The 109843-nt window shown below is 70.6% G+C and carries 108 protein-coding genes and 2 tRNA genes (2 of these 110 running past the window's edge); 42 read left to right on the top strand and 68 right to left on the bottom strand.

From position 1 onward, the window contains the following. Positions 1-493, bottom strand: the 5' portion of a protein-coding gene (locus tag AC3IF1_RS07035) for a TRAP transporter substrate-binding protein (protein ID WP_489216798.1). 635 nt of this gene lie to the left of the window's left edge; the window shows 493 of its 1128 coding nt (coding positions 1-493); its start codon is at positions 491-493; the stop codon falls past the left edge of the window. Positions 494-736: 243 nt separating this feature from the next. On the opposite strand from AC3IF1_RS07035, the gene AC3IF1_RS07030 reads away from it, so the two are divergent. From AC3IF1_RS07030 to AC3IF1_RS07020, 3 genes are all read left to right on the top strand, one after another. Further along, positions 737-1306: a tyrosine phosphatase family protein gene (locus tag AC3IF1_RS07030; protein ID WP_489216796.1), complete on the top strand. Its 570-nt coding sequence runs from the start codon at positions 737-739 to the stop codon at positions 1304-1306. 53 nt (positions 1307-1359) lie between these two features. Then, positions 1360-1689 (top strand): type II toxin-antitoxin system HicA family toxin, encoded by a 330-nt coding sequence (locus AC3IF1_RS07025; protein WP_489216793.1) that lies wholly within the window; start codon positions 1360-1362, stop codon positions 1687-1689. Positions 1690-1751: 62 nt separating this feature from the next. After that, entirely contained in the window at positions 1752-2156 is a 405-nt protein-coding gene (locus tag AC3IF1_RS07020; RefSeq protein WP_489216792.1) for a type II toxin-antitoxin system HicB family antitoxin, read from the top strand. Positions 2157-2180: 24 nt separating this feature from the next. Here the strand turns inward: AC3IF1_RS07020 and AC3IF1_RS07015 are convergent, their stop codons facing one another. The 4 genes from AC3IF1_RS07015 to AC3IF1_RS07000 form a co-directional block, all read right to left on the bottom strand. Beyond that, positions 2181-3317 carry a branched-chain amino acid ABC transporter substrate-binding protein gene (locus AC3IF1_RS07015; RefSeq protein ID WP_489216789.1) on the bottom strand — a complete coding sequence of 379 codons (1137 nt, stop codon included), beginning with the start codon at positions 3315-3317 and terminating at the stop codon, positions 2181-2183. 151 nt (positions 3318-3468) lie between these two features. Beyond that, the gene (locus AC3IF1_RS07010) at positions 3469-4638 is read right to left on the bottom strand and encodes a polysaccharide biosynthesis/export family protein (protein ID WP_489216788.1); all 1170 of its coding nucleotides are present in this window, start codon (positions 4636-4638) and stop codon (positions 3469-3471) included. A 716-nt stretch (positions 4639-5354) separates the two neighbouring features. Beyond that, complete coding sequence (locus AC3IF1_RS07005) at positions 5355-5603, bottom strand: Flp family type IVb pilin (RefSeq protein WP_243968131.1); 249 nt, start codon at positions 5601-5603, stop codon at positions 5355-5357. Between the two features lie 183 nt (positions 5604-5786). Then, on the bottom strand, positions 5787-6062 hold the full coding sequence (locus AC3IF1_RS07000; protein WP_243968132.1) for a DUF3072 domain-containing protein: 276 nt from the start codon (positions 6060-6062) through the stop codon (positions 5787-5789). Positions 6063-6238: 176 nt separating this feature from the next. Here AC3IF1_RS07000 and AC3IF1_RS06995 point away from each other — a divergent pair, with 176 nt between their 5' ends. The 7 genes from AC3IF1_RS06995 (at position 6239) to AC3IF1_RS06965 (ending at position 11939) form a co-directional block, all read left to right on the top strand. After that, positions 6239-6811 carry a gluconokinase gene (locus AC3IF1_RS06995; RefSeq protein WP_489216785.1) on the top strand — a complete coding sequence of 191 codons (573 nt, stop codon included), beginning with the start codon at positions 6239-6241 and terminating at the stop codon, positions 6809-6811. Between the two features lie 4 nt (positions 6812-6815). Continuing rightward, positions 6816-7649 (top strand): Cof-type HAD-IIB family hydrolase, encoded by an 834-nt coding sequence (locus tag AC3IF1_RS06990; RefSeq protein WP_489216783.1) that lies wholly within the window; start codon positions 6816-6818, stop codon positions 7647-7649. A 207-nt stretch (positions 7650-7856) separates the two neighbouring features. After that, complete coding sequence (locus tag AC3IF1_RS06985; protein WP_489216781.1) at positions 7857-8789, top strand: lytic transglycosylase domain-containing protein; 933 nt, start codon at positions 7857-7859, stop codon at positions 8787-8789. A 336-nt stretch (positions 8790-9125) separates the two neighbouring features. Next, on the top strand, positions 9126-10010 hold the full coding sequence (locus AC3IF1_RS06980; protein WP_243968136.1) for a helix-turn-helix transcriptional regulator: 885 nt from the start codon (positions 9126-9128) through the stop codon (positions 10008-10010). A 199-nt stretch (positions 10011-10209) separates the two neighbouring features. Beyond that, a complete protein-coding gene (gene cysE / locus AC3IF1_RS06975) occupies positions 10210-11061 on the top strand; it encodes a serine O-acetyltransferase (protein ID WP_489216779.1) in 852 nt (283 codons plus the stop codon). Positions 11062-11252: 191 nt separating this feature from the next. Then, positions 11253-11468: a DUF3126 family protein gene (locus AC3IF1_RS06970; RefSeq protein WP_091721446.1), complete on the top strand. Its 216-nt coding sequence runs from the start codon at positions 11253-11255 to the stop codon at positions 11466-11468. A gap of 141 nt (positions 11469-11609) precedes the next feature. Next, positions 11610-11939: a DUF6949 family protein gene (locus AC3IF1_RS06965; RefSeq protein WP_243968139.1), complete on the top strand. Its 330-nt coding sequence runs from the start codon at positions 11610-11612 to the stop codon at positions 11937-11939. Between the two features lie 43 nt (positions 11940-11982). Here the strand turns inward: AC3IF1_RS06965 and AC3IF1_RS06960 are convergent, their stop codons facing one another. Continuing rightward, the gene (locus AC3IF1_RS06960; protein ID WP_489216774.1) at positions 11983-12690 is read right to left on the bottom strand and encodes a transglutaminase-like cysteine peptidase; all 708 of its coding nucleotides are present in this window, start codon (positions 12688-12690) and stop codon (positions 11983-11985) included. 323 nt (positions 12691-13013) lie between these two features. Here AC3IF1_RS06960 and AC3IF1_RS06955 point away from each other — a divergent pair, with 323 nt between their 5' ends. After that, a complete protein-coding gene (locus tag AC3IF1_RS06955) occupies positions 13014-13271 on the top strand; it encodes a hypothetical protein (protein ID WP_243968143.1) in 258 nt (85 codons plus the stop codon). 12 nt (positions 13272-13283) lie between these two features. On the opposite strand, the gene AC3IF1_RS06950 is transcribed toward AC3IF1_RS06955, so the two are convergent. The 8 genes from AC3IF1_RS06950 to AC3IF1_RS06915 all read right to left on the bottom strand — a co-directional run bounded on the left by AC3IF1_RS06950 (position 13284) and on the right by AC3IF1_RS06915 (position 21936). Further along, a complete protein-coding gene (locus AC3IF1_RS06950; RefSeq protein ID WP_489216773.1) occupies positions 13284-13916 on the bottom strand; it encodes a transglutaminase-like cysteine peptidase in 633 nt (210 codons plus the stop codon). Between the two features lie 187 nt (positions 13917-14103). Continuing rightward, a complete protein-coding gene (locus AC3IF1_RS06945) occupies positions 14104-14232 on the bottom strand; it encodes a hypothetical protein (protein WP_489216772.1) in 129 nt (42 codons plus the stop codon). Between the two features lie 183 nt (positions 14233-14415). Then, complete coding sequence (locus AC3IF1_RS06940; protein ID WP_489216770.1) at positions 14416-16149, bottom strand: AMP-binding protein; 1734 nt, start codon at positions 16147-16149, stop codon at positions 14416-14418. Between the two features lie 74 nt (positions 16150-16223). Next, positions 16224-17003, bottom strand: coding sequence for an enoyl-CoA hydratase (locus AC3IF1_RS06935; protein ID WP_243967332.1), 780 nt, complete (start codon positions 17001-17003; stop codon positions 16224-16226). Beyond that, on the bottom strand, positions 17000-17893 hold the full coding sequence (gene mmsB / locus AC3IF1_RS06930; protein WP_489216768.1) for a 3-hydroxyisobutyrate dehydrogenase: 894 nt from the start codon (positions 17891-17893) through the stop codon (positions 17000-17002). The genes AC3IF1_RS06935 and mmsB overlap by 4 nt, the downstream gene beginning before the upstream one ends. 134 nt (positions 17894-18027) lie before the next feature. After that, entirely contained in the window at positions 18028-19089 is a 1062-nt protein-coding gene (locus AC3IF1_RS06925) for an enoyl-CoA hydratase/isomerase family protein (protein WP_489216765.1), read from the bottom strand. Further along, complete coding sequence (locus tag AC3IF1_RS06920) at positions 19086-20231, bottom strand: acyl-CoA dehydrogenase family protein (RefSeq protein ID WP_489216763.1); 1146 nt, start codon at positions 20229-20231, stop codon at positions 19086-19088. The genes AC3IF1_RS06925 and AC3IF1_RS06920 overlap by 4 nt, the downstream gene beginning before the upstream one ends. A gap of 208 nt (positions 20232-20439) precedes the next feature. After that, positions 20440-21936, bottom strand: a complete 1497-nt coding sequence (locus tag AC3IF1_RS06915; RefSeq protein WP_489216761.1) for a CoA-acylating methylmalonate-semialdehyde dehydrogenase — start codon at positions 21934-21936, stop codon at positions 20440-20442. A 111-nt stretch (positions 21937-22047) separates the two neighbouring features. On the opposite strand from AC3IF1_RS06915, the gene AC3IF1_RS06910 reads away from it, so the two are divergent. Beyond that, on the top strand, positions 22048-22992 hold the full coding sequence (locus AC3IF1_RS06910; protein WP_489216759.1) for a LysR family transcriptional regulator: 945 nt from the start codon (positions 22048-22050) through the stop codon (positions 22990-22992). A gap of 51 nt (positions 22993-23043) precedes the next feature. After that, complete coding sequence (locus AC3IF1_RS06905) at positions 23044-24207, top strand: iron-containing alcohol dehydrogenase (RefSeq protein WP_489216758.1); 1164 nt, start codon at positions 23044-23046, stop codon at positions 24205-24207. A gap of 258 nt (positions 24208-24465) precedes the next feature. Here the strand turns inward: AC3IF1_RS06905 and AC3IF1_RS06900 are convergent, their stop codons facing one another. Beyond that, a complete protein-coding gene (locus AC3IF1_RS06900; RefSeq protein WP_489216756.1) occupies positions 24466-25692 on the bottom strand; it encodes an ABC transporter substrate-binding protein in 1227 nt (408 codons plus the stop codon). 261 nt (positions 25693-25953) lie between these two features. On the opposite strand from AC3IF1_RS06900, the gene cpaB reads away from it, so the two are divergent. From cpaB to AC3IF1_RS06865, 7 genes are all read left to right on the top strand, one after another. After that, a complete protein-coding gene (gene cpaB / locus AC3IF1_RS06895; protein ID WP_489216755.1) occupies positions 25954-26769 on the top strand; it encodes a Flp pilus assembly protein CpaB in 816 nt (271 codons plus the stop codon). A 5-nt stretch (positions 26770-26774) separates the two neighbouring features. Further along, a complete protein-coding gene (locus tag AC3IF1_RS06890; protein WP_489216752.1) occupies positions 26775-28331 on the top strand; it encodes a type II and III secretion system protein family protein in 1557 nt (518 codons plus the stop codon). Positions 28332-28347: 16 nt separating this feature from the next. Then, positions 28348-29094, top strand: coding sequence for a CpaD family pilus assembly protein (locus AC3IF1_RS06885; protein ID WP_489216751.1), 747 nt, complete (start codon positions 28348-28350; stop codon positions 29092-29094). A 69-nt stretch (positions 29095-29163) separates the two neighbouring features. After that, positions 29164-30441, top strand: a complete 1278-nt coding sequence (locus AC3IF1_RS06880) for a CpaE/TadZ family protein (protein WP_243969945.1) — start codon at positions 29164-29166, stop codon at positions 30439-30441. Positions 30442-30471: 30 nt separating this feature from the next. Next, a complete protein-coding gene (locus AC3IF1_RS06875; protein ID WP_243969944.1) occupies positions 30472-31914 on the top strand; it encodes a TadA family conjugal transfer-associated ATPase in 1443 nt (480 codons plus the stop codon). A gap of 5 nt (positions 31915-31919) precedes the next feature. After that, on the top strand, positions 31920-32912 hold the full coding sequence (locus tag AC3IF1_RS06870; protein ID WP_489216748.1) for a type II secretion system F family protein: 993 nt from the start codon (positions 31920-31922) through the stop codon (positions 32910-32912). 113 nt (positions 32913-33025) lie between these two features. Next, entirely contained in the window at positions 33026-34003 is a 978-nt protein-coding gene (locus AC3IF1_RS06865; RefSeq protein WP_489216746.1) for a type II secretion system F family protein, read from the top strand. A 19-nt stretch (positions 34004-34022) separates the two neighbouring features. Here the strand turns inward: AC3IF1_RS06865 and AC3IF1_RS06860 are convergent, their stop codons facing one another. Further along, entirely contained in the window at positions 34023-34256 is a 234-nt protein-coding gene (locus tag AC3IF1_RS06860) for a GcrA family cell cycle regulator (protein WP_243969938.1), read from the bottom strand. A 397-nt stretch (positions 34257-34653) separates the two neighbouring features. Between AC3IF1_RS06860 and sseA the strand changes: the two genes are divergently transcribed. Both sseA and AC3IF1_RS06850 read left to right on the top strand, forming a co-directional pair. Then, complete coding sequence (sseA, locus tag AC3IF1_RS06855) at positions 34654-35499, top strand: 3-mercaptopyruvate sulfurtransferase (RefSeq protein WP_489216744.1); 846 nt, start codon at positions 34654-34656, stop codon at positions 35497-35499. A gap of 413 nt (positions 35500-35912) precedes the next feature. Next, a complete protein-coding gene (locus AC3IF1_RS06850) occupies positions 35913-36401 on the top strand; it encodes a hypothetical protein (RefSeq protein ID WP_489216742.1) in 489 nt (162 codons plus the stop codon). An 86-nt stretch (positions 36402-36487) separates the two neighbouring features. Here the strand turns inward: AC3IF1_RS06850 and AC3IF1_RS06845 are convergent, their stop codons facing one another. The 4 genes from AC3IF1_RS06845 to AC3IF1_RS06830 are packed head-to-tail and all read right to left on the bottom strand — an operon-like array spanning position 36488 to position 39741. Continuing rightward, positions 36488-37312, bottom strand: coding sequence for an FTR1 family iron permease (locus AC3IF1_RS06845; protein WP_489216740.1), 825 nt, complete (start codon positions 37310-37312; stop codon positions 36488-36490). A 49-nt stretch (positions 37313-37361) separates the two neighbouring features. Beyond that, positions 37362-38795, bottom strand: a complete 1434-nt coding sequence (locus tag AC3IF1_RS06840; RefSeq protein ID WP_489216739.1) for a 4Fe-4S binding protein — start codon at positions 38793-38795, stop codon at positions 37362-37364. Beyond that, entirely contained in the window at positions 38792-39139 is a 348-nt protein-coding gene (locus tag AC3IF1_RS06835) for a cupredoxin domain-containing protein (protein ID WP_243969929.1), read from the bottom strand. The genes AC3IF1_RS06840 and AC3IF1_RS06835 overlap by 4 nt, the downstream gene beginning before the upstream one ends. Positions 39140-39156: 17 nt before the next feature. Beyond that, positions 39157-39741: an iron transporter gene (locus AC3IF1_RS06830; RefSeq protein ID WP_489216737.1), complete on the bottom strand. Its 585-nt coding sequence runs from the start codon at positions 39739-39741 to the stop codon at positions 39157-39159. Positions 39742-40089: 348 nt separating this feature from the next. Between AC3IF1_RS06830 and AC3IF1_RS06825 the strand changes: the two genes are divergently transcribed. Next, positions 40090-42210 carry a carbohydrate porin gene (locus AC3IF1_RS06825; RefSeq protein ID WP_489216735.1) on the top strand — a complete coding sequence of 707 codons (2121 nt, stop codon included), beginning with the start codon at positions 40090-40092 and terminating at the stop codon, positions 42208-42210. A 175-nt stretch (positions 42211-42385) separates the two neighbouring features. Here the strand turns inward: AC3IF1_RS06825 and lipB are convergent, their stop codons facing one another. Beyond that, the gene (gene lipB / locus AC3IF1_RS06820; RefSeq protein ID WP_489216734.1) at positions 42386-43117 is read right to left on the bottom strand and encodes a lipoyl(octanoyl) transferase LipB; all 732 of its coding nucleotides are present in this window, start codon (positions 43115-43117) and stop codon (positions 42386-42388) included. Between the two features lie 88 nt (positions 43118-43205). On the opposite strand from lipB, the gene AC3IF1_RS06815 reads away from it, so the two are divergent. Continuing rightward, complete coding sequence (locus tag AC3IF1_RS06815) at positions 43206-43511, top strand: FliM/FliN family flagellar motor switch protein (protein ID WP_243969920.1); 306 nt, start codon at positions 43206-43208, stop codon at positions 43509-43511. Between the two features lie 120 nt (positions 43512-43631). Beyond that, positions 43632-43716 (top strand) — tRNA-Leu (locus AC3IF1_RS06810). A 248-nt stretch (positions 43717-43964) separates the two neighbouring features. Here the strand turns inward: AC3IF1_RS06810 and AC3IF1_RS06805 are convergent. Together AC3IF1_RS06805 and AC3IF1_RS06800 are read right to left on the bottom strand one after the other, a co-directional pair. Then, complete coding sequence (locus AC3IF1_RS06805) at positions 43965-44237, bottom strand: hypothetical protein (protein WP_243969918.1); 273 nt, start codon at positions 44235-44237, stop codon at positions 43965-43967. Between the two features lie 200 nt (positions 44238-44437). After that, entirely contained in the window at positions 44438-44989 is a 552-nt protein-coding gene (locus AC3IF1_RS06800) for a helix-hairpin-helix domain-containing protein (RefSeq protein ID WP_489216732.1), read from the bottom strand. 479 nt (positions 44990-45468) lie between these two features. Here AC3IF1_RS06800 and AC3IF1_RS06795 point away from each other — a divergent pair, with 479 nt between their 5' ends. The 6 genes from AC3IF1_RS06795 to AC3IF1_RS06770 all read left to right on the top strand — a co-directional run bounded on the left by AC3IF1_RS06795 (position 45469) and on the right by AC3IF1_RS06770 (position 49447). Next, entirely contained in the window at positions 45469-47010 is a 1542-nt protein-coding gene (locus AC3IF1_RS06795) for a DEAD/DEAH box helicase (protein ID WP_489216730.1), read from the top strand. A 313-nt stretch (positions 47011-47323) separates the two neighbouring features. Next, positions 47324-47797, top strand: coding sequence for an SRPBCC family protein (locus AC3IF1_RS06790; RefSeq protein ID WP_243969912.1), 474 nt, complete (start codon positions 47324-47326; stop codon positions 47795-47797). A gap of 167 nt (positions 47798-47964) precedes the next feature. After that, a complete protein-coding gene (locus AC3IF1_RS06785) occupies positions 47965-48150 on the top strand; it encodes a YegP family protein (protein ID WP_243969910.1) in 186 nt (61 codons plus the stop codon). A 166-nt stretch (positions 48151-48316) separates the two neighbouring features. Then, a complete protein-coding gene (locus tag AC3IF1_RS06780; protein ID WP_243969909.1) occupies positions 48317-48583 on the top strand; it encodes a hypothetical protein in 267 nt (88 codons plus the stop codon). 247 nt (positions 48584-48830) lie between these two features. Beyond that, on the top strand, positions 48831-48968 hold the full coding sequence (locus AC3IF1_RS06775) for a hypothetical protein (RefSeq protein WP_489216727.1): 138 nt from the start codon (positions 48831-48833) through the stop codon (positions 48966-48968). A gap of 26 nt (positions 48969-48994) precedes the next feature. After that, complete coding sequence (locus AC3IF1_RS06770; RefSeq protein ID WP_243969905.1) at positions 48995-49447, top strand: acyl-CoA thioesterase; 453 nt, start codon at positions 48995-48997, stop codon at positions 49445-49447. Positions 49448-50004: 557 nt separating this feature from the next. Here the strand turns inward: AC3IF1_RS06770 and AC3IF1_RS06765 are convergent. Further along, entirely contained in the window at positions 50005-50544 is a 540-nt protein-coding gene (locus AC3IF1_RS06765; RefSeq protein WP_243969903.1) for a superoxide dismutase family protein, read from the bottom strand. Between the two features lie 109 nt (positions 50545-50653). On the opposite strand from AC3IF1_RS06765, the gene AC3IF1_RS06760 reads away from it, so the two are divergent. The 5 genes from AC3IF1_RS06760 (at position 50654) to AC3IF1_RS06740 (ending at position 56093) form a co-directional block, all read left to right on the top strand. After that, entirely contained in the window at positions 50654-51436 is a 783-nt protein-coding gene (locus AC3IF1_RS06760) for a TlyA family RNA methyltransferase (protein ID WP_489216725.1), read from the top strand. Further along, positions 51433-52668 (top strand): class I SAM-dependent RNA methyltransferase, encoded by a 1236-nt coding sequence (locus AC3IF1_RS06755; protein ID WP_489216724.1) that lies wholly within the window; start codon positions 51433-51435, stop codon positions 52666-52668. The genes AC3IF1_RS06760 and AC3IF1_RS06755 overlap by 4 nt, the downstream gene beginning before the upstream one ends. A gap of 51 nt (positions 52669-52719) precedes the next feature. Beyond that, the gene (locus AC3IF1_RS06750) at positions 52720-52992 is read left to right on the top strand and encodes a hypothetical protein (protein WP_243969898.1); all 273 of its coding nucleotides are present in this window, start codon (positions 52720-52722) and stop codon (positions 52990-52992) included. Between the two features lie 313 nt (positions 52993-53305). Beyond that, on the top strand, positions 53306-54310 hold the full coding sequence (locus AC3IF1_RS06745) for a magnesium transporter CorA family protein (protein ID WP_243969896.1): 1005 nt from the start codon (positions 53306-53308) through the stop codon (positions 54308-54310). Between the two features lie 97 nt (positions 54311-54407). Beyond that, entirely contained in the window at positions 54408-56093 is a 1686-nt protein-coding gene (locus tag AC3IF1_RS06740) for a methyl-accepting chemotaxis protein (protein ID WP_489216721.1), read from the top strand. 737 nt (positions 56094-56830) lie between these two features. Here the strand turns inward: AC3IF1_RS06740 and AC3IF1_RS06735 are convergent. The 4 genes from AC3IF1_RS06735 to AC3IF1_RS06720 all read right to left on the bottom strand — a co-directional run bounded on the left by AC3IF1_RS06735 (position 56831) and on the right by AC3IF1_RS06720 (position 62118). Next, positions 56831-58519, bottom strand: a complete 1689-nt coding sequence (locus AC3IF1_RS06735; protein WP_489216719.1) for a B12-binding domain-containing radical SAM protein — start codon at positions 58517-58519, stop codon at positions 56831-56833. Between the two features lie 243 nt (positions 58520-58762). Further along, positions 58763-59569 carry an SDR family NAD(P)-dependent oxidoreductase gene (locus tag AC3IF1_RS06730; RefSeq protein ID WP_489220338.1) on the bottom strand — a complete coding sequence of 269 codons (807 nt, stop codon included), beginning with the start codon at positions 59567-59569 and terminating at the stop codon, positions 58763-58765. 32 nt (positions 59570-59601) lie between these two features. Then, the gene (locus AC3IF1_RS06725) at positions 59602-60369 is read right to left on the bottom strand and encodes an enoyl-CoA hydratase-related protein (protein WP_489216716.1); all 768 of its coding nucleotides are present in this window, start codon (positions 60367-60369) and stop codon (positions 59602-59604) included. A gap of 9 nt (positions 60370-60378) precedes the next feature. Then, positions 60379-62118: an acyl-CoA dehydrogenase family protein gene (locus AC3IF1_RS06720; protein ID WP_489216714.1), complete on the bottom strand. Its 1740-nt coding sequence runs from the start codon at positions 62116-62118 to the stop codon at positions 60379-60381. 133 nt (positions 62119-62251) lie between these two features. On the opposite strand from AC3IF1_RS06720, the gene AC3IF1_RS06715 reads away from it, so the two are divergent. Beyond that, the gene (locus tag AC3IF1_RS06715) at positions 62252-63250 is read left to right on the top strand and encodes an L-threonylcarbamoyladenylate synthase (RefSeq protein WP_489216712.1); all 999 of its coding nucleotides are present in this window, start codon (positions 62252-62254) and stop codon (positions 63248-63250) included. Positions 63251-63392: 142 nt separating this feature from the next. Here the strand turns inward: AC3IF1_RS06715 and wrbA are convergent, their stop codons facing one another. After that, the gene (gene wrbA / locus AC3IF1_RS06710; protein ID WP_489216710.1) at positions 63393-63989 is read right to left on the bottom strand and encodes an NAD(P)H:quinone oxidoreductase; all 597 of its coding nucleotides are present in this window, start codon (positions 63987-63989) and stop codon (positions 63393-63395) included. Positions 63990-64136: 147 nt separating this feature from the next. On the opposite strand from wrbA, the gene AC3IF1_RS06705 reads away from it, so the two are divergent. Beyond that, on the top strand, positions 64137-65009 hold the full coding sequence (locus tag AC3IF1_RS06705; protein WP_489220337.1) for a LysR family transcriptional regulator: 873 nt from the start codon (positions 64137-64139) through the stop codon (positions 65007-65009). A 6-nt stretch (positions 65010-65015) separates the two neighbouring features. Here the strand turns inward: AC3IF1_RS06705 and greA are convergent, their stop codons facing one another. The 19 genes from greA to tuf form a co-directional block, all read right to left on the bottom strand. Then, the gene (gene greA, locus AC3IF1_RS06700) at positions 65016-65489 is read right to left on the bottom strand and encodes a transcription elongation factor GreA (RefSeq protein WP_489216709.1); all 474 of its coding nucleotides are present in this window, start codon (positions 65487-65489) and stop codon (positions 65016-65018) included. Between the two features lie 43 nt (positions 65490-65532). Beyond that, the gene (acuI, locus tag AC3IF1_RS06695; protein WP_489216708.1) at positions 65533-66519 is read right to left on the bottom strand and encodes an acrylyl-CoA reductase (NADPH); all 987 of its coding nucleotides are present in this window, start codon (positions 66517-66519) and stop codon (positions 65533-65535) included. A gap of 79 nt (positions 66520-66598) precedes the next feature. Then, positions 66599-67189: a hypothetical protein gene (locus AC3IF1_RS06690; protein ID WP_243969879.1), complete on the bottom strand. Its 591-nt coding sequence runs from the start codon at positions 67187-67189 to the stop codon at positions 66599-66601. Positions 67190-67402: 213 nt separating this feature from the next. Further along, positions 67403-68497, bottom strand: a complete 1095-nt coding sequence (locus tag AC3IF1_RS06685; protein ID WP_489220336.1) for a cell wall hydrolase — start codon at positions 68495-68497, stop codon at positions 67403-67405. Between the two features lie 288 nt (positions 68498-68785). Then, complete coding sequence (rpoC, locus tag AC3IF1_RS06680) at positions 68786-72994, bottom strand: DNA-directed RNA polymerase subunit beta' (protein ID WP_243969877.1); 4209 nt, start codon at positions 72992-72994, stop codon at positions 68786-68788. Positions 72995-73168: 174 nt separating this feature from the next. Beyond that, a complete protein-coding gene (gene rpoB, locus AC3IF1_RS06675; protein ID WP_489216705.1) occupies positions 73169-77293 on the bottom strand; it encodes a DNA-directed RNA polymerase subunit beta in 4125 nt (1374 codons plus the stop codon). Positions 77294-77541: 248 nt separating this feature from the next. Continuing rightward, positions 77542-77919, bottom strand: coding sequence for a 50S ribosomal protein L7/L12 (gene rplL / locus AC3IF1_RS06670; protein ID WP_243969874.1), 378 nt, complete (start codon positions 77917-77919; stop codon positions 77542-77544). A 49-nt stretch (positions 77920-77968) separates the two neighbouring features. Beyond that, the gene (gene rplJ, locus AC3IF1_RS06665; RefSeq protein WP_243969872.1) at positions 77969-78487 is read right to left on the bottom strand and encodes a 50S ribosomal protein L10; all 519 of its coding nucleotides are present in this window, start codon (positions 78485-78487) and stop codon (positions 77969-77971) included. Between the two features lie 628 nt (positions 78488-79115). Then, positions 79116-79319: a type II toxin-antitoxin system RelE/ParE family toxin gene (locus AC3IF1_RS06660; RefSeq protein ID WP_489216702.1), complete on the bottom strand. Its 204-nt coding sequence runs from the start codon at positions 79317-79319 to the stop codon at positions 79116-79118. A gap of 28 nt (positions 79320-79347) precedes the next feature. Then, on the bottom strand, positions 79348-79578 hold the full coding sequence (locus tag AC3IF1_RS06655) for a type II toxin-antitoxin system ParD family antitoxin (protein ID WP_489216700.1): 231 nt from the start codon (positions 79576-79578) through the stop codon (positions 79348-79350). Between the two features lie 35 nt (positions 79579-79613). Further along, entirely contained in the window at positions 79614-81269 is a 1656-nt protein-coding gene (locus AC3IF1_RS06650) for a B12-binding domain-containing radical SAM protein (protein ID WP_243969867.1), read from the bottom strand. Positions 81270-81511: 242 nt separating this feature from the next. Then, on the bottom strand, positions 81512-81802 hold the full coding sequence (locus tag AC3IF1_RS06645) for a GIY-YIG nuclease family protein (protein ID WP_489216696.1): 291 nt from the start codon (positions 81800-81802) through the stop codon (positions 81512-81514). Positions 81803-81875: 73 nt separating this feature from the next. Next, positions 81876-82574: a 50S ribosomal protein L1 gene (gene rplA, locus AC3IF1_RS06640; RefSeq protein ID WP_243969864.1), complete on the bottom strand. Its 699-nt coding sequence runs from the start codon at positions 82572-82574 to the stop codon at positions 81876-81878. A gap of 11 nt (positions 82575-82585) precedes the next feature. After that, positions 82586-83035, bottom strand: a complete 450-nt coding sequence (rplK, locus tag AC3IF1_RS06635) for a 50S ribosomal protein L11 (protein ID WP_243969862.1) — start codon at positions 83033-83035, stop codon at positions 82586-82588. Between the two features lie 206 nt (positions 83036-83241). Then, entirely contained in the window at positions 83242-83775 is a 534-nt protein-coding gene (gene nusG / locus AC3IF1_RS06630; RefSeq protein WP_243969957.1) for a transcription termination/antitermination protein NusG, read from the bottom strand. Positions 83776-83833: 58 nt separating this feature from the next. Continuing rightward, a complete protein-coding gene (gene secE, locus AC3IF1_RS06625) occupies positions 83834-84130 on the bottom strand; it encodes a preprotein translocase subunit SecE (protein ID WP_243969861.1) in 297 nt (98 codons plus the stop codon). Positions 84131-84311: 181 nt separating this feature from the next. Then, positions 84312-84388 (bottom strand) — tRNA-Trp (locus AC3IF1_RS06620). Positions 84389-84599: 211 nt separating this feature from the next. Beyond that, positions 84600-85454: a DUF1444 domain-containing protein gene (locus AC3IF1_RS06615; RefSeq protein ID WP_489216693.1), complete on the bottom strand. Its 855-nt coding sequence runs from the start codon at positions 85452-85454 to the stop codon at positions 84600-84602. A 197-nt stretch (positions 85455-85651) separates the two neighbouring features. After that, positions 85652-86842 (bottom strand): elongation factor Tu, encoded by a 1191-nt coding sequence (gene tuf, locus AC3IF1_RS06610; protein WP_489216691.1) that lies wholly within the window; start codon positions 86840-86842, stop codon positions 85652-85654. A 309-nt stretch (positions 86843-87151) separates the two neighbouring features. On the opposite strand from tuf, the gene AC3IF1_RS06605 reads away from it, so the two are divergent. Beyond that, on the top strand, positions 87152-88015 hold the full coding sequence (locus AC3IF1_RS06605; RefSeq protein WP_243964800.1) for an outer membrane protein: 864 nt from the start codon (positions 87152-87154) through the stop codon (positions 88013-88015). A gap of 99 nt (positions 88016-88114) precedes the next feature. On the opposite strand, the gene phnN is transcribed toward AC3IF1_RS06605, so the two are convergent. From phnN to phnG, 9 genes are all read right to left on the bottom strand, one after another. After that, positions 88115-88678, bottom strand: coding sequence for a phosphonate metabolism protein/1,5-bisphosphokinase (PRPP-forming) PhnN (phnN, locus tag AC3IF1_RS06600; protein ID WP_243964799.1), 564 nt, complete (start codon positions 88676-88678; stop codon positions 88115-88117). Beyond that, the gene (locus tag AC3IF1_RS06595; protein ID WP_243964798.1) at positions 88678-89814 is read right to left on the bottom strand and encodes an alpha-D-ribose 1-methylphosphonate 5-triphosphate diphosphatase; all 1137 of its coding nucleotides are present in this window, start codon (positions 89812-89814) and stop codon (positions 88678-88680) included. The genes phnN and AC3IF1_RS06595 overlap by 1 nt, the downstream gene beginning before the upstream one ends. Positions 89815-89825: 11 nt before the next feature. Then, positions 89826-90533, bottom strand: a complete 708-nt coding sequence (phnL, locus tag AC3IF1_RS06590) for a phosphonate C-P lyase system protein PhnL (protein ID WP_489216688.1) — start codon at positions 90531-90533, stop codon at positions 89826-89828. Then, positions 90530-91303: a phosphonate C-P lyase system protein PhnK gene (gene phnK / locus AC3IF1_RS06585; RefSeq protein WP_489216687.1), complete on the bottom strand. Its 774-nt coding sequence runs from the start codon at positions 91301-91303 to the stop codon at positions 90530-90532. The genes phnL and phnK overlap by 4 nt, the downstream gene beginning before the upstream one ends. Further along, positions 91300-91776, bottom strand: a complete 477-nt coding sequence (locus tag AC3IF1_RS06580) for a GNAT family N-acetyltransferase (RefSeq protein WP_489216685.1) — start codon at positions 91774-91776, stop codon at positions 91300-91302. Before AC3IF1_RS06580 ends, phnK begins: the two co-directional genes overlap by 4 nt. Continuing rightward, positions 91773-92582, bottom strand: a complete 810-nt coding sequence (locus AC3IF1_RS06575) for an alpha-D-ribose 1-methylphosphonate 5-phosphate C-P-lyase PhnJ (RefSeq protein ID WP_489220335.1) — start codon at positions 92580-92582, stop codon at positions 91773-91775. The genes AC3IF1_RS06580 and AC3IF1_RS06575 overlap by 4 nt, the downstream gene beginning before the upstream one ends. 278 nt (positions 92583-92860) lie before the next feature. After that, on the bottom strand, positions 92861-93967 hold the full coding sequence (locus tag AC3IF1_RS06570) for a carbon-phosphorus lyase complex subunit (protein ID WP_243964794.1): 1107 nt from the start codon (positions 93965-93967) through the stop codon (positions 92861-92863). A gap of 2 nt (positions 93968-93969) precedes the next feature. Next, complete coding sequence (gene phnH, locus AC3IF1_RS06565; RefSeq protein ID WP_489216683.1) at positions 93970-94557, bottom strand: phosphonate C-P lyase system protein PhnH; 588 nt, start codon at positions 94555-94557, stop codon at positions 93970-93972. A 2-nt stretch (positions 94558-94559) separates the two neighbouring features. Further along, positions 94560-95030, bottom strand: a complete 471-nt coding sequence (gene phnG / locus AC3IF1_RS06560) for a phosphonate C-P lyase system protein PhnG (RefSeq protein WP_243964791.1) — start codon at positions 95028-95030, stop codon at positions 94560-94562. A gap of 79 nt (positions 95031-95109) precedes the next feature. Between phnG and phnF the strand changes: the two genes are divergently transcribed. Then, the gene (gene phnF, locus AC3IF1_RS06555; protein WP_489216681.1) at positions 95110-95853 is read left to right on the top strand and encodes a phosphonate metabolism transcriptional regulator PhnF; all 744 of its coding nucleotides are present in this window, start codon (positions 95110-95112) and stop codon (positions 95851-95853) included. Between the two features lie 6 nt (positions 95854-95859). Here the strand turns inward: phnF and phnE (AC3IF1_RS06550) are convergent, their stop codons facing one another. From phnE (AC3IF1_RS06550) to AC3IF1_RS06515, 8 genes are all read right to left on the bottom strand, one after another. Beyond that, the gene (gene phnE / locus AC3IF1_RS06550) at positions 95860-96726 is read right to left on the bottom strand and encodes a phosphonate ABC transporter, permease protein PhnE (RefSeq protein WP_489216679.1); all 867 of its coding nucleotides are present in this window, start codon (positions 96724-96726) and stop codon (positions 95860-95862) included. Then, positions 96723-97613, bottom strand: coding sequence for a phosphonate ABC transporter, permease protein PhnE (gene phnE / locus AC3IF1_RS06545; RefSeq protein ID WP_489216677.1), 891 nt, complete (start codon positions 97611-97613; stop codon positions 96723-96725). Before phnE (AC3IF1_RS06545) ends, phnE (AC3IF1_RS06550) begins: the two co-directional genes overlap by 4 nt. Before the next feature lie 7 nt (positions 97614-97620). Further along, positions 97621-98550 carry a phosphonate ABC transporter substrate-binding protein gene (gene phnD / locus AC3IF1_RS06540; protein WP_489216675.1) on the bottom strand — a complete coding sequence of 310 codons (930 nt, stop codon included), beginning with the start codon at positions 98548-98550 and terminating at the stop codon, positions 97621-97623. Between the two features lie 77 nt (positions 98551-98627). After that, positions 98628-99476: a phosphonate ABC transporter ATP-binding protein gene (phnC, locus tag AC3IF1_RS06535; protein WP_489216673.1), complete on the bottom strand. Its 849-nt coding sequence runs from the start codon at positions 99474-99476 to the stop codon at positions 98628-98630. A gap of 168 nt (positions 99477-99644) precedes the next feature. Beyond that, positions 99645-100271, bottom strand: a complete 627-nt coding sequence (locus AC3IF1_RS06530) for an LbetaH domain-containing protein (RefSeq protein WP_489216671.1) — start codon at positions 100269-100271, stop codon at positions 99645-99647. Then, entirely contained in the window at positions 100264-100950 is a 687-nt protein-coding gene (locus tag AC3IF1_RS06525) for a DUF1045 domain-containing protein (RefSeq protein ID WP_489216669.1), read from the bottom strand. The genes AC3IF1_RS06530 and AC3IF1_RS06525 overlap by 8 nt, the downstream gene beginning before the upstream one ends. A 32-nt stretch (positions 100951-100982) precedes the next feature. After that, positions 100983-102131, bottom strand: a complete 1149-nt coding sequence (locus AC3IF1_RS06520) for a ceramide glucosyltransferase (RefSeq protein ID WP_489216667.1) — start codon at positions 102129-102131, stop codon at positions 100983-100985. 118 nt (positions 102132-102249) lie between these two features. Continuing rightward, positions 102250-105447: an autotransporter family protein gene (locus tag AC3IF1_RS06515; RefSeq protein ID WP_489216665.1), complete on the bottom strand. Its 3198-nt coding sequence runs from the start codon at positions 105445-105447 to the stop codon at positions 102250-102252. A gap of 430 nt (positions 105448-105877) precedes the next feature. Between AC3IF1_RS06515 and AC3IF1_RS06510 the strand changes: the two genes are divergently transcribed. Then, a complete protein-coding gene (locus AC3IF1_RS06510; RefSeq protein ID WP_489216663.1) occupies positions 105878-107506 on the top strand; it encodes an inorganic phosphate transporter in 1629 nt (542 codons plus the stop codon). Positions 107507-107704: 198 nt separating this feature from the next. Here AC3IF1_RS06510 and AC3IF1_RS06505 read toward each other — a convergent pair whose 3' ends face one another. Further along, positions 107705-107956 carry a hypothetical protein gene (locus tag AC3IF1_RS06505; protein ID WP_243964779.1) on the bottom strand — a complete coding sequence of 84 codons (252 nt, stop codon included), beginning with the start codon at positions 107954-107956 and terminating at the stop codon, positions 107705-107707. A 3-nt stretch (positions 107957-107959) separates the two neighbouring features. After that, a complete protein-coding gene (locus AC3IF1_RS06500) occupies positions 107960-108373 on the bottom strand; it encodes a Ros/MucR family transcriptional regulator (protein ID WP_489220334.1) in 414 nt (137 codons plus the stop codon). Positions 108374-108623: 250 nt separating this feature from the next. Here AC3IF1_RS06500 and AC3IF1_RS06495 point away from each other — a divergent pair, with 250 nt between their 5' ends. Beyond that, the gene (locus AC3IF1_RS06495; RefSeq protein ID WP_489216661.1) at positions 108624-109583 is read left to right on the top strand and encodes a helix-turn-helix domain-containing protein; all 960 of its coding nucleotides are present in this window, start codon (positions 108624-108626) and stop codon (positions 109581-109583) included. Positions 109584-109617: 34 nt separating this feature from the next. Here the strand turns inward: AC3IF1_RS06495 and AC3IF1_RS06490 are convergent, their stop codons facing one another. Further along, on the bottom strand, positions 109618-109843 hold the 3' portion of the coding sequence (locus AC3IF1_RS06490) for an MFS transporter (RefSeq protein ID WP_489216659.1). 1103 nt of this gene lie beyond the right edge of the window; 226 of the gene's 1329 nt are visible here — the last part of the coding sequence; its start codon lies beyond the right edge, outside the window; it ends in the stop codon at positions 109618-109620.

Below are 109843 nucleotides of genomic sequence, written 5' to 3'. Positions count from 1 at the left end.
TGTTGCCCCCCGGCAGGCAGACGAGGCCGGCCTTCGCGAAGACCTCGGCGAACAGCTCGGCGGCGCCCCCCGCCTGCCACCACGCGGCGGCACCCCGGGCGTTGAGGCCGAAGGGCACCGCGGTGGCCAGGGCGAAGGTCGGGTCTTTGGCCATGGCCAGGGTCGCCGGCCCGTGGCCCATCTCGACGGTGCCCGCCGCGACGGCCTCCAGGAGACCCTCCGCGGGGACCGGCTCGCCGGGGCCGAGGACCTGGATCTGGAACCGCCCGTCGGTGGCCTCGGCGACGATCCGACTGAGCGCCTCCGGGGCACCGAACAGGATGTCGAGGGTCTTGGCATAGGCCGAGGACAGGCGCCAGCGCAGCGCGGGGGCGCCCTCCGCCTGAGCCGGAGCGGCGAACGTTCCGGCGGCGGCGGCGCCGAGGCCAGCGGTCAGCACGGTCCTGCGCCGCGTTCCTGTCGTTCGCGTGATGAGGGTCTCGTCCAACGGCATCTCGTCCGAGCGTGTCCGATCCGTCCGGCGCGGAATCGCCGGCCGCAGCTAGCATGTCCGCGTCGGTTCCCGAAAGCCGCGGGCGGCGGGGGCAGTTCCGTCGCCGCGCGAGACGGCCGGTCCTCCCGGCCGGGGCCGCGTCCCGGATGGTGCCCACCGGCGCCCGGATCGGGACGATCTGTCTCGATGATCCGGGGCTTCGTCCCGGTTCCCATGGCCGGGACGATGCGCTAGGCGCCGGGGATGCGCTCCGAGCCCGCCGTCACCCTGCACACCGTCTGCGGCCTCGAGGAGCTGGCCGGCCACGGCGGGCGTGGCGTCAGCCACGTCCTGTCCCTGCTCGATCCGGGCACGCCGGAGCCGGAGGCCTTCACCGCCTACGGCGCCCATGCCCGGACGACCCTGCACTTCCACGACTGCCTCGGCCCCGGCGATGGCCTGGTGCCGCCGGAGCCCGAGCACGTCGCGGCGATCCTCGCATTCGGGCGGCAGCTCGACGGGCCGGCCCACCTGCTGGTGCACTGCCATTACGGCCTGTCGCGCTCCACCGCGGCCCTCCTGATGCTGTTCGCGCAGGCCGAGCCGGAGACGCCGGCCGAAGCCCTGGTCGAGCGCCTTCATGCCCTGCGCGAGCCGGCCTGGCCCAATGCCCGGATGATCGGATTTGCGGATGCGATGCTCGGCCGGGACGGGCAGCTCAGCGCGGCGGTGCGCCGGCTCCATGCACTTCAGCTGCGGGTGCGGCCGCACCTCGCCGACCTCCTGCGCGGGTTGGGGCGGGGCGCCGAGGTTGATGCGGCGCAGAACGGATAAGCTCTCCGTCTCCAGGCTTTTTACACACGTTTACACACCCGGCTTGCCGGGCGATGTGCGGCGTGGCAGTTTCGACAGGCCGGAAGGCCCACGGCCAGTGGCAGCCCCTCCGCCGTTCGGATCGACGTCCGGCGCACGGAGGTACGGGCAATGGCGCAGACAGCGTTCCATGGATGTCGCGGACGGAACACGATCGCAGAACCCGTCTTGTCATCGCGGCCCTCCGAAGAGACGGGTGGTTCGTCGCTCGGAAGGGGCCTGGCGATCACATCCAGTTCAAGCACCCGAGCAAACCCGGGAGGGTAACGGTCGATATGGGTGCGTCGGAGATACCGACTGGAACCCTGCGTAGCATTTACAGGCAAGCCGGTTGGACATGGTAGGCGGTCGAGTGCGGCGGTTCGCGGCCTCGCAACACTCGGCGGATGGCAATCACGAGGGCACCATGGCTCACATCGTCATGCTGGTGCATCAGGAAGACGGAAGGTTCGGTGCGTCCTTCCCAGACTTTCCGGGTGCAACGACCGTCGCCGGCGACCTCGAAACCTTGTATCGCAAGGCAGCCGAGATGCTCACCTTTCACGTCGCCGGGATGGTGGAGGACAACGAAGCGCTCCCCCACCTGCGCACCCTGGAGGTGTTGCGCAGCGATCCGGCTTTCCGCGACGACAGCGCGGACGCGATGGTCGCGCTCCTCCACGTCGACCTGCCCAGCCGATCCGTGCGGGTCAACATCTCGATGGAAGAGGGCCTGTTACGCCGCATCGACAGCGCCGCCGAGGCGACGGGCGAGAGCCGGTCCGCCTTCCTGGCCCAGGCAGCCAAGGCGCGTCTGTCGGCCGACGCGTGACGTACCGGCCGGGTGCTCGCCGCTTCACTTCCCCGCGGGGGTGAAGCTCCCGTCCTTCCAGACGTAGAGCACGTAGCCCTGGGCGGTGACGTCGCCCTTGGCGTCGAACCCGACCGTGCCCAGCACCAGATCGAACCGCTCCGTGTGAAGCCCCTGGGCGATCGGCCTCGGCTCGACCGAATGGGCGAAATTGCCGGCCGCCACCAGCGCCTGCATGGCCGCGTAGCCGTAGACCGTGGAGCCGGTGGGATCGACGCCCTCGGCCTTGAAGGCCTTCACCACGCCGCCGGCGGCGGGCTGCCGGCTCGGGTCGAGGTAGAAGGTCATCAGCACGCCGTTGCTCGCCGGACCGGCGATCTTGGCGAAGTCCGGCGTGGCGATGGCCGAAGTCCCGAACCATTGCGGGCGGAAGCCGCGGTCGGCCGAGATCTTCACGAGGCGGCCCATCTCGGCGGCATCGCCGCCGTAATAGACCACGTCGATCCCCGCACCCTTCAGGCGGTCCGCGAGGGCGGCATCGTCGCCGTCGGTCGGCGAGAACGACACCGACAGCGCCTCGTTCACGCCGATCCGGTTGAGGTTGTCCTTGGTGGCGGCGGCGAGCGTGCGGGCCGCGGGCGTCTGGTCCTGGATCAGCGCGATCTTGCGGTCCCGGAAGCGCTCGGCCAGCACGGCGGCGGAGAGCCGGGCCTGATCGTCGTCGCGCCCACAGACGCGGAACACGGTCGGCAGACCCCGGTCGGTGAGCCGGGCCGCCACCGAGGCCGCGGTGATCATCACGACGCCGTTCTGGGCATAGATGTCGGAGGCGGCGATCGAGGCGTTCGAGCAGACATGTCCGACGACGAAGCGCACGTTCCCGCGCACGAAGTGGTTGGCCACCGCCGTCGCGGTATTCGAGTCGCAGGCATCGTCCTGCACGTCGAGGGTCACGGGCTGACCGTCGAGGCCGCCCATGGCGTTGGCATCCCGCGCCGCCAACTCGACCCCGCGCAGCACCTGCTCGCCCACCGCCACGTAGGGTCCGGAGCGCGGGACCGCCACGCCGATCACGACGTCGGCCGCCGCCGGCATGGCCGACAGGAGCGCGACACACAGGCTCAGGGAGATCAGCGCGGGCCGGAACGGCCCGCTGGCGGGGACGACGCGTCCGATCTTCATCGGGCTCTTCTAGGCATCCTTGCGCGCGGCAGCCACAGGCGGAGGGCGTACGGCGTCCGCGCCGCATTCCCGCACCGCACCCGAAGGCCATACGCGAGGATGCGGACAAACGCGATTTTTTTCCGCCGTGCGTCCCAGCGTCGTCCCGCCTTTACTTCGCGTAGTAGTAGGCGGTTGCGACGGAGGAGACGGGTCCGGTGACGCCGCTGAAGGCGGAGAGGACCTTGGACAGTTCGGTGAAGGGGGCGTTGGACACGTAGACGAGGTCGCGGTTGCGCATGCGGAACGCCTGGGAGACGAACAGGCTGTTGGGGTCGCGCATGTCGATGCGGTAGACCACGGGCACGAGCGGCGTGGCCAGCAGCTTGGAGCCGGGGTTGAGCCGGCGCACGACGCTGGCGGGCTCGAACCGGAAGATGAAGGTTCCGGCCGGGTCGGCGGCGAAATCCGACAGGCCGCGCGCCTTGGCCAGGGCCTGGGCCAGGGTGATGCCGTCGGCCTGGAACGGCAGCTCGGTGGCCTGGCCGAGCGCGCCCACCGCCAGGAAGGTCTGGGGATCGCGCACCAGGGTGAGCACGTCGTTGGGCCGCAGGTAGATGTTTTCCTTGGGGTTGGACACCACGGTGGTCAGGGGGACGGTGGCGGTGACCGGCCCGCGCGACAGGCGCACGAAGGTCTCCGAGACCGGCGAGCGGTTGCCGCCGGCGGCCGCGATGACGTCGAGGATGCGGTCGCCGTGGCCGGAGAGCGGCAAGCGGGCGCCGGCTGCGCCCTCGCCGGTGACGGTGACGGCCTGGGAGATCGGGCGGGTGACCGAGACCAGCACCTGCGGCTGGATGGCCTTGCCGGCGAGTTCGTTCTCGATCAGGGACTGGACGTCCTGGGGGCGGCGGCCGGCGACCTTGATCCGGCCGGCATAGGGCACCGAGATGGCGCCGTCGCGCCCGACCGGCTGCTCGGGGATGAGGGCGGATTTGGAGCCGGCGGAGAAGCGGTCGGCGACCAGCGGGCCGGAGAACAGGCCGCCGGAGCCGGCCTCCCAGACCGAGACCGAGACCATGTCGCCGATGCCGATGACCGGCTCGGCCGACGACCGGTGGTCGCCGAAGGAGGCGAGCAGGCTGTCCAGCGGCCGTCCGCGCAGGGCCTCGACCACCGCGGGGGTGACGTCGATGATCTCGTAGCGCGCCAGCATCCCGCCATCCGGGGTGGCCACCTCCGCGCCCGCCTGGATCGCGCTCGCCGTCGGACCCGCCGCGGGCAGGTACGTGCAGCCCGACATCGCCGTGACGGCGAGCAGGACGAGGGGAAGTGTTCGCATCCAGATGTTGCCCATCGGTAGTGCAGAGCCCGTGCCTAACCCATGGCGGCCCGGGTGTCCGTAGCGGGTGAGCCACACTCCGCCGGGGACGGCCGAGCTCGCGGTTTCATCCTCGCTAAGCACAGCTTTTTCGGGGCAGACGCCCGGAATCGACCGCGACGGCCTGACCGATCCGGCCCCGCCCGCCCCGGGATGATGGTGCGGTGGCCCGGTTTCCGGACGTCTGCAAGGCCCGGAACCGCCCCCGTCCGGCTCGGCGGCGCGATACGCCCATTTCCGGACAGCGCCTGATCCCCGGCGGTTCGCCAGAAAGAGCGTTCAAGCCCCACGGAGCGCCAGGCCCCTTCCGTGCGGGCCGCCGGCATCATGCGTCGCAGTCGGACACCACCATCATGGGAACAGAAGGTTTTTCCCCTCCCCGCACGGGCTACGGGCGACGCAGGTCAAGGCACGCGGCTCATGACGCAGCGCGACAGCCCTCCTCCCGTGCGGGAGAGGGGACCCGAGTCCCGCCGGTCTGACCGGCGAGCTCGCTGAGCCCTCAAACCTGTGCCGCCCGTAACCGCGAGGGGGAGAAGAGAGTGTCTCGGCCCGCGATGTGTGAATATCTTAGCCTCTGCGGGAGAGAGCGCGCGTCGCGTCGGCTTCGAGGCGGCGATCACCACTCAACGGGGCGCGCCTGGGCGAAGGTCGCGAACGATGCCCGCATGGGGACGCTAATTGGTCTGGCTCACCGCGGTGCTGATCTGGTTGTAGACCCCGCTCATCCGGGTCGCGTAGAGGCGCAGGCTTCCGGCGGCGACTAGGAAGATCAGGGAGCCGATCAGGGCATACTCGATCGCCGTCGAGCCGCGCAGGTCGCGGGCGAACTGCACCATGGCGACGGCGGCCGCACTGGCACGGCCGGACGGGGGCATCGATCGTGCGGCGCGCTGCTCCGCCCCGCGGCAGTTCGGTTCATGCATGATTGAAACCGTCCCCCACCGCGCTCCGCCGCCCCCGAGGCAACGCGGCCGATCTCCGTGTTTACCCGACCCGCTATTGCCGCTGTCTTAAACCAGTCTCCGAAAGCGTATCCCTTCGGCAGGTTACGCCCGATTCCAACCTGGGAGGGCGCGTCCGAAGGATCGGACGCGCCCGGAACCGGATCAGGCGTGGCCCGCCTTGTGCCGGAGATCGTCGATCCGCTTGGAGGCCTCGGCCTTGTCGAGGTCGGGGTCGAACGCCTTCGGCTCCTTCGCCTCCTCCGACAGGGTCTTCAGGTACGAAGCCTGGGCCCCGGTCATCGGCTCGCCGCCGGTGGTCCACTGATCGGGGTCCTTGATCTGGTTCGAGACGTCCTTGGGATCAGTCTTGGGATTCGCATCCGACTTCTCGGCGTGCTGGTCGGTCTTCGAAGCGGACTTCGCGGTGGACTGGGCCATGGTTCTCTGTTCCTGCAATGTTCCAACTTCCCGGGATGAACGCGCGGGTCCCGGGCCGGTTCCGGCCGACCCGCGGACCGCGCGGTTTCGTGCTGCGGCCTTTCCTTCCCCGGCCCCGATCCTATTCATGATCCCCGGCGCCGGGTCGGCGCCTCGGAGCCACGGGGATCCGGACGATGTCCCAGAGGGTGCAGACGCGCGAGACCGGACCGGCGACCGTGGGCGCGCAGGTGCTCGTGGTCATGGGCGTCTCCGGGTCCGGGAAGAGCACCGTCGCGGCGCTGATCGCCGAACGCCTCGGCTGGCTGTTCGTCGACGGCGACAGCTTCCACAGCCCAGAGCACGTCGCGAAGATGCAGGCCGGCCGCGCCCTCGACGATGTGGATCGCGCGCCCTGGCTCGCGCGGATCGCGGTCTGGGTCCGGCAGAGGCTGGAGGCCGGGGAATCGGGGGTGGTGGTGTGTTCGGCCCTGCGCCGGGCCTACCGGGACGTCCTGACAGGCGGAAGCCGGCGGGTGCGCCTCGTCTATCTGGAGGGGGACAGGGCCCTGATCGCCGGGCGCCTCGCCGGGCGCCATGGGCATTTCATGTCACCCCTCCTGCTCGACAGTCAGTTCGCCGCGCTGGAGGTCCCCGGCCGCGACGAGCACCCGATCACCGTCGGCATCGCCGAGCCGCCCGCGGTGATCGCGGAGCGTATCGTGGCGCGGCTCGCGATGGAGACCCGCCCGCGGGCGGACGTGGAGTGAGCCGATGATGATGGGATCCGACAAGGACCAGGGAAAAACCCAAGGGATCGCCCTGGTGATCTCCGACGTCGACGGCACCCTGGTGACCGGTGACAAGCGCCTCACCCCCGCGACCGTCGCGGCCGTGGCGCGGCTGCGCGCGGCCGGCATCGGCTTCAGCATCGCCTCGGCGCGACCGCCGATCGGGCTGCGCGGCCTCGTCGCCGAGCTCGGCCTCGACCTGCCGATGGGGGCGTTCAACGGCGCCAGCGTGGTGCGGCCGGACCTGTCGATCCTCGAGGAGCGGACGATCCCGGAGGCCGCCGCGCGGGCGGCCCTCGACCGGCTCCTGGCGGAGGGGCTCGACGTCTGGGTCTTCGCCGAGGGCGCGTGGTGCCTGCGCGACCCGGACGGCCCCTATACCGACCTGGAGCGCCGCACGATCGGCGCGGAGCCCCGGGTCGTGGCCGATCTCGGCACGCTCATGGGCACGGCGGCCAAGATCGTCGGCGTGAGCCGCGACCCTGTCCATCTGGCGGCGTGCGAGGCGCGGATCGGGACCGCCCTGGCCGGGCGGGCCACCGTCCACCGCTCCCAGGCCTATTACCTCGACGTCACGCCGCCCGATCTCGACAAGGGCCGGTTCGTCGCCTGGATGAGCGCGCATCTCGGCATCCCGCCGGAGCGGATCGCGACCTTCGGCGATGCCGGCAACGATCGTCCGATGTTCGCCAACAGCGGCTTCTCGGTGGCGATGGGCAATGCCGAGGACGCCGTGAAGGCGGCGGCGCACGCCGTCACCGACGGCAACGACGCGGACGGCTTCGCCCACGGCGTCGCGCGCTTCATCCTTCCTTAACGCCCCGTCCCGGACGGTGGCGCCCGCTCGGGACGATGCCGGCGATGGGCCGCAGGTGCCCCCGGCGAATGACGCCGCCTGTGTCCGCCAGAGCACAGGGCGCGCCCGTACCCCGGCCGCCCACAGCTTGCCGAAGCGGGGCCGCTTTCCGGCCTCATTTCCCCGCGACCTAGCTTGACCACAGAGCAAGCAAGACCGGGTCTCGGAATGCATCGCCTTCTCCTGGCCGCCCTCCTTGCGGTCGTGCCGGCCGCCGCCTTCGGGCAGGCGGCGCACGACAACATCGACGCGTTGATCGAGCAGCAGGCCAAGGCGAACGGCGTTCCGGCGAGCTTCGTGCACGCGGTGGTCAAGCGCGAGAGCAACTACAATCCGCACGCCAAGGGCGGCAGCGCCCTGGGCCTCATGCAGATCAAGCACGCGACCGCGCGCAGCCTCGGCTATACCGGCGACGCCGCGGGGCTCCTCGACCCGGCCACCAACCTCCGCTACGGCGTGGCCTATCTGGCGGGCGCCTACCGCACCGCCCAGGGCAATCTCAGCCAGGCCTATCAGTACTACAACCGCGGCTACTATTTCGCGGCCAAGCGGCAGGGCATCTCCACCGAAGTCGCGTCTGTTGTCGCCCCCGTGGCCGCCTCGGCGAGCGCCCTGGCGAGCCTGTTCGGCGGCGGCGTCGCGGATGCGGGCGCCCCGGCCCTGGCCTACGCCCCGACCGTCGCGGCGGTCGCGGCGCCGACCGAGGCGGTCGAGGTGCCGCTGCCCCCGCGCCGTCCCACCGCCCTGACCGGCACGATCCAGTTCGCGAGCCTGTCCGTCGAACCGGCTGCTCTAGCCCCGGCGGAACCGGCGGCGCAGGTCCAGGCCGTCGAGGTGCCGCTCCCGCCGCGCCGGCCCGCCGGCTTCGGCGCCGGGGCCGCCGCGCCGACCGAGATGGCGGAGCTGCGTCTCTCGCCCCCGGCCGAGGCCGTTCCCGGTCCGGCCGCGACGCCGACCGCCGCCTCGGCCCCGGTCGGCGAGACCGTCGAGGTGCCGCTGCCCCCGCGGCGGCCGACCCTTCAGATGCTGGCCGCCGCCGGTCCGCGGCGCGCGCCGGCCGGCGTGGCCCTGCAGGAGGCCACCGCCCTACCGGTCGAGTAGCGCCGCACCCCGCCCCCGCCGGCGCGATCCCGGATCGGGTGCGGAGGCGCTGCGCTGCCCACACAAGGATCATGCTCAAGCCTTGACCATCGCGGCGTTCCGCAACAGATAGACCGCGCCAGCAACGTGGTTGGATCGGTACGGCACGCGCCGCTGCCGGGTCGCAGCGGCCGGATACAGGTCGCGCAAGACAGATCTTTTGGGCAGGAATACGCGGGTCTCCGCGCGCAAGGTCGGGCCGCCTTCGTCCGGGCCGCGGAGCGCGATCGATCTCGAAGCGGTAGACATGCAGGGCACGGACTCTGCTTCCAGGCTGGCAGGAAAGCGGACGGCGCCATGACCGGCGTGGTGGAACAGGAATCTCTCTTTCTCACGGACCTCGGGCGCCGCGTCAGGCACGCGCGCACCGTGCGCGGATTGTCGCGCAAGGTCCTGTCGCAGACCTCGGGCCTCTCCGAGCGCTACATCGCGCAGCTGGAGGGTGGCCAGGGCAACGTGTCGATCATCCTGCTGCGGCGGGTCGCCAACGCCATGGGCGTGCGGCTCGACGACCTGATCACCGGCAACGACGCCCTGCCCGACTGGCCGGTGGTGCGCGACCTCCTCGGCCAGGCGAGCCCGGCGCAGATCGCCGCCGCCAAGCAGGCCCTGTCCGGGGGCAACCGGCCCGAGGCGGGGGATCGTCCGCGCGTGGCCCTGACCGGCCTGCGCGGTGCCGGCAAGTCGACGCTGGGCAAGCTCGCGGCCGAGCGCCTGGGCTGGACCTTCGTCGAGCTCAATGCCGAGATCGAGCGGGAGAATGCCCTCTCGGTGCAGGAGATCTTCGCGATCTACGGCCAGGAGGGATACCGGCGGCTGGAACAGGCGGCCCTGCGCCGCCTCACCGAGCATCCCGGGCCGCTGATCCTGGCGACCAGCGGCGGCATCGTGGCCGAGCCCCTGACCTACGACCTGCTGCTCCAGGCCTTCTACACGATCTGGCTGCGCGCCCGGCCGGAGGAGCATATGAGCCGCGTGCGCGAGCAGGGCCACCTCGCCACGACCGGCGACCACGCCTCGGCCATGCAGGAACTGCGCGCCGTGCTGGCGAGCCGGGAGCCGCTCTACGCCCGCGCGCCCGCCACCGTGGATACCTCCGACATCCCGGTCCAGACGATGCTCGACCGGCTGACCGCGGCCATCGAGGCGCGGTTCGGGCAGACGGTCGCGACGGTCGAGTGATCCGGACCGCCGGTTTTCGATGACAGCCCCGCGGGCGACGCAGCCTCGGGATTGCCCCGGCCCTTGATCGCCGCGGTGCGGCGCACCACGCTAGAGCGTGCGCCACGATTTCGCGTATGGCGCGGCCGCCTGCCCCGCACGGACGGGGTCCGCACGCGCCGCCCGGCCAATTCGGAGTCCCGGACATGAGCATCCGCCCATGAGCGCCAGTCCCGCCCGCAATCCGGGGGCCCGCGACCTCGCAATCCTCGACCCGGTCTGGTCGCGTCTGCGCGCCGAGGCCGAGGAATTGCTGCACACCGAGCCGCAGCTCGCCTCCTTCATCGTGGCGACGGTCCTGAACCACACCACGCTCGAAGGGGCGGTCGCCCACCGGGTCGCGGCCCGCCTGGGGCACCCGTCGCTGCCGGCCGAACTCATCGCCCACGCCTTCCACGAGGCGATCACGGTTGACCCCGCCATCGGACAGGCCTTCCGCGCCGATATCGGCGCGGTGATCGACCGCGATCCCGCGACCCTGCGGGCGCTCGAGCCGATCCTGTATTTCAAGGGCTTCCACGCGCTCCAGGCCTATCGCCTCGCCCACCACGTCTGGAACCGCGGCCGGCGCGACCTCGCCCTCTACATCCAGAGCCGCGTCTCGGAGGTGTTCCAGTGCGACATCCATCCGGCCGCGCGGATCGGGCGGGGCGTGTTCCTCGACCACGCCACAGGGCTCGTGGTCGGCTCGACCGCGGTGATCGAGGACGACGTGTCGATCCTGCACGCCGTGACGCTCGGGGGCACCGGCAAGCAGCGCGGCGACCGGCATCCCAAGATCCGCCGCGGCGTGATGATCGGCGCCGGCGCCAAGATCCTGGGCAACATCGAGGTCGGGGCCTGTGCCCGGGTCGCCGCGGGGTCCGTGGTGCTCCGGCCGGTGCCGGCCAACACCACGGTGGTGGGCGTGCCCGCCCGCGTCGTCGGCACTGCGGGCTGTGACGATCCGGCCCGGGCCATGGATCAGCTGGTCGCGCTCGACCAGTTCATCCATCTGGGCGACGGGATCTGACGGGCGACCGCCGCGCTTGCCGCTCCGCCGAAGCCGTGGCAAGCCCACGGCCCATCCGCGGCGCCAGCGCTGCTGGAGCATCGACCCGGGAGCCGGACCCCGGGCGATGCGGCCGAGCCATGATATCGCATCTTCAACCCCGGATTCCGGCGATCACCGTTCGGGATGATGCGTGAGGGAGACCAGACAGCGTGACCAAAGCCGAGACCGCGAAGCTCCAGGACTACCTGCGCCGCAAGTTCGCCAACAACAACATCCGCCTGACGGCGATGAAGACCGGCGATTCCGCCGAGGTGTTCATCGGCGAGGAGTCGATCGGCGTGATCGCCGACGACAAGGAGGATGGCGACGATTCCTTCGTCTTCCGGATGGCGATCCTGGACATCGACCTCGAGGAGGACGCCTGAGCCGCAACCGCCCCACCCCCCATGCGAGGCGGCCTCTGTCCGCGGCTACCTGTGCATGGGTTAACGCTACCCGCTGGTATTACTTAACAGGCGGTAAACGACGTGACTAAACTGCGCGCAACCTACACAGGAGCGCGAATAATGGTCCTCACGCCCGCCGCCCTCGACTCGATCCGGACGCTGTGCATCGGCCTCGCGCTGTCCGGGCTGATCGCCAGCGCGTTCGAGCTGTTCGCGGCGCGGCGGGCGAGCTTCAGCCTTCTGGAGCGCGGCGGCCTGCCGGCGGTGGCGGCCCTGCCCATGCTGGCCTTCTCGGCGCCGTTCATCATCCTGCGCAACACCGTGCGCGGCCGGCGGATCGAGGGGCGGCCGATCCCGTTCGTGATGCTCGCCACGGTGATCGCCTGCGGCTGGAGCCTGCTCTCGGGCAGGGTCGCCCTCGACCTCGCGGCGATGCTGGTCGGCGCCTGAGCCGCCACGGCATCGCCCTATCCTTCTCCGCTGAGGAGCCGCGCTACGGCTCCGCGGTCGCCACCTGGGCGGTGCCGTCCTTCCCCTCCAGGGAGACCCAGGCCGGGCCGTCCTGGCCGGCGCGCCTGATGAAGCTGTAGCCGGTGCGCCGCCAGGGGCGGATCGCGTCGGTCTTGTTGTCGAGGATGAAGTCGCCCCGATCGGTGCGCACGGTCAGCACCGCGTGGCCCTCGTTGGTCTCGTCGATCACCACGGTCATCAGCAGGACACGCCGCGGCAGGCCGCGCTCCACCAGCATCCGCCGCTTCAGGAGCTGATAGTCCTCGCAATCGCCCGATCCGTCATCGGGGAAGTCCCAACGGTCGACCACGCCCCAATGCGCCTGATCGGTGAGCGGCCGGATGCGGGCATTGACCCGCCGGTTCACGCTCAGCAGCGTTCGCCAGACCGCCACGGTGAGCGGGATCACGGACGGTTCCGATGTGTCGAGGGTGCATTCCTCGGGCACGCGCGCGCAGAAATTGGTCCAGCCCGCGATGGCACGCACGGATCCAGTGGGCTCCGCCGGGGACGCTTTGCCCGGCAGGACGAGGCGCGCATGCGCGTGGGTCGTGGCGCCGCCCAGGGTCAGCAACGTCCCGACCAAGCCGAAGCTCGCGGCTTGGCGCGCCCGGCGCACCGCATCCGTCCAGCCCCGCCATCGCAGGAGCCCGAAGGTCTGGCACGTGAGTCCGCCATCCGCGTGCCGCATGGTCCAAGCCCCCGCCGCCCGATGATGACGGAAAGGTGACACGCCTTTCTGCGGCGCACAATGGGCTCGGAGGGAGACAAAAACGGCCAAACCCCATTGCGGGTTCCGTTTCGCGGCGGTGTTGCATCCGCAGAACTCCGCATCCTCGCATGCAGTGCGGGAATGCCCGATCTGCGCGTCGCCCGAAGCCCTTGCTTCGCGGCCGCTTTGCCGGCTTGTCAAACCGTGCCCCCGCGCTGGATTCGCGGCGGGTCGATCGATCGTAGCAAGGCCCCGGCCAATTCCTCCGGGACGCGGGCCAGAAACAGGACACGGACATCGTGATGCAGCCCGCCATCCAGCAGGTGATCAGAGCGCTCGCCGAGGATGGTCGGGCCGGCGCGATCAACATCGCCGAACACGCGGTCGAGTCCTACCTCGCCGACGCGCCGAGCGCGGGCGACCGGGCCCTGTCCCGGGACATCCTGGTGCGCGACCTCGCCAGCCTCCGGGGCGTCGCCCCCCACCTCGCCGGCTTCATCGGCCGGGTCGAAGCCTACGTCGCGAAGCTCGCGCCCGCCCCGCTCAGCCGCGCGGCCTGAACCGGCCCCCGCTCAGCGGTTCGCGGTCGTGACCGGGGAGGTGACGCCGCCGAGGGAGACCCAGGCGACGGCGTCCTGGCTCTCGCGCTTGATGAACACATAGCCGGTCTTGTGCCAGGGCAGGATCGCGCTGGTCTTGTTGTCGAGCACGAGGTCGCCCCGGTCGGTGATCAGCGTGAGCACGGCGTGGCCCTCGCCCTTCTCGTCGATCACCACGGTCATGCGCATCGCCCGGCGCGGCAGGCCGGCCTCGGCCAGCAGGTGGCGCTTGAGCAGCTGGAAATCCTCGCAGTCGCCGATGCCGTCCTCGGCCAGGTCCCAGCGGTCGGCCACGTGCAGGTGATCCTGGTCGGTCATCGGCTCGACCGCCTTGTTGACCCGCCGGTTCACCGACACGATCGTCGCCCAGGTCGACGCCGTCAGGCTGATCCGCGCCGGCTCGCTCCGGTCCACCGCGCACTCCGCCCCGTAACTCTGGCAGAACGTCACCCACGCCGCGATCGGCTTGGCATCGCCGAGCACCTGGGCGCCTACCTCCAAGGGCAAACTCGCCAGCGTCTGGGCTTCGGCGGTCGCCGCGAGGCCGAGCAGAACCAGCGCCCCGGCGAGGGTCACCCGAACCGTCCTGAGAAGCCCCGCAGCCATCGAACCCGTCCCCGTTGTCGAGGCCAGGATTGCGCCGCAGAGCCTCCGCGGCGCTGAAGCGGTTGCGCGCAATTTTATCGATTCGCCGACGGCACCCGGCTCTCGCCCGACACCGTCGACGGGCGGCTTGAGAAGCGCCGCGAATGCGCCGCATCGGGTTTGGAGGGTGTAAACCTTGACCGTTCGATCAGGTCCCGGGACGCTTCACGAAGGCCGCTCCGGCCCCGAAGAACGCGGCGCCGGCAGCCATCCCGGCAAGGCCTATCTGCCAGGGCGCGAGCGCACGGTCCCGCTCCAGCGTCGCCGCCGCGGCCATCCCCGCATCTTCGGTTCGGCGACGAACGTCTGTGACGCGTCCATCGCGCGGAACGCCCGCGTGAGCGGCCCGGCGCGATCGAGCGAGTCCGGCGTTGACGTCTCGGCCATCACCCCTGATTCTCGCGCGTCCCGGTCGGCATGATCTGCGATCTTCCCGGCACGCCGGCCAGGGATGCGCCCCTCACCCTGCGGTCTGGTCGAGCTTGCGCTCCGCCTCGCCCTTCAGCTCCGGGAAATCCGCCTGGGTGTATGCCCGGCCCCGGTGCGGGTCCTCGGTCACGCCGTCATGCTCCAGGCGGCGCAGTTGCACCCGTCGGATCTTGCCCGAGATGGTCTTGGGCAGGTCGGTGACGAATTCGAGCCCGCGCAGGCGCTTGAAGGTGGCGAGCCGCGCGTTGGTGAAGCGGAAGATGTCGAGCGCCGTCTCCGGCCCGGGCGAGGCCCCCGCCACGAGGGAGACGTAGGCCTTCGGGATGGTGTGGCGCATCGGGTCCGGGATCGGAACCACCGCGGCTTCCGCCACCGCCGGGTGCTCGAGCAGCACGCTCTCCAGCTCGAACGGGCTGATCCGGTAGCCCGAGGACTTGAACACGTCGTCGGCCCGGCCGACGAAGGTGTAGCAGCCCGCCTGGTCTACAAAGGCGACGTCGCCGGTCCGGTAGAGGCTGCCATCCGCCCCCGTGAGGTGGCCCTGGCCGTCGTCGTAGCCCTGCATCAGGCCGGCGGGGCGGTGCGGGCCGAGGTCCAGGCAGACCTCGCCCTCGGCGGCCGGCTCCCCGTCGGCGTCCAGCACGCGCACCCGGTAGCCCGGCAGGGGTCGTCCGAGGGCGCCCGGCACCACCGGCTGGCCCGGGCTGTTGGCCATCAGGGCCGTGGTCTCGGTCTGGCCGTAGCCGTCGCGGATCGTGAGGCCCCAGGCGCTCCGCACGCGCTCGATCACCTCCGGATTCAGCGGCTCGCCCGCCGCGCAGACCTCGCGGAGCGCGAGTTGCTTCCCGGTGAGGTCCTCCTGGATGATCATCCGCCAGACGGTCGGCGGGGCGCAGAGGGTGGTGGCGCCGGTGCGCTCCAGCTGCGTCAGCAGGGCGGCGGCGTTGAACGGCGCCTGATTGATCACCAGGATGGTCGCGCCGGCATTCCAGGGGGCGAAGAACGACGACCACGCGTGTTTGGCCCAGCCCGGCGAGGAGACGTTGCAATGCACGTCCCCCGGCTGGAGCCCGAGCCAGTACATGGTCGAGAGCGCCCCGACCGGATAGGACCGGTGGCTGTGGCGCACCAGCTTCGGCTTCGCCGTGGTGCCGGAGGTGAAGTAGAGGAGCAGCGGATCGTCGGCCCCGGTGGGCGCGTCGGGCGCGAAGGTCTCGGACGCGCCGTGGGCGTCGTCATAGCCGCCCCAGGCCCCCGTCGCGGGCCCGGTGACGAGGCGGATCGCGTCACCCGTGTCGAGGCCCGCGAACCGCGCGACCTGCTCCGGCCCGGCCACGATCGCCCGGGGGCGGCCACGGGCGAGCCGGTCGGCGAGTTCGTCCGCGGTGAGCAAAGTCGTCGCCGGGATGACCACCGCGCCGAGCTTCATCGCCGCCAGCATGGTCTCCCACAGGGCCGGAACGTTGCCGAGCAGCAGGAGCAGGGGGTCGCCGCGCTTCAGGCCGAGCCCGCGCAGATGGTTGGCGACACGGTTGGACCGCGCCGCGAGTTCGCCGAAGGTGAAGCGCTGCTCCACGCCGCTCCCGGCCTCGACGATCCGGAGCGCGTCGCGGTCGCGGCTCTCAGGGCCGGCGAGTTCGGCGTCGAACCAGTCGAGCGCCCAGTTGAACGGCACCGGATCCGGCCAGGCGAAGGCCGAGACTGCGGCGGCATAATCGGTGCGGTGGGCCAGCAAAAGATCGCGGGCCTCCCGGAAGCTGGGCATGGTCGTTCCCCCGTCGAAGTCTTGTTCGATCTGTCAGCCTTTCCCCCGCCCGCCCCGAAGCGGCAAGGCCACGGTCAGATATTCTCGAACCGGGGCGGCCGCTTCTCCACGAAGGCGGCCATGCCCTCCTTCTGGTCCCGGGTGGCGAACATGGCATGGAACACCCGCCGCTCGAAGCGGAGGCCCTCCGCGAGCGTGGTCTCGTAGGCGCGGTTGACCGCCTCCTTGGTCATCATGGCGATCGGCAGCGACATCGACGCGATGGTCTCGGCCGCCGTCATCGCCTCGTCGAGGAGCCGGTCGGCCGGGATCACCCGGGAGACGAGGCCCGAACGCTCGGCCTCGGCGGCGTCCATCATCCGGCCGGTCAGGCACATCTCCATGGCCTTGGCCTTGCCGACGAACCGGGTCAGCCGCTGGCTGCCGCCGATTCCCGGCATGACCCCGAGCTTGATCTCCGGCTGGCCGAACTGCGCCGTGTCGGCCGCCAGGATGATGTCGCACATCATGGCGAGCTCGCAGCCGCCGCCGAGGGCGTAGCCCGCCACCGCGGCGAGGATCGGCTTGCGCACGGCGGTGAACCGCTCCCAGTCGCCGAACCGGTCGCCCGCGTACATCTCGGCGTAGGTGGCGTGCTGCATCTCCTTGATGTCGGCGCCGGCCGCGAAGGCCTTGGCCGAGCCGGTGAGGACGAGGCAGCCGATCCCCGGATCGGCATCCGCCGCGGTCGCCGCGCGGATCACCTCGGCGGTGAGCTGGGCGTTGATGGCGTTGAGCGCCTTGGGGCGGTTGAGGGTGATCAGCAGCACCCGTCCGCGCCGCTCCGTCAGGATCGTCTCGTAGGACTCGGTCACGACTCACCTCCCTGTCCGCGCAGCATATGGATGATCGCGGAAAAGTCCTCGCCGCCGTGGCCGAGACCCTCGAACAGCCCATAGATCTGGGCGGCTTCGGCGCCGAGCGGCGTCGCCGCCCCGGAGGCGAGGGCGGCGGCCTGGGCGAGCCGGAGGTCCTTGAGCATCAGCGCGGCGGCGAAGCCCGGCTTGTAGCCGCTGTTGGCCGGCGAGGTCGGCACCGGGCCCGGCACCGGGCAATAGGTGGTCAGCGACCAGCACTGGCCCGAGGAGACCGAGGCCACGTCGTAGAGCGCCTGGTGCGACAGGCCGAGTTTCTCGCCCAGGGCGAAGGCCTCGCTGACGCCGATCATCGAGATGCCGAGGATCATGTTGTTGCAGATCTTGGCCGCCTGCCCGGCGCCGGCGGCGCCGCAATGGAACACGTTCTTGCCCATCGCCTTCAGAAGCGGCTCGGCCTTGGCGAAGGCCGCCGCGGCGCCCCCGGCCATGAAGGTCAGGGTCCCGGCCTTGGCGCCGCCGGTCCCGCCGGAGACCGGCGCGTCCACCGACAGGCAGCCGCGGGCCTCGGCGAGGCCATGGGCCTTGCGCGAGCTCTCGACATCCACCGTGGAGGAATCGATCAGCAGGGTGCCGGCGGGCAGGGAATCGGCGAGCTGCGTCCAGACCTCGACCACGTGCCGCCCGGCGGGCAGCATGGTGATCACGGCGTCCGCGCCCTCGGCCGCCTCCAGGGCCGAGCCGGCGACCGCGATCCCCTCGGCCCGCGCCGCCTCGAGGGAGGCCGGCGCCAGGTCGAACCCGCGGACCCTGTGCCCCGCCTTCACGAGGTTGGCCGCCATGGGCCCGCCCATGTTGCCGAGACCGATGAACCCGATGGTCTGTGCCATCCCGTCCTCCCTGCGTTGTTGATGGCCGTTCCCACCCGCGCCCTCATCCTGAAAGCGGACCGGATCCCCCATGCGCCCTCCCTCCCCCCTCTGCGGGGGAGGGAGGGCGCGGTTGGGAAACGAGCGGCGCGTCATCACACCGACCCCGTCCGCGACCCCGGAAAAACCGGCTCCGCCCGCGTCTCCAGCCACCGGGCGATCCGGTCGGGATCGACCGCGTCGAGGCTCGCGGGGTTCCAGCGGGGGGTCTTGTCCTTGTCGATCACTGCCGCGCGGATCCCCTCGCGGAAATCGCCCTCCGCCAGGACCGCCAATGAGGCGTGGAACTCGCGCTCCAGGCAGGCCTCTAGGTTCGGGGCGCCGCGGCCGAGGCGCAGCAGGCGCAGCGTCAGGACGAGGCTCGACGGCGCCTTGGTCAGCAGGGTCTTCCAGGTCGCCGCCGCGAAGTCCGCGCCATCCGCCGCCAGGGCCGATAGAATCTCGTCCACGCTGTCGAAGGCGAAGCAGCGGTCGATCACCGCCCGGTGGGCCGCGAGCGGCGCCGGGCCCAGATCCCGGGCGAGGCGCGCGATCACGTCCCGCACGCCCGCGTGCCCGGCATTGGGCCGCAGCGCGGACAGCGCGTCGATCAGGTCGGGGAGCGCCGGCGTGGGCACCATCGCGTCGGCGAACCCACACGGAATCGCGTCGGCGGCCCCGACCGGCGCGCCGGTCAAGCCGAGATAGGTGCCGAGTTCGCCCGGCGCCCGGGGCAGCAGCCAGGTGCCGCCGACATCCGGCAGGTAGCCGATGCCGGTCTCCGGCATGGCGACCCGGGAGCGCTCGGTGACGACCCGGTGGGCGGCGTGTCCCGCGAGGCCGACGCCGCCGCCCATGGTGATGCCGTCCATCACGGCCACGAACGGTTTTTCGTAAGCCGCGATGCGGGCGTCGAGGCGGTACTCGTCCCGCCAGAACGCTTCCGCGAAGGCGGTGCCGGGGTTGTCGTACAGGCTGCGCAGGTCGCCACCCGCGCAGAGGCCGCGCTCGCCCTCCCCGGTCAGCAGCACCGCAGCGAGGCCGGGATCGGCGGAGAACTGGTTCAGGGCGGCGTCGATCGCGAGGACCATGCCGTGGGTGAGCGCGTTGAGCGCCTTCGGCCGGTCGAGGCGCAGGCGCCCGAGCGCGCCGACCCGCTCGACGATCACGTCACTCATCGCCGTCCCCCGGTCAGCGCGCGGGCGATGATCACCCGCATGATCTCGTTGGTGCCTTCGAGGATCTGGTGCACGCGCAGGTCCCGGACGATCTTTTCCACCCCGTATTCGGCGAGGTAGCCGTAGCCGCCGTGGAGCTGGAGCGCCTGGTTGGCAACCTCGAAGGCGGCATCCGTCACATGGCGCTTGGCCATGGCGCAGAGCTGCGTCGCCGCGGGATCCTTGGCGTCGAGCGCGGAGGCCGCGTGGCGCAGGAAGGTGCGCGACACCTCCAGGCTGGTCGCCATGTCGGCGAGCCGGAACTGCAGCGCCTGGAAGTCCGTGAGCTTCGCCCCGAAGGCCCGGCGGTCGCCCATATAGGCGAGCGCCTTGTCGAGGGCCGCCTGCGCGCCGCCTAGGGAACAGGCGGCGATGTTGAGGCGCCCGCCGTCGAGTCCGCTCATGGCGATGCGGAACCCCTGGCCCTCCGCGCCGAGGCGGTTGGCCACCGGCACCCGGCAGCCGTCGAAGCGCACCGCGCGGGTCGGCTGGGCGTTCCAGCCCATTTTCCGTTCTTCCGCGCCGAAGGACAGGCCCGGCGTGCCCTTCTCGACGACCAGCGCCGAGATGCCCGCGGGTCCGGCCTCGCCGGTGCGGACCATGCAGACGTAGAGGTCGCTGACGCCGGCGCCGGAGATGAACTGCTTCTCGCCGGTGAGCACGTAATGGTCGCCGTCCCGCGCGGCGCGGGTGCGGAGCGCGGCCGCATCGGAGCCGGAGCCCGGCTCGGTGAGGCAGTAGCTGGCGATCGTCTCCATGCCCATCAGGGATGGAAGCCAGCGCCGGCGCTGGGTGTCGTCGCCGTAGGCGTCGATCATCCAGGCGCACATGTTGTGGATCGACAGGAACGCGGCGACCGTCGGGCAGCCGGTGCTGAGCGCCTCGAAGATCAGGGTGGCGTCGAGGCGCGAGAGGCCGGAGCCGCCGACATCCTCACGGATGTAGATGCCCGCCATGCCGAGGGCAGCCGCCGCCCGCAGGGTCTCGACCGGAAAGGTCTTGTCCCGGTCCCAGTCGAGGGCGTGCGGCGCGATGTGCTCGGCCGCGAAGCCCTGCGCCATCTCGCGGATCGCGGTCCGGTCCTCGTCGAGCCCGAAACTCATGGGCGTGGCTCCAACAGGTCACACGGGCAATCCCTCCCCCCCTCTGCGGGGGAGGGTGGCCCCCGAGGGGGGTCGGGAGAGGGGAACCCGGCTTCAGGATGGGGCGGAGCGGACGTGAAGGCCAGCGCCCCGTCCTGCACCGTCGCTCCCCTCTCCCGCCCCGCATCCGCAGGGCACCCTCCCCCGCAGAGGGGGGAGGGTCTTTCGCCTACCGCATCGTCGGGATGGAGAACTCCGCCCCGCTCTTGATGCCGCTCGGCCAGCGCTGCGTCACCGTCTTGGTCTTGGTGTAGAACCGGATCGAGTCCGGCCCGTGCTGGTTCAGGTCACCGAAGCCCGAGCGCTTCCAGCCGCCGAAGGTGTGGTAGGCGATCGGGACCGGGATCGGCACGTTCACGCCGACCATGCCGACGTTGACCCGGGCCGTGAAGTCCCGGGCCGCGTCGCCGTCCTGGGTGAAGATCGCGACGCCGTTGCCGTACTGATGGGTCGAGGGCAACGCCAGCGCCTCCTCGTAATCCCTGGCCCGCACCACCGAGAGGACGGGGCCGAAGATCTCCTCCTTGTAGATCGTCATGTCGGGGGTCACGCGGTCGAACAGCGAGCCGCCCATGTAGAAGCCGTTCTCGTAGCCCTGGAGCTTGAAGCCGCGGCCATCGACGGCGAGTTCGGCGCCCTCGGCCACGCCCTTGTCGATGTAGCCCACGACCTTCTGCACCGCCTCCGCGGTGACCAGCGGGCCGTAATCGGCCGAGCCGTCGTGCGACGGGCCGATCTTGAGCGACTCGACCCGCGGGATCAGCCGCTCCATCAGGCGGTCGGCGGTCTTCTCGCCCACCGGCACCGCCACCGAGATTGCCATGCAGCGCTCGCCGGCCGAGCCGTAGCCGGCGCCGATCAGCGCGTCGACCGCCTGGCCCATGTCGGCGTCCGGCATGATGATCATGTGGTTCTTGGCACCGCCGAAGCACTGGGCGCGCTTCCCCGTCTGGGCGGAGCGCACGTAGATGTATTCGGCGATGTGCGAGGAGCCGACGAAGCCCACCGCCTTGATGTCCGCGTCATCCAGGATGGCGTCGACGGCTTCCTTGTCGCCGTTGACGACGTTGAGGATGCCCGGCGGCAAGCCCGCCTCCAGAAAGATCTCGGCGATGCGGAGCGGCACGCTCGGGTCGCGCTCGGACGGCTTGAGGATGAAGGCGTTGCCGCAGGCGATGGCGGGGGCGCATTTCCACAGGGGAATCATCGCCGGGAAGTTGAACGGCGTGATGCCGGCGACCACGCCCAGCGGCTGGCGCAGGGAATAGACATCGATCCCGGGCCCCGCGCCCTCCGTGTACTCGCCCTTGAGCAGGTGCGGGATGCCGCAGGCGAACTCCACCACCTCGACGCCGCGCTGGATGTCGCCCTTGGCGTCCGGCACGGTCTTGCCGTGCTCGGAGGCGAGCAGCTCGGCGAGCGAATCGTGCTCCGCGCGCATCAGCTCCAGGAAGCGCATCATTACCCGGGCGCGCTTCTGCGGGTTGGTGGCGGCCCAGGCGGGCTGCGCCGCCGCCGCGTTCTCCACCGCGGCGCGCAGCTCGGCCTTGCTGGCGAGCGCCACCTGGGCCTGAACCTCGCCGGTCGAGGGATGGAATACGTCCGCGAACCGCCCGCTCTCGCCGGCGACGGTCCGGCCGCCGATGAAATGCCCAATCGTGCGCATGCGCGCCTCCCTGTGGGGTTTGATTTTGCGGCACCCTATCAGGATCGCTTGAGCGATAAAGCCGGATGCGCTTACAGCCGCTGTGCATCGATGCACAGCCGGAGTGCGGCCATGGCCAGGGCGGGGCCCAACTGGGACGACCTGCGCTTCTTCCTGGCGGTGGCGCGGACCGGGACCCTGAGCGGCGCGGGGGCGCGCACCGGCACCGAGCACACCACGGTCGGCCGCCGGATCCGCGCCCTGGAAGAGGGGCTGGGCGCCCGCCTGTTCCACCGGAGCAACCTCGGCTACGCGCTCACCGAGGACGGGGCCAGCCTGCTCGGCGTCGCCGAGGCCATGGAGAGCGCCTTCCTGTCGGCGAGTGCCGCGACGGAGGCGGCCCAGACGGTCTCCGGCACGGTGCGGATCGGCGCGCCGGATGGGTTCGGCAGCGTCTTCCTCGCCCCCCGGATGCACCGGCTGACGGCGCGCCATCCGGGGTTGGAGGTCGAGATCATGGCGACCGCCCGGATCTTCAGCCTGTCCAAGCGCGAGGCCGACATCGTGATCGGCCTGTCCGGCCCGCAGCAGGCCCGGGTGGTGGCGCGCCGGCTCACCGATTATCGGCTGTTCGTCTACGCGGCCGAAGCCTACCGCGCCACGGCGGCGCCGATCGCCGCGGTCGCGGATCTCTCGGACCATCCCTTCGTCGGCTATATCGAGGACATGCTGTTTGCCCGCGAGCTGAACTACCTCGGCGCCCTGGGGCCCGCGGTGACGGCGCGCCTGCGCTCCACCAACCTCCTGGCCCAGGTCCACGCGACGCTCGGCGGCGCCGGCCTCTGCGTGCTGCCGGCCTTCATCGCGGCGGCCCATCCCGGGCTGGTGCCGGTGTTGCCCGGGGCGGTCTCGCTGACGCGCTCGTTCCACATGCACATCCACGAGGATCACCGGAAGGCGGCCCATATCCGCGCCGTGGCGGGCTTCATCGCCGCCGAGGTCGAGGCCGCGGGGGCGCTGTTCGCCGGGACGTCCGTGTCAGCGGCGGCGGTTTCGCCCGATCCTGCGGCGCCCTAAGATCGGCCGCCCCGGCAGGCCAGGACACGCGCCGGGTGGGAGGAGCAAAACATGGTCGCCTCGATCGCCCTGCCCCGGCTGATGCGCGTCGGCGCCGGCGCCTCGCGGCTCCTGCCCGAGGTGCTCGGCCAGCTCGGCCTGTCGCGGCCCTTCGTGGTCACCGACCCCTACCTCGCCGGCAGCGGCCGCGTGGAGGCGCTGCTCGAACGGCTGGCCAGCGCCGGCACAAGGGCGACGGTGTTCGCCGACACGGTGCCCGATCCGACGGTCGCCTCCGTGGCGGCGGCGCTCGCCGCCCTGCAGGCGGGGGATTTCGACTGCGTGGTCGGGTTCGGCGGCGGCAGCCCGATGGACACCGCCAAAGCGGTGGCGGTGCTCGCCCGCCACGGCGGCCACATGCGCGACTACAAGGCGCCCCGCCAGCAGGACGAGCCCGGCCTGCCGATCGTGGCGATCCCGACCACCGCCGGCACCGGCTCCGAGGCGACCCGCTTCACCATCGTCACCGACGAGGCCTCGGATGAGAAGATGCTCTGCATCGGGCTCGCCTACCTGCCGGTGGCGGCGCTCGTCGATTACGAGCTGACGCTGACCAAGCCCAAGCGGCTGACCGCCGATACCGGGATCGACGCGCTGACCCACGCCATCGAGGCCTACGTCTCGCGCAAGTCGAACCTGTTCTCGGACGGGCTGGCGCTCCAGGCGATGCGGCTGATCGCGCCGAACCTGCGCCGGGTCTGGACCGATCCCGGCGACCGGGCGGCGCGCGAGGCGATGATGCTCGGGGCCACCCAGGCCGGCATCGCCTTCTCGAACGCGTCCGTGGCCCTGGTCCACGGCATGAGCCGGCCGATCGGCGCGCATTTCCACGTGGCGCACGGGCTCTCGAACGCCATGCTGCTGCCGGCGGTCACGGCCTTCTCGGCGCCGGCCGCCGTCGACCGCTACGCCGCCTGCGCCCGGGCCATCGGGATCGCCGGCCCGGAGAGCGACGACCGGTCAGCGGTGTCGGCCCTGGTGACGGAACTCGAGGCGCTCAACGACGACCTCGACGTGCCGGGCCCCCGGGAATACGGGATCGATCCGGCCCGCTGGGAGGCGCTGCTCCCGACCATGGCGGCCCAGGCACTGGCCTCCGGCTCTCCCGCCAACAACCCGGTGGAGCCCAGCGCCGACGAGATCGTGGCGCTGTATCGGCGGGTCTGGGCAGGGTGAGCGTGACAGGGCGCAACCGCGCGTCTTTCCCTCCCCCCTTTGCGGGGGAGGGTGGCCCCCGAAGGGGGTCGGGAGAGGGGAGCGACGGTGCAAGACGAAGCTCTGTGCTGTGTGAAGGTCGCGCCCTTTCCTGAAGCCGCGCTCCCCTCTCCCGACCCCTGCTGACGCAGGGGCCACCCTCCCCCGCAGAGGGGGGAGGGTGGGCGCGGTGTCCTCGGATCCGAATTGTCCCGAGACCAAGCCCCGTCGGGTCCACCCCTACTTCGCCGCCGCCGTCAGCGGGCAGCCGCTCTCGGCGGGCGACGCGTAGGCCTCCCGGCCGGGGATGGTCGAGATCTGCCGGTAGAGGTCCCACTCGCCCTTCGACTCGGCCGGCTTCTTGACCTCGAACAGGTACATGTCGTGCACCATGCGGCCGTTCGGCTGCACGACCCCGCCATGGGCGAAGACGTCGTCGATGGGCAGCGCCTTGAGCTTGGCGTTGACCGCCTCGGTCTCGTCGGTGCCCGCCGCCTTCACCGCCTTCAGGTAGGACAGGACCGCCGAGTAGGTGCCCGCCTGGATCATGTTGGGCATCCGGCCGGTGCGCTTCATGAAGCGCGCGCCGAAGGCCCGGGTCTCGTCGTTGGCGTCCCAGTACCAGCCCTCGGTCAGCGTCAGGCCCTGGGCGACCTTGAGGCCGAGCCCGTGCACCTCCGACAGGGTGAACAGCAGGGCCGCGAGCTTCTGGCCGCCCTCGACGATGCCGTACTCGGCCGCCTGCTTGATCGCGTTCGAGGTGTCGAGCCCGGCATTGGCGAGCCCGATGACCTTGGCCTTCGAGCCCTGCGCCTGCAGCAAGAACGAGGAGAAGTCCTGGTTCGAGAGCGGGTGCCGGACGCTGCCCAGGACCTTGCCGTTGTTGGCGGTCACAACCCGGCTGGTGTCGGCCTCCAGCGCCGAGCCGAAAGCGTAGTCGGCCGTGAGGAAGAACCACGTGTCGCCGCCCGCCCGGGTCAGGGCGCCGCCGGTGCCCACCGCCAGGGCCCGCGTGTCGTAGGCCCAATGGTAGCCGTAGGGTGTGCAGGCCTTGCCGGTGAGGTCGCTGGAGGCCGCCCCGGTGGTGATCGTGATCCGCTTCTTCTCCTTCGACAGGCCCTGGACCGCCAGGGCCACCGAGGAGGTGGTCAGTTCCATGATCGCGTCGACGCCGTCGCGGTCGTACCATTGCCGGGCGATCGCCGAGGCGATGTCGGGCTTGTTCTGGTGGTCGGCCGTGAGGATCTCGATCGGCACGCCGCCGACCGTGCCGCCCATATCCGCCACCGCCAACCGGGCGGCCTCCACCGAACCCTGACCGCCGAACTCGGCGTAGAGGCCGGACTGGTCGTTGAGGATGCCGATGCGCACCGCGCCGCCCGAGAAGCCGCCTTGCGCCGCGGCCGCGCTGAGCGTCGCGCCCGCGCAGGCCGCCGCCAGCAGCGCGCCGCCGATTGTCCTGATCATGGTCTCCCCCCGGGTTGGTCCGAGTTCCGCTTCTGAGGCGGTTGCGGCGGCAGGATAGGTCGCGAACCCGTGATGAGCCATGGCCCCGGTCGACCGGGGGCTGAAGGATCGCGCCGATTGTGACGCGCCGCCGACGGCCGGCCCGTTTCCGGACCGACCTTGTCCGGCTCAGTTACAATAGCTTAACCATAAGTACACGAATCCCCGCGCAAGTTCCGGTCATGGACGGCAATTCGGCCGTCTCCGGCGCGTGGCGATGCGATGAATCCAGCCCGTCTCGCCGTCCTCGGCATCGCCCTCGCGGCGGGCAGCGGGGCGGCCTTCCTGATGAGCGGCGGCGATCCACCGCCGCCCCCGCCGCCGCAGCCGAAGGCCGAGGCGCCGCCGACGCCGATGACCGACGTTCTGGTCGCCGCCATCGACCTGCCCATGGGGCAGGTGCTGCGCCCGGCGGACCTGCGCTGGCTATCCTGGCCGGACGGCGCCGTGAGCGCCGGCTTCATGACCCGCAAGATCGATCCGAAGGCCCTCGATGAGACCGTGGGCGCCTCAGTCCGCTCGGCATTCCTGGCGGGCGAGCCGATCCGCGCGCAGAAGCTGGTGCGCCCGGAGAGCGGGTTCATGGCGGCGATCCTGCCGCCGGGCCTGCGCGCGGTCGCGATCACCACGGACAGCCGCGGCACGAACTCCGCGGGCGGCTTCATCCTGCCCAATGACCGCGTCGACGTGATCCGAACCCTCCGCGACGAGACCAACGGGCGCGGCGCCGCCGAGGCCCAGCTCGCCCAGACGATCCTGACCGACATCCGCGTCCTGGCGATCGGCCAGCTGATCCAGGAGAAGAACGGCACCAACGTCGTCACCGGCGAGACCGCGACCCTCGCCGTCACCCCCGCCCAGGCCGAGACCCTGACGCTGGCCCAGAAGGTCGGCGCCCTGTCGCTGTCGCTGCGCAGTCTCGCCGATGCCGGGCATCCGCCCGAAGACACCCCTCTGGCCGATACGCCCCAGGCGCAGATGCCCGAACCCGCCTTGACCGTGGTGCGCTTCGGCGTCGCGCGGCAGCAGACGCCGTGACCGCCATGATCGCTCCGCTGCCTCCCCTGCGCCCGGCGCGGCGCCCCGGCCGCCATGCGGCCAGCATCCTCGCCGTCCTCGCCGCCCTGACGGCGCCGGCCCCCGCGCAGGAGCGTCCGATCCTCGGCCCCGCGCCGGTCCTGACGGTCGGCTCCGCGGAGGCCGCCTCGACCCGCCGGGTCGAGCTGACCGCCGGCCGCTCCGTGATCGTGGACCTGCCGCGGGACGCCAAGGAGGTCTTCGTCGCCAATCCGGCGGTGGCCAACGCCGTGGTCCGCTCGACCCGCAAGGTGTTCGTGATCGGCATGGCCGACGGCGCGACCTCGATCTTCATCATGGATGCCGAGGGCCGCCAGATCGCCGCCCTCGACGTGACGGTGGCCCGGGATCTCAATCTCGGGACCCTGCGTGAATTGCTCAACCAGAGCATCCCGGGCGGGCGGTTCGACGTGCGCTCCTCCGGGGCCTCGGTGCTGCTGTCGGGCTCGGTGAACGCGTCGGCGGATGCCCAGCAGGCGATCGACATCGCCAACGCCTTCGTGGGGCTCGGGAGCACGGGCGCCGCATCGGGGGCACCGAGCGGCGGCGTCGCGGCCGGCGCCCGGGGCGCTGTGATCAACAACCTCACCATCCGCAACAAGGACCAGGTGATGCTGCGCGTCACCGTGGTGGAGGTGTCGCGCAACGTCCTGAAGCAGTTCGGCATCAACCTGAACGGCAACTGGTCGGCGCTGAACCCCCTCGGCAACGCCACCACGTCCCCCGCACTGAGCAATGCGCTGCCGTTCCCGATCACCGGCGGGACGACGCCCACCGGCAACCAGCTCCAGGCCTCGATCAAGGGCGCAGGCTTCTCGCTCCAGGCGACGCTGAAGGCCTTCGAGCAGGCGGGGGTCTCGCGGGTCCTGGCGGAGCCGACGCTGACGGCGATCTCCGGCGAGGCCGCCAAGTTCCTGGCCGGCGGCGAGTTTCCGGTGCCGTCGGCCGCGTCGAGCTGCGTCGGCGGCCTCTGCTCGGCCCCCGGGATCACCTTCAAGCCCTACGGCGTCGCCCTGAGCTTCACGCCCGTGGTGCTGGCCGACAACCGCATCTCCATCCGCGTCGCCACCGACGTGACCGAGATCGATCCCCAGACCAGCTTCAACTACACGAATGACGGCGTCACCACCGCCATCCCGGGCACCCGGGTCCGCCGGTCCGAGACCACGGTCGAGCTCCCCTCCGGCGGCGTGATGATGACCGCCGGCCTGATCCAGCAGGTCAACAAGCAGGCGATCTCCGGCCTGCCCGGCCTGATCAACCTGCCGGTGCTCGGCGCCCTGTTCCGCTCCCGGGACTACCAGCGGATGGAGACCGAGCTGATGATCATGGTCACCCCCTTCATCGCCCGGGTCATGGAGCCGAAGCAGGTCAGCCGGCCCGACGACAACTTCGTCGATGCCAGCGACGGCCAGGCGGTGCTGCTCGGCCAGATCAACCGCCTGTACGGCAAGGTCGCCCCCGCCGCCGCGGCCCCGCTCGGGCAGACCTATCGCGGCCGCGTCGGCTTCATCGTCGAGTAGCGAGCAGGATCGGACCATGACCGCACGTCATCCGCCCGCCCAGGGCCTCCGCCTCGGCAGCCTCCTCGCCGCCTGCGCCCTCGGCGCCCTGGCGACCGCCTGCAAGAGCGATCCGACCACCACCACCGGCGCGATCGAGGTGTCGGATTACCGCGCGCGTCATCCGATCGTTCTGACGGACGGCACCCGCAGCCTCGACGTGTTCCCCACGGGGGTCGGCCACCTCGATCCCCGCCAGACCAGCGATGTCGACGCGTTCATGCTGGAATACCGCCGCTACGGGCGCGGCGTCCTCCTGATGGAGGTCCCCCGGGGGGTTCCGCCCGCCCAGGCGGACGCCGTCGCGCGCACGGCGGCCACGCTGAGTCGGCTCGGGGCGCAGGACCGGGTCGGTGCCCGCGAGATCGTCGTCACCGGCTACGTGGTGACGGCGCCGAGCCTCGCCGCGCCGATCCGGCTGAGCTTCCAGCGCATGCAGGCCAAGGTCTCCGACACCTGCGGCCTCTGGCCCCAGGATACCGGGACCAGCGACTTCGCCTTCGACTACAGCAACCGGCCCAGCTGGAATCTCGGCTGCTCGATGCAGGCGACCGTGGCCGCCCAGACGGCGGATCCGATCGACCTGGTGCGCGGCCGGCCCGAGGGTCGCATCGACACGGTCAAGCGGGTCCGGGATATCGGCCAGCTGCGCGACGGCAAGGATCCATCAACCACATGGCGGCAAGATGGGCAGACCGACGTCAAGTCCCAGGTCGGCCAATAGCCCCCTCGGCCAAGAGTCCCACGCCCGAACCCGACGCCGCCTCCCGAACGCGAACCTGAAAGCGCCGTCATGGCAGACCAGTCCGAGACAGCCGAGCGCACGATCGCCCCGGTGCCCCGGATCACCATCCAGGCGTTCTGCGAGACGAGCGAGACCGCCGCGATGATCGAGGGAGCGGCCCTCGACCGGCGCATGCAGAAGGCGCAGGTCAAGGTCCGGATGGGCGGCGGTGCCGCCGCCATCGAGGCCTACCGGCACGCGCCGACCCCCAACGTCATCCTGATCGAGACGCAGGGACCGCGCTCGAAGCCGGTCGAATGCCTCGACGCGCTGGCCGAGGTCTGCGACGAGGGCACCCGCGTCCTGGTGATCGGCCATCTCAACGACGTGACGCTCTACCGGCAACTGATCCAGCGCGGGGTGTCCGATTACCTCATGGCGCCGGTCGAGCCGCTGACCCTGATCGCCGCGCTCTCCGACCTGTTCACCGCCCCGGGGGTCAAGCCGGTGGGCCGCACGGTGGCGGTCTACGGCGTGAAGGGCGGCATCGGCGCCTCGACGGTGGCGCACAACTTCGCCTGGGCGCTGGCCCGCGGCCAGGGCGTCCAGACGGTGATCGCCGATCTCGACATCGCCTTCGGCACCGCCTCGCTCAACTTCAACCAGGACCCGCCCCAGGGCATCGCCGAGGCGGTGTTCGCCCCCGAGCGCCTGGATTCCGCCCTGGTGGAGCGGCTGCTGTCGAAGTGCAGCGACAATCTGAGCCTGCTCTCGGCGCCCGCGAGCCTCGACCGCACCATCGACCTGTCGGAGCCCGCCTTCGACGCCCTGATCGAGTATCTGCGGGCGAGCGTGCCCTGCGTGGTGCTCGACGTGCCGCACCAGTGGAACGCGTGGTCGAAGCGCGTCCTCACGGCGGCCGACGAGATCCTGATCGTGGCGGGCCCCGACCTCGCCAGCCTGCGCAACGCCAAGAACCTCCTCGGCGCGCTCAAGCACGGACGCCCGAACGACGCGCCGCCGCGGATCCTGCTCAACGGGGTCGGCGTGCCCAAGCGCCCCGAGATCGGCGCCGCCGAGTTCGCCAAGACCCTGGAGGCGCCGGTCGCGCTGACGATCCCCTTCGAGCCGACGCTGTTCGGCACCGCCGCCAACAACGGCCAGATGATCGCCGAGATCCAGGCCGGATCGAAGGTGGCGGAGCTGTTCAACGACCTCGCGGCCGTGATCCTGGGGCGGGCCGAGACCCGGCGCAGCGGGCGTGCGAGCCTGCTGGAGCCGCTGCTCGCCCGGTTCGCCGGGACCAAGCTCGGCGGCACCAAGCTCGCCGGCGGGAAGGCCTCGTAATGCGGCAGGACCGCCCCCCGGAGCCGGCCCATGTTCGGTAGGCGTCACACCGGCGGCGCTTCGGCCGCCCCCACGCCGCTCCCGAAATCGTCGGCCGCCGCTCCGGCGGCTTCGGCCCCGCGCGAGGCCGCGCCGGCGCCCAAGCGGCCCGAGCCGGTCGTCCCCGTGGTCGTCGAGGCCGCGCGGTCCGAGGATTACTACCGGACCAAGAGCCTGATCTTCGGCGCCCTGATTGAGGCGATCGACCTCACGCAGCTCTCGCGCCTCGACGCCGAGACCGCCCGGGAGGAGATCCGCGACATCGTCACGGAGATCATCGGGCTCAAGAACATCGTGCTGTCGATCGCCGAGCAGGAGGAGCTGCTCGACGACATCTGCAACGACGTGCTCGGCTACGGCCCGCTCGAGCCCCTGCTCGCCCGCGACGACATCGCCGACATCATGGTCAACGGCGCCAACCGGACCTTCATCGAGGTCAGCGGCAAGATTCAGCTGACCAGCGTGCGGTTCCGCGACAACCAGCAGCTGATGAACATCTGCCAGCGGATCGTCAGCCAGGTCGGCCGCCGGGTCGACGACGCCTCGCCGATCTGTGACGCGCGCCTGCCGGACGGGTCCCGCGTCAACGTGATCGCGCCGCCGCTGGCCATCGACGGCCCGGCACTGACCATCCGCAAGTTCAAGAAGGACAAGCTGACCCTGGAGCAGCTCGTGCGCTTCGGGGCGATCTCGCCGGAGGGCGCGGAGGTCCTGAAGATCATCGGGCAGGCGCGCTGCAACGTCGTCATCTCGGGGGGCACCGGCTCGGGCAAGACGACGCTGCTCAACTGCCTGACCGCCTTCATCGAGCACGACGAGCGGGTCGTCACCTGCGAGGACGCGGCGGAGCTGCAGCTCCAGCAGCCGCACGTGGTCCGCCTCGAGACGCGCCCCCCCAACATGGAGGGCCAGGGCCAGGTCACCATGCGCGACCTCGTCAAGAACTGCCTGCGCATGCGGCCCGAGCGGATCATCGTCGGCGAGGTCCGCGGACCCGAGGCCTTCGACCTGCTCCAGGCGATGAACACCGGCCACGACGGCTCGATGGGCACGCTCCACGCCAACAGCCCGCGGGAATGCCTGTCGCGCATCGAGTCGATGATCTCGATGGGCGGCTTCACGCTGCCCTCGAAGACCCTGCGCGAGATGATCTGCGGCTCGATCGACGTGGTGATCCAGGCCACGCGCCTGCGCGACGGATCCCGGCGGATCACCCACATCACCGAGGTGCTCGGCATGGAGGGCGACGTGATCACCACGCAGGATGTCTTCCTCTACGACATCCTCGGGGAGGACGCGAACGGCAAGCTGATCGGGCGCCACCGCTCGACCGGCATCGGCCGGCCCAAATTCTGGGAGCGCGCCCGCTACTACGGCCTGGAACGTCGGCTCGGCGAGGCGCTCGACGCCGCCGACGTCGTGGACCGGAGCTGACGCGGATGCCGGATCTGCCCGCCGCCGCCGCGTCGAACCTTCCGATCGCCGCCGGCCTCATCGGCATCGCGGTGGCGGCGGTCGCCTACGTGGCGGTCCTGCCCCTGCTCGGCGGCGAGCGCCGGGCGAGCAAGCGCCTCAAGGCGATCAGCACCTCCGCCTCCGGGGCGGCGCTGCGGGGCGTTGCGGTCAACCGGCGCGAGCAGGTCGCCAAGACGCTGAGCGAGATCGAGGCGAAGGCCAAGGGGGCGTCCAAGGCCTCGGTGGAGCTGAAGCTCGCCCGGGCCGGCCTCGATTGGACGAAGCGGACCTTCTACACGGTCTCGGGCGTCAGCGGCGTGATCTTCGGCCTGCTGCTGTTCGTGGTCACCGACAGCCCGCTGGCCGGGGTCGGGGCCGCCTTCGCCGGGGGCCTCGGCCTGCCGGCCCTGCTGCTGCGCCGTCTGCGGCTCAGGCGGATCGCCAAGTTCAACGCGGAACTGCCCAACGCGGTCGACGTGGTGGTGCGCGGCATCCGAACGGGCATCCCGGTCGGGGATTGCTTCCGCATGGTCTCGCGGGAGGCCGAGGAGCCGGTCCGCAGCGAGTTCAAGAACGTCGTGGAGACCCAGACGCTCGGCCTGTCGCTGGGCGAGGCGGTCATGCGCCTGTTCGAGCGGGTGCCCACCCCCGAGGTCAATTTCTTCGTGATCGTGATCAACATCCAGCAGCAATCGGGCGGCAACCTGTCGGAGGCGCTGAACAACCTCTCCGTGGTGCTGCGCGACCGGGCCAAGATGCGCGGCAAGATCCAGGCGATGAGCATGGAGGCCAAGGCCTCGGCCTCGATCATCGCCTGCCTGCCCTTCGCGGTGGCGGGCATCACCACCCTGACAAGCCCCGACTACATCTCGCTGCTGTGGACGACCGATATCGGCAAGATCGCTCTGGTGGGCGCGGCGATCTGGATGTCGATCGGGATCTTCACGATCAAGAAGATGATCGCCTTCGACTTCTGAGACCCGCCCGATCCCGTCCTGTCCATCGGAGACGGTCACGACCGACGGATCTGAAGACCTCCCCCGCCGGCCGATCCGCGAAGCCCGGCGCGCCCCTCCCCGGAGCCCGTCCCATGATCGACGACATCGCCGCGAAGCTGTTCGATCCCCGGTTCATGGGCACGCTGCTGACCGCCATCGCGGTGGCCGCGACCGCCTTCGCGGTGGCGCAGCCGTTCTTCGAGACCGACAAGCTCGCCAAGCGGATGAAGCTCGTGGGCGACGAGCGCGAGCAGATCCGCCGGCGCGAGCGCGCGCAGGGGAGCCGGACCGCGACCCGGGCCACGCTGCGCGTCGAGCCGAAGGCCTACATGAAGTCGATCGTCGAGCGGTACCAGCTGCAGCGCTGGCTCGCCACCGACACGGCCAAGCGCAAGCTGATGCAGGCCGGCTATCGCGGCCAGGGGGCGGAGACCGCGTTCCTGTTCTTCCGCCTCGTCGTGCCCGTCGCCTCGGTGATCGGCGCGCTGTTCTACCTGTTCGTCCTGGAGGCGCTCGACGTCTCCTATCTCATGCGGTTCGGGCTGGTCATCGGGGCCGCCTACGCGGGCATCAAGGCGCCGGAGCTGTTCCTCGTCAACGCCGCCAAGAAGCGCCAGGCGGAGATCCGCAAGGCGTGGCCGGACGCCCTCGACCTCACCCTGATCTGCGTGGAATCGGGGATGGCGATCGAGCACGCCTTCCGGAAGGTGAGCACCGAGATCGCGACCTCCTCGGTGGTGCTGGCCGAGGAACTCGCGCTGATGACCGCCGAGATGTCGTTCCTGCCGGACCGCCGCCAGGCCTACGAGAACCTGGTCCTGCGCACCGGGCTCGATCCGGTGAAGGCGGTGGCGACCGCCCTGAGCCAGGCCGAGCGCTACGGTACGCCGATCGGTCAGGCGCTCCGGGTCCTCGCCCAGGAGAGCCGCGACCAGCGCATGACCGAGGCCGAGAAGAAGGCGGCCGGACTGCCGCCCAAGCTCACCGTGCCGATGATCCTGTTCTTCCTGCCGGTGCTGTTCGTGGTCATCATCACCCCGGCCGTCATCCAGATCATGCGGGCGCAGTGACGGTCCGGGGGACGGCCCGTCAGCGCATGCGGCCCGGGCGGGTCGGCTCGAACACGATCCGGCGGTGGTAGGCACACCAGCTCTTGCCGTCGGCCGCGGGCGCGCCGCAGCAGATGGCGCGGTCGTTCGGCTCGCCGATGATGTACTTGCACACGAAGGCACCCGACTGTGCGAAGGGCACGCGCAGGTCGGCGGACGGCTCCTGGACAGTCTCGGCATCGCCGATCTGGGACATGCGGACGAGTTGATTCATGGTGTCGATCGGCTCAAGGTGCATCCTGCTCGGTGGGTGCAGGCCCCGGCTGGGGGGAGGGTGGAACGCCTTTCTTCCGGCAGCGACCCCGTCTCGCGTTCGTTGAAGCCATGTCCGGGGTTGCCCGCGCGATGCCGGCCTTGGCGACCGGCGCGAACGGCGTCATCATGTTGTCGTAACTGGGGTTACGGCAACTTAAAACAAGACCAACCTGCACGCGCTGCATCGGAGCACGGTGCGGGAAGCGTAGCTCCCATGGGCCGGCACCGGTTCGATTGGCATTCGCCAGGCTGACAATCGGCCCGAACGCTCCGGCTCAGGACTGGCCCGGGCGTGCAAGCCGCTGCGACCTGTGGTTTGCTGTGCGCCCTCGCGAACAGAGCCGGACCCGCCGACCATGGCCCACGCGCCCCTCGTGTCACCCGACTGGCTGCACGACCGCCTCGCCGCCCCCGACATCGTGATCCTCGATGCCTCCTGGTACCTGCCGGCCGCCGGCCGCGACCCCGAGGCCGAGTTCCGCGCGGCCCACATCCCCGGTGCCCGGCGCTTCGACCTCGACGCCATGAGCGACACCGAGTCGAGCCTCCCGCACATGCTGCCCCGTCCCGAGGTCTTCGCGGCGCGGATGCGGGCACTCGGCGTCGGCGACGGCCAGCAAATCGTGGTCTACGACGGCCAGGGCCTGTTCGCGGCGCCGCGGGTCTGGTGGATGCTCAAGGCCTACGGGGTGCGCGACGCCCTGGTGCTGGACGGCGGCCTGCCGGCCTGGATCGCCGCGGGCTATCCCACCGAGGACGGCACGCCGCATCCGCCCGCGCTCCGGCACTTCACGGCCCGCCTCGACCACGGGGCCGTGGCGGATGCGGACGACGTCGCCCGCGCCCTGGAGACCGGCTCGGCCCAGGTGGTCGATGCCCGCTCGGCGACGCGGTTCCGCGGCGAGGAGCCGGAGCCCCGCCCGGGCGTCCGCCCCGGACACATGCCCGGCGCCTGCAACCTGCATTACGCGGCGCTCCAGCGCGACGGCAACATGAAGAGCCCGGAGGAGCTGGCAACGGTCTTCGCGGCGAACGGCGTCGATCCGGACCGGCCGATCGTGACCACCTGCGGCTCGGGGGTGACCGCGGCGATCATCGCCCTGGCGCTGGAGACGATGGGCCGCCCCGCCCGCGGCCTCTACGACGGCTCCTGGTCGGAATGGGGCGCCGATCCGGCCCGCGCCGTCGCGACCGGCGCCTGAGAGCCGGGCCGAACGCGGGTCCCGGGAGAGGGACGCTCCGAGCCACTCCCTCATCCTGAGGCGCCCCGCGCCATCGGCCCCCGGAGGAGCCCTCCCGGATCGCGCGGCAGGCTGGAGACCGCGTTCGAGGCGGCTGCGCCGCACCTCAGGATGAGGGGGACGGCTGCCGCTGGCTCGCTGGGCGTTCTGATCGATCGCCGGATTTGACGCGGGACCGCGGCGCACCGGTCCGCAGCCTGCCAGGCCCCCGACGCCGCCTCGACCAGGTAGCACCTGCGCGGACCGGCCAAGCGGCACCTCTGGCCGACCGGTCAAGCTCGCAGCGCGGGGCTTTGGGAACACCCCTTGACCATCGCGCGATCGATTTCGATATATCGGTTGCGCCTGCGGTTGGGCGCTCCACGGAGAAAATCATGCCGCTTCACGACACCACCGCCCTCTCGGGCACCATCCAGCACGTCTTCGCCCATCGCTTCACCATCGAGGCGGATGGCGAGACCCACCTGGCCGATCTCGGTCCGAAGGGCGCGGATGCGTTCGCACCCGTGACCGGGCTGCACGTGACCCTGGAGGGCGAGCGTCGCCCTTCGGAGATCAAGGTTACGCGGATCTCGGCCGAGGGCCGGGACCCGGTGGAGATCCACCACAAGAAGCCCCATCACGCCCCCGGCCCCAAGAAGGCGGATCCGCGGCCGGACATGGCGGCGGATCCCGATCGGGCCCGCGCGGCGGCGATATCCGCCGGCTGGACGGTCGTCGATGGGCCGCGCCGCAAGCCCAAGCACTTCGAGGTCCTGGCGCGCCGGGGCGACGGGGCGGCGACGGAACTGCACGTCGATTTCGCCGGCGCGATCTATAAGGAGAAGCCGGCCGACCCTGAGAAATGGGCTCCGCTGGCCTGAGAGCCGTCTCCGGGGGCGCTGCCCCCGGGTCCCGGCTTGCCCAACAACGAGGTCCGAGCCGCCGGGCGGCCCGGACCTTTCGCGTCTCAGGCCGCCTGCACGGCGCGGCGCTTGTCGACGGCACTCCACTGCATCAGCCCGACCATGACGGCGATGGTGGCGACGTAGACGAGCCCCTGCAGGGCGGTCGGCCGGTCGGTGTAGCCGACGAGCGCGTGCAGGATGCGGCCCGGCCAGGACGTTTCGGCGATCAGCCCGGAACTGTTCCAGAGGGTGTGGCCGAGGATGTCGACCACACCGGCATTGGCCAGGAACTGGGCGGCCTGTGCGGCGAGCCCGGCCGCGAGGAAGACGATCAGCACGCTGGTCACCGGGAACACGTAGCGGCTCGGGATCGAGGCGAGGCCGAGATAGGTCACCGCCGAGAGGAGGATCCCCGCCCCGATGCCGGCAAAGGCGCCGAACTGGATGTCGGCCCCCGAGGTACCCGAGGCGACGAGGCCGTAGAGGAACAGCACCAGCTCGGCGCCCTCGCGCAGGATCGCCGCGCCGATCACGATCGACAGGGCCGCAGCCTCGCGCTCGCCCGAGCGCACCGCCGCGCCGGCCGCGCGCAATTCGCCGGCGAGTTCCTTGCCGTGCTTGCTCATCCAGGTGTTGTGCCAGATCAGCAGCAGCACCGCGACGATCAGCACCGCCGCGTTCAGGATGTCCTGCCCGCTGCCCTCGAAGGCGTTGGAGATCCGCTCCGCGAACAGGGCGACGAGACCGGCCCCCGCCAGCCCCCCGGCGACACCGAGCAGGACCCAGCGCATGCGGCCCGGAATGCCGCGGGTCGCCGCCAGCACGATCGAGATGATGAGGCCGGCCTCGATGACTTCGCGGAAGGCGATGACGAAGGCGCCGATCATGGCGGTCTCCCAACGTTGCGGAATGTTGCCGTGCGGCGCGCGGACCGCGCTACCAGATCCAGAACATGAGCACCCAATTGACCACCGACAGGGCGGCCGCCCCGGCGATGCAGGCCGCGGCCCCGGCCTGCCGGAGGCCGCCGGCGCTGAGGCCGGCGACGCGCCAGGCGAGCCAGACGCTCCACAGGCTCGCCCCGGCCAGCAGGCCGGCGCGCATCTCAGTCACGTAGGGGATCACGATGCCGTCGCCCCGCAGGAACGTGACGGTGAGCGCCGACAGGCCCAGGAAGACGCCGCAGCCCGCCACCGGGATCAGCGTCTGCGTCAGGTGGTGGAAGCGCCGGGTCGACCAGCCCCCGAGGGCCAGGGTCGCCAGCGCCACGATCCCCGACAGGGCCAGCCCGAGGATCACCGTAGCGGCGCCGATATAGGCCAGGAGCAGCCCGCCATCGAGGAGCGTCATGACGTCGCTGCGGTCGGGATAGTTCGTCAGCACGAACCAGGGCGCGGAGGTTTCCAGCGGCCAGGTCACCCCCCGGTCGATGAGACAGGTGGCGGCCCATTGCTTGGCCGCGACGTACCAGGGGCTCGCCGACCACTGGAAGGCCCCGACCGCCAGCGCCAGCATGCCGAACAGGATCAGCACGGTCTGGTCGAGATCCGGCTCGGTGCCGGCCACGTGCACGATCTCGTGGTTGGGCGAGCGCAGGGCGAGGCGCACCGCCCCGCGATGGCCGCTGCAGCGGGCGCACATGTGGCAGGCCCCTGCCCCGCGCATCGTCCGGACGGGCACGAGCGGCGCGCAGTTGAACGCCGCCCCGCCCCGGACCGGCTTGGGCGAGACCGCCCAGGCGGCCCGGTCGACCTGGAAGCTGATCGGGGCGAGCTTCGAGAGCACCGCGAAGACCCCGTTGACCGGGCAGAGATAGCGGCACCACACCCGCTTGTTGCGCCCGTAGAGCAGCCCGACCACGATCGCCGCCAGGGTCGAGCCGCCCAGCACCGCGAGCACCGGTTTCGGATAGCCGTACACGCTGGTCATCTGGCCGTAGACGGTGGTGCCGGCGAAGGCCAGGAACGGCCAGCCCTGCCAGGTGATCCAGCGCGGCACCGCGTAGCCGCGGCTCCAGTGGCTGGCGAACTCGCTGAGCGCCCCCTCCGGACAGAGCACCCCGCACCAGGCGCGGCCGACAAGCACCATGCTGAGGAGCACGAACGGCCACCAGATCCCCCAGAAGGCGAACTGCGCGGCCAGCGTCAGGTTGGTCCAGATATGGGCGGCGTTGCCGGGGAGCGGCAGCAGGGCCGGCACGATCACCAGAACCGCGTAGACCGCGATGATCACCCATTGCACCGCCCGGATGGCCCAGCCGTAGCGGCGCAGCCCGTCCCCCAGGCGGGCGAGCCGCGCGTCGACGGCGGCGCGGCGCGGCCCGGCCGGGGTGAGGTCGAGCGAGGAGGCCGCGGCGGTCGACGCGCTCATCTGGCCACCAGGGTCGCCTTGGCGTCCGGGTGGAAGTCGTCGAACACCTGGTAGGTGCCGGGATCGAGGGTGCGGAACACGATCGCCGAGGTCGAGCCTGCGGCGAGCGCCTTCTCGCGCTTCAGCTCCGCGCTCTCGAACTCCACGGGACTTTGGCCGGTATTGGCGATCTCCAGCTTGAACCGGGTGTTGGCCGGCACCTCGATCACCGCCGGGAGGATCAGGCCGTCACGCATCTCGACCTTGATCACCGGCATGTCGTCCGCGCGCGCGGCCGTCATCGCCCAGGCGGTGGCGAGCAGGGCGGCGGCGGCGATGCGGGCAGGACGCGGCGGACGAGACACGTGGATTCCCCGGGATTTCAGTAGGCGCCCTTCTTGCCGACGCCCGCGAAGGTGAAGTCCTGAACGACGTCGAAGGGCTCGAACCACGGCCCGACGCCCGTCTCCTTGTCCACGTGCCGGCCGAAATGGCTGTCCTTGCCGGGCGGCGCGACGGTCACCGTGAGGCGATAGCGGCCGGGACCGGACAGCTTGACGTTGTCACCGTAATGCGGCCCGTCATTGGCCACCATCGGCATCAGCATCCCGGACACCTTCTTGTCCGTGGGCTTGTCGCCGTCGAGCTTCACCGCCTCGAAATGCACCTCCAGCGCCGGCACCCAGTCGCCCTCGGCGAAGCCGTTGCGGTTGTCCTTGGCGGCGCGGATGTCGGTCTCGAGGTGGAGGTCCGATTGCGCGGCGTCGCGCATCATGCCGGCGGGCTCCATCTCGATCGGCTGCAGGTAGACGGCGGCGACCTCCAGGCCGTTCCGGGTCACGTGCGGGCCGATCGGCACCTCCTTGGCCGCGGCAGCCCCGGCGAGGAGGCAAATCACGGCCAAGCCGCCGCAAATCGGAAACCGGAGGTTCGGAAAGAGGTTCGGCGCGCGCATGACCCTGCACATAATCCGTCGCGCGCGAAGTTCAAACAGAAATTACGCCGCTCTTAAATGATAACAATTCTAATCTAAAGCCTTTCTCCGACAGGAGGTTATGTTGTTCTGGTATTCAATCGAGAAACAAGGGGTATCCTTTCGCAGGGGAAGACAATTCACTGCCGTGTGACCGGTATGATCTTGACCGCACCCGAACGACGGCGGATCGTCATGCCACTGCCATGCGGGGGCCGGACAATGGGCGCGGGTCGGGAAGAGCGATGCGGTCTCCGCTCGGTCGAGTTCCCGCGCCGACGGGCAGGGCTTGCGCGGTGGCGGGACACGACTTAGCCAGTGCTATACCTTGCTGCAGAGCCGATGCGTACCCGTTCCGTGATTCCGGCCCGCACCGCGGCCTTCCTGCTGTTCATAGGCCTGACCGCATCCGTGCGCGCGGCGGACTTCGCCGCACCGCGGCCCGCGGCGCAGGGCGCCGCCTATGCCGATTGGTCGGGGGGCTATCTGGGCCTCGAGGGCAGCGCGAGCGGCTCCTACGGCGCCTACGCTTTCGGGCCGACGACGATCGGCGGCCGTCCCGTGGCGGCCTTCAGGAGCGGTGATTCCACAGGCCGGAGCGACCAGGGGCGGAACGCCACCACGGCGGTGGGCGGCCTCTTCGGCGGCTGGACCTGGCAGACCGGACCGTGGGTCTACGCGGTCGAGGCCAACCTCGACGCGGCGAATCTGAACCGGCCGGTCGCCTCGACCCTCGCGGGCTTCGGCTACGCGGACGTGGACCCGGCCTTCACCATCGTGCGTGCCCGGACCGACCTGTACGGCTCGCTCCGGGCGCGCATGGGCTACAGCTTCGACCGGTACCTGATCTACGGCGCCTTCGGACTCACGGGGGCCAACGCGCGCTTCCAGGCGACCTATCCGGATCTCGACACGGGTGGCCAGAACACGGCGCGGCGGGAACTCGGCTATGTCGGCTTCACCCTCGGCGCGGGGGTGCAATACGCCATCACCGACCATCTCGCCCTGGGCATCGACTACCGCTACGTCGATCTCGGCGGCAGCCGGCGCTTCGCGCTGGGCGTCGTGCCCGGGGATACGGGCGGCCCGGTCACGACCCGGGCGAGCTTCACCTCGAATCAGGTCTTCGCCCGGCTGATGTGGTTCCCGGACGGGCTGAGGGTGCCGCCGGATCCCGACGAGACCGCCCCGCACGACCCCGACAACGGCGATACCGGCCGCTTCTCGCTCCACGGGCAGACGACGCTCATCGCGCAGGGCACGCCGGGCTTCCGCTCGCCCTATGTGGGCGCGCAGAGCCTGATTCCGAACCAGGCCCGGCAGACCACCACGGCCACGATCTTCCTCGGGTTCAGGCTCACCGACACGACCGAGGTCTATTACAACCCCGAATTCAGCCAGGGCTTCGGCCTGTCCCGGACGCTCGGCGTCGCCGGCTTCGTCAACGGCGAGGCCCAGAAGGCCGGCGCCCCGTTCCCGAAGCTGCGCTCGAACCGCTACTACGTGAAGCAGACGATCAACCTCGGCGGCGAGACCGTCGATGTGCCGGACGGACCCAACCAGGTCGCCACCCGCTACGATTCCGAGCGGATCACGCTGATCGCCGGCAAGTTCGCCCTGGGCGACTTCTTCGACGGCAACGTCTACGCCCACGATCCGCGGGTCGACTTCTTCAACTGGTCGCTCTGGGGCTCCTCGGCCTGGGACTTCCCGGCGAACCTGCCCGGCTTCACCCAGGGCGTCTACGCCGAGTACAACCGGCCGGAATTCGCCATCCGCGCCGCCTACACGCAGGTGCCCAAGGAACCGTCGAGCGACGTGCTCGACCCGCGGGTGTTCCGGCGCGCCGGGCTCAACGCCGAGTTCGAGCAGCGCTACGTCCTGCCGGGGCTGGACCAGCCGGGCAAGCTGCGCTTCGGGCTGTTCTCGAATGTCGGCGTCTCGGCCAACAACCGGGAGGTGGTGACCCTCACCCAGCTCGGCGCCTTCGACGACATCAACGACGCGGCCGCGGCGACCCGGCGTCCCCGCCGCAAGACCGGCGGCTACGTCAACCTGGAACAGGCGCTGACGCCCGAACTCGGCCTGTTCGCCCGGGCCAGCCTGAACGACGGGCGGACGGAGAACATATCCTTCACCGACATCGACCAGAGCTTCTCGGGGGGCCTGTCGCTGAAGGGCAAGGCCTGGGACCGGCCGGACGACACGGTCGGGATCGGGGCGGCGATGAACGGGCTCTCGCCCTCGCACCGGGCCGCCTTCGCGGCGGGCTTCTACGGGCTGCTGATCGGCGACGGCCGGCTCAACTACGGCACCGAGCGGGCGCTGGAGACCTACTACGCCCTGAACCTCACCAAGTTCGTGACCCTGACCTTCGACTACCAGTTCATCGACAATCCCGGTTACAACCGCGACCGCGGCCCGGCCCACTTCTTCGCCTCGCGGCTCCACGCGGATTTCTGAGCGGGCCGGCGATACGGTCTTCGGCGGAAGGACCGGTTGCCCAACCGTCCTCGCGAGCGGAGCGAAGCGATCCAGGCGGCGCCACGATCGCCGGCGTCATGCGGCCCTGGGTCACTTCCTACGCGCGTGACGACGGATGGCGCGCCTCAACCGAATGCCGCGACCGGCCGCCGTATCAGTCCATCCCCTCGATCGCCGTCGCGCCAAAAATATGCTCGAAGGCGGCCCGCAGCTGCATGTCGACTTCGGCCAAGCTCACCGGCAGGCCGAGATCGACGAGGCTCGTCACCCCGTGCTCCCGGACGCCGCAGGGGACGATCCCGTCGAAATGCGACAGGTCCGGCTCGACGTTCAGGCTGATCCCGTGGAAGCTCACCCAGCGGCGCACCCGGATGCCGATCGCCGCGATCTTGTCCTCGATGCCCGGCCCCTTCTCGGGGCGGCGCACCCAGACGCCGACCCGGCCCTCCCGACGCTCGGCGCGGACGTTGAAGGCGGCGAGCGTCGCGATCAGCCACGCCTCTAGGCTCGCCACGTAGGCGCGCAGGTCGCGGCTGCGCCGGTCGAGGTCGAGCATCACGTAGGCCACGCGCTGGCCGGGGCCGTGATAGGTGTACTGGCCGCCCCGTCCCGTGGCGTGGACCGGGAACCGGCCCGGCGCCATGAGATCCTCCGGCCGGGCCGAGGTGCCGGCCGTGTAGAGCGGCGGGTGCTCCAGCAGCCAGACGCATTCGGGCGCCGTCCCGCGGGCGATGGCCTCGGCGCGGGTCTCCATCCAGGCCACCGCCGCATCGTAGCCCACCGACGCATCGCTCACGCGCCAGCCCACGGGCTCCGCGACCGGACCGGAGCCGGCCCGCTTCGGGAAGGCGTGGGGACTGACCGTGAGGCGGGGCGTGTTTACCAAGGCTTCACCATCCTGCGTCGATGGTCGAAGCCTTCAACATCCGCGGCCTGCGGTTGCAAGGTTTCGGCCGCGAGAGGGATGGCGGGTTGTGGCGGTCTTCGAGACCCTGAAGGTCGATCTGACGGTGGTGCTCGGCCGCACGCGTATGCCGCTGCACATGCTGCTGCGCATGGGCCGCGGCGCCGTGATCGAGCTCGACGCCAGCGACAGCGACATGGTCGAGATCCTGGCCAACGGCCATCCGATCGCCCGCGGGCAGATCGTGGTGACCGGCGACCGCATCTCCGTCGAGGTGACGGAGCTGATCCGCAAGGCGGCCTCGATCGTCGAGCCCGGCGCCAGCATCGGCGAGGGCGCGGCCGCGCTGCTGGAGAGCGGCTTCGCCGCCGCATGAGCGAAGCGCTTGTCGGCGGCGGGGCGATCTGTTATCCGCTGCGCCGCGCGACACGACGGCGGCTTCGGGTTCTCCCGCGGCTGCACCGGTCGAGCGAACGGGCGGGTCTTCGCGTCCGATGCGGCCATGGCGGAATTGGTAGACGCGCTAGCTTGAGGTGCTAGTCCCGCGAGGGGTGGAGGTTCGAGTCCTCTTGGCCGCACCAATCGTTTCTCTCCCGATGAGAAGAGATTCGGTGCAGAACGACTGACGATGGCGACCGGCCCCCGGGGAGCAGTCGCCGCATATCATTCCCAGAATCGCTAGGCGCGGGACCGACCCTGTTGGCAGGGATCGGTCGTCGGCGCCCGCATGATGTCCATCCCGATCGGGCCTCCGAGGGCAACCGTCGCGCCGGGCCGCAAGAGAGCGCGGTCCCGCGAGACGGCGGCCGGGGATCGACCCTGCTCCGGCTCAGCGGCCCGCTGGCGTGCCGGAATTGCCGTGCTGGAACCCCGAGGCGTTCGGCGGGCCCTTCATCTTGCCGTCCTGGCTGGGTGTGCTGTCCGGCGTGTTCGCGCCGGCGGTCCCGGTGGTCTCCGCCTTGCCGAAGCCCGCGGCGTTGGGCGAACCCTGCATACGGGGCGTGTTCCCGGACGTACCAGTGGCGCCGGCCGTCTCCGCGGCCAAGCTGGCGGTCCCCATCGACACCAGGCCGACGGCCGCGATCAGTGCGGTCATGCGCATGACGAATTCCTCGAGCGTTCCACGATCACGTCTCGCGCGTGACCCGGGCATCAACGTCCGCGCGCGACGCCTGTTCACGGCCGACGCTCACGGAAGACGGCCGCCTCCCCGACTGGCCTGGCCGCTCACTGGCGCATCATCCCGACAGGGGGCGGCCGGTTTTCGGGAGAGGGAGGATGCGGAAGCAAGGATCTCCAGGGCTATCGGACGGTGATCGCGCTCCTGATGGTGTCGTAATCGGCACGTTTCAGGACACGGCGCGTCAGGAGTTCATCGGGCGAGGCGTAGGGGCGGAACTCGATGATCCTCCGACCGATCATGCCCGCGCCGAGCCCATTCAACTGCTCGACGGACGCCGTGTTGAGATCGACGCCCTCACCGGGCGGCACGGAGGGTTCGTGCGCCTCTCCGGGGGGCGTCTCCGTTCTCAGACCCGTCGTGGACGTGCCGTCGGATTGCCGCGCGGGAGAACCCAGATCGGCCGACGAACCGGGGGGCGCCGACGGGTTGGCCGGAGCGGCCGCGGACGGGGATGAGGCCGGGGGCGCCGTCGCGGCCATCCCCGGATCGGACGGCGATGCCGGCGCGATGGTCCGGATCGCTTGCCCCTTGGCATCCACGGGGGATCGCTGCTGTTGCGATAAGGGAATGCCGGCGGAGGCCCGCTTGTCCGGGGCGACCTGAGGGCGCGGGCCAAACCCGACCCACAGGGATGCCAGAACGACCGCGATCACCGCCAGACCGGCGCTCACCGTCAGAACAGATCGGGTCATTCTTCCCCCTCTTTGGCTGGCCCCATGATGGTGCGGAGCCGCGATATTGTCCGTGCTTCCTCACGGATCACGCGGGGCGATTCAAGGTTCGTCCGAGCCGCGCCCGGGCGTGTCCATGCGGAGCGCGGCCGTTGCCCGGCATCGGACCCGGTTTTTCTATCGAGCCGTGCGCCGGCGGGGGCGGTGCCATGCGCCGGGATGCGCCGGGCTGCATTGACTTCGCGGCCGCACACCCGCATATCGGCAGTGCAGCGTCAGCGGCCGTCATGGCCCGCTTGAGGGGGCTGCGTGACGGATCGGGCGCTACCCGGCGTGATCCGGCCCCCCTCTTCATAACGTGCATGCACCCGGGCCGCCCCATCACGCGGGCTGCCCCCTGCCAACGGACCGACTCGAACACGGCTCTGCTCGCTCATCACGCGAGGCGCCCGGCCGGTCCTGCTGCATCGGATACATCCTTGACCCAATTCACCGATTTCGGCCTTGCCCAGCCCGTGCTGCGGGCGCTCGGCGAGGCTGGCTACGTCACGCCGACCCCGATCCAGGCCCAGGCGATCCCGCCGGCCATGGAGGGCCGCGACCTCTGCGGCATCGCCCAGACCGGCACCGGCAAGACCGCGGCCTTCGCGCTGCCGATCCTGCACCGCCTCTCGCTCTCGGACCGCCGCGCCCCGCGCCGCGGCTGCCGGGTGCTGGTGCTCTCGCCGACCCGCGAGCTCGCCAACCAGATCGCCGAATCGTTCTGCGATTACGGCCGCCACCTGTCCTACACCACCACCGTGGTGTTCGGCGGCGTCACCATCAGCCGCCAGGAGCGGGCGCTGGCTCCGGGCGTCGACGTCCTGGTCGCCACCCCCGGCCGGCTGATCGATCTGATCGAGCGCCGCTCGCTGACGCTGGAGGGCGTCGAGATCCTGGTCCTCGACGAGGCCGATCAGATGCTCGACCTCGGCTTCATCCACGCCCTCAAGCGCATCGTGAAGATGCTGCCGGAGAAGCGCCAGAGCCTGTTCTTCTCGGCGACCATGCCGAAGAACATCGCCGGCCTCGCGAGCCAGTTCCTCAAGGATCCGGTGCAGGTCGCGGTCACCCCGGTCGCCACCACGGCCGAGCGCGTCGAGCAGCAGGTGATCTTCGTTCATACCGGCGCCAAGCAGGCGCTGCTCGGCCACATCCTGCGCGATCCGGCGATCGAGCGCGTCCTGGTCTTCACCCGCACCAAGCACGGGGCGGACCGGGTCGTGCGCGGCCTCGACAAGGTCGGCATCGCGGCGGCGGCGATCCACGGCAACAAGAGCCAGCCCCAGCGCGAGCGGGCGCTGGCCGCCTTCAAGGACGGCGCCTCCCGGGTCCTGGTCGCCACGGACATCGCGGCCCGCGGCATCGACGTCGATGGCGTGAGCCACGTGGTCAATTTCGACCTGCCGAACGTGCCGGAGAGCTACGTCCACCGCATCGGGCGCACCGCCCGGGCGGGGGCGGACGGGCTCGCCATCTCGTTCTGCAACGACGAGGAGAAGGCCTACCTGCGCGACATCGAGCGCATCACCCGCCAGAAGGTGCCGGTGGGGGGCTTCCCCGAGGGCTTCACGCCGCCGTCCCGCCAGGAAGCGGCCGAGATCGCTCGCGAGGAGGAGCGCCGGCCCGAGCGGCAGCAGCAGCGTCCGGGCGGCGGCCGTCAGGGCCAGCGCCCCCGGCCCCAGCAGGGGCGCCCGGAAGGCGGACGCGGCTTCGGCGGCCAGGGCGCACCCCGGCAGGCCCGGCCCCAGGACGGACGGGTCGATGCCCGTGGCGACGGTCGCGGCCAGGCCGTGCAGGGTCGCGATGCCCGCGCGGACCGGCCCGCCCGGCCGCAGGGTGAGCAGCGCCCGAGCCAGCAGGCCCGCCCCAGCCGGGACGGCCGGCCCCAGCGGGCCGATGCCCGCCCGCGTAGCGGCGGCGGCGGTGGCGGCGGCGAGGGCCGCAACATCGGCTGGCTGGAGCGGGCGCCCCGCTCCTGAACCTGACCGCACCGTAGACATCTGAACAACCGCCCGGGACGGGATCGTCCCGGGCGGTTTTTTGTCAGAGGCCCCTGCGGTGGGTGGCCGGGACCGGGGTCACGGGTCCACGCCCTCGGAGGCGCAACGCCGGGGGTGCCGCGTCTCGTCGTTCGGCACCGCGCAGCGTCCCATGGGCCCCTCCGGGCCTGGCATCGGCGCGCTCACACATCCGCGAAAGCGGGGCCGCTCGTCTCGTAACGGCTCCCTGGCGCGCTAGGTGATTGACCGGCCTTCAAGGCCGATAACCGTCAATCGTCAGGGGAAACGCCGAATGTTCAGGGTTTTCGTACCGGCTGCCGCAATCATCGTGGCGTCGCTCTCTTCGGCTCAGGCCCTCGAAGTCACGAAATCGGTCGACATCGCCGCAGCGCCGGAGACGGTCTGGAAGACCGTCGGCGGGTTCTGCGGGATCGGCGACTGGCACCCCGTGATCGAGAAATGCGCCCTGTCCAAGAAGGGCGGCAAGGACGTCCGCACGCTCAGCCTGAAGGGCGGCGGAACGATCGTCGAGGAAGAGGAAGCGCGCAGCGACAAGAAGATGGATTACACCTACACGATCCTGGAGGGTCCGCTGCCCGTGACCGACTACCATTCGACGATCATGGTCGCGAAGGCCGGCACCGGCTCGAAGGTGACGTGGACGGGCACGTTCAAGGCGAAGGGGGCTCCGGACGACAAGGCCAAGGAGGCCATCGCCGGCGTCTACGAGGCCGGACTGAAGGGCCTCGCCGACAAGGCGCACTGACAGGGCCATCGGTTCGGTGCGGGAAAACGGGTCCCCGTTTTCCCGCCACCCGCGCACCCGGAGCCTCGGGCCCCCTTTATGCGGGCGCGGCCATCGGTGTAGCGGACGCCTTCCCTTCCGGGCCCGGCAACCCATCTCATCCGGCGGATGATCAGGGAGCCGGTACCATGCGGTTCGAACTCTATCGGGATGCCAAGGGCGAGTGGCGCTGGCGCCTGCGGGCGCGCAACGGCGAGGTCATCGCCGATTCGGGCGAGGGCTACGTCCGCCGCGAGGATTGCGAGCACGGCATCGCCCTGGTGCGACAATGCGCCGAGGCCCGGATCGAGGACATGACCACCAAGATCGCCTGAGGCCGCGGCCCTCAACCCACCGTCAACCCTGTCCGACACGTCGCAGCGGTTACGCTGCAACGCTTCGCTTCGCCCATGCGTTGCAGCGTTTCGGACCGGGCGGTGGGTTCTCGCTTCCCGTGCGGTTCGTCGTCCGAGACGCAATCACACGAAGGGAGTCGACACCGTGCTGAGGAAATTCCTGCTCGCGGCCCTGCTGGTGCTGGGTTTCGCGGCCGCGGCGCCGGAGGGCGCGTCCGCCGCGCCCGTCGGTCCGGGGCTCGCCCTCCCGGCCAATGCCGCCCCGGCGATGACCGAGAAGGCCCAGTACTACTACCGTCGCCGCTTCTACGGCCCGCGCCCCTACTACCGCCGGCCCTATTTCCGCCGCCGGTTCTATGGACCGCGGCCCTACTGGCGCCGGCCCTACTACCGCCGCCGGTTCTACTACTAAGCGATCGCTGACAGGATTGGTCCGGCGGCTCCCCCGAGCCGCCGGACCTTTCGGTTATCGTCCTGGCCGGTGATCGGCCGCCTTCGGGCCATGCGCTGCGTCCGGGAGGAGCGATACAGCGCTCCGGTTCCGACATCCGGGACGAGGCATGCGGATCCCGATTCGGGATGCACCCGCGGCGTCCATGCGGTATGATGCAGGGAACGGGACCGGCGACGACAGATCGGCCGGCCCGGGAGGACGCCTGATGAACGATCTTGCGCAGCGCGCCGAGCCGGCGGCGGCGACGCCGGACCTCTGGCAATTGATCCCGCTCGAATGCATCCTGAGCGCGGCCGCCATCCTGCTGGCGGCGGGGCTCAACCTCGCCGGCCTGCTTCCCTGACGGCGCGCGACGGACGGATGGACGGCATGCAGCACGTCGGACTCGCGCAGGCCGCCAGCGTCCCGCCGCCGCCGGAGGTCGATCTGCCCCGGGGCGACCTGACCGTGCGCACCATCGCCATGCCGGCCGATACCAACGCCAACGGCGACATCTTCGGCGGCTGGGTGCTGTCGCAGATGGATCAGGCCGGCGGGATCGCGGGGGTCGACCGGGCGCAGGGTCGGGTCGTCACCGTGGCGCTGGACGCCATGACCTTCATCCGCCCGGTCCGGGTCGGCGACGTGCTGTGCGTCTACACCCGGGTCTCGCATGTGGGCCGGACCTCGATGAAGATCGAGGTCGAGGCCTGGGCGCGGCGGTTCTGCACCCAGGTGCGCGAGCGGGTCACGCAGGCGACCTTCACCTTCGTGGCCATCGACGAGGCCGGCCGCCCGCGGCCGATCCCGGCAGCGATGCCGTCGCCCCAGGCGGCGACCTAGCGCAACGCCCGGCGTTCGCTCGCTCGCGGCGGCGAGGTGCCGAAGCCTCCGAGCGGGCTATGAGGGTCGGACGAGGACACCGGCCGGACTGCAGGCGCGTCCCCCTCCCCCCTCCGCGCGCTACCGGATGCGCACATCGTAGTCTGACACGCGCGACGTGCTCTCCTCCCCCTTGCGGCTACGGGCGACACCGATTCGAGGCACGCGGCTCATGACCCAGCGCGACAGGCCCCCTCTCCCGTGCGCGAGAGAGGAACCGAGCCCCGCCGATCTGACCGGCGAGCTCGCTGAGACCTCAAACTTCTGTAGCCCGCAGCCCTTGCGGGGAGGGAAAAGCGCCTTCTTTTCGGAAGGTTGGAGCCAGACCGAGACGTGTAAGTCCGGTCGCCTCTGCGTGGGAGGGCGCGGGTCAGCGCCGGAACCGTCTCCCTTTCCGGAAACACCCATTCGGGGCGTGCGCCGTGAATGGGTGTGCCCGAGCGGCGGAGGCATCTCGAACCTCGTGCTGCGACGCCGACACCGCCGTCGCGGACCGTGCTTCGAACCGGCCCGACCGTCTATTTGATCACCGCGCAGGCGACCCGGTCGCCGGCGCCGCCAATCGGCTGTGTGGTGTGGTCGTCCTCGTTGGCATGGATGATCAGGGCCGAGCCGTCCCCGTCCTTGAGACCGCCCTCGCCGTTGAGCGGCGTCTCGCTCCAGACCTCGGCGTTGGCCGAGCCGTCCTGCGCCACGTAGAGGTTCGGCAGGTCACCCTCGTCGGGGCCGTCCGGGTTGAGCAGGCCGTGCTTGCTCTGATCGTGGTTCACATGCGCCTTCGAATTGAGGAACTTCGGATCCGAGCAGTCGCCGACGGCGTGGAAATGCAGGCCGTGCCAGCCGGGCGGCAGGGCGCCGGCCTGAAGGGCGACGCGCAGCACCAGGGCGTTGGCGCCGTCGCGGATCGCCAGCGTGCCGATCGTGTCGCCCTTGGCGTTCTTAATCGGCGCCGTGAAGGTCTCGACCGGCTTGGCCGCCTCCTTCGGGGGTTCCTGGGCGTGGGCGCCGCCCGCGGCGAGGGTCCCGAGCAATGCGAGCAGCGGCAGGGTACGGGTCATGCGGTGGCTCTCCTGTGCGGTCCGGTCTAGTTAGGGAGCGCGCCGGCCCGCGACAGGGCCGCGCGTCCAGACCTCTGCCGCAGATCTGCCCGGACCGCACGAAGCCCTGATGACCCGAGACCGGCCCCTCCCGGACCGCGCCCCGCCCGCGGACGATCGCCCGGGCGCCCGGCGGGCCGACCTGTTCCTGGTGGAGCACGGTCATTTCGAGAGCCGAGCCCGGGCGCAGGCAGCCATCCGGGCCGGGCGGGTCAGCGTCGACGGCCGGCCACTGGCGCGGGCCTCGGAGCCGATCGCCCCCGGGGCGCGGATCGAGGCCGGCCCTGAGCATCCCTACGCCTCCCGCGGCGGCCTCAAGCTGGCGGCGGCCCTGGACGCGTTCCATCTGGATCCGGCCGGCCGCACCGCCCTCGACGTCGGCGCCTCGACCGGCGGCTTCACCGACGTGCTGCTCGCCCGGGGTGCGCGCCATGTCCACGCGGTCGATGTCGGCCGGGGGCAGCTCCATCCGCGGCTCGCCGCCGATCCCCGCGTCACGAACCTGGAGGGCACCGACATCCGCAGCCTCGACCCGGCCAGGCTGACGCCGCCCCCGGACTTCGCCAGCGTCGACGTGAGCTTCATCGGCCTGCGCCTCGTCCTCCCGGCCCTCCCGGGGCTGCTGGCGCCGGGCTCGGCGATCGTGGCGCTGATCAAGCCGCAATTCGAGGCCGGGCGCGCCCGGATCGGCCGCGGCGGCCTAGTCCGCGATCCGGCGGTCCATGCCGAGGTCTGCGCGGCGATCCGCGCCGCTTTGGAGGAGTTCGGCGCCGCGATCCTCGGGCTGATCGACTCGCCCGTCACCGGCGGCGACGGCAATGCCGAGTTCCTGGTCGGCGCGAGGCTGCCGTGAGCGAGACGGTCACGATTCAGGAACTCGGATCCCGGGGCGACGGCATCGCGGAGGACGGGACCCCCGTCCCCTACGCGCTGCCCGGCGAGCAGGTCGCGATCCGGCGGGACGGGCGTCGCGCCGAGCTTCTCGGCGTCGAGCGGCCCTCCCCCGATCGCGTGGCGCCGTTCTGCCCCTACGTCATGCACTGCGGCGGCTGCCGGACGCAGCACCTCGCGCGGCCGGCCGAACTGGCCTGGAAGCGGGGCCTCGTCGCGCAGACCCTGTCCCAGGCCAGGCTCGCCGTGGAGCCCGAACCCGCGATCGACGCGCACGGCGCCGGACGGCGGCGGCTCACGCTCCATGTCCGTGCGGTCGACGGCCGGGCCGAGGCCGGACTGATGGCGGCGCGCAGCCACGCGTTGGTGCCGATCGACCATTGCCCGATCACCGTGCCGGCGCTGCACACGGCACCCGAGGCGGCACGCCGCCTCGCCGCCCCCCTCGGCCACGGCCGAAAACCCCTCGACGTGGCGGTCACCGCCACCGACCAGGGGCTCGACATCGACCTGCGCGGCCACGGCCCGGTGAGCGCTGGCGTCGCCGCCGCCCTGGTGCGGATCGCCGGCGAACTCCGCCTCGCCCGGCTGTCGCTCCACGGCGAGCGCCTGATGGAGGCCGAACCGGTCTCGGTGGCCGGCAGCGGCACGCCCCTCTACCCGTCCCCCGGCGGCTTCCTGCAGGCCACAGCCGCCGGGCAGGCCGCCCTCACCGCGCTGACCCTTGCGGCGCTCGGACCGCGCCCGCGGCGGGTCGCCGACCTGTTCGCGGGCTGCGGACCGCTCACCCTGGCGATGGCCAGGCAGGCCGCCGTCCACGCCGTGGAATCCGATGCGGCGGCCTTGGCCGGCCTCGACCGGGCCGCCCGCGCGGCCACGGGCCTGCGGCGGATCACCGTTGAGCGCCGCGACCTGTTCCGCCGGCCGCTGCTGCCGACCGAGCTGGACGCCTTCGACGCGGTGGTGTTCGACCCGCCCCGGGCCGGCGCGGAGGCCCAGGCCCGGCAGCTCGCCGGGTCGCGGGTGCCGCTGGTGGTCGGCATCGCCTGCGACGCCGGCACCTTCGCCCGGGACGCGGCGACCCTCGCGGCCGGCGGCTACGGGCTCGAGACGGTCACGCCGGTCGATCAGTTCCGACACGCGGCCCATATCGAGATGGTCGGGGTGTTCCGCCGCGCCGCGCGGCGCCCGTGAGCCACGCAACCGGCCGCCGAGTCTCACGTTCTCTCGGCGATTGGAGGTTCCATGACCCGAGGATCCCTGCGCCCCCTGGCCCTGGCCGCCCTGAGCCTCGCCGTTCCCGTCTCGCTGGCGGCACAGACCGTCGCGCCGGATCAGACCGGCACGGGCGGCGGACCGGCCTCGACGGTCACGGCGCCGAACACCAACCGCCTCGGTGTGACCAAACCCCCGGGCACCTCCCTGGGACCGGGCGAGGTCCCGACCCGGACGGAACGGCGTCGCGAGCGGACGCTGACCGACACGATCGACGGCAGCATCTGCGACGGCTGCAATTAGCGCAGCCGCCCGCACGGTGGGCATCTGTTTCCGGGACGAGACGGCGCCTGTCCGTGATCGGGCGGAATGTCCCGGGTCCCATGTCCGGGAGGATCCGGGCGGCGGGGACCGGCCCGCGTGCGGAGGCGCAGCGGCCACACCGCCTGAATCCGCGCCCGATCTGGCCGCCGTCCCCGCAATGCGGGTCGCGATGTCACGGAAGCGTCAGAAAACACCGCCACACCCGCGGCGCCGCTTGCGCCGGGCATCCCCGTGCCGGATTCGGACTCAACCCGGCGCTGTGTCGTGACCGTCCTGCATCCGAGACCCGTTCGTGATCTTCATCCACCAGCCCGCCATCGGCGCCGGATCCACGCTGCTTGAACGCCGCGTCATCGATCTTCAGGACACGATCCCCGAGGACACCGTCTGGCTCGACCTGATCCGCCCGAGCCGCGAGGAGGAGCTGAAGGTCGAGGCCTTCGCGGGCATCGAGGTGCCGACCCGCGAGGAGATGAAGGACATCGAGCCCTCCGAATTGCTCTACGTCGAGGAGGGCGCCCGCTACATGACCGGGCGGGTCCTGTCGAAGGTGAGCGAATCCGAGGAGCCGGGCCTGGCCGGCATCACCTTCGTCCTGCGCGGCAACCGGCTCGTGACGGTGCGCTACGAGGAGCCGCAGGCCTTCCGGATGTACACGCAGCGCGCCGGCCGCTCGATGGGCAATGGCGGCGGTTCCGTGACCTCCGGCGAGACCATCCTGGCCGGCCTGATCGAGGCGGTGATCGACCGGGCCGCCGACGTGCTCCAGCTCCAGGGCGAGCGGATCGACCGCCTGTCGGGCAAGATCTTCGAGGTGCAGGACGACCCCTCCGCCCGCAACACCGCCCTCCAGGACACGCTGCGGGCGCTGGGCCGGCACGGTGACCTGATCTCGAAGCAGCGCGAGAGCCTGGTCTCCATGGAGCGGATCCTGCTCTCGCTCTCGGCGACCTACCGGACCAACAAGGCGCCGCGCGATCTGCGGGAGGATGTCCGCTCCACCCTGCGGGATCTTCAATCCCTGGAGGAACACGCGACCTTCCTCAACAACAAGATCCAGTTTCTCCTCGACGCGACGCTCGGCCTCGTGAATCTCGAGCAGAACAACATCATCAAGCTATTCTCGGTCATGGCGGTCGTCTTCATGCCGCCGACCCTGATCGCCTCGATCTACGGCATGAACTTTAAGTCCATTCCGGAACTAGATCTCTCGTACGGCTACCCCATGGCGCTGGTCATGATGGTGATTGCCGCCGTATTCCCGTACTTTTTCTTCCGGTGGAAGAAGTGGCTGTAGCCAAGAGTGCTGGGGCAGATCCAGTAAATAATTAAGAAGTCTCTGAGAGAACGTCCGAGCCTGAAACCGCGGCCCGTCCGCGAAGACGGATGTGGCCATGCGATTCTCCCTGAAGACCGTCCTCTCCGGCGCGATCGGCCTGCTGGCGCTCGCCGCCGTCGGCCAGGGCATCGCCGGCGTCGTCTCCCTGTCGGAGATCGAGCAGAACGCCAGGGCGGTCTCCGAACGGGCCCTGCCCGCCCAGAACCTGGCCGAATCCATCGGGACGGCCGTCCGGGACGCGCGGCTGAACCTCTACAGGATCGCGGTGGCCTCCCCCGATGACGTCGCCCTGGACAAGAACCAGACGGCGCTGACCGACACGCTCGGGTCGCTCGCCGACCTGCGCCAGGCCTTCCAGACCCACCTGACGGCGCCGGCCGACCGGGCGACCTACGAGCGCTTCACCACGGCCTGGAACGCCTACCAGAACATCCAGCTCCAGGTGGTCGAGCTGATGATCGCGGGCGACAGGGCGGGCGCCCTGGCGCTGGTGCTCGATCCCGCCACGGGCGCGCAGAACGAGGCCGCGGTCGCCAGCCTCACCGCCGCGATCGCCTCGGCCCGGGCGCAGACCGAAGCCAACGTCGCCGAGACCGCGCAGGAAGCCACGCAGGCCAAGCGCATCGCCCTGGCGGCCACCGTGGTCGGTCTCGCGGTCGCCGCCGCGGCGATGCTCTTCGCCATCTTCGGGATCGCCCGCCCGATCGAGCGGATGACCGGCACGATGGGCCGGCTGGCCGAGGGCGACGAGACCGTGCCGGTCCCGCATACGGGCCGCCGCGACGAGATCGGCGCGATGGCGGCCGCCGTCCAGGTGTTCAAGGACAACCTGATCCGCAGCCGCGCCCTGGAACAGGAGACCGCCCTCGCCCGCGAAGGTGCGGAGATCCAGCGCCGGCGCGCCGTCCACGCCATGGCGGAATCCTTCGAGGCCGCCGTCGGCGGCGTGCTGGCGCGGGTGGCGGACGCCGCGCTCGGCCTGCGCGCCGAGGCCGAGGCGATGTCCGGCACGGCCACGGACACGGCCGAGCGTGCCGCGACGGTGTCGGGCGCCGCGCAGGAAGCTGCCACGCATGTCGGGACGGTGGCGGCGGCGGCCGAGGAACTCGGCGCCTCGGTCCAGGAGATCAGCCGTCAGGTGGACGGCTCCGCCGATCTCGCCCGGGGCGCGGTGGTTCAGGCCGGGGAGACCGCGGGCCTCGTCCAGGAGCTGAGTACGGCGGCGGGCCGGATCGGGGACGTGGTCCGGCTGATCACCGATATCGCGGGCCAGACCAACCTGCTCGCGCTGAACGCCACCATCGAGGCCGCCCGGGCCGGCGAGGCCGGGCGGGGATTCGCGGTGGTCGCCGCCGAGGTGAAGCAGCTCGCCGCCCAGACCGCCAAGGCCACCGGGGAGATCACCGGTCAGGTCGGGCGCATCCAGGAGGCGACCGGTCAGACCGTGGGGGCGATCGACGGCATCGCGGCGCGGATCCGCGAGATCGACGGCGTCGCGACCTCCATCGCGGCCGCCGTGGAGCAGCAGGGCGCGGCGACCCGGGAGATCGCCCGCAACGTCGCCGAGGCGGCCGCCGGGACCGGCGCGGTCACCGGGACGATCGACGCGGTGGCGCAGGCCGCCGACGCGACCGGCACGGCCGCCACGCGGATGCTGGCCTCGGCGGCGAGCCTCTCGGAGCAATCGGCGGACCTGCGCCGGGAGATCGACACCTTCCTGGTGACGGTCCGGGCCGCCTGACGACGCCGCCGCCGCCGCTGCGGGGCGCAGGTCGCGAGCGACGATCTTCACCATCCCTGCCGGATGAGGGCACCAGCTGGATCCAGCGGCGCACCCCTCTGCGGGCTACCGGTTTCACACATCGCGTTTGGGATCATCGCCCGGTCGACGGGTGTGGCAGTCCAAAGCCACCCCGCGCCTTCCCTCCCCCGCAGAGCCAACGGATTCGCACGTCTCAGTCTGACACCAACACTCTGAAGAAGGAGCGCTTTTCCCCTCCCCCTTGCGGGGCGGGGTCAGGGGTGGGGGTGGCGCAGACGGCACCGCAGCGTTCGATCCTGCACCGCCCCCCACCTCCAACGCCGCCCCGCAAGGTCTGCGGGCGACACAGGTTAGAGGTCTCAGCGAGCTCGCCGTTCAGATCGGCGGGGCGCGGGTCCCCTCTCCCGCCCTGGAGAGGGGGCCTGTCGCGCCGGGTCATGCGCCGCGTGCCTTGAGCCTGTGTCGCCCGTAGCCGCAGGGGGGCGGAGAGAACGCGTCGGCCAACGAGGTGTGAGCATCGTTGCCCCGCAGAGGGGGACGGGAGGGCGCGTGACCGTTCGGTACCGCCCTGCCCGTCGACCGGGCGATCGATCAGATCGCGATTTGTCAATCCAATAGCCGCCGCACGATCGACCGCGCGTCGCAGCCTGCCCGACCGCCCGAGCCTCAAACCTGCGCAGACCGCCGGGATGGGGCGAATTGGATCTGCCGATCCGTCAGGCCACCGCGGCGAGGTGCTTGACCTCCGCCCGCGCCACCACCTTGCCCACCGGCGCCGCCTTGCCGCTGACCTCGGCTTCCGGAGCCAGGACCGGCGGCTGCACCCAGCGGCCGGCGTCGAGTTCGGCGATCCGGCCGTTGATCTCGCGGATCACGTAGCGCGAGAACGGGTAGACGTGCAGGTAGATCACCATGTTGGACACCACCGCCTCGAGGGCGGCCGGGTTGTGGCGGGCGGTCTCCAGGAACACGCTCCAGAAGTGCTTGGCCAGTTCCGGCCGCCGCACGGTCATCCGCCAGCACACCCGGGCCAGCGACCAGAGGTCGTGGGCGATGTGGCGCCAGTTGAGCTTCTGGGCGGCGAATTTCGGCCGCTTCACCCGCCGCGCCACGACCCGGACCCGGTCGAAGAAGTTGGCCGGATCGTAGATCTCCTCGAGCACGTCGCGGTAATCGCCCAGCACGTCGCGCTGCGGGCGCAGGGTCACGAAGTTGATCCCCTGCGTGCACTGGTCGCCCTGGTCGGCGGTGGTCGCCGCGTAGTTCTCGTAGAGGCGGCCCTCCTTGCGCAGGCGGCGCGAGAGCTGCGTGTTCGGCAGGGCGAAGAGCAGGCCGACCATGGCGATCGGGATGCCGGTCTGGCTGATGCACAGGGACATCGCCTTGCTGATGCTGTCCTTCTCGGTGTCGAAGCCGACGATGAAGCCGGCGGTGACGAACATGCCGTGCTCGTAGAGCTTGTGCACGCTGTCGGCGATCGACCGCTTGGTGTTCTGCTTCTTCTGCGTCTGGATCAGCGTCGCCTCGTCGGGCGTCTCGATCCCGGTGAACAGGGCGAAGAAGTTCGCGTCCCGCATCATCCCGAGCAGTTCCTCGTCGTCCGCGAGGTTCAGCGAGGCCTCGGTGGAGAACTTGAACGGGTAGCCGTGCTCCTCCTGCCACCGGATTAGGTGCGGCAGGAACAGCTTAATCGCCTTCTTGTTGCCGATCAGGTTGTCGTCGACGAAATCGACATGGCCGCGGTAGCCGAGGCCGTAGAGCCGGTCGAGCTCGGCCAGCATCTGCGGCGTGGTCTTGGTCCGCGGCGCGCGGCCGTAGAGCTCGATGATGTCGCAGAACTCGCAGGTGAACGGGCAGCCGCGGGAGAACTGGACGCCGATGTAGAGGTAGTGGCTGAAGGTCAGCAGGTCGAAGCGCGGGATCGGGCTCGTGGTGACGTCGGCCTTGAACTTCTCCGCCGTGAACCGGCCGCGGCGCTCACCGGCCTCCCAGGCGGCCACGAAGGTGTCGAGGATGCCCTCGGCCTCGCCCAGCACCAGGAAATCGGCCTTGTCGTAGACCTCGGGCGTCGAGGTCGGGGCGGGGCCGCCGACGCAGACCGGCGTGCCGAGCGCCACGCACCGGTCGATGACGACCAGGCAATCCGGCTCCTGGGGGAGCATGCCCCCGGTCATCACGAGGTCGGCGGCCCGGATCTCGTCGTCGCTCAGCTCTTCGCAGTTGCGGTTGACGAGCGACACCTGCCAGCGCGGCGGCAGCATCGCGGCCAGCGTGATCAGGCCCAGCGGCGGCGCGGGCGCGCGGGCGCCCTGCAGCTCCATCGCCTCTTTGAAGTTCCACATGGAGTTTTCGTAGAACTTCGGGAACACCATCAGCACGCGCGGGGCCGTGTTCGCATCCGACATGCCAGTCAACCTCATTCCCTACAGGCGGCCCCGCCCGATCCCAATTCGACCGGGCGCAGAATCGCCCCCTGACCTGCGGGCGAATTGAGGCCGTTTTTCGCTCCCGCAGCAATCCGACGTGCCGCTGCCGCCAGGACGCCCGGCCCAGTGCCCCGAATCAAGCCCGCGGGGCCGTGCGACGGCTGCGGCGCCGCGATTGTCGGGCGGCTGCGCCATTTCCGCGACAGGCCCCGCGCCGCACACTCACGGCGCGACCCGGAAGCGCTCCGGCCGGGTCCCGTCCGCATCGGTGAAGCCGTAGATCCGGGCGAGATCGCCCGCGTGCAGCACCGCCCCGGCATGGGCGGCGACATCCGGGTCGGCCGCGAGGGCGGCCAGCGCCCGGCCCGCGTAGAGCGGGCCCTCGGTGGCGTGTTCGTCCTGTCCGAGATCGTGCGCCCGCTCGGTGGCGACGAAACCCGGCGACAGGCCCAGGGCGGTGACGCCGTGCGGCGCGAGTTCCCGGGCGAAGGCCAGGGCCAGCCGATTGGTGGCGGCCTTGGCCGAATCGTAGAAGATGTCGCCGAGATAGGCCTCCGTCCCGAAGGAGACGAGGGCGATCAGCCCCGCGCGCGCCGCCACCATGGCGGGGGCGACCGCGCGGGCGAGCAGCAGGGCCGGCAGCGGCCCCGCCTCCAGGAAGCCCAGATACGGCTCGGCCGAGCGGCGCCAGAACGGCGTGCCCCAGCCGGCCCCGTCGGGGTAGCGCTCGCCGTCATAGCCCTCGTTGCCGCCCCAGACGCTGCAGGCCGCCACGTCGATGCGGCCGAAGCGCCGCAGCATCCAGTGCACCAGCGCGTCGGTGGCGCGCTCGGAGCGGTGATCGCACAGGTAGTGGTGTCCGCGCCCGCCCGCGGCATCGACCATCCGGGCGGTGTCCTCGATCGATTCGGGCCGCATCTCGGTGCGTGCCCCGGTCTCGCTGGAGCGGGCGGTGACGATCACCGTGGCCCCGGCCTCCCCCAGGGCCCGGGCGAGCCCCCGCCCGACGCCCCGCGACGCCCCCGCCACCAGGCAGATTTTCCGGGACAGATCGGGCGTGCTCACGCCGACGAAGCAGGCTTGGCGCGCGACAGGAAGGCGGCGAGCCGCTCCTGCGATTCCGGCGAGCGCAGCTGCGCGTCGAAGGCCCTGGCCTCCGCCTCCAGGGCCGCCTCGACCTGAGCCTGGTCGCCCCGGATCAGCGCCCGGGAGGCGGCCAGCGCCCCGCGCGGCAGGGCGGCGAGCTTGGCCGCCTGGGCGAGGGCCTGCTCGACCAGCATGTCGGCCGGCAGCACCGCGTTGACGAGGCCGAGCGCCTGCGCCTCGTCGGCGTCGAGGGGGCGGGACAGGAGCAGCAGCTCCGTCGCCCGGAGCCGGCCGACCCGCAGCGGCAGCAGGTAGCTCGATGCCGCCTCCGGCACGAGGCCGAGTTCCACGAAGGGCATGCGCAGCCGCGCCGCCGGGCTGGCGTAGACGAGGTCGCAGTGCAGGCACAGGGTCGCGCCGATGCCCACCGCGATCCCGTCGACCGCCGCCACCAGCGGGGTGCGCGTCCGGGCGAGCTGGCGGATGAAGGCCAGCGCCGGCGAGGCGCTGAACCCGTCCCCGGCCCGGCCCATGAAGTCGGCGAGGTCGTTGCCGGCACTGAACATGCCCGGCTGGCCGGTGAAGACCACGGCGCCGATGCTGTCCGAAGCGTCGGCCTCGGCGAGGGCGTCGCGCATGGCGTCGTACATCGCACCGGTGAGCGCGTTCTTCTTCTCCGGGCGGTTCAGGGTGATCAGGCGGACGCCGCCCTGGAGATCGTCGATCGCGATGGTGTCGGCCATGTCGTCCCCTCAAACCGCCAGCGCCAGCGCGGCCTCGTCCGTGAAGGCACCGCCCTCGGCAACGCTCTGCTCCAACCCGCCCGCGGCCACGAGGAGATTCTCGGCATAGAACCGGGCAAGCGCGATGCGGCCGGCATGGGCGGGGTCGGTCTCGCCGGCCTTCAGGGCCGCGCTCGCCGCCAGCGCGCTCCGCGCCAGGCAGGCCCCTCCCAGGACCAGGCCGAACAGGCGCAGATACGGGCTCGCCCCGGCCAAAGCAGCCTCCGGGCGGTTCGAGCCCAGAGCCGCGAGCTGGTGACTGGTCGCCCGGTCGAGGCTGCCGATCCCGTCCCGCAGCCGCGCCGCCATATGGCCGAAGGCGGGGTCGCCCGCCTTGAGCATCTGTTCCGCGGCCCGGCGCATCCAGGCGATCTGCGACCGGGCCGTGGCGCCGCCGTTCAGCGGCAGCTTGCGGGCGGTGAGGTCGATGGCCTGAATGCCGTTGGTGCCCTCGTAGATGCCGAGGATGCGGGCGTCGCGCATCAGTTGCGCCGCCCCGGTCTCCTCCACGAAGCCCATGCCGCCATGGACCTGCACGCCGAGCGAGGTCACCTCGTTGGCGAGGTCCGTGGAAAAGGCCTTCGCCACCGGGGTCAGCAGGGAGGCGCGGTCCAGGCCGGCCTGGCCCTCCGCCCCCTTCGACGCGTCGAGGGCGGCGGCGGTGAGGTAGCAGATGCCCCGGGCCGCGGCCGTATAGGCCTTCATGGTCAGCAGCATGCGCTGCACGTCCGGATGGGCGGCGATCGGGCTCGTCGCCTCGGCGGCGCCGATCGCCCGGCCCTGGCGGCGCTCCCGCGCGTAGGCGAGCGCCCGCTGGGTCGCGGCCTCGGCGACGCCGACGCCCTGGAGGCCGACGTTGAGCCGCGCCGCGTTCATCATCGTGAACATGCAGGCGAGGCCCTTGTTCTCCTGGCCGATCAGCCAGCCGGTGGCGCCGCCGTCGTCGCCGAAGGCCATGGAGCAGGTCGGCGAGGCGTGGATCCCGAGCTTGTGCTCGACGCCCGCGCAGCGGAGGTCGTTGCGGCTCCCGTCCGGCAGCACCTTCGGCACCAGGAACAGGGAGATGCCCCGCGTGCCCACGGGCGCGTCCGGCAGCCGGGCCAGGACGAGGTGGACGATGTTGTCCGAGAGATCGTGCTCGCCGTAGGTGATGTAGATCTTGGTGCCGGTGATCCGGTAGGTGCCGTCGCCCGCCGGAACGGCCCGGGTCCGCAGCAGGGCGAGGTCGGAGCCCGCCTGCGGCTCGGTCAGGTTCATGGTGGCGGGCCATTCCCCCGAGACCAGTTTCTCGAGATACCGGGCCTTCAGAGCGTCGGAGCCGTGGGCCGCCAGCGCCTCGATGCCACCCTGGGTCAAGAGCGGGCAGAGGCCGAAGGCGAGGTTGGCGCCGTTCCACATCTCGGTGCAGGCGGCCTCGATCAGCTTCGGCAGGCCCTGGCCGCCATGATCGGCCTCGGCCGAGAGCCCGTTCCAGCCGCCCTCCGTGAAGGTGCGGTAGGCCTCGCGCCAGCCCGGCGGCGTGGTGACGCGCCCATCCGCGAAGGGTGTGCCGTGCCGGTCGCCGACCCGGTTGAGCGGGGCGATCACCCCGGCGGCGACCCGCCCGGCCTCGGTGAGGATCGCCTCGGCATCCTCCTGATCGAACGCGCCGAGCCCGGCCACGTTGCGGAGGCTGAACAGCATCTCGGGGACCGGGGCGCGGTAACTCATACGATCCTCCTCGTCGCGGTCCGCCCATTCGACCCGGGGCGGGTTTGACCGCGCCCGCGGAGCGGGGCTACGGCGGGCCGAGGATAGGCGCGCGCGCGGCGCGCCGCCATCACCTCGTGGAACGGCTTCCCGCATGAACGATCCCGGGTCAACGGTCCCGGCCGCGACCCGGCGGCTCGCCCCCGACGCGGCCGGCCTCGCCGAGGCCGCCGCGCTCCTGCGGGCGGGCGGCCTCGTCGCCTTCCCCACCGAGACGGTCTACGGCCTCGGGGCGGACGCCACCGACGCGCGCGCGGTGGCGCGGATCTTCGCCGCGAAGGACCGGCCGCGCTTCAACCCGCTGATCGCGCACCTCCCGGATACGGCCGCGGCCCTGGCGGAGGGCCTGTTCGACGATCCGGCGCGCCGCCTCGCCGAGGCGTTCTGGCCGGGCCCGCTCACCCTGGTGGTGCCGGCGCGACCGGGCACGGGGGTCTGCGACCTCGCCCGCGCCGGCCTGCCGAGCGTCGCCCTGCGGGTGCCGGCGCATCCGCTCGCGCGGGACCTCTTGGACCGGGTCGGCCGGCCGGTGGCGGCGCCCTCGGCCAACCGCTCGGGCCGGGTCAGCCCGACCCGGGCGGACCATGTCCTCGCCGATCTCACAGGCCGGATCGCCGCGGTGCTCGACGGCGGCGATACGCCGGTGGGCGTCGAATCGACCGTGGTGGCCTGCCTCGGCGGCACGCCGCGGTTGCTGCGGCCGGGGGGAACCACCCGGGCGGCGCTGCGCGCGGTCCTGGGCTTCGCGCCGGACGGTCCCGCTGCGGACGATGCCGACCGGCCGGCAGGGCCGGGCTTGCTCGCCTCGCACTACGCGCCGCGGGCGCGGGTACGCCTCGACATCGTGAGCCTTGAGCCCGGGGAGGCGCTGCTGCTGTTCGGCGCCGGCCAGCCCGAGGGTCATGCGCGGGCCTGCGCCACCCTGAACCTGAGCCCTGCGGGGGACCCGGCCGAGGCGGCGTCCCGCCTGTTCGGGGCGCTGCGCGACCTCGACGCCTCGGGGGCCGCCACCATCGCGGTGGTGCCGATCCCGGCGGATGGCCTCGGCGAGGCGATCCGCGACCGGCTGGCCCGGGCCGCCGCGCCCCGGTGAATGCGCCGAGGTTTTTTTTCGACGGACGCGGAACGGATCCCACCGCCGCCTGTTGATTGGTCACGAAGGCCTTCTCAGCCCCCAATGGCCTTTTCCCTTCCAGGCTCGGAGCAATCCGAGCCTTTTTTCTTGGGTTTTCGCCTCAGGCCAGCTTGGCCGCGATCCCCGCCACGTGGCGGCCCTGGAAGCGGGCGCCCTCCAGTTCCACGGCGCTGGGCTGCCGGGAACCGTCGCCACCCGCGATCGTGCTCGCGCCATAGGGCGTGCCGCCCTTGACCGCCTCGACCCCGCCCTGACCCTGGAAGATGTAGGGTAAGCCGACCACCACCATGCCGTGGTGGAACAGCACCGTGTGGAAGCTCGTCAGCGTGGTCTCCTGGCCGCCGTGCTGGGACGCGGTCGAGGTGAACGCCGAGCCGACCTTGCCGACCAGCGCGCCCTTCATCCACAGGCCGCCGGTCTGGTCGATGAACTGCTTCATCTGCGCGGCCATGTTGCCGTAGCGGGTGGGCGTGCCGAAGATGATCGCATCGTACTGGGCCAGCTCGTCGACGGTGGCGATCGGGGCGGCCTGATCGAGCTTGAAGTGGCTCTGCCGGGCGACCTCCTCCGGAACCAGCTCCGGGACGCGCTTCACGGCAACCTCGGCCCCCGTCTCGCGGGCGCCCTCGGCGACGGCGTAGGCCATCTGCTCCACGTGCCCGTAGGTCGAGTAGTACAGCACCAGAACCTTGGCCATGCGGTGATCTCCCGTCTTTCCTGATCCAACCGCCAGCGGTCGACCGAATCACGCGGCGGCGTGGTCGCTTCTCCATGGCGCGTTTTGCGCCTTGCATGAATGCCCTCGCATGCAAGGATGGTCTTGCTATTCTGCAAGGATCACGACGTGCCGCTCGACTGGGACGAGTTCCGCTTCGTTAAGGCGGTAGCCGATGGCGGCGGCCTCGCCGCCGCCGCCCAGGACCTCGGGATCAATCATTCGACCGCGTTCCGGCGCCTGGGGGCCCTCGAAGCGCGGCTCGACGTGCGGCTGTTCGAGCGCCTACGCGCCGGCTACGTGCCGACGGCCGCCGGGCAGGCGATGATCGAGGCCGCGGCCCGGATCGAGACGGACGTGACCCGGTTCGCGCGGACCGTGGCCGGCCAGGGCGAGACACCCGGGGGGGAGTTGCGGCTGACGGCGCCCACCGGCTTCGCGACGGGTCTCCTCATGCCGATCCTCGCGGATTTCTGCATCCGCTATCCCGCGATCCGCATCGATCTGATCCTCGCGGAGGAGGCCCTCAACCTGTCACGCCGGGATGCCGACGTGGCGATCCGCGCGAGCCGGGGTCCGAGCGAGACTCTGGTCGGGCGCCGCCTGACGGGGCTGGCCTGGGCAATCTACGGCAGGGCCGACCGGGACTACGGCGACCTGAGCCGGGAGGCCTGGGTCGTACCGGGACCGGCCGTCGCGGGCGGCCTGTTCGCCCGCTACGGCGAAGGGCGGATCCCGCCAGAACGGGTGGTGCTCCGGCTCAACACCGTGACCGGGCTCGACTCCGCGGTGGCGGCAGGACTCGGAATCGGTCCCCTGCCCTGCTTCGAAGCTGACGCGAACCCAGCCCTGCGGCGGCTCGGCGGCCTGCAGCCGGACCTCGGGGCCGATCTCTGGCTGCTGACCCATCCGGATCTGCGCCATGCCGCCCGGGTCCGGGCCTTCATGGACTACTTCGCGGCTGCGATCCTGCCGCTCCGGCCGCGCTTCGAAGGCCGGTAAGCCGGCTCAGCGGATCTCCACCACCTCGACAGCGTGGCCGTTCACCTCGACCACGTCGCCGATCGTCTTGCCGGTGATGGCCTTGGCGAGGGGCGCCACGTAGGAGATCGAACCCTTGTGCGGATCGGCCTCGTCCTCGCCGACGATCCGGAAGGTCTGGCGCGTCTCCTTGCCAGTGTCGTCCTCGCGGACCACCGTGACCGTCGAGCCGAAATGCACCGTGTCGCCGCTCATCGGCTCCACGAGCTGCGCGGTGTTCTTTCGAGCCGCCCAGTAGCGCAAATCGCGCCCGATCCGGGAATCCTCGGCCTTGTCGGCGGGATCCAGGGAGGCGACCTCCTTTTCCAGACGCGCGACTTCGGCCTCGATCTGGGCCAAGCCCTCCGCGGTGACGAAATTGGTGTGGGGCGAGACCGGCCGGTCCGGCAGGTTCTCGAATGCTTCCCCGCCCTCGGGCTCTTTGACGAATGCGACGCTCATAAGCACGGTAACACGCCGGGAACGGCACAGGTTCCAGCCGCCCTCAACCGACTTCGACCACCGTCCGCCCGCGCACCTTGCCGGCCAGGATCGCCTCGCCCATCCGGCCGACCTCCTCCAGGCGCACCCGGCTGGTCATGGCGGCGAGCTGGCCGAGGTCGAGGTCGCGGGCCAGCCGGGCCCAGGCCGCGCGCCGCTTCGCCTGCGGGGTGGTGACGCTGTTGATGCCGAGCAGCGAGACCCCGCGCAGGATGAACGGCGCCACCGAGGTCGGCAGGTCCATTCCCTGCGCCAAGCCGCAGGCCGCCACGGCCCCGTCGGCCTTGGTCATGGCGAGCACGTTGGCCAGCGTGGTGGAGCCGACCGCGTCGACGCCCGCCGCCCAGCGCTCCTTGCCCAGGGGCTTGCCGGGCTTAGACAGCTCCGCCCGGTCGAGGATCTCGGCGGCGCCGAGGCTTTTCAGGTAGTCGGCCTCCCCGTCCCGGCCCGTGGAGGCGATCACGTGCCAGCCCGCCCGGGCGAGCAGCGCCACCGCCACCGAGCCGACGCCCCCGGAGGCGCCGGTGACGATCACCGGACCGTGGTCGGGCGTCACCCCGTGCGCCTCCAGCGCCAGGCAGCACAGCATCGCCGTGTAGCCCGCGGTGCCGACCGCCATGGCCTGCTCGGCGGTGAGACCCTCGGGCAGCGGCACCAGCCAGTCGCCCTTGACCCGGGCGCGCTGCGCGTAGGCGCCGAGATGCGTCTCGCCGACGCCCCAGCCGGTGAGCACGACGGCGTCGCCGGGCTTGTACTCGGGATGCTCGGAAGTCTCGACGATCCCGGAGAAGTCGATCCCGGGGATCATCGGGAAGCGGCGCACCACCGGCGATTGGCCGGTGAGCGCGAGGCCGTCCTTGTAGTTCAGGGTCGAGTGCGTCACCCGCACGGTGACGTCGCCGTCCATCAGGTCGGCCTCGTCGAAGTCCCGGAACGCGAGGCTCTGGCCGGCCTCGCCCTTCTCGACCACCCAGGCCTTGAACGTTCCCATCGTCACCTCCCGCCGGCGCGGATCGCCTTTCGCCGTGAGGTGTCGCCGGGACGTCCGGAATCAAGGCGGTCCGGGGGGATCAGTATCCCTCGTAGCGGCTGCCGTTGGAGAAGCCGAGGGCGACGCCGACGTCCGACGAGCTGGCGCCGGTCATGCCGAGGGCGTCCGGGATCGAGCCGATCAGCGGGCCGCCATAGGCGGCCGGACGATAGCCGTATCCGCCGTAGCCGCCGCCGACCGGCACCCAGCCGGCCCGGGCGGGCGCCACGAGGACGCGCCGGCTGACGCTGGCATATTCCGGCGGGATCGTCTCGGGGATCGACTCGGCGGGCCGCACCAGCACGGTCCGGGTCCGCACGGCGAAGCGCGGCGGCGTGGTCACCCAGCAGCCGATCAGCTCGCCGCCGGGACCGCGGCTCGTCTGCCAGAAGCGGCCGCCCGGCGAGACCATCACGCGCTCGGACACGGTGTCGTAGACCGGCGGGACGGTGCGGTAGACCGTCCGCGGCGGGCGCACGAGCATCGTCTCCTGAACGGTGTCGTAGACCGGCGGCGCGACCACGTGGCGGTAGCATTCGGAGCCGTAGCAGCCGCCGGCCCGGGCCGGCGCGGCGAGCAGCAGGCCGCCGAGGGCGGCGAGAACAAGAGTACGAGCGACCGGCGCGGTCATGGACATCCTCGGGTACGCGATACGGGCGAGACGCGGCGCGAACGCGGCGCACGTCTCGACGCACCAGAGGCCAGACTCGTTGCCCGACGCGCAAGCATTATCGGGAACGAAGGTAAAATTAACCCTCGGTTTCGACTGCTTAGATGTCGTCTACCTAGGTAGAATTGTTCGGATCCTGGTCAGGATCTCTTATGAAGTCCTGAGCGGATGCCGTCAGGTCTGGCCGGCCCGGAGTTGATAGAAGATGTGCCGGCCGATCACGTCCATCTTGCGCAGGCGGCGGGCCCAGCCCGGCCGCACGTAATCGGCGTGGTAATGGGTGGCGGCCCCGACCTCGGCCAGGTAGGTCCGCCCCTCGATCACCGAGCGGGCGATGCGGGTCGCCGATTCCCAGGCGCCGGCATCGGTGATGCGCAGGGACTTGCCCTCGCAGGCGAAGGAGAACTGGCAGCCCATGTAGTGGTGCCGGTTCTGATAGACGACGCCGCAGACGCTCGCCGGGTAGAGGCCGCTCTTCACCCGGTTGAGCACCACCTGGGCGACGGCCGCCTGACCGGCCTCGGGCTCGCTCCGGGCCTCGAAATAGACCGCCTCCGACAGGCAGCGCTGCTCCTTGTCGAGGGATTCCGGGTCGATCAGGTCGGCGTAGCGCCGCCGCGCATCCTCCGGCACCGGCTGGGCGCTGTCCGGGCGCTCGGTGCGGATCGCGAAATCGGGCAGCGCCAGGCTCGCCGCCGCCACCTCGACGGGGATCGCGTCGGCGGGCGCCGGGGTGGTCGACGATAGGGCGACGGCCCGGGGCACCGGCGGGGTCGAGCCGTCGAACCGCGCGGGGTCGCCGTCCTCGGTGAGATCGGCCGTCCCCTCGCCCGTCGAGGCGGCGCTGCCGGCGCCGGTGGTGAGGCCGAGATCGGGCACCGAGACGAAGCCCGGCTCCTCGGAATCCGGGTCCCAGACCGCCGAACCTTGCGTCAGCACGCCGGTGACGCTGCCGGTGACGTCGCCGAACACCAGGGCGCCCCCGGCCTCGCGCAGGGCGGCGGCCCGCCGGGCGAAGCTCTCGGCCGGCGGCCGGGCCGGGTTGCCCTTGCCGGCCCGCTGCACCACCGGGAAGACGTGCGCGCCGGTCTTGAACACCGTCTGGGGCGGGGCGTCGCCGAGGGCGCGCAGGGCGGATCCGATCAGCACGGTGCCCGGGGGCAGCGGCGGAACGGTGTCGGCGTCGATCACCGCGCGCCGGCTCGCCCCGATGGCGTTCTCTGTGCCGGCATCGGCCGTGAACGAGACCAGGAGGCCGAGCCCGGCCATCCAGGGCGTCATGGCGGCCGAGAGCCAGCGCAGGCTCGATTCCCGTCGTCCTCGTCTCATGCCCACGACGCCAGACCCGTACTCAAGCACCCGAACCGGCCCGATCCTCCCCGTTTCCAGGGTGTTTCTGCGGCCGCGCGGAATTTATCGCCCGGTATGGTTGAGCCCCGGTTAAATCGGGGCCGGGCGGACCGGCCCGGTTCGACCCACCCGCGGTGGCGCCCACGAAAAAGGGCGGCCCGGAGGCCGCCCTGTCTCGTCTCGAACCCCCTTGCAGCGTGACGGGCGTCACTCGGCGGCGGGCGGCAGCTCCTCGATCGGATCGGCGGCGCTGCCGGCCTGCTTCTGCTGCAGGATCATCGCGTCGCGGCGGCGGGCGATGGAGCGGATATCCGCCACCATCGAACCGGTGCCGGCCGGGATGAGCGAGCCGACGATCACGTTCTCCTTCAGGCCTTCCAGGGTGTCGACCTTGCCGTTGACCGCCGCCTCGGTGAGGACGCGGGTGGTCTCCTGGAACGAGGCCGCCGAGATGAACGACTTCGTCTGCAGCGACGCCTTGGTGATGCCGAGCAGGACCGGGACGCCCTGGATCGGCTTCTTGCCCTCGGCGAGCAGCTTCTCGTTGAAGTCGGTCAGCTCCGTGCGATCGATCTGGTCGCCCGAGAGGATGTCCGAATCGCCGCCGTCGGTCACCTCGACCTTCTGAAGCATCTGCCGGACGATCACCTCGATGTGCTTGTCGTTGATCGACACGCCCTGCAGCCGGTAGACCTCCTGGATCTCGTTGACGAGGTAGGCCGCGAGTTCCTCCACGCCCTTGATCGCCAGGATGTCGTGCGGCGCGGGATTTCCGTCGACGATGTAATCGCCGAGTTCGACCACGTCCCCGTCCTGCAGGTGGATGTGCTTGCCCTTCGGGATCAGGTACTCGACCGCCTCCGAGCCGTCATGCGGCGTCAGCGTGAGCCGGCGCTTGTTCTTGTAGTCGCGGCCGAACGCGATGGTGCCCGACTTCTCGGCGATGATCGCCGCGTCCTTCGGGCGCCGTGCCTCGAACAGTTCCGCCACCCGCGGCAGGCCGCCGGTGATGTCGCGGGTCTTGGCCGAGTCGGTCGAGACGCGGGCCAGGATGTCGCCGGCCTTCACGCTCGCCCCGGGATCGAAGCCGATGATGGCGTCGACCGGCAGGAAGTAGCGGGCGTCCGAGCCGCGCGGCAGCTTGAGCGCCTTGCCCTCCTTGTCGACCACCACCATCGCGGGCTTGAGGTCCGAGGTCCGGGCCGAGCCGCGCCAGTCGACGACGACGCGCTTGGCGATGCCGGTCGACTCGTCGGTGGTCTCGGTCATGGACTGGCCGTCGACCAGATCCTCGTAGGCCACGAGGCCGTCGACTTCGGTGAGGATCGGACGGGTGTAGGGATCCCACTCGGCGATCCGCTGCCCACGCTTGATCTTGTCACCCTCGTCGACCCGGAGCTTGGCGCCGTATTGCAGGCGGTGGACCGCCCGCTCGACCCCGTCCGAGCCCACGATCACCACCGCCACGTTGCGGCCCGTGGCGATCAGGTCCCCGTCCGTGTTCTTCGCGATCGTCCGGTTGCGGACCTTGATCGTGCCCTCGAAGCTCGACTCGATGAAGGACGAGTCGGCGATCTGGGCGGCACCGCCGATGTGGAAGGTCCGCATCGTGAGCTGGGTGCCCGGCTCGCCGATCGACTGCGCCGCGATGACGCCGACGGCCTCGCCCATGTTGACGGGCGTGCCGCGGGCGAGGTCGCGCCCGTAGCAGGTGGCGCAGACGCCGCTCTTGGTGGCGCAGACCAGCACCGAGCGGATCTTCACCTCCTGGATGCCGGCGGCGTTGATCGCCGGCAGGTGCCGCTCCTCGATGGTCTCGCCGGTCTTGACGATCACCGTGCCGTCCGCGGCCACGAGATCCTCGGCCGTGGCGCGGCCGAGGATGCGGGTGGCGAGCGTCGCCACGACCTGGCCGGCATCCACGATGGCGCGCATCTTGATGCCGTTGGTCGTGCCGCAATCCACCTCGCGGATCACCGCGTCCTGGGCCACGTCGACGAGGCGGCGGGTCAGGTAACCGGAGTTCGCGGTCTTCAGGGCGGTGTCGGCGAGGCCCTTACGGGCACCGTGCGTGGAGTTGAAGTACTCCAGCACGTCCAGACCTTCCTTGAAGTTCGAGATGATCGGCGTCTCGATGATCTCACCCGACGGCTTGGCCATGAGGCCGCGCATCGCCGCGAGCTGCTTCATCTGGGCAGGCGAGCCACGGGCACCCGAATGGCTCATCATGTAGATCGAGTTGACCTGCTTGTCGGCGCCGTTCTCGTCCTTCTGAACGCTGGAGATGCGGTTCATCATCTCGGCGGCGAGCTTGTCCGAGCACTTGGCCCAGGCATCGACCACCTTGTTGTACTTCTCGCCCTGGGTGATCAGGCCGTCGTTGTACTGCTGCTCGTAATCCTTCACGAGCGCGCGGGTCGTGTCGACGATCGACCACTTGTTGTCCGGCACGACCATGTCGTCCTTGCCGAACGAGATGCCGGCCTTGAACGCGTGGTTGAAGCCCAGCGCCATGATCCGGTCGCAGAAGATCACCGACTCCTTCTGACCGCAGTGGCGGTAGACGGTGTCGATCATCGCCGAGATCTCCTTCTTGGTCATCAGCTTGTTGACGACGTCGAAGGGCACCTTGGCGTGCTTGGGCAGGGCGCCCGACAGGATCACCCGGCCCGGGGTGGTCTCGTAGGTCTTGGTCAGGGGCTCGTTGTCCGGGCCGATACCGGTCCAGCGCCACTTGATCTTGGAGTGCAGCGACACGGCCTTGGCGGCGAGAGCATGCTCCAGCTCGCCCATCTCGCCGTAGACGCCCTGCATCGGGTTCTTGGTGTTGCCCGGCTTGTGCTCACCCGGCGCCCCGTCGGCCACGATCGACAGGTAATAGAGGCCCAGCACGATGTCCTGCGACGGCACGATGATCGGCTGACCGTTGGCCGGGTGCAGGATGTTGTTGGTCGACATCATCAGGACGCGCGCTTCCAGCTGCGCCTCGAGCGACAGCGGGACGTGCACGGCCATCTGGTCGCCGTCGAAGTCGGCGTTGAACGCGGCGCAGACCAGCGGGTGCAGCTGGATCGCCTTGCCCTCGATCAGCTTCGGCTCGAAGGCCTGGATGCCGAGGCGGTGGAGCGTCGGCGCGCGGTTCAGCATCACCGGGTGCTCGCGGATCACCTCATCGAGGATGTCCCAGACCTCCGGCTTCTCTTTTTCGACCAGTTTCTTCGCCTGCTTCACCGTGGCGGAGAAGCCCTTGGCGTCCAGCCGCGCGTAGATGAACGGCTTGAACAGCTCGAGCGCCATCTTCTTGGGCAGGCCGCACTGGTGCAGCTTCAGCTCCGGACCGACCACGATCACCGAGCGGCCGGAATAATCGACGCGCTTGCCGAGCAGGTTCTGGCGGAACCGGCCCTGCTTGCCCTTAAGCATGTCGGCGAGCGACTTCAGCGGGCGCTTGTTGGCCCCCGTGATCACGCGGCCGCGGCGGCCGTTGTCGAACAGGGCGTCGACGGCCTCCTGCAGCATCCGCTTCTCGTTGCGGATGATGATGTCGGGGGCGCGCAGCTCGATCAGCCGCTTCAGGCGGTTGTTGCGGTTGATGACCCGGCGGTAGAGGTCGTTCAGGTCGGAGGTCGCGAAGCGGCCGCCATCCAGCGGGACCAGCGGGCGCAGGTCTGGCGGGATCACCGGCACGACCGTGAGGATCATCCATTCCGGCTTGTTGCCGGACATCTGGAAGGCCTCGATGATCTTGAGCCGCTTCAGGAGCTTCTTGGGCTTCAGCTCCGAGGTGGTGACCGCAATCTCCTCGCGCAGATCGTTGGCGATCTTGTCGAGGTCGAGCTCCTGCAGGATGCGCCGGATGGCCTCGGCGCCGATCATCGCGGTGAAGCTGTCCTCGCCATACTCCTCCTGGGCGCGCAGATACTCCTCCTCCGACAGGAGCTGACGCTCCTTCAGGGGGGTGAGGCCCGGCTCGATGACGCAGTAGGACTCGAAGTACAGGATCCGCTCGAGGTCCTTGAGGGCCATGTCGAGCAGCAGGCCGATGCGCGACGGCAGCGACTTCAGGAACCAGATGTGGGCGACGGGCGCGGCCAGCTCGATATGGCCCATCCGGTCGCGCCGGACGCGCGCGAGGGTGACCTCGACGCCGCACTTCTCGCAGATGACGCCCTTGTACTTCATGCGCTTGTACTTGCCGCACAAGCACTCGTAGTCCTTGATCGGCCCGAAGATGCGCGCACAGAACAGGCCGTCGCGCTCGGGCTTGAAGGTCCGGTAGTTGATCGTCTCCGGCTTCTTGATCTCGCCGTACGACCAGGAGAGGATCTTCTCCGGCGACGAGATCGAGATCTTGATCTGATCGAAGCTGACCGGTGTGGCCTGCTGGTTGAAAAGGTTCATGACCTCTTGGTTCATGATCCGCTCCTTGCTGACGGCGATCGCCCCGCGCCGGGCCATCGTGTCCTGAAAAAGATCCGGCGCCGCGCCCCGTTCGAGCGCCGCTGACCGTCGTCACCGGAGGCCCCGCCCCTCCCCGCTCGACCGTGGCGGCGTCGATCCGCCGCCACGGGAGGTCTCTTGCGACGATCGCTACTCGGCGGCGTCCGCCGGCGGCTCGAGCTGGTCGTTCGCGGCCTTCTTGGAGGAGGTGAGCTCGACGTTGAGGCCGAGCGAGCGCATCTCCTTGACGAGCACGTTGAACGACTCGGGGATGCCAGCCTCGAAGGTGTCGTCGCCGCGGACGATCGCCTCGTAGACCTTGGTGCGGCCGGCCACGTCGTCCGACTTCACCGTGAGCATCTCCTGCAGCGTGTAGGCCGCGCCGTAGGCCTCCAGCGCCCAGACCTCCATCTCGCCGAAGCGCTGACCGCCGAACTGCGCCTTGCCGCCCAGCGGCTGCTGGGTGACGAGCGAGTACGGGCCGATCGACCGGGCGTGGATCTTGTCGTCCACCAGGTGGTGCAGCTTCAGCATGTAGATGTAGCCCATCGTCACCTTGCGGTCGAAGGGCTCGCCGGTACGCCCGTCATAGAGCGTCGACTGCGCCGAGCGGTCGAGGCCGGCCATCTCCAGCATCTGCTCGATGTCGGCCTCCTTGGCGCCGTTGAACACCGGGGTGGCCATCGGCACGCCGCGGCGGACGTTGTTGCCGGCCTCGGCCAGCTCCTCGTCCGTCAGGCCGTCGAGCTCGCCCGGCGAGTAGATCGCCTCCATCTCCTGACGCAGCGGCGCGATGTCGTGCGACTTCAGATAGGCATCCACCGCCTTTGAGACCTTGCGACCCAGGCCCGCAGCCGCCCAGCCGAGGTGCGTCTCCAGGATCTGTCCGACGTTCATGCGCGAGGGCACGCCCAGCGGGTTGAGAACGATGTCGGCATGCGTCCCGTCCTCCAGGAACGGCATGTCCTCGATCGGCACGATCCGCGACACCACACCCTTGTTGCCGTGGCGGCCGGCCATCTTGTCGCCCGGCTGGATCTTGCGCTTCACCGCCACGAAGACCTTGACCATCTTCATGACGCCGGGGGGCAGCTCGTCGCCGCGCTGCAGCTTCTCGACCTTGTCGAGGAAGCGCTGCTCCAGGCGCTTCTTCGACTCGTCGTACTGCTTCTGCATCGCCTCCATCTCGGTCATGAGACGGTCCTCGATGACGGCGAACTGCCACCATTGCGAGCGCGGGTAGTCGTTGATCAGCTCACGGGTGAGCGTGGTGTCCTTCTTGAAGCCCTTCGGGCCGGCCACCGGCGCCTGACCGATCAGCACGTCCGCGAGGCGGGCGTAGGTGTTGCGGTCGAGGATCGCCTGCTCGTCGTCGCGGTCCTTGGCGAGCCGCTCGATCTCCTCGCGCTCGATCGCCTGGGCGCGCTCGTCCTTGTCGACGCCGTGGCGGTTGAACACCCGCACCTCGACGATCGTGCCGGTGACGCCCGGCGGCACCCGCAGGGAGGTGTCGCGCACGTCGGAGGCCTTCTCGCCGAAGATGGCGCGGAGCAGCTTCTCCTCCGGCGTCATCGGGCTCTCGCCCTTCGGGGTGATCTTGCCGACAAGGATGTCGCCGGCATTCACTTCGGCACCGATGTAGACGATGCCGGCCTCGTCGAGGTTCTTGAGCGCCTCCTCGGAGACGTTCGGGATGTCGCGGGTGATCTCCTCCGGCCCGAGCTTGGTGTCGCGGGCCATCACCTCGAACTCCTCGATGTGGATCGAGGTGAACACGTCATCCTTCACGATCCGCTCGGAGAGCAGGATCGAATCCTCGAAGTTGTAGCCGTTCCACGGCATGAACGCGACGAGCACGTTCCGGCCGAGGGCCAGCTCGCCGAACTCGGTCGAGGGACCGTCGGCGATGATCTCGCCCTTCTTCACGAACTCGCCGACGCGGACCAGCGGCTTCTGCGTGATGCAGGTCGACTGGTTGGAGCGCTGGAACTTCTGCAGGCGGTAGATGTCGACGCCCGGCTTGGTGGCGTCGGCCTCCTCGGTGGCGCGGATGACGATACGGGTGGCATCGACCTGATCGATGATGCCGGCCCGGCGGGCCGCGATGGCGGCGCCGGAATCCCGGGCGACCACCGCCTCCATGCCGGTGCCCACGAACGGGGCGTCGGCGCGGACCAGCGGCACCGCCTGACGCTGCATGTTCGAGCCCATGAGGGCGCGGTTGGCGTCGTCGTTCTCGAGGAACGGGATCAGCGCCGCGGCCACCGAGACCAGCTGCTTGGGCGACACGTCCATGAGGTCGACGCGCTCGGGCCCCACGACGATCACCTCGCCGGCCCGGCGGCAGACCACGAGGTCCTCCGTGAGCTTGCGGGCCTCATCCATCTGGGCGTTCGCCTGGGCGACGTAGTACTTCGCCTCCTCCATGGCCGAGAGGTAGGCGACCTCGTCGGTGACCACGCCGTCGCGGACGCGGCGGAACGGGGTCTCGATGAAGCCGTACTTGTTCACCCGGGCGAAGGTGGCGAGCGAGTTGATCAGGCCGATATTCGGGCCTTCCGGCGTCTCGATCGGGCAGATGCGGCCGTAATGGGTCGGGTGCACGTCGCGCACCTCGAACCCGGCGCGCTCGCGGGTCAGACCGCCCGGGCCGAGCGCCGAGAGGCGGCGCTTGTGCGTCACCTCGGAGAGCGGGTTGGTCTGGTCCATGAACTGCGAGAGCTGCGACGAGCCGAAGAACTCGCGCACGGCGGCCGCCGCGGGCTTCGCGTTGATCAGGTCCTGCGGCATGACCGTGTCGATATCGACCTGGCTCATGCGCTCGCGGATGGCGCGCTCCATGCGCAGGAGGCCCAGGCGGTACTGGTTCTCCATGAGCTCGCCCACCGAGCGGACGCGGCGGTTGCCGAGGTGATCGATGTCGTCGACCTCGCCCTTGCCGTCGCGCAGCTCGACCAGCGCCTTCACCACCGCCAGCATGTCCTCCTTGCGCAGCGTCCGCACGGTGTCGGCGGCGTCGAGGTCGAGGCGCATGTTCATCTTCACGCGGCCGACCGCCGAGAGGTCGTAGCGCTCGGAATCGAAGAACAGCGAGTGGAACATCGCCTCGGCGGTGTCGAGGGTCGGCGGCTCACCCGGGCGCATCACCCGGTAGATGTCGAACAGCGCGCCCTCGCGGCCGGAATTCTTGTCCACCGCCAGGGTGTTGCGGATGTAGGGACCGACATTGACATGGTCGATGTCGAGCACCGGCAACTCGGTGATGCCGACATCGTCCAGGCTCTTCAGGAGCTTGTCGGTGATCTCCTCGCCGGCCTCGGCCCAGATCTCACCGGTCTGCGCGTTGACCAGATCCTCGGCGATGTACTGGCCGACGAGATCCTCGTCGGTCGCCTTGAGGAACCGGGTGCCCTTCTCGGTGATCTGGCGGGCGTTGCGGGCGTTGAGCTTCTTGCCGGCCTCGAGCACGACCTCGCCGGAATCGGCGTCGATCAGGTCGACGGTGGCCTTCATGCCCTTCATCCGCTCGGCGTCGAACGGCACGCGCCACTCGGCACCGTCACGGTCATAGGCCACGCGGTTGTAGAAGGTCGACAGGATCTCCTCGCCGTCGAGGCCGAGCGCGTAGAGCAGCGACGTCGCCGGCAGCTTGCGCTTCCGGTCGATGCGGACATGGACGATGTCCTTGGCGTCGAACTCGACGTCCAGCCAGGAGCCCCGGTACGGGATGATGCGGGCGGCGAACAGGAGCTTGCCCGAGGAATGGGTCTTGCCCTTGTCGTGATCGAAGAACACGCCCGGCGAACGGTGCATCTGCGAGACGATGACCCGTTCGGTGCCGTTGACGATGAAGGTGCCGTTCTCCGTCATCAGGGGCATGTCGCCCATGTAGACGTCCTGCTCCTTGATGTCCTTGACCGACTTGGCCTGGGTGTCGGGATCGACGTCGAACACGATCAGCCGCAGGGTCACCTTCAGCGGGGCCGCGAAGGTGATGCCGCGCTGGCGGCACTCGTCGACGTCGTATTTGGGCGCCTCGAAGGTGTAGCGCACGAATTCGAGCAGGGCGGTGGCGGCGAAGTCGGAGATCGGGAAGACCGACTTGAACACGCTCTGCAGGCCCTCGTCGCCGCGCCCGCCTTCGGGCTCGTCGACCATCAGGAACTGGTCGTAGGACGCCTTCTGAACCTCGATGAGGTTCGGCATCTCGGCAACTTCCTTGATCTTGCCGAAGAACTTCCGAATGCGCTTGCGACCGACCAGCGTGTTGGCCATGTGACCTCGCTCCTACCCGCGTGCCTCACGCCCGGGGAAGCGTTCCCGCGAAGGGACCTCCCGCACCGGGCCGTGACGCGCGCCCCGCCGGGCCGCGCCACCGAACCGAAATCTCATCTCCGGCCCCTGACGGGACCGTCCGCCGAAGCGGCCTAAAGCCCGCGGGCACGACACCCGCGGGCTCCAGTCACGACAGGCCCGGTACGGACCTCCGTGGGGTGACGGGCCGGGATCGGCCCATCGTCGACTTACTTGAGCTCGACCTTGGCGCCAGCCTTCTCGAGCTGGGCCTTGAGCTTCTCGGCCTCGTCCTTGGAAACGGCCTCCTTGACGGGCTTCGGCGCGCCTTCGACCAGATCCTTGGCTTCCTTGAGGCCCAGGCCGGTGATGGCCCGGACTTCCTTGATGACCTCGATCTTCTTCTCGCCAGCGGCGGCGAGGACGACCGTGAACTCGGTCTGCTCCTCAACGGCGGCGGCGGCGCCACCGGCGGCCGGGCCGGCGGCCACGGCGACGGCAGCAGCGGCGGAGACGCCCCACTTCTCTTCGAGCATCTTGGCCAGGTCGGCGGCCTCCAGAACGGTCAGCGAGGACAGGTCGTCGACGAGCTTGGCAAGATCAGCCATTTTCAATTCCTCTCAGATATCGGTTCGAACAGGTGATTTTTGAAGGGCCTCAGGCGGCCTCGTCCTTGGTGGCATAGGCCCCGAACACGCGGGCGAGCTTGGCCGCCGGCGCATTGACGACCTGAGCGATCTTGGTCGCAGGCGCCTGCACGAGGCCCACGATCTTGGCGCGCAGTTCGTCGAGGGACGGGAGCGAGGCGAGGGCCTTCACGCCGTCCGGGTTCAGGGCAGTCGTCCCCATCGCGCCGCCGAGGATCACGAGCTTCTCGTTAGCCTTGGCAAAATCGACCGCGACCTTGGCGGCGGCGACCGGATCGCCCGAATAGGCGAGCAGGGTCGGGCCCTTCAGGAGCGGCTTGATGGAGGCGACATCCGTGCCATCGAGTGCGATGCCGGCGAGGCTGTTCTTGGCGACCTTCACGGTGGCGCCGGCCTGCTTCATCTGCGAACGCAGCTTCTGCATGTCGGCGACCGTGAGGCCCTTGTAGTGGGCCACGACGACGACGGCGCTCTGACTGAACACGCCGTTGAGCGTCGAGACGAGATCAGCTTTAGCTGTCCGGTCCACTGGGCTCTCTCCGGTTGGCGGAACCCGGATTCGGGTCCGCCGGTTGCACATGCCGCCCGGACGTGATCTCGGCCGTAAGACCGGGAACGTCCGAACGACGCTTCGCGGCCCTGTCCCCGCGCGTGCCCCTGGAGGCCGCCTCGGGCGAGTGGGTTCAAACCGATACCCCTCCCGCGGCCGGGGCCGGGGCGAGGCGTTGTCGAATTCGGTCTTCCCCGTCTGTGCAGGCTGGTGGATTAAGCCGGCGAACCGGCGCCTGCAGTCTCGGACAGGACATGGCCGGACAAGGCTCCGCGGGGCTCGTCACCCCTGGGATCCTTACCGGCCAGTGCCACCCGGTTGCCCGGGCGACATTTCGAGCGGAAAACGGCCGATCGGCCGTCTCCTTCCGTGAGGATGAAATGCGTAAGGCGCGGTGTATAGAGCCTAGCAAACCGCCTGCCAAGGGCCGAAGCGCGACTTTTCCCCCGCAGGCAAGGGTTTGCCGGCTCGAACTGTCCACGCCACTCACGCCTCGCTCGGCTTTGCCGACCGACCGAGCAGAGCGTCGACGTCGCGCCCGCGATAGAGGATGCGCAGGACATCGATGCGCGTCTCACGCAGGGCATATGCGATGACCACGCGACGCTCAAATGCGACGAGCCGTAGCCCGGGCCTGAGATCGATCGTCCCGGGTAAAACTAGCCTTCGGAAGCTGAGATAGCGACTCGCAACGGTTCCGGATCCGCCGGATGAATGTGATCGCGCGTTCCGGGCTGTCAGACGCGATGTAATCGTAAAGCGCATCGAGATCCGCGACCGCCTCGGCGCGGAGCGTGACCTCAAAGTCCACCGTTGCCGTCCACCCGGCGTGCGTGCCGTTACTCCAGCCGGGCGAAGGCTGAAGCAACTGGGATCCCCGGTCGTGAATCGTCGAAGGCGGCAACGATCGCGGCGAGGAGTTCGTCCCGGTGCTCGGCTTCCATCGCAATGTGCTCTTCCAGCCGGCGCAAACCCACGGTGATCACATCGGATGGAGTCGGAAATCGACCCGCCTGGACTTGGCTTCGCACGAAGCGGTCGAGGTCGGAGGTCAGGTCGATGTCAGCCATGCGTGGCTACCGCAATCCGAAGGTCGTGGCAGAGGCTACGCCGCCTCGCGCTCCGGCACCAGCTTGCGCCGGGCCGCCTCCCACCAGGTCCGGTCGCGGGCGGCCTTCTCCGCCTCCTTCGCCTCCGCGGCCCTGGCGGCGTAGAACGAGGCGTTGTGCTCGCCGCGCAGGGCCTCCCGGGTGAAGCGGATCAGGTGGTGGGCGACGAAGCCCATGTTGAACACCGCCTCGATCTGCCCCCGCTTCAGCGCGTAGCCGGCCGCGCTCCAGAACGGCTTGCGATAATCCGAAAAGATCCCGACCCGCGTGATGATGTTGAAGCCGAGGATCAGGCCCCGGCGCAGGTTGGTGCGGGTCAGCTTGCCCGCCGTCGGCGTGGTGATCCGGTTCGGGTAGGTCACCGCGCATTGGTGCTTGAACCGCTCGAAGATCTTCTCGGGCGTGTAGGCATGGGCGATGGCCCTGCGCCAGCTGCTCACGACGGTGTCGTGCGGGCGCTTGAACAGGACGTTCGATTCGAGGCTGGCATCGTGGATGAGCCGGCCCTCGCGGGTAAGCCGGTCCCAGAGCGGGGTCTTGGGCAGGGCCTGGAGCAGGTTAATGGTCAGCACGGGAATCGCCGAGCGGTCGATGAAGTCGATCAGGTTCTGCTCGGATTGGTCCGAATCGGAATCGAGCCCCAGGATGATGCCCGAGGTCACCTCGAGCCCGTAGGAATTGAGCGTCTCGATCGCCTCGTACATCGGCACGGCGGCGTTGTGGGTCTTGTCGATGCCCTTGAGGGCGTCCGCCTCCGGCGTCTCGATGCCGACGAACACGGTCATGAAGTTCGCCTGCCGCATCAGCTCGAGGATCTCGGGCTGCTTGGCCATGTTCAGCGTCGCCTCGCAGGCGAACTGCAGCGGGTAGGCGTTCTTCTTCTGCCACTCCACGAGGTGCGGCAGCATCTCGCGGGTCGCCTTGCGGTTGGCGATGAAGTTGTCGTCGACGAAGTAGACCACCGCCGGGTGGCCCGGCTGGCTGATGATGGCGTCGAGTTCGGCGCACATCTGCTCGGGGCTCTTCAGCCGCGGCTGGCGGCCGTAAAGCTGCGGGATGTCGCAGAACTCGCAGCGATAGGGGCAGCCCGAGGAGAATTGCAGGGAGCCGATCAGGTAGCGCTTGAGCGGCGCCGCCTCGTAGGCCGGGGCCGGGAAATCGGCGAGGGCGAGGCGGTCCTTGGTCTCCAGCACCACCTGGGCGGGGGGCGGCGTGAGGTCGGCGTCGAGGCGCGCGACCAGCTGGTCCGTGGCGTCGCCGATCTCGCCGACGTGGAGGTAGTCGAAATCGCCGTACTTCTCCGGGGCCCCGGAGACCGAGGGGCCGCCGAGCGCGGTGACCTTGCCGGCCGCACGGGCACGGTCGCGGATGTCGTGGATCTGAGGCTCCTGGATGTGCATCCCGGAGACGAAGACCGCATCGGCCCAGGCGAAGTCGGCCGGGCCGGCGCGGCGGATATTCTCATCGATGAACCGGCATTCCCACGCCTCGGGCATGTAGGCCGCGATCAGCAGCAGCCCCTGCGGCGGCATGAACGCCTTCACCCCGCCCATCAACGGATAGGCGTGGGAGAATGTCCCGAAGGACGGCGTGTAGGCGGGGAAGACGCAGAGAATGCGTCGCTTGGAGGTGACCGTCAGGGTGCATCGCATGGCGGCCTATCTAGCACAGCCGCGCGCGTTGGCGCCCCCCTCCACCGTTAAGAATGCCGTGAGGAAAGTGGCGCCGCTGTCGCGGCGATTTGTGTGCTGGGTCCCGGGTCGCATTCCGCTAGCGCTCCATGCGCCCGGGAAAGGGTGGGTGTTTCATCCTGCACCACCCTTTTCCCGGACAGGTGCAGCGACAGCGGAACCTGATCCGGGACCCAGCACAAAACTCGCCGCGAAGCGGCTCATCAGACCAGATCGTCATACCGATCGCGCCACGCGGGATTGAATTCCTCGATCAACGCGAGCTTCCAGGCCCGCCGCCAGCGCTTGATCGCATAGTCCCGTACCCGGGCATCGATGATCCGCGGACAGGCTTCGTACCAGACCAGCATGGTCACGCCGTAATCCCGGGTGAACCCCGGCATGGCGCCCGTACGATGCTCCCAAACACGCCGCGCCAGATCCGTGGTCGAGCCGGTGTACAGCGTGCCGTTCCGCCGGCTCGCCAGAATGTACACGTGGGACAGCCGCTCCATCCGCGCCCCCGCAACGGAAAACGCCCGGCCGTTTCCGGCCGGGCGCTCCGCAGCGTAGATGCTCTGCCTTGCCTCAGGCGGTCAGGACCGTGTTCGGCTCGACCTTCACGCCCGGGCCCATCGTCGAGGTGACGGCGATGCGCTGGACGTAGGTGCCCTTGGCGCCCGCGGGCTTCGCCTTGGCGACCGCGTCGGCGAAGGCCTTGATGTTCTCGACGAGCTTGTCGGCATCGAACGAGACCTTGCCGACGCCGGCATGGACGATGCCGGCCTTCTCGACGCGGAACTCCACCGAGCCGCCCTTGGCGCCGGCGACGGCGCCCTTCACGTCCATGGTGACGGTCCCGACCTTCGGGTTCGGCATCAGGCCGCGCGGGCCCAGCACCTTACCGAGACGGCCGACCAGCGGCATCATGTCCGGGGTCGCGATGCAGCGGTCGAACTCGATCTTGCCGCCCTGGACGATCTCCAGGAGATCCTCGGCGCCGACGATGTCGGCGCCTGCCGCCTTGGCGTCGTCCGCCTTGGCGCCACGGGCGAAGACCGCCACGCGGACCGTCCGGCCGGAGCCGTTCGGCAGGTTGCAAACACCGCGGACCATCTGGTCGGCGTGGCGGGGATCGACCCCGAGATTCATCGAGACCTCGACGGTCTCGTCGAACTTCGCGGTGGCCCGCTCCTTCACGAGCTTGATCGCCTCGTCGAGGGAATAGAGCTTGGTGACCTCGATGCCCTCGCGGGCGGCGCGGATGCGCTTGCCTTCCTTAGCCATGATGTCCTCCCTCAGGCCGTGACTTCGAGGCCCATGGCCCGGGCGGAGCCGCGGATCATGGCAACGGCCGACTCCACCGAGTCGCAGTTGAGGTCGGGCATCTTCTTCTCGGCGATCTCGCGCAGCTGCGCCTCGGAGATCTTGCCGACGGTCGGGCCCTTGCCGGGGGTCTTCGAGCCGGAGGCCGGCTTCTTGCCGATCTTCAGCCCGGCGGCCTTCTTCAGGAAGAAGGTGACCGGCGGCTGCTTCATCTCGAAGGTGAACGAGCGATCCTGATACGCGGTGATGACCACCGGGATCGGGGTGCCCTTCTCGATCTGCGCGGTCTTCGCGTTGAAGGCCTTGCAGAATTCCATGATGTTGAGGCCGCGCTGACCGAGCGCGGGGCCGATCGGCGGCGACGGGTTCGCCGCGCCGGCCGGGACCTGAAGCTTCACGTAACCCGTGATCTTCTTCGCCATGGGATATCTCCCAAACTGCGTCCGCCGCCGGGCTGCCTAAGCGCGGGCGGGTCGGACGGTTGCAGGTCGCGGTGCGATCCGTGGATCCCGGAGGCGAGGCCGGGCGGATCTCCCGCGGGTGATCGGCAAGCGGCGAATGGCGAACGGCGCGTGGAAGGCCGAAGCCCCCTATTCGCCATTCGCCATTCGCCATTCGCCTCTTACGATCAGGCCTTCTCGACCTGGGCGTATTCGAGCTCCACCGGGGTGGCGCGGCCGAAGATCGACACGGCCACCTTGAGGCGGGAGCGGGCCTCGTCGATCTCCTCGACGGTGCCGTTGAAGCTGGCGAAGGGGCCGTCGGCGACCCGGACGGTCTCGCCGATCTCGAACGAGACGGACGGCTTCGGCCGGTCAACGCCCTCGGCGACCTGGCCCTTGATCCGCTCGGCCTCGGAATCGGGGATCGGCACGGGCTTGGACTTGTCGGCGCCGAGGAAGCCCGTGACCTTCGGGGTGTTCTTGATGAGGTGGTAGACCTCGTCGGTCAGGTCGCACTTCACCAGCACGTAGCCGGGGAAGAACTTGCGCTCGGCGTCGACCTTCCGGCCGCGGCGCACCTCCACGACCTTCTCGATCGGGACCATGACCTCGTCGAACAGCTCGGCCAGCCCGCGCTGGGCCGCCTGGTCCCTGATGGACTGTGCGACCTTGTTCTCGAAGTTCGAGTAGGCGTGGACGATGTACCAGCGCTTCGACACGGTTGCGTTCAACTCCGACAAGTCCGCGAGGTCTCCCTCGTTCAATCGCGCCCCGGCCTCAGAGGCCGAGGATCAGGCCGACCACGAAGCGCAGGGCCTGGTCCACCACGGTGAAGAACAGGCTCGTCACCACCACCATCACGAAGACCATGATCGTGGTGATCGTGGTCTCGCGGCGGCTCGGCCACGTCACCTTGCGCGCTTCGTCGCGGACCTGGGCGAAGAACTCGCCGGGGGTCGCGCGCTTCTGCGGCGCCCGGACCGGCGTCGCCGGACGGGCCGGCGGCGGGTTCGCGGGACCGCGGGCCGCGCCGCGCACCAGATCCACCTTCTTGGTCGCTTCGTTCGATGCCATGGTGCCAGTGTCTGTCGCGTGTTCGGCCCCGGGCAGAGACCGCTCCGGGAACGCGAATGTCGGCGCCGAGGACCCGGATGGGCCCGCACCGACGGTCGCTTCAGATCTCGGATTGGGCCCGCTCTAGCGCAACTCCGGCGGCTTGTCGACCGGGCCGCCGCGCGGGATCGGGCAGGATGTCTGGCAGGAGTGGAGGGACTCGAACCCGCAACCTCCGGTTTTGGAGACCGGCGCTCTGACCAGTTGAGCTACACTCCTAGCGCGTTGCCCAATGCCTCATCGTGGACCGGCTTGCAAGGGGTTCGGCGGCATGGTGGAGGCCGGCGAACCCGGAATCGCATCCCTGCATCCCGGTCACGTGGGGATGCGGCCCCGCGAAGGGCGCGAGACCTCGGTTTCGGCGCCGCGCTGCCGGGCCCGATCGGCCGGAGGCATCCCCGGTTACGGCGAACCGCGCAGCCGCCGGGAATCAGCGGCCGTGATCCGCCCGCTCCGTCGTGTTCAGCGGCCGGACCTGGTGGCCGTCAAAGCAGAACAGCTCGTCGCTGCGGCCATACGGTCCGGTGCGCAGGTAGCGCGTCGCTTCCGCGGCCAGGTCGCGTCGGGCCGGGCTGCCGGACGGCCAGGCGAGGAGCAGGTTGCGCGTCGGTCCGGCCAGCGTGATGCTGTCCGTCTTGAGGGCGGTCCGGATCTCGTCGAGATAGGACGGCACGAGCAGCCGCGCGATGGCGAAGTCGTCGCCGGGATCGGCCATGGCGAACAGGGGCGCACCGTCCCCGAGCACGAGCTCGAACGGCGCATCCGCCGAGGTGGCGGCCAGGTTCGCTACGGCCGTCGTCTCCACCAATGCGGGATCGACCTGCCAGCCCGCGAGCATCTCGCGGGTCACGTACTGATAGCGATTCGGCTCGTCGAGGACGTAGACCACGTGCAGCGTCTCGGAAAACCGACGATGCGCGAGCATCTTGTATTGTTGGAGGATCTCGTTCGGCACGAGCTGCGGGCGCAGGCGCGACCGGATCGCCGCGAAGTCGCCCGTGTCCGGCGCGGGGACGGCCTTCGCGAAGGCGACGCCGAGGAACTCCTCCACCTCCCGACGGCGTTCGGTTTCGGAGAGGCCGTCGACGCGCTGATACAGGTTGGTGAGGTCGATCGTCTTCGTGCCGACGCTGATCTGCGCCGGATCCGCCTCCAGAAGGATTTTCGCCCCCGGCCGGAGGCCCTGGATCAGCACCGCCACCTCCGCGCGGAAGCGTCCGTCGGTCAGCGCATCACCCCAGGCCGCGCCGGCCAGGACCGCCGCTCCCACACAGATCAGGGCCATGAGACACCCGGCCCGGAGAATGGAGCCGACCGACATCCGAGTCTCCCCGAAGACCGCGCGGAGACACGACAAAGCAACGCCGGCGCTCCGTCAAGACGAAGGCCGGCGGGACTCATATCGATCCGGGTCGATATCCACTGGACTCACCCCGGAGTGCTTGCGGCCCGGCGCGCGGTGCGCCGGGCCTCGCGCGCGTTTCAGTCGTTGATGGCGGCGACGACGCCGGCACCGACGGTGCGGCCGCCCTCGCGAATGGCGAAGCGCAGCTTCTCCTCCATGGCCACCGGCACGATCAGCACCACGTCCATGGTCACGTTGTCGCCCGGCATCACCATCTCGGTGCCCTCCGGCAGGGTCACGATCCCGGTCACGTCCGTCGTGCGGAAGTAGAATTGCGGCCGGTAGTTCGTGAAGAACGGCGTGTGCCGCCCGCCCTCTTCCTTGGTCAGGATGTAGGCCTCGGCCTTGAACTTGGCGTGCGGCTTCACCGAACCCGGCTTGCACACGACCTGGCCGCGCTCCACGTCCTCGCGCTTCGTGCCGCGCAGCAGCACGCCGACGTTGTCGCCCGCCTGGCCCTGGTCGAGCAGCTTGCGGAACATCTCCACGCCGGTCACCGTCGTGGTCTGCGTGTCGCGGATGCCGACGATCTCCACCGTCTCGCCGACCTTCACGATCCCGCGCTCGACCCGGCCCGTCACCACCGTGCCGCGCCCCGAGATCGAGAACACGTCCTCGATCGGCATCAGGAACGGCAGGTCGATCGGCCGCTCCGGCTGCGGGATGTAGCTGTCGACGGTGGCCATCAGCGCCAGCACCGCCTCCTTGCCGATCTTGGGCTCCTTGTCCTCCAGCGCCATCAGCGCCGAGCCCTTGGTGATCGGGATGTCGTCGCCCGGGAAGTCGTACTTCGACAGGAGCTCGCGCACCTCGAGCTCGACCAGCTCCAGCAGCTCCTCGTCGTCGACCATGTCGACCTTGTTGAGGAACACCACCAGCGCCGGGACGCCGACCTGGCGGGCCAGCAGGATGTGCTCGCGGGTCTGCGGCATCGGGCCGTCGGCCGCCGACACCACCAGGATCGCGCCGTCCATCTGCGCCGCCCCGGTGATCATGTTCTTCACGTAGTCGGCGTGGCCGGGGCAATCGACGTGGGCGTAGTGCCGGTTGGCCGTCTCGTACTCCACGTGCGCCGTCGAGATCGTGATCCCGCGCGCCTTCTCCTCCGGCGCCTTGTCGATCTGGTCGTAGGCCGTGAACGTCGCCCCGCCCGTCTCGGCCAGGACCTTCGTGATCGCCGCCGTCAAAGACGTCTTGCCGTGATCCACGTGCCCGATCGTGCCGATGTTGCAGTGCGGCTTGGTGCGAGCGAACTTTTCCTTGCCCATGATTCCCATTCCTGCGGCGGGGACCAATCGGAGGCCCCGGATCCTGGTCGGCCGCCCCGAACTCGGACAGGGGCGCAAAACGCGGTCCGCTTAGAGGGTCGGCCGCCGGGGATCAAGCTCCCGCGCGCAGCGGGGCCCTGCGGCCGCTTCCGCTGTCAAGCCGCACCTCCGCGTCTTGAACGTGGAATTATCAGTCTCCGGAAATCGAGCCGGCACTTTCGGGACACAGTGTGGCAGCGGAGGCATAGCGGGATCTGTGCCGCCCAGCTTAACTGCGCTCAACAACGCACAAGCTTGGATCCCGCCACCATGATGAAGAAGCTCCTCCTCGCCAGCGCCGCGACCGCCCTGGTCACGACGGCCGCCTCGGCCGCCGACCTGCCGCGCCGCGCCGCGCCGCCGCCGGTGTTCACCCCCGTGCCGGTCTTCACCTGGACGGGCTTCTACGCCGGTCTCGAGTCGGCCTACACCTTCACCGACCGTGAGCGCATCACCACGGTCGGCGTCCTGCCGGGCAACGCCAACAACGTGGCGCTCGGCCGCCGCCCGCTGCTGACCTCGACCTCGCAGGACGGCATCGCCAACGTCGGTGGCACCGCCGGCTACAACTACCAGTTCACGCCCGGCTCGGGCATCGTGGTCGGTATCGCCAACAGCATCGACTGGACCGACATCACCAAGAACCGGGTGGTGCTCGGCACCGGCAACGTCGCGGGCGGCGCGCCGAACATCAGCCAGTTCCGTCAGAGCCTCGATTGGCTCGGCACCCTCACGGGCCGCGTCGGCTACGCCTTCGATCGCGTCCTGGTCTACGGGATGGGCGGTCTCGCCTACGGCAACGTGTTCCACGACGCCAACTTCTACACCCCGGGCGGGCGCCTGCAGTTCGCCGGCCGCTATGACGACTTCAAGACCGGCTTCGCCTATGGCGGCGGTATCGAGTTCGCGCTGCCGACCGACAGCTTCCTGAACACCTTCGCGATCGGACGCTACCTGGGCATCAAGTACGACGCCATCACCGTGAAGGCCGAGTACCTGCACTACGATCTCGGCAGCCAGAGCGTGCTGGTCGGCGCCATCGCGGGTGTCGGCAACGGCTCCTACATCTCGCGCTTCCGCACGGAGGGCAGCATCGTCCGCGCCGGCTTCAACTACAAGTTTGGCGGCTTCTAGTCCTCTCAACATCCCCCGGGACGCTTGTCCCGGGCGAGCCATGGGGCGCGTGCCGGATCCGGCACGCGCCCTTTTTCATGGCCGGTATCGCGTGACGCCTCAGCTTGCCGATCGATCCTGAGGGCGATCGGCTCCGCAGGTGCGCAGATGCGCCACCAAGCGCTCTGCCCCGGACGCCGGGGCGCCCACGTTGAGAATCCTCAGGTCGGCCTCGACAGGGACCTCGCGGGCGAGCCGCGCGGCGAGGTCGCCGTCCTCGGCCCGGCCCCGGGCGGCGAGGCGCTGCATCAGGATCTCGGGGGGCGCCGTGATCTCGACGACGCTCACGCGCGGGCCGGCGGCGCGGGCCTGTGCCACGACGCGGCGGGAGACGTTGCAGACCACCGCGTGCCCCGCCGCCACGAGACGGCCGGCCTCCGCCGGGATGGCGTAGCCGAGGCCGTGGGCGCGCCAATGCAGGGTGAAGCAGCCCTCGGCACAGCCCTCCGCGAAGGCGGTCGCGTCGATCTCATCGTTGTCCTCGTCCGGCGAGGGCGGTCGCGTCACGAGGCGGCGCGGGAAGACGTAGCGGGGATCCCCCGCGAGCGCCGCCCGCGCCAGCCGGATCAGCGTGTCCTTGCCGGCCCCGCTCGGGCCGACCACCAGGACCAGGCACCCCGCCATCAGGCGACCCGCCGGCCGGCGCGCCAGACCTCGCGGACCACCGGCACACCCTCGGCCCGCTGCACCCGGACGAGGTCGGCCCGCAGGCCCGGCGCCAGGGCGCCGCGGTCGGTCAGGCCGGTGGCGCGGGCCGGGTTCGCCGTCACCGTGGCGAGCGCCTCCGGCAGGGTGATCGCCGGCACCCGCTCGGGCAGCAGGAAGGCCGCCATGAGCAGGCTCGCCGGTACGTAATCCGACGACAGGATGTCGAGATGCCCGGCCTCGGCCAGCGTCTGGGCGGCGACGTTCCCGGAATGCGAGCCGCCGCGGATCAGGTTCGGCGCGCCCATCATCACGGTGAGGCCCCGGCGGTGGGCGGCCTGCGCCGCCTCCAGGGTGGTGGGGAATTCGGCGAGCCGCACCCCCTCGCCGACCGCGAGATCGACATCGGCCAGGGTGGTGTCGTCGTGGCTCGCCAGGGGGATGCCCATCTCCCGCGCGTAATGGACCAGGGCCGGGCGGTTGCTGGCATTGAGGGCCTGGCCGTCCCGGATCTTGCGCTCGGTGTTGGCTCGAATCTCGTCGATCGGGCGGCCGCCCCGGGTCGCGTAGGTGAAGTACTTCTCCATGTCGCGGAACTGCCGCTGGCCCGGGGTGTGGTCCATCAGCGAGATCAGGCCCACGGGATGGTGGGCGCTGAAGGCCGCCACCGAGTCGAGCACGTCGGACGAGGGCAGCTCGCAGCGCAGATGCGTGAAGTGCTCGGCCCGGAACAGGCCCTGGGCGCGCGCGGTGGCGATCGCGGCCCCCAGTTGCTCCAGCTCCGAGCCGAGGCCGCTGCCATCCGGATCGCTGCCCGCGCGCAGGGAATCGAACACCGTGGTGATGCCCGAAGCGGCGATCTGCGAATCGTAGGCCAGCACCGCCCCGAGCGGGTGCCAGCGCACCTTCGGCCGGGGGGCGTAGTGGCTCTCGAGGTGGTCGGTATGCAGCTCGATCAGCCCCGGGATCAGGTAGTCGCCCCCGAGGTCGAGGCCGCGGGCTCCCGCGCGTCCCTCGCCGATCTCCGCGATGGCCCCGTCGATGACGGCGAGCCAGCCGTGCTGAATCCGGTCCGGCAGGACCAGGGTCGCGTTCTCGATGATCAGGTCGTCCATCGTATCGGTCCTCAGGCTGCCCGGGCTGGCGGCGCGAAGCGGGTGACGTCGACCACCCGGGTCGCCACAGCATCGCGCATCTCGCTGTCGTGGAAGATGCCGAGCACGCCGGCCCCGCCCTTCAGCTTTTCGCGCACCAGCTCGGCCACCACGGCGCGGTTCTGCGCGTCGAGGGAGGCGGTCGGCTCGTCCAGCAGCAGCAGCGGCCGGTCGGCGATCAGGCCCCGGGCGATGTTGACCCGCTGCTGCTCGCCCCCCGAGAAGGTCGCGGGCGGCAGGCCCCAGAGCCGTTCGGGCAGGTTGAGCCGGGCGAGCAGATCCTTGGCCCGGGCCTGTGCCGCCGCCGCGTCGAGCCCGCCCTCGCGGCCGGCGGCCTCGACCACGTCGAGGGCCGGGACCCGGGGGATCACCCGCAGGAACTGCGACACGTAGGCGATGACCCGGGCCCGCAGGGACAGCATCACCCGCGGGTCGGCCCGGACCACATCGATCACGGCGTCGCCGTCCCGGATCCGGATCGCGCCCGCGTCGCAGCGGTAATTGCCGTAGGCCATCTTGAGCAGCGAGGACTTGCCCGCCCCCGAGGGGCCGCCGAGCACCACGCACTCGCCGGGCTCGACCGCGAGGCTGACATCGCCCACCACCGGCAGCACGACGCCGCCGCGCAGGTGCAGGGTGAAGCTCTTGGCGACGTCCTGGAAGGTCAGAAGCGCGGTCATGCGGCGAGCACCGAGGAAACGAGGAGCTGGGTGTAGGCCTGCGCGGGATCGTCGAGCACCTGGTCGGTCAGCCCGGTCTCGATGACCCGGCCGGCGCGCATGACCACGATCCGGTGCGACAGGAGCCGCGCCACCGCGAGGTCGTGGGTGACGATGATCACGGCGAGCCCGAGCTCCGCCGAGAGCCGGCGGATCAGGTCGAGGAGCCGGGCCTGGACCGAGACGTCGAGCCCCGAGGTCGGCTCGTCCATCAGCACCAGCCGGGGGCCGGTGACGAGGTTGCGGGCGATCTGGAGCCGCTGGCGCATGCCGCCGGAGAACCGCGTCGGCGGGTCGTCGATCCGGTCGGCGGCGATCTCGACCCGGCCGAGCCAGTCGAGCGCCTGGGCGCGGATCCGGCCGTAATGGCGCTCGCCCATCCCCATCAGCCGCTCGCCGACATTGCCGCCGGCCGAGACCGCCATGCGCAGGCCCTGGGCCGCGTCCTGGCGGACGAAACCCCACTCGGTGCGCATCAGCGCCCGACGCCCGGCCTCGCTCAGGCCGGCGAGGTCGCGCAGGCCGCCGTCGCGCATCCGGTAGGAGACCGTCCCGGCATCCGGGGCGAGTTCGGTGGCGATGAGGGAGAGCAGCGTCGACTTGCCCGAGCCGGATTCGCCGACGACCGCCAGCACCTCGCCGGGCACCAGGTCGAACGACACGTCGGCGCAGGCGAGGCGGGCGCCGTAGCGCTTGGTCAGGCCGCGGACCTGAAGCAGGGGCTCGCTCATCGGGTCACCTCTGCGACGTCCGGCACGAAGGGGGGATCCAGGCGGAAGCTGTAGCCGTAGCGCTCGAAGCCGAGGCCCTCGTAGAAGGCGTGCGCCGGCTTGGCGTCGACATTCGACGACAGGGCGAGCTTGTAGCAGCCCCGGGCCTGGGCGAGGCGGAACGCGTGCCCCATCATTGCCCGGCCGAGGCCGCCGCCGCGATGCCCGGACGCGACCACGACGCTCTCGACGAGGCCCGAGGGCGTGCCCCAATGGGCGATGTTGTCGAGGACGATGAGGCAGAAGGTGCCGACGACCGCGCCGTCGACCTCGGCCACGTAGAGCCCGTAATCGGGATAGGCGGTCTCGAGCCGATCGAGGAGCGCTTCCGCCTGCGCCAGGGTCGCCACCCGCCCGCCGCTCAGCTCGGCGTAGAGGTCGAGGATGGCGGGGAGGTCGGGCTGCCCGGCCCGGCGGACCGTGAGGCCGGTCATGCCGCGTCCCCCGTGCCGACATGGCCGTCGGCGCGGCGGCCCTCGCAATGGTCGGTGTCCGAGCAGACGAACATCCGCCGGCCGGCATCGTCGAGCAGCACCTCGTCGAGATAGACGCCCTCGGCTCCGCACAGGGCGCAGGGCTGGTCGAACTGCTGCACCCGGAACGGATGGTCCTCGAAGTCGAGGCTGCGGACGCGGGTGTAGGGCGGCACCGCGTAGATGCGCCGCTCGCGGCCCGCGCCGAACAGCTGGAGGGCCGGACAATCGTCCATCTTGGGGTTGTCGAATTTCGGCGTCGGAGACGGGTCCATCACGTAGCGGCCGGCCACCTCCACCGGGTAGGCGTAGGTGGTGGCGATGTGCCCGTGGCGGCTGATATCCTCGTAGAGCTTGACGTGCATGGCCCCGTACTCGGCGAGCGCGTGGAGCTGGCGGGTCTCGGTCTCGCGCGGCTCCAGGAAGCGCAGGGGCTCGGGGATCGGCACCTGATAGACCAGGGTCTGCCCCTCCGAGAGCGGCGTCTCGGGGATGCGGTGGCGGGTCTGGATGATCGTCGCCTCGGCGGTCCGGGTCGTCGTCGCGACCCCGGAGGTCTTGGCGAAGAAGCGGCGGATCGAGACCGCGTTGGTGGTGTCGTCGGCGCCCTGGTCGATGACCTTGAGCACGTCCGCCCGACCGAGGATCGCCGCCGTGACCTGCACGCCGCCGGTGCCCCAGCCGTAGGGCATCGGCATCTCCCGGGAGGCGAACGGCACCTGGTAGCCCGGCACCGCGATCGCCTTGAGGATCGCCCGGCGGATCATCCGCTTCGTGCCCTCGTCGAGATAGGCGAAGTTGTAGCCGGATTGCGGCGCGAACGGCTCCACGCCACCCCCTCCCCCCTCTGCGGGGGAGGGTGGCCCCTGCGTCAGCAGGGGTCGGGCCGGGACGAAGTCCCGCAAGAGGGGAGCAACGGTGCAGGACAAGGCACCGCCTTCATGAAGGCTTCCGCCCCTTCCGGAAACCGGGTTCCCCTCTCCCGACCCCCTTCGGGGGCCACCCTCCCCGGCAGAGGGGGGAGAGAGGACCGTGTCTGTCGCGCTCATTCCGCGGCCTCCTGCATCTCGACGGGTTCGGATTTCCGCTCGAACTCGGCGCGTAGCCGGCGAACCAGTTCCAGCTCGGCCTGGAAGTCGACGTAGTGCGGCAGCTTCAGGTGCTCGACGAAGCCGGTCGCCTGGAGGCTGTCGCAATGGGCGAGCACGAATTCCTGGTCCTGGGCCGGGCTCGCCACCGGCTCGCCGAGTTCCTCCGCCCGCAGGGCTCGGTCGACCAGGGCCATCGCCATGGCCTTGCGCTCGCTCTGGCCGAAGGCGAGCCCGTAGCCGCGGGTGAACTGGGGCGGCGCCGCCCCCGAACCCTTGAACTGGTTGACCATCTGGCATTCGGTGAGCCGGACCCGGCCGAGCGGCACCGGGAAGCCCAGCTCCTCGGGGACGAAGTCCACCGCGACTTCGCCGACCCGGATCTCGCCCACGAACGGGTGGGTGCGGCCGTAGCCGCGCTGGGTCGAATAGGCGAGGCCGAGCACGAAGCCCTCGTCGCCCCGGGCCAGGGCCTGGAGCCGCAGGGCCCGGTCGGCGGGGTAATCCACCGGCTCCCGGGTGAGGTCGCCCGGGGGCGTGCCGTCATCCGGGGGGGCGGCCTCGATCAGCCCGTCCCGGGCCAGCAGATCGGTGACCCGCGGGCAGTGCCCGGCATCGTCGCGCGGCTCGGCCTCGGCGGCGGCCTGGACCTCGCCCTCGGCGGCCAGCGCAAAGTCGATCAGCCGGTGGGTGTAGTCGAAGGTCGGCCCGAGCACCTGCCCGCCGGGCAGATCCTTGAAGGTGGCCGAGACCCGGCGTTCCACCGCCATGACGCCGGTATCGACCGGCACCGAGGCGCCGAAGCGCGGCAGGGTCGTCCGGTAGGCGCGGACCAGGAACACCGCCTCGACCACGTCGCCCCGGGCCTGCTTGAGGGCCAGAGCCGCGAGGTCGGGGTCGTAGAGCGAGCCCTCGGTCATCACCCGGTCGACCAGCAGGGCCATCTGCGCGCGGATCTGCGCCACGGACAGCTCCGGCACCGCGGGGTCGCCGCGGCGGGCCTCGGCCAGGAGCCGGTGGGCGTTGTCGATGGCGGCCTCGCCGCCCTTCACGGCCACGTACATGGCTAATTCTCCGTGACGGCGGTGGAGCGCGGCAGGCCGACGACCCGGCCGGGGGCGGTGAGGATCAGGTCGACGCCCAGGGGGAAGTCGGCGCGGTTCTCCGCGCACTGGGCGACGAAGCCCTCCGGCAGGGGCGCCAGCGCCACGCGGGCGGTGCCGCGGATGCCGGGGCCGGCGAGGCACAGCCCCGCCCCCTCGGTGATCGCGTCGAGGGCGAGCACCAGGGTGGTGGCGGTGTCGGGATAGGCCGGCGTGCCGGACGCGAAGGTGCCGAGCGGCGGGCAGCGGGCCGGATCGCCGATCAGCGCGAAGGCGGCCCCGGCCGGATCGTCGGTGAGGGGCGCCCCGGTGTGGAAGCGCAGATACGCGGCGACCTCGGGGGCCGCCGCCAGGCCGGCATCGAGCCAGACCGGCGTGTCGGCATCGGTGAGCGCCAGCGCCACGGCGGCGAGTTCCGGGGTCAGCGGCGCCGGGGGCTCGAGGCCGGCTCGGAGCGGCCGGGGCCGCCCCGGCCGGGCGAGGGCATCCATCACCGCGCGGAACGTGTCCTGCGCATCGTGGACCGGATCGGCGAAACCGGGTGCGAGCATGCTCAGTCCTCCCCGCGGGCGACGGTCAGGAATTCGACGCGGGTGGCGGCGGTGCGCCGTGCCGCCTGCCGGCGCGCCGCCTCGGTCCGGGCGGCCGCGCCGGCGAGGGCCGCCTCGACCCCGGCGCGCCGTGCCGAATCCTGCCAGAGGGCGTCGAGGATCGCGGCCAGCCGCGCCTTCGTGCGGTCGCGACCGAGATGGTAGGCGAAGCCGGTACTGCCATCCGGGAGACGGATCGCCGCCCGGGTCACGCTGACCTCACCGAAATGGAACGGCCGCCCGTCGCCGCCGATCCGGCCCTCGGCCATCACCAGCCCGGTTTCCGGGGGGCGCAGATCCTCGGCCGCCGGGGCGCCGAGGCGCGCGACGGCGGCTTCGAGCTCACTCCGGCCGGCTTCGGCGCAGAGCGCCATCATCGCCCGCCGGGCTTCGATCCCGGGACCATTCTGCGGTCCCGTCGGGTTCGGGGTCATCGCGAATCCCTCCGTCGCGTCGTTGTATAGATATATAGACAACTGGCGCCCCGGGCACAAATGAAGTTTGGATGACAGGATGGACGCACAGGAGCAGGCGCCCGGCCTCGTCCGGGGCGAGGGACTGGCGGCGTGGCGGCAGATCGCCGACGCCCTCACGGCCGAGATCGCCGCGGGATCCCACGCACCCGGGCAGCAGCTCCCCACCGAGGCGGCGCTGGCGGCGCGGTTCTCGGTGAACCGCCACACGGTGCGCCGGGCCCTCGCCGCCCTGGCCGAGGGCGGCCTGGTGCGGGCCAGCCAGGGCCGGGGCACCTTCGTCGAGGACGCCCCGCTGGCCTACCCGATCGGGCCGCGCACCCGCTTCTCCGAGATCGTCGCCGGGGCCGGCCGCGAAGCCTGGGGCGACTTGATCGCCTCGGGCACCCGCCCGGCCGGCTCCGAGCAGGCGGCGGCGCTGGCGCTCCCCCCCGGCGCGCCGGTGCTGGAACTGCTGACGGTCCACCGGGCGGACGACACCCCGCTGTCGACGGCGCTGACCTGGCTGCCGCTGCCGCGCTTTTCGGGCTTCGCCGAGGCCTATGCCGAGCGCGGCTCGATCACCCGGGCGCTGGCGGCCTGCGGCGTCCACGACTACACCCGGCTCTCGACGCGCATCCGCGCCCGCCCGGCCGATGCCCAGGAGGCGGGGCGCCTCGACATCGCCCCCGGGCGGGTTGTGATGGTCGTCTCGAGCGTCAACATCGATCAGGCGGGCGTGCCGATCCAGGCGAACCGCACCCTGTTCGCCGCCGACCGGGTGGAGCTGGTGATCGGCACGTGAGGCCGGTCAGCGCGCTGCCGGCCCGATCAGCGCCCGGCGCAGGCGGGTCGAGACCCCGTCGATCGCCGCCACGGTGACGAGGATCATCAACACCAGGAAAGCGACCTGCCTCAGTTCCAGCACGCGGATCAGCTCGGTGAGATATTGGCCGATACCGCCGGCGCCGACGATTCCGATGATCGTGGCCGAGCGGGTGTTCGATTCGAAGAAGTACAGCACCTGGCTCGCCAGCACCGGCAGCACGGCGGGGATCAGGCCGAACCGGATCCGGTGCAGGGCCGAGCCGCCCGAGGCGACGACGCCCTCGCCGGGCCGGCGGTCGCAGGTCTCGATCGCCTCGGAGAACAGCTTGCCGAACGCGCCGAAATCCGAGCACGCGATGGCCAGCGCCCCCGCGAAGGGGCCGAGCCCGACGACGTTGATCCAGATCAGCGCCCAGATCAGCACGTCCACCGAGCGCATGACGTCGAGGCCGCGGCGGACGGCGAAGCGCGCGAACGGGTTGGGGACGACGTTCCGGGCGGCCAGGAACGCCACCGGGAAGGCCAGGATCGCCGCCGTCAGCGTGCCGAGGAAGGCGATGCCCAGGGTCTCGCCCAGCGCGTGCAGGAAGGTCCAGAACTGGCCCTCCGGGGACGGCGGCAGCATCAGCACCGCGAAGGTGCCGAGCCGCCCAAGCCCGTGGAGGATCCGCGCCACCGAGAAATCGAGGCGCCAATAGCCGAACGCCGCCAATCCGAGGAGGAGGCCGATCACCCCGGCCAGGCGTGCCCGCGCCGCCCAGTCGATGCGGAACTGCGCCGGGTAGCGGGCCCGCAGCCGGGCGAGGTCGGCCCGGGCGGTCGCCCGCAGGGTCTCGGACCGCGCGCTCATCGTGCGTGCTCCGGGCCGATCAACCGATGGCGGACCCGCTCGGTGGCGAGGTCGATGCAGAACACGGTGAGGATGATCAGCACGAGGATGGCGCTGACATCCGCGTAGTAGAAGTTGCGGATCGCCACCAGGAATTCCTGGCCGATGCCGCCGGCGCCGACGAAGCCCATCACCCCCGCCCCGCGCACGTTGATCTCGAACCGCAGCAGCGCGTAGGAGGCGAAATTCGACAGCACCTGGGGCAGCACCGCGAAGCGCACGGTCTCGATCCACGTGGCGCCCGAGGCCGACAGGCCCTCGACGGGACGCATGTCGATGTTCTCGACCACCTCGGAGAACAGCTTGCCGAGCGCCCCCGTGGTGTGGATGGCGATGGCCAGCACGCCGACCATCGGCCCGAGGCCGAAGGCGATCACGAAGAGCAGCGCGAACACCACCTCGGGAACGGTGCGGCAGACCTCCAGGAAGCGCTTGGCGGCGATGCGCAGCAGGCGCGACCGCGCGAGGTTGGCGGCCGCCAGGAAGCTCAGGGCGAAGCCCGCGAGCCCGCCGAGCAGCGTGCCCAGATAGGCCATCAGCAGGGTCTCGCCCAGCAAGCCAAGCCAGTTCGGCAGGCCCCAGTACCAGGCGCGGACGTCCTCGATCGGATGGTCGAGGCCGATCGGCGGCAGGATCTCTCGGATATACGCGGTGAACTTGCCGATGTTCTCGATGAAGACCAGCGGCCGCACCTCGGCGGCGAACCCGGCGAGCAGCGCCAGCACCGCGACGATCGCGAAGCCCGCCAGCGTACGGCGGCGCGCGGCCCGGGTCGCCGCCGCGTAGAGGCCGGAGAGGGCGGCTTCCCGCTCCGGCGGCAGGGGTGTCGGGCCGTGCGAGGTCGGCATGCCCGGATCAGGACTTCTTGCGCTGCTCGTCGTTGAACTTCAGCATGTCGATGATCGGCTGATAATCCTTCAGCGTCACCGGGGTGAGGCCCTGGTCCTTACCGTCCGACAGCCGGTCGAACGCCGCCTTGTCGGCGGTCGGCAGAGCGATGAAGGCCTGGCGGATCTTGGCCTTCAGGTCGTCGGGCAGGCTCGCCAGCACGGCGAAGGGGCCCTCCGGCAGGAAGTCGGACTTGAACACCACCCGGAAGTCCGACTGCTGCATCGGCGTGCCGTCCGGCTTCTTGAGCATGCCCTTGGCGGCCATGCGGGTGACCATCGTGTCGGTCTCGGAGTTCCAGAGATTGGCGGCGGCGTCGGCGGTGCCCTGGGTGAGCGCCAAGACGGCGTTCTCGTGGCTGCCGGCGTAGAAGGTCTTGGCGAAGAACTTCTCCACGTCGTAGCCGGCCCGCTTGAGGAAGAAGCGCGGCGCCTGATTGCCGGAGGTGGAATTGGGGTCGACCAGAGCGAGGTTCTTGCCCTTGAGGTCCTCGACCGTCTTGTACGGGCTCGTGGCCAGCACGTAGACCACCGAATAGTAGCCCGAAGCGCCGGTCTCGTGCTTCTGGTTCACGATCGGCTCGATCTTCACCCCGGTCATCACCGCCCGGGCGAAGGAGGCGGGGCCGTACCAGGCGATCTGGATGTTGCCGGCGCGCTGGCCCTCGATCACGGCCGCGTAGTCGCTGGCGACCCGCAGCTTCACCGGCACGCCCAGGGTCTTGGTCAGGTAGGCGGTGAGCGGCGCCCAGCGATCGGCGGTGCCGGAGGCGTTCTCGGCGGGGATCACGCCCAGCGTCAGTTCGGGATACTGGGCCTTCCAGTCCTGGGCGGCGGCCGGCAGGCCGAGGAGCGCGAGGGCGGCGGCCGCGGCCGCGAGGGTGCGTCGGGTGATCATTGCGTTCTCCTGTGCGGGCCCTGGGGCAGGGTTCGGCCGGCCCCCTGCCCGCCGGGGTGACGGACATCGTTGTCGGCTCAGGCGCCGATCGCGGCTTCGCGGACCGGACGCGCGGGCATGGAGCCGGGCAGGCCCGGCATGGCCGCCCGCTGCTCCGCCTCGCGCTGCGCGGAATCGTCGAGCACCTCGCCGGCCTCCAGCCCGTAGAGCCGGCGCGCCACGTCCTCGGTGAGGTCGAAGGGGCCGCCCTCGAACACCACGCGGCCCGCCGCGAGGCCGACGAGGCGGTCGCAATAGGCGCGGGCGAGGTCGAGGGAATGCAGGTTGCACAGCACCGTGATGCCGTAGCGCCGGTTCACGTCGGCGAGCGCATCCATCACGAGGCGTGTGTTGCGCGGGTCGAGGGAGGCCACCGGCTCGTCGGCGAGCAGGATCTCGGGCTCTTGCACGAGGGCGCGGGCGATGGCGACGCGCTGCTGCTGCCCGCCCGACAGGCCGTCGGCCCGCTGGCCGGCGAACTCGCCCATGTCGAAGCTCTCCAGGGCGGCGAGCGCCATGGCCCGGTCCGCGTCGGACCACAGGCGCATCAGGGCCCGGTGGCTCGGCACGTGACTGAGGCGCCCCATGAGCACGTTGGTCATCACGTCGAGGCGGCCGACGAGGTTGAATTGCTGGAAGATCATGGCGCAGCGGGTGCGCCAGTCCCGCAGGGCCCGGCCCCGCAGCATCGTGACGTCCCGCCCGTCGTGGAGGATGCGGCCCGAACTCGGATCCGCCAGCCGGTTGATCAGGCGCAGCAGCGTCGACTTGCCGGCCCCCGAGCGGCCGATCACGCCGACGAAGCTGCCGGGCTCGATCCGCAACGAGACACCGTCGACCGCGCGCCGGTCGCCATACTGGCGCGTGAGATCTTCGATGACGAGCATGCATCCATCCGCGGCGGAATGGCCGCAGCTAAACGCCGCTTCTACGACGGTTGGATGACGAAGACCTCGGAATATCTATAGCCGACGAATGAATAGGGATCCGCGCGGGTATCTTACCGAGATGATGTCGCCGCCACGCGGACGAAGACGGTGTCCGCGGCGGCGATGTCACGCCGAAGCTTCGTGACGGTCCAGAAACGCTTCGATGGCGAGCCCGCGGAAATCCGGCAGCGCCCGGCGCAGGCGCGCGTGATCCCAGTCCCACCAGGCGAGGCGCTCCAGGCGCGCGGCGATCGCCTCGGGGAAGCGGGGCCGCACCGGCCGCGCGGGATTGCCGACCACGATCGTGTAGGGGGCGACATCGCGGGTGACGATCGCCCCCGCCCCGACCACCGCGCCGGTGCCGATGCGGCGGCCGGGCAGGACGACGACCCCGTGGCCGATCCAGACGTCGTGGCCGATCGTCACCGGGCTCGACCGGCGCCGGTCGAAGAAGGCGTCCTCGTCCGCCTCCTCCGGCCAGTAGGCGCGGGCCCGGTAGGTGAAATGCGCCTGCGATGCGCGCTCCATCGGATGGTTGCCGGGATTGATCCGCACGCTCGCGGCGATCGAGCAGAACTTGCCGATCGTCGTGTAGATCACCTCGCCGTCCTGGGCGATGTAGGAATAATCGTCCAGGACCGATTCGGTGATGCGGGTGCGGGCCCCGATCTCGGTGTAGCGGCCGAGGCGGCTTACCTGGACCCGGGCGCTGGGATCGATGGCGGGCGCGAGCCCGAGGGGCTGGTCAGCCATGGGCGTCTCCGAAGGGCAGGCGCGCCAGGAGCCGGAACGGCCCGGACCCGTCCTGGGTCAGGAGGGACACCGCGTCGATCACGGCGGGCTCCGGGCCCGAGGCGGCATAGGCCGCGGCGAGGCGCCGGTGCCACCCGTCGCGGTCCGGCTCCGGCAGGGCGTCGGTCAGGGTCATGTGGAAGCGGAAGGCCTCGAACACGTAGGGGTAGCCCCAGCGGTCGAGCAGCGCGCGGCCGCGGGGATCCAGCCGCTCCGGCCGGCGCTTCGCGCGCTCGGCCCCGGTCAGCGGCGCCCGGAACGGGTCGAGGGCGGCGACGCATTCGGCCGCGAGCAGGCCCAGACCCGGCGGCGGGGCCTCCGGCACCAGGGCGAGGAACGGTCCGAGCGCCGCGACCACCAGCGGCCCGAGCGGCACCGGCGGGTGCGCGGCGGCGAGGCCCCGGGCGGCGGCGACGAGATCGGCCTCCGCGGTCCCCGGCGCGAGGCGCAGCGGCGCCTTGAGGGTCGCGTGGAAACCGTAGAGCCGGGCCCCCGCCGTGACCGCAGCGAAGCCGCCCGGTGTCTCCGGATGCGGGACCGTCCGCCCGGACACGTTGTCGTAGCCGAGCACGGCGTTGCCGAACGCCTCCAGACGCGAGCCCGGAGCGGGGAGCCAGTACAGGGCGTAGCGGCGCGACACGTCCAAAGCCTCCGGGTATCTCGCGGCATTCCTCAGGCCGACGGCGCGTAGCTCCGGGCGTCGGCGGGCCGGCGGGGACGGACATCCATGGCGTTGCCGCGCCACACGATGGCGCTCTGCACCCAGGCGCCCAGCCAGATCGCCGGGATCAGGAGATCGCGGACCAGGAAGACCGCCGGCATGCGGGGCGAGCGATGCCAGCCCGCGCGGACCGCGAGCCAGTGCTCGGCTCCGTAGCACAGGACCGCGATACCCGCAGCGCCGGAAAGTCCGGCGAGGCTGCCGAACCACAGCGCCAGCAGCAGCGCCGGCAGCAGGACGCCGCTGCCGATCTCCGGGATAAAGAACAGCGGGAAGGTCACCCGCCGCAGCCGGGCCCAGCGCAGCTGCCGCGCCCAGACCTCCCGGAAGCCGCGGGGTCCCAGGGGCTGCTCGAAGGGGCTCGCCACGAGATGGACGCGCTTGCCGGCGGCCCGGACCAGCTTGGTGGCGGCCGCGTCCTCGGCGATCTCGGCGGCGAGCGCCTGGAGGCCGCCCTGCGCTTCCAGGAACGGCTTGTGCCACAGCATGCTCTTGCCCTGCGCGAAACCCAGGCCGAACGCCTCGGCGGCGTATTGCCAGCGCGCCTGCAGGGTGTTGAGGAAGGCGCACTCGACCTCGGCCATGAAGCTGCCCGGGCGCGCGCCGGCCGGGGTCGAGCAGACGAGGCCGGTCTCCTCCCGCCACGCGGCCTGGAGGCACTGGAGGTAATCCGGCGGCATGGCCACGTTGGAATCGGCCAGCACCACCCAATCGTGGGCGGCGGCGCGCCAGCCGCGCAGGCAGTTGTTCAGCTTCGGGTTCTCGCTGACGCGCTCGTCGCCGCGGATCAGGCGGGCCGGCACGTGGGGATGGGCGGCGATCAGGCGCTCCACCAGCGGCACGATCGGATCGCCCGGATCGGCCACGCAGAAGATCAGCTCGTAGGCCGGATAGTCGAGGCGGAAGCTCCGGGTCAGCATCTCCTCGCTGTAGGCCTCGACCCCGTGGAGCGGGCGGACCAGGGAGACGGGCGCCCCCGCCGGAAACCGCGACGGCCCGTGGCTTCGGCCGATGCGCCGGCCCGCGATGGCGATGCTGCCGATCTGGACGAGGGCCAGGAGCGCGCCGAGGGCGAGGGCCGGCACCGTGGCGTCAATCATGCGGGATCCCCCGTTGGCGTCCTGAGCGGCCCGGTCGCTAGCGGCCGGACCGCGTCAGTCGTGTGACACGCACGGGATGCGGGCCAGATATTGCCGGCCCGCGGTCGCGGCGTGTTCCTCAGAACCGGAGGGTGAAGTTGCCCTTGACGGCCTGATCCTGGGCCCGGGTGCCGGTCTGGCCGGTATAGGCGACGCCGAGGCTCGCGTTCGGCGCCACCGCCAGGTCCAGGCCGACCTCCGCCACCAGCGCGTCCCGGTCGATCGGAACGCCCGCGCTCAGGAAGGCCGGGCCGGTGCCGAAGCGCAGCAGCGCCGCCGGCACCACGTCCCCGAACGCCCTCCGGTATCCGATGAGCCCCCGCAGCGTCACCGGCAGCCCCAGGCCCAGGTCCAGGCTGGTCTGCGCCCGCACCCCGACGGTGGCCGCCCCGAGGTCGTAGTCGCGCGCGAAACTCGTCAGCGCCGCCGCGCCCCCAGCCTCCGCGAAGGCGTCCCGCCGGATCCCGACATAGGCCCCGCCCACGAACGGCTCCACATAGGCCGCCGCCGGCTGGACCGCCGCCGCCGCGCCGTCCTTCGACACCAGCACCGCCGGCGCCGGCGCGCCCAGCGCGAACTTCCAGCCGAGCTCGCCGAAGCCCTGCAGGGTGTGGCCGCCGCCATGCCCGGTCAGCGTGTCCGACAGCCCGTACAGCACCGCCCGCCGGGTGCGCGTATCCGTGTCGGCGTAGATCACGCCCAGCCGCAGCGAGACCGGCCCCAGCTCGGCGCCGCCGTAGACGCCGCCGAACCCGCTCTTGAGCGTCGCGCTCTCCGCCCGGCTCAGGCCGCCGCTCCGCCCGGCGCTGTCGAGATTGGCCTCCGTGTAGCCGCCGACCACGCCGAAGCGCAGCCCGCCCGGCAGGCGTACATCCGCGCCGGCGGCGAAGCCCGCGATCTGCCGGTCGAGGTCGAAGGCGTTGCCGCCCCCGCCGGCCGTGCCGAACGCCCCGAAGCCCTGGCCCCAGAGCCCGAAGACCTGCGGGTCGAGGGTGCGCACCGGCACCCCCGCCACCACCGGCGCCCGGCCCGGCAGATCGGCCGTGTAGGCGGCCGGCAGGCTTCCGTAATCGAGCCCGGTGCCGGGATTGCCCCAGCGCAGGCGGTCGAGCACCGCCTCGCGCACGAAGAACGCGGTCTCGTAGGCGGTCGAGACGGTGCTGGCGTGGATGTCGCCGGCGAGCGCCCGGAAGGCGGCGCCGGCCTCGCCCGTGATGAAGCCGGACGCGGCGTCGTAGAGCCGGCCGGCTCCGCCCGCCTGGATGGCGTCGGCCGCGGCCGCGCCGTTGCGGCCGGTGGCGGAGCTGGAGAACGCCACGTCGTTGCGGGTGAGCGTCAGGTCGACCTCGTTGGCCAGGTGGCGCAGGCCCGGGCTGAGGAAGGCGAGGTTCGACGTCACGCCGGCGAACTGGCCCGAGACGCCGCCGCCGGCGGTGAGGATCGCGTAGGTGGTGCGCGGGTTGTAGCTGCCCGAGGCGGCCAGCACCTGGACGGTGCCCCCCGACAGGGCGGCGGCGCCGCCGGCCGCGATCCGGTCGGCCTGGCCGGCGGCGTTGGCCTCGACCTGGTAGGTCGAGCCGGGCGCGAAGGCGACCGCGCCGGTGACCGAGAGCGTGCCGATCGCGGTGCCCGGCGCCACCGTGCCCCCGGACAGGGCGCTGATCCCGCCGACCGTGCCCGATCCGCCGAGCAGGCCGCCGGAGCCCACGAAGGCGGTGCCCGCGATGGTGCCGTTGGCGTAGAGGGCGCCGCCCTGGCCGATGGCGACATCGATGGCCAGGCTGTCGGCGGTGTCCATCCGCAGGGTGCCGGTCACGTTTCCGAAGTAGCCGGCGGCGGAGTACAGGTCGATGCGGCTCCAGTAGCTCAGCGCGCTGCCGTAGAAGGCGGCCAGCGCGTTGGTCTCGGTGTTGACCAGGATCTGGTTGATGGTTCCCGTGGACAGCTGGCCGTAGAGGCCGCCGCCGGGCGCCAGGGTGCGGGCGGCGGTGGTGGAGCCGCCGTAGAGGGGGGCCAGCAGGATCGACGCGTCGGGCCCGTTGGCGGGGGCCTGCTCGCGGGGGGCCTGGGCGAGGCTCAGGGTCGGCAGGCCGTAGGTGAGCCGGCTCTGGTAGGTGGCCTGGTTGGCGGCCGACGGGAGGTAGGGGTTGCCGGCGCCGTTGGCCGCGCTGCCGGCGCAGGCCGCGACGGTGTTGCCGCACTGGGCGGCGAGGTAGGCCTGGATCTGGCCCTGGGCCTGGACGAACTGGTTGGGCAGGTTGATCGCCGTGCCGGTCACCGCGGAGTTGTTGATGTAGGCCGGGTTGGTGAAGGCCTGGGCGAGATCGTAGGCGGCGAGCGCCCGGCTGCCGATGATGTCGAGGGGGTAGTGCACGCCCAGCACGATGCGGTTGTTGGCGTAGTCGGCGGCGCGCAGCAGCATGGTCTGGTATTGCTGGGGCACCAGCATCGCCAGGAGGATGCCGTCCGTGAAGGCGTAAGTGGTGTGCCCGCTCGGGAAGGACGGGTTGGTGGCGATCCCGTTGAGCGCGGTCGGGTCGAAGGCGTTGTACTGGGACGGCGCCACCTGCACCGGCCGCGAGGATCCGTAGACGTCCTGGCCCGCTTGCGTGTTGGTGACGCCGTAGGCGAGGTCGTAGACGCTGTTGGTGGTGTTGGGCAGGCCGTTATAGGTCGGCAGGGTGTAGCCGGCCGGGGCCACGGCGGGCACCGCCACGTAGTTGGCCGGGGTCACGCTCGGATTGGTGGCCGCGCCGTTGGCGAAGTAGTTCTTGGCGACGCCGAGATTGTTCCCGGAGAAGGTGTAGGCGCCGGCCAGCAGGCTGACGACGCTGCCGAGGGGGCCGTTCACGCCCGGCGCGACGCCGCGCTGGTAGATCGGCCCGAGCTGGGCGCCGAGGCCGCCGACGAGTTGCTGGGGCACGATGCCGTTGATCGGCGTCTGGGCCGGCAGGCCGCCCGCGAGGTTGGCGGCCACCCCGTAGGTGCCGAGCCCCGAGGCGGACAGGTCGTTGCTGATCGAGCCGAGCAGGTTCTTGTCGCTGATCGCGTTCTGCTGCTGGGACAGGCCGGCCGCGTTGTTGAGCGCCACCCCCTGCGACAGGTTGAGCTGCAGCGTCCGCTGACCGGTCGCGGTGGCGTTGAGCGCCAGATAGGGGGACAGGAGATTGAGCACGTTGACGTCGGACGGCGTCGTGTTGGCGGTCTGTGCCTGCGCGCCCGGCCCGAATACCGCGACCGTCAAGGCCGCGATCGAGATCCCGTGTCGTAACTTCATGTCTGGCCCCCAAAGCCGCGGCCATTCGGCCTGCGGCGGGAGGTTTAGCGAAATCCGCGGCTCCGCCAGCGTCATAATTAAGTCATTTTCAGCAGAATCGCCGCGTGTCGCATCGAAGCAACAGATCGATAACTTAGCCAGCACAGCAAAGTCGCGGCCTTCATCTTCCAGGAACCCGCCGAACATCCTCACCGCGATGCGAAAGCTCTGCGCGTGCCGCAACCCCGTCGGCCGACTGGGGCACGCGCGGCGCCGGCGAAGGCGGATCCATCGCGCGGGCCGCCCGGCCGGAGCGGTTCCAGCACTGCGCAGTCCTTCGCCGCGCGAATGGTGTGACCCGCAACCCGGATCGAAGGGTGCCGTCACCGAAGCGTCACGCGCGGAACTTAATCCCGCATTCACCAGCACAACCGGTTCCGCGCGAGGGTTCATGTCCGATTCTGCCGTGATCCCCTCGGGGATCCTAGGGAACAGGCCCGCGGGCGGGCCGCGCCTCGAACATCGGATCCATCCCGGCGGGGTGATCGCGTTCCTGCTCGTCCTGGTGGCGGGGCTCGGCTACGCGGTGGTGAGCCTGATCACCGACATGAACGCGGTCGGCGAGGCACCGCTGGCCTACGGCGCCTTCGCGCTCCTCGGCCTCGCCCTGCTGATCGCCCTCGCCTTCGAGTTCGTGAACGGGTTCCACGACACCGCCAACGCGGTCGCCACGGTGATCTACACCCACTCGCTGCCGCCGCTCGTGGCGGTGATCTGGTCGGGCTTCTTCAACTTCCTCGGCGTGATGCTATCCTCCGGCGCGGTGGCCTACGCCATCGTCACGCTGCTGCCGGTGGAGCTGATCCTGAACGTCGGCTCTGGGGCGGGCTACGCGATGATCTTCGCGCTGCTGCTGGCGGCGATCATCTGGAACCTCGGGACCTGGGCCATGGGCCTGCCGAACTCGTCCTCCCACGCCCTGATCGGATCGGTGCTGGGCGTCGGCCTCGCCAACCAGCTGATGAGCGGCGGCGACGGCACCTCGGGCGTCGACTGGGGCCAGGCGCTCAACGTGTTCAAAGCGCTGCTGTTCTCACCGGTCTGCGGCTTCGTGCTGGCGGCGCTGCTGCTGCTCGCCCTGAAATTCGCCGTGCGCCGCAAGGACCTCTACGAGGCGCCGAAGGGCGACGCCCCCCCGCCCCTGTGGATCCGGGGCATGCTGATCCTCACCTGCACGCTGGTCTCGTTCTTCCACGGCGGCAATGACGGGCAGAAGGGCATGGGCCTGATCATGCTGATCCTGATCGGCGCCGCCCCCACCGCCTACGCCCTGAACCGCACCATGTCGGACGACACGACGCCGGCCTTCATTCAGACCTCGACGGCGGCGAGCCAGGTGTTCTCCGCCCACGCCCCCGGTGCCGCGGCGCCGGATGCCGCCGCGGCGCGCCGGACTGTGACGGAGGCGCTGAAGACCAAGGCGGTGAACACGCCTCCGGTCTACGCGGCCCTGTCCGTGCTCTCCACCGACATCGCCGCCAGCGTGAAGAACTACGGTGCGATCCGGACCGTGCCGGCCGCCCAGACGCAGAACCTGCGCAGCGACATGTATCTCGCCGCCGACGCGGTGCGTGTCCTGCCGAACGCGGGTGCCGATCTCTCGGAGGCCGACAAGGCGACGCTGAAGCGCTACGCGGGGCTGCTCAACGACGGCACGCGCTACATCCCGGGCTGGGTGAAGGTCTGCGTGGCCCTGGCGCTCGGCCTCGGCACCATGGTCGGGTGGCGGCGCATCGTCGTGACCGTGGGCGAGAAGATCGGCAAGACGCACCTGACCTACGCGCAGGGCGCCTCCGCCGAGATCGTGGCCGCCGGCACGATCGGGCTGGCCGAACTCTACGGATTGCCGGTCTCGACCACCCACATCCTGTCCTCGGGCGTCGCCGGGACGATGGCGGCCAACGGCTCGGGTCTGCAGATGTCGACCGTGCGCAACATGGCGCTGGCCTGGATCATGACCCTCCCGGCCGCCATCACGCTCGCCGCCGGGCTGTTCTTCATCCTGCGTCACCTGTTCTGACACGGCGCACGCGGCGTCCCGGACTCCGAAGCCGGGACGCCGCGCCACGTTCCGAGTCGCATCGTCCCGGACGCCGATCCCCGGCCTCCGGGACGATTCCGTTTCGCAGCCGGTCGGACCGGCCGGCCCGCCCCGCACGCCCCCCCGGGCGCGGAGCGGGCGGCCTGCGCCCCGCCGGCTGCGGCGCCCCCCGGCGCCTCAGGAACTCGCCATCGCCCGGACGAAGGCCAGGCAGGTCCGGCGCGCGGCCGCGTTCTCGATCCCCGCGAAGACGGTGACGAGATCGGCGGCCTGCCTGACGGCTTCGTCCTGCCGGTCCTTGTCCGGGAAGAAGGACGCGAGCGGCACATCCAGCGCCTTCGCGAGGCAGGCAAGTGTATGTTCGGTCCGGGCCGAATCGGCGGATGACGCGGGCCGCTGGTTCGGCCCGTGCGAGCAGCGGAGCGCCATCGCTCAGGCCGCCCGGTGGCCGAGCTGGATCGCCTTGGCGATCTGCGATCGCTTGGCGGCGTAGCCCGGGGCGACCATCGGGTAATCGGCCGGCAGCCCGTATTGGAGGCGGTAGCGCTCCGGGGTGAGCCCGTGGGCGGTGAGGTGGCGCTTCAGGGTCTTGTAGGACCGGCCGTCGATGAAGCTGATCAGACCATCATGCTGGATCGAGGCCTCGACCTGCCCCGCATTCGGCCCGGCCCAGCTCGATCCGACCTTCGCCTGGCCGTCGCGCAGATCCGAGATCGCCATGTGCACCTGATCGATCAGATCCGGCAGATCCGCGATGCCAACGGCGTTCCGGGACACGTAGGCCGCCACGATGGCACCGACCTTCTGCAGCATGAAGGTGGGGTGGTGTTCTTTGAGGTTGTCCATTTCGAGCATCGCCATCTGTTGAACCTCTGCGGGATCGTCGAATTTTTCCCGTAGTGCCTTGCGGCAGATCGGGAATCGCTCGGATCCGAGAGGCGCTCGGGAGACCGAACTATTGTTTACCTCAAGTACGCTTCCCGTCACTTCTTGAGGATGCAGATGATATACAATATGTCTCGATTCGTGCTTGTCCGATGGCGCGAGGATTCTTGACCAGCTGCGCAAACGGGTGGGCGTAGGGGTAAATTTACCAATGCAGCCGCTGTTTTCGACCGACGGTACGCACCCCAAAGACAGCTTCCCGCTCTGGCGCGACCTCCTGCGCCAGCGGCAGTTGCCGATCGAGGTCGAGCGCCTCGATGATTCTCCGTTCGAAGGCCGGCTCGATGTCGCCGAGGTCGGCCCGCTGCTTCTGACCCGCATCGCGCAGGGCGCTGTCCGCAACGAGGCCACGCCCGAACTCCTGCGGCGCCTCAGGAAGGGCGACACGCTCGTCGTGCTGTTCAAGCTCGCCGGATCCCTGCTCGTGCAGCAGGACGAGCGCACGGCGGGCCAGCGGCCGGGCGATGTCTGCGTGCTCGACCACCGTCCGGCCGTGCTCGAATCCGGTCCGGGCAGCCAGTCCATGTTCCTGGAACTGCCGCGGCAGCGCCTGGAGAGCCGGCTCGGGCCCGCCCGGCTCTACACGGCCCTGCCCATCGGCGCGGAACTCGGCTCCGCGACGCTCGTCAGGACGTTCTTTCACGATCTGATCCAGGTGCGGCGACAGCTCACCCCGGACGCCGCGGCCCGGATGGCGGATGTCGGTGTCGATCTGATCGTGGCCAGCATCGCCGAGCGGCTGGCGCAGGAGGTGCCCCAGCCCCTGCACGGCACCGTCGTGGTCCAGCGGGCCAAGGCCTATGTCGAGGCCCATCTCGGCGACCCCGACCTGGACCCGCCCCAGCTCGCCGCCGCCATGGGCGTGTCGCTCCGGCGCCTGCAGGAGCTGTTCCACGAGCACGGCCAGCCGATCTCAGACTGGATCTGGCACCGGCGCCTGGAGGCGGCCGCCCGGCGGCTGGCCGATCCGAGCTGCGGCCATCTGCCGATCGGGACGCTCGCCTATGGCTGCGGCTTCGCCAGCCAGGCGCACTTCGCCCGCCGCTTCAAGCACCATCATGGACTGACGCCCAGCGAATACCGCCAGGGCGCCGTCTCGGTGCGGATCTGAACCGCCGTCCCGGCCGGGTCCGGGCCGGCGCCGGTCAGACCGCGCGGTCGTTGCGTCGCAGGCTCGCCGGCATGGCGAAGAGCGCGAGCGCCGCGGCCACGAGGCAGAGCGCGCCGATGCCGTAGAGGGCGGGCGTGGTCGAACCGGTCAGGTCCTTGACCCAGCCGACCATCACCGGGCTGACGATGCCGCCGAACTGGCCGAGGGTGTTGATCAGCGCGATCCCGCCCGCCGCGCCGACGCCGGTGACGAGCTTGGCC

This window comes from Methylobacterium sp. E-012 (genome assembly GCF_057836545.1).
This window is presented reverse-complemented; position numbering and strand designations above follow the sequence as displayed.

What these genes read in the sequence shown, in the direction of transcription:
- AC3IF1_RS06945 (WP_489216772.1), bottom strand. Translation starts at nt 14,232, where the DNA reads ATGGCCGCGGCGGCGACGCTGGAGCGGGACCGTGCGCTCGCGCCCTGG.
- rplA (WP_243969864.1), bottom strand. Translation starts at nt 82,574, where the DNA reads ATGGCTAAGGAAGGCAAGCGCATCCGCGCCGCCCGCGAGGGCATCGAG.
- AC3IF1_RS06790 (WP_243969912.1), top strand. Translation starts at nt 47,324, where the DNA reads ATGTTCAGGGTTTTCGTACCGGCTGCCGCAATCATCGTGGCGTCGCTC.
- AC3IF1_RS06865 (WP_489216746.1), top strand. Translation starts at nt 33,026, where the DNA reads ATGATCGACGACATCGCCGCGAAGCTGTTCGATCCCCGGTTCATGGGC.
- AC3IF1_RS06595 (WP_243964798.1), bottom strand. Translation starts at nt 89,814, where the DNA reads ATGGACGACCTGATCATCGAGAACGCGACCCTGGTCCTGCCGGACCGG.
- phnE (WP_489216677.1), bottom strand. Translation starts at nt 97,613, where the DNA reads ATGCCGACCTCGCACGGCCCGACACCCCTGCCGCCGGAGCGGGAAGCC.
- AC3IF1_RS06760 (WP_489216725.1), top strand. Translation starts at nt 50,654, where the DNA reads ATGACCCGAGACCGGCCCCTCCCGGACCGCGCCCCGCCCGCGGACGAT.
- AC3IF1_RS06955 (WP_243968143.1), top strand. Translation starts at nt 13,014, where the DNA reads ATGCAGCCCGCCATCCAGCAGGTGATCAGAGCGCTCGCCGAGGATGGT.
- AC3IF1_RS06715 (WP_489216712.1), top strand. Translation starts at nt 62,252, where the DNA reads ATGAACGATCCCGGGTCAACGGTCCCGGCCGCGACCCGGCGGCTCGCC.
- AC3IF1_RS07000 (WP_243968132.1), bottom strand. Translation starts at nt 6,062, where the DNA reads ATGGCCCAGTCCACCGCGAAGTCCGCTTCGAAGACCGACCAGCACGCC.
- AC3IF1_RS06915 (WP_489216761.1), bottom strand. Translation starts at nt 21,936, where the DNA reads ATGCGCACGATTGGGCATTTCATCGGCGGCCGGACCGTCGCCGGCGAG.
- AC3IF1_RS06725 (WP_489216716.1), bottom strand. Translation starts at nt 60,369, where the DNA reads ATGGCCGACACCATCGCGATCGACGATCTCCAGGGCGGCGTCCGCCTG.
- AC3IF1_RS06750 (WP_243969898.1), top strand. Translation starts at nt 52,720, where the DNA reads ATGACCCGAGGATCCCTGCGCCCCCTGGCCCTGGCCGCCCTGAGCCTC.
- AC3IF1_RS06805 (WP_243969918.1), bottom strand. Translation starts at nt 44,237, where the DNA reads ATGCGCATGACCGCACTGATCGCGGCCGTCGGCCTGGTGTCGATGGGG.
- phnD (WP_489216675.1), bottom strand. Translation starts at nt 98,550, where the DNA reads ATGATCACCCGACGCACCCTCGCGGCCGCGGCCGCCGCCCTCGCGCTC.
- AC3IF1_RS06850 (WP_489216742.1), top strand. Translation starts at nt 35,913, where the DNA reads ATGCCGCTTCACGACACCACCGCCCTCTCGGGCACCATCCAGCACGTC.
- rpoC (WP_243969877.1), bottom strand. Translation starts at nt 72,994, where the DNA reads ATGAACCAAGAGGTCATGAACCTTTTCAACCAGCAGGCCACACCGGTC.
- AC3IF1_RS06990 (WP_489216783.1), top strand. Translation starts at nt 6,816, where the DNA reads ATGATGATGGGATCCGACAAGGACCAGGGAAAAACCCAAGGGATCGCC.
- cysE (WP_489216779.1), top strand. Translation starts at nt 10,210, where the DNA reads ATGAGCGCCAGTCCCGCCCGCAATCCGGGGGCCCGCGACCTCGCAATC.
- AC3IF1_RS06510 (WP_489216663.1), top strand. Translation starts at nt 105,878, where the DNA reads ATGTCCGATTCTGCCGTGATCCCCTCGGGGATCCTAGGGAACAGGCCC.
- AC3IF1_RS06570 (WP_243964794.1), bottom strand. Translation starts at nt 93,967, where the DNA reads ATGTACGTGGCCGTGAAGGGCGGCGAGGCCGCCATCGACAACGCCCAC.
- AC3IF1_RS06765 (WP_243969903.1), bottom strand. Translation starts at nt 50,544, where the DNA reads ATGACCCGTACCCTGCCGCTGCTCGCATTGCTCGGGACCCTCGCCGCG.
- AC3IF1_RS07030 (WP_489216796.1), top strand. Translation starts at nt 737, where the DNA reads ATGCGCTCCGAGCCCGCCGTCACCCTGCACACCGTCTGCGGCCTCGAG.
- AC3IF1_RS07015 (WP_489216789.1), bottom strand. Translation starts at nt 3,317, where the DNA reads ATGAAGATCGGACGCGTCGTCCCCGCCAGCGGGCCGTTCCGGCCCGCG.
- acuI (WP_489216708.1), bottom strand. Translation starts at nt 66,519, where the DNA reads ATGGGAACGTTCAAGGCCTGGGTGGTCGAGAAGGGCGAGGCCGGCCAG.
- AC3IF1_RS06655 (WP_489216700.1), bottom strand. Translation starts at nt 79,578, where the DNA reads ATGGCTGACATCGACCTGACCTCCGACCTCGACCGCTTCGTGCGAAGC.
- AC3IF1_RS06690 (WP_243969879.1), bottom strand. Translation starts at nt 67,189, where the DNA reads ATGACCGCGCCGGTCGCTCGTACTCTTGTTCTCGCCGCCCTCGGCGGC.
- AC3IF1_RS06770 (WP_243969905.1), top strand. Translation starts at nt 48,995, where the DNA reads ATGCAGCACGTCGGACTCGCGCAGGCCGCCAGCGTCCCGCCGCCGCCG.
- AC3IF1_RS06505 (WP_243964779.1), bottom strand. Translation starts at nt 107,956, where the DNA reads ATGGCGCTCCGCTGCTCGCACGGGCCGAACCAGCGGCCCGCGTCATCC.
- AC3IF1_RS06735 (WP_489216719.1), bottom strand. Translation starts at nt 58,519, where the DNA reads ATGTCGGATGCGAACACGGCCCCGCGCGTGCTGATGGTGTTCCCGAAG.
- AC3IF1_RS06980 (WP_243968136.1), top strand. Translation starts at nt 9,126, where the DNA reads ATGACCGGCGTGGTGGAACAGGAATCTCTCTTTCTCACGGACCTCGGG.
- AC3IF1_RS06575 (WP_489220335.1), bottom strand. Translation starts at nt 92,582, where the DNA reads ATGATCCGCCGGGCGATCCTCAAGGCGATCGCGGTGCCGGGCTACCAG.
- AC3IF1_RS06740 (WP_489216721.1), top strand. Translation starts at nt 54,408, where the DNA reads ATGCGATTCTCCCTGAAGACCGTCCTCTCCGGCGCGATCGGCCTGCTG.
- AC3IF1_RS06890 (WP_489216752.1), top strand. Translation starts at nt 26,775, where the DNA reads ATGATCGCTCCGCTGCCTCCCCTGCGCCCGGCGCGGCGCCCCGGCCGC.
- AC3IF1_RS06900 (WP_489216756.1), bottom strand. Translation starts at nt 25,692, where the DNA reads ATGATCAGGACAATCGGCGGCGCGCTGCTGGCGGCGGCCTGCGCGGGC.
- phnH (WP_489216683.1), bottom strand. Translation starts at nt 94,557, where the DNA reads ATGCTCGCACCCGGTTTCGCCGATCCGGTCCACGATGCGCAGGACACG.
- wrbA (WP_489216710.1), bottom strand. Translation starts at nt 63,989, where the DNA reads ATGGCCAAGGTTCTGGTGCTGTACTACTCGACCTACGGGCACGTGGAG.
- AC3IF1_RS06500 (WP_489220334.1), bottom strand. Translation starts at nt 108,373, where the DNA reads ATGGACAACCTCAAAGAACACCACCCCACCTTCATGCTGCAGAAGGTC.
- cpaB (WP_489216755.1), top strand. Translation starts at nt 25,954, where the DNA reads ATGAATCCAGCCCGTCTCGCCGTCCTCGGCATCGCCCTCGCGGCGGGC.
- greA (WP_489216709.1), bottom strand. Translation starts at nt 65,489, where the DNA reads ATGAGCGTCGCATTCGTCAAAGAGCCCGAGGGCGGGGAAGCATTCGAG.
- AC3IF1_RS06775 (WP_489216727.1), top strand. Translation starts at nt 48,831, where the DNA reads ATGAACGATCTTGCGCAGCGCGCCGAGCCGGCGGCGGCGACGCCGGAC.
- AC3IF1_RS06825 (WP_489216735.1), top strand. Translation starts at nt 40,090, where the DNA reads ATGCGTACCCGTTCCGTGATTCCGGCCCGCACCGCGGCCTTCCTGCTG.
- sseA (WP_489216744.1), top strand. Translation starts at nt 34,654, where the DNA reads ATGGCCCACGCGCCCCTCGTGTCACCCGACTGGCTGCACGACCGCCTC.
- secE (WP_243969861.1), bottom strand. Translation starts at nt 84,130, where the DNA reads ATGGCATCGAACGAAGCGACCAAGAAGGTGGATCTGGTGCGCGGCGCG.
- AC3IF1_RS06650 (WP_243969867.1), bottom strand. Translation starts at nt 81,269, where the DNA reads ATGCGATGCACCCTGACGGTCACCTCCAAGCGACGCATTCTCTGCGTC.
- AC3IF1_RS07005 (WP_243968131.1), bottom strand. Translation starts at nt 5,603, where the DNA reads ATGCATGAACCGAACTGCCGCGGGGCGGAGCAGCGCGCCGCACGATCG.
- AC3IF1_RS07020 (WP_489216792.1), top strand. Translation starts at nt 1,752, where the DNA reads ATGGCTCACATCGTCATGCTGGTGCATCAGGAAGACGGAAGGTTCGGT.
- AC3IF1_RS06880 (WP_243969945.1), top strand. Translation starts at nt 29,164, where the DNA reads ATGGCAGACCAGTCCGAGACAGCCGAGCGCACGATCGCCCCGGTGCCC.
- AC3IF1_RS06925 (WP_489216765.1), bottom strand. Translation starts at nt 19,089, where the DNA reads ATGAGTGACGTGATCGTCGAGCGGGTCGGCGCGCTCGGGCGCCTGCGC.
- rplL (WP_243969874.1), bottom strand. Translation starts at nt 77,919, where the DNA reads ATGGCTGATCTTGCCAAGCTCGTCGACGACCTGTCCTCGCTGACCGTT.
- AC3IF1_RS06785 (WP_243969910.1), top strand. Translation starts at nt 47,965, where the DNA reads ATGCGGTTCGAACTCTATCGGGATGCCAAGGGCGAGTGGCGCTGGCGC.
- AC3IF1_RS06985 (WP_489216781.1), top strand. Translation starts at nt 7,857, where the DNA reads ATGCATCGCCTTCTCCTGGCCGCCCTCCTTGCGGTCGTGCCGGCCGCC.
- AC3IF1_RS06885 (WP_489216751.1), top strand. Translation starts at nt 28,348, where the DNA reads ATGACCGCACGTCATCCGCCCGCCCAGGGCCTCCGCCTCGGCAGCCTC.
- AC3IF1_RS06875 (WP_243969944.1), top strand. Translation starts at nt 30,472, where the DNA reads ATGTTCGGTAGGCGTCACACCGGCGGCGCTTCGGCCGCCCCCACGCCG.
- AC3IF1_RS07025 (WP_489216793.1), top strand. Translation starts at nt 1,360, where the DNA reads ATGTGCGGCGTGGCAGTTTCGACAGGCCGGAAGGCCCACGGCCAGTGG.
- AC3IF1_RS06840 (WP_489216739.1), bottom strand. Translation starts at nt 38,795, where the DNA reads ATGAGCGCGTCGACCGCCGCGGCCTCCTCGCTCGACCTCACCCCGGCC.
- rpoB (WP_489216705.1), bottom strand. Translation starts at nt 77,293, where the DNA reads ATGGCCAACACGCTGGTCGGTCGCAAGCGCATTCGGAAGTTCTTCGGC.
- AC3IF1_RS07010 (WP_489216788.1), bottom strand. Translation starts at nt 4,638, where the DNA reads ATGCGAACACTTCCCCTCGTCCTGCTCGCCGTCACGGCGATGTCGGGC.
- AC3IF1_RS06965 (WP_243968139.1), top strand. Translation starts at nt 11,610, where the DNA reads ATGGTCCTCACGCCCGCCGCCCTCGACTCGATCCGGACGCTGTGCATC.
- AC3IF1_RS06645 (WP_489216696.1), bottom strand. Translation starts at nt 81,802, where the DNA reads ATGGAGCGGCTGTCCCACGTGTACATTCTGGCGAGCCGGCGGAACGGC.
- AC3IF1_RS06995 (WP_489216785.1), top strand. Translation starts at nt 6,239, where the DNA reads ATGTCCCAGAGGGTGCAGACGCGCGAGACCGGACCGGCGACCGTGGGC.
- AC3IF1_RS06940 (WP_489216770.1), bottom strand. Translation starts at nt 16,149, where the DNA reads ATGCCCAGCTTCCGGGAGGCCCGCGATCTTTTGCTGGCCCACCGCACC.
- AC3IF1_RS06720 (WP_489216714.1), bottom strand. Translation starts at nt 62,118, where the DNA reads ATGAGTTACCGCGCCCCGGTCCCCGAGATGCTGTTCAGCCTCCGCAAC.
- phnK (WP_489216687.1), bottom strand. Translation starts at nt 91,303, where the DNA reads ATGAGCGAGCCCCTGCTTCAGGTCCGCGGCCTGACCAAGCGCTACGGC.
- AC3IF1_RS06515 (WP_489216665.1), bottom strand. Translation starts at nt 105,447, where the DNA reads ATGAAGTTACGACACGGGATCTCGATCGCGGCCTTGACGGTCGCGGTA.
- AC3IF1_RS06605 (WP_243964800.1), top strand. Translation starts at nt 87,152, where the DNA reads ATGATGAAGAAGCTCCTCCTCGCCAGCGCCGCGACCGCCCTGGTCACG.
- AC3IF1_RS06950 (WP_489216773.1), bottom strand. Translation starts at nt 13,916, where the DNA reads ATGGCTGCGGGGCTTCTCAGGACGGTTCGGGTGACCCTCGCCGGGGCG.
- mmsB (WP_489216768.1), bottom strand. Translation starts at nt 17,893, where the DNA reads ATGGCACAGACCATCGGGTTCATCGGTCTCGGCAACATGGGCGGGCCC.
- AC3IF1_RS06685 (WP_489220336.1), bottom strand. Translation starts at nt 68,497, where the DNA reads ATGGCCGGGCTCGGCCTCCTGGTCTCGTTCACGGCCGATGCCGGCACA.
- AC3IF1_RS06920 (WP_489216763.1), bottom strand. Translation starts at nt 20,231, where the DNA reads ATGAGTTTCGGGCTCGACGAGGACCGGACCGCGATCCGCGAGATGGCG.
- AC3IF1_RS06845 (WP_489216740.1), bottom strand. Translation starts at nt 37,312, where the DNA reads ATGATCGGCGCCTTCGTCATCGCCTTCCGCGAAGTCATCGAGGCCGGC.
- phnG (WP_243964791.1), bottom strand. Translation starts at nt 95,030, where the DNA reads ATGACCCCGAACCCGACGGGACCGCAGAATGGTCCCGGGATCGAAGCC.
- phnN (WP_243964799.1), bottom strand. Translation starts at nt 88,678, where the DNA reads ATGGCGGGGTGCCTGGTCCTGGTGGTCGGCCCGAGCGGGGCCGGCAAG.
- phnC (WP_489216673.1), bottom strand. Translation starts at nt 99,476, where the DNA reads ATGCTCGTCATCGAAGATCTCACGCGCCAGTATGGCGACCGGCGCGCG.
- tuf (WP_489216691.1), bottom strand. Translation starts at nt 86,842, where the DNA reads ATGGGCAAGGAAAAGTTCGCTCGCACCAAGCCGCACTGCAACATCGGC.
- AC3IF1_RS06830 (WP_489216737.1), bottom strand. Translation starts at nt 39,741, where the DNA reads ATGTGCAGGGTCATGCGCGCGCCGAACCTCTTTCCGAACCTCCGGTTT.
- AC3IF1_RS06530 (WP_489216671.1), bottom strand. Translation starts at nt 100,271, where the DNA reads ATGGCTGACCAGCCCCTCGGGCTCGCGCCCGCCATCGATCCCAGCGCC.
- AC3IF1_RS06520 (WP_489216667.1), bottom strand. Translation starts at nt 102,131, where the DNA reads ATGATTGACGCCACGGTGCCGGCCCTCGCCCTCGGCGCGCTCCTGGCC.
- AC3IF1_RS06960 (WP_489216774.1), bottom strand. Translation starts at nt 12,690, where the DNA reads ATGCGGCACGCGGATGGCGGACTCACGTGCCAGACCTTCGGGCTCCTG.
- rplK (WP_243969862.1), bottom strand. Translation starts at nt 83,035, where the DNA reads ATGGCGAAGAAGATCACGGGTTACGTGAAGCTTCAGGTCCCGGCCGGC.
- phnL (WP_489216688.1), bottom strand. Translation starts at nt 90,533, where the DNA reads ATGACCGCGCTTCTGACCTTCCAGGACGTCGCCAAGAGCTTCACCCTG.
- AC3IF1_RS06495 (WP_489216661.1), top strand. Translation starts at nt 108,624, where the DNA reads ATGCAGCCGCTGTTTTCGACCGACGGTACGCACCCCAAAGACAGCTTC.
- AC3IF1_RS06905 (WP_489216758.1), top strand. Translation starts at nt 23,044, where the DNA reads ATGGTCGCCTCGATCGCCCTGCCCCGGCTGATGCGCGTCGGCGCCGGC.
- AC3IF1_RS06910 (WP_489216759.1), top strand. Translation starts at nt 22,048, where the DNA reads ATGGCCAGGGCGGGGCCCAACTGGGACGACCTGCGCTTCTTCCTGGCG.
- phnE (WP_489216679.1), bottom strand. Translation starts at nt 96,726, where the DNA reads ATGAGCGCGCGGTCCGAGACCCTGCGGGCGACCGCCCGGGCCGACCTC.
- AC3IF1_RS06870 (WP_489216748.1), top strand. Translation starts at nt 31,920, where the DNA reads ATGCCGGATCTGCCCGCCGCCGCCGCGTCGAACCTTCCGATCGCCGCC.
- AC3IF1_RS06580 (WP_489216685.1), bottom strand. Translation starts at nt 91,776, where the DNA reads ATGACCGGCCTCACGGTCCGCCGGGCCGGGCAGCCCGACCTCCCCGCC.
- AC3IF1_RS06860 (WP_243969938.1), bottom strand. Translation starts at nt 34,256, where the DNA reads ATGAATCAACTCGTCCGCATGTCCCAGATCGGCGATGCCGAGACTGTC.
- phnF (WP_489216681.1), top strand. Translation starts at nt 95,110, where the DNA reads ATGGACGCACAGGAGCAGGCGCCCGGCCTCGTCCGGGGCGAGGGACTG.
- AC3IF1_RS06615 (WP_489216693.1), bottom strand. Translation starts at nt 85,454, where the DNA reads ATGGCCCTGATCTGTGTGGGAGCGGCGGTCCTGGCCGGCGCGGCCTGG.